Annotated in this window: 109 protein-coding genes, 2 tRNA genes and 7 pseudogenes (2 of these 118 only partly in view); 62 read left to right on the top strand and 56 right to left on the bottom strand. The window is 61.0% G+C overall.

All coding sequences use genetic code 11. From position 1 onward, the window contains the following. Nucleotides 1–234: the end of a 1-acyl-sn-glycerol-3-phosphate acyltransferase gene (locus tag ACTORR_RS18490; protein ID WP_441343757.1), read on the top strand. Its footprint begins 936 nt before the window's first position; only the last 234 of its 1,170 coding nucleotides appear in the window; its start codon lies off the left edge, out of view; its stop codon occupies nt 232–234. A 33-nt stretch (nt 235–267) separates the two neighbouring features. Here ACTORR_RS18490 and ACTORR_RS18485 read toward each other — a convergent pair whose 3' ends face one another. Next, nucleotides 268–528, bottom strand: coding sequence for a hypothetical protein (locus ACTORR_RS18485; RefSeq protein WP_262109859.1), 261 nt, complete (start codon nt 526–528; stop codon nt 268–270). Between the two features lie 161 nt (nt 529–689). Between ACTORR_RS18485 and ACTORR_RS18480 the strand changes: the two genes are divergently transcribed. Next, entirely contained in the window at nt 690–896 is a 207-nt protein-coding gene (locus ACTORR_RS18480; protein WP_054887482.1) for a hypothetical protein, read from the top strand. 171 nt (nt 897–1,067) lie between these two features. Here the strand turns inward: ACTORR_RS18480 and ACTORR_RS18475 are convergent, their stop codons facing one another. Next, on the bottom strand, nt 1,068–1,652 hold the full coding sequence (locus tag ACTORR_RS18475; protein WP_054887481.1) for a YajG family lipoprotein: 585 nt from the start codon (nt 1,650–1,652) through the stop codon (nt 1,068–1,070). Between the two features lie 145 nt (nt 1,653–1,797). On the opposite strand from ACTORR_RS18475, the gene ACTORR_RS18470 reads away from it, so the two are divergent. Together ACTORR_RS18470 and mqo are read left to right on the top strand one after the other, a co-directional pair. Further along, a complete protein-coding gene (locus tag ACTORR_RS18470) occupies nt 1,798–2,031 on the top strand; it encodes a hypothetical protein (protein WP_054887480.1) in 234 nt (77 codons plus the stop codon). 605 nt (nt 2,032–2,636) lie between these two features. Then, nucleotides 2,637–4,142 carry a malate dehydrogenase (quinone) gene (mqo, locus tag ACTORR_RS18465; protein WP_054887479.1) on the top strand — a complete coding sequence of 502 codons (1,506 nt, stop codon included), beginning with the start codon at nt 2,637–2,639 and terminating at the stop codon, nt 4,140–4,142. Between the two features lie 57 nt (nt 4,143–4,199). Here mqo and ACTORR_RS18460 read toward each other — a convergent pair whose 3' ends face one another. The 4 genes from ACTORR_RS18460 to ACTORR_RS18445 all read right to left on the bottom strand — a co-directional run bounded on the left by ACTORR_RS18460 (nt 4,200) and on the right by ACTORR_RS18445 (nt 6,114). Continuing rightward, nucleotides 4,200–4,490, bottom strand: coding sequence for a PA4642 family protein (locus ACTORR_RS18460; protein WP_027918322.1), 291 nt, complete (start codon nt 4,488–4,490; stop codon nt 4,200–4,202). Nucleotides 4,491–4,557: 67 nt separating this feature from the next. Next, the gene (locus ACTORR_RS18455) at nt 4,558–5,028 is read right to left on the bottom strand and encodes a hypothetical protein (protein ID WP_054887478.1); all 471 of its coding nucleotides are present in this window, start codon (nt 5,026–5,028) and stop codon (nt 4,558–4,560) included. A 52-nt stretch (nt 5,029–5,080) separates the two neighbouring features. Continuing rightward, complete coding sequence (locus tag ACTORR_RS18450) at nt 5,081–5,554, bottom strand: WbuC family cupin fold metalloprotein (protein ID WP_054887477.1); 474 nt, start codon at nt 5,552–5,554, stop codon at nt 5,081–5,083. A 2-nt stretch (nt 5,555–5,556) separates the two neighbouring features. Continuing rightward, on the bottom strand, nt 5,557–6,114 hold the full coding sequence (locus tag ACTORR_RS18445) for a hypoxanthine-guanine phosphoribosyltransferase (RefSeq protein ID WP_054887476.1): 558 nt from the start codon (nt 6,112–6,114) through the stop codon (nt 5,557–5,559). 160 nt (nt 6,115–6,274) lie between these two features. Here ACTORR_RS18445 and upp point away from each other — a divergent pair, with 160 nt between their 5' ends. Next, nucleotides 6,275–6,913: a uracil phosphoribosyltransferase gene (gene upp / locus ACTORR_RS18440; protein WP_054887475.1), complete on the top strand. Its 639-nt coding sequence runs from the start codon at nt 6,275–6,277 to the stop codon at nt 6,911–6,913. A 2-nt stretch (nt 6,914–6,915) separates the two neighbouring features. Next, nucleotides 6,916–8,190 carry a uracil-xanthine permease family protein gene (locus ACTORR_RS18435; RefSeq protein ID WP_054887474.1) on the top strand — a complete coding sequence of 425 codons (1,275 nt, stop codon included), beginning with the start codon at nt 6,916–6,918 and terminating at the stop codon, nt 8,188–8,190. 130 nt (nt 8,191–8,320) lie between these two features. On the opposite strand, the gene hemH is transcribed toward ACTORR_RS18435, so the two are convergent. Both hemH and ACTORR_RS18425 read right to left on the bottom strand, forming a co-directional pair. Then, nucleotides 8,321–9,334, bottom strand: coding sequence for a ferrochelatase (gene hemH / locus ACTORR_RS18430; protein ID WP_313365322.1), 1,014 nt, complete (start codon nt 9,332–9,334; stop codon nt 8,321–8,323). Nucleotides 9,335–9,347: 13 nt separating this feature from the next. Then, complete coding sequence (locus tag ACTORR_RS18425) at nt 9,348–10,253, bottom strand: TIGR01777 family oxidoreductase (RefSeq protein ID WP_054887472.1); 906 nt, start codon at nt 10,251–10,253, stop codon at nt 9,348–9,350. A 187-nt stretch (nt 10,254–10,440) separates the two neighbouring features. On the opposite strand from ACTORR_RS18425, the gene ACTORR_RS18420 reads away from it, so the two are divergent. The 5 genes from ACTORR_RS18420 (at nt 10,441) to ACTORR_RS18400 (ending at nt 15,520) form a co-directional block, all read left to right on the top strand. Beyond that, the gene (locus ACTORR_RS18420; RefSeq protein WP_054887471.1) at nt 10,441–11,427 is read left to right on the top strand and encodes an NAD(P)/FAD-dependent oxidoreductase; all 987 of its coding nucleotides are present in this window, start codon (nt 10,441–10,443) and stop codon (nt 11,425–11,427) included. Between the two features lie 107 nt (nt 11,428–11,534). After that, entirely contained in the window at nt 11,535–12,503 is a 969-nt protein-coding gene (locus ACTORR_RS18415) for a YbgA family protein (RefSeq protein ID WP_313365321.1), read from the top strand. Next, nucleotides 12,493–13,392, top strand: coding sequence for a MerR family transcriptional regulator (locus ACTORR_RS18410; protein WP_262109854.1), 900 nt, complete (start codon nt 12,493–12,495; stop codon nt 13,390–13,392). The genes ACTORR_RS18415 and ACTORR_RS18410 overlap by 11 nt, the downstream gene beginning before the upstream one ends. After that, a complete protein-coding gene (gene phrB / locus ACTORR_RS18405; RefSeq protein WP_313365320.1) occupies nt 13,383–14,825 on the top strand; it encodes a deoxyribodipyrimidine photo-lyase in 1,443 nt (480 codons plus the stop codon). Before ACTORR_RS18410 ends, phrB begins: the two co-directional genes overlap by 10 nt. Further along, the gene (locus tag ACTORR_RS18400; RefSeq protein WP_313365319.1) at nt 14,822–15,520 is read left to right on the top strand and encodes an SDR family oxidoreductase; all 699 of its coding nucleotides are present in this window, start codon (nt 14,822–14,824) and stop codon (nt 15,518–15,520) included. The genes phrB and ACTORR_RS18400 overlap by 4 nt, the downstream gene beginning before the upstream one ends. A gap of 60 nt (nt 15,521–15,580) precedes the next feature. On the opposite strand, the gene ACTORR_RS18395 is transcribed toward ACTORR_RS18400, so the two are convergent. The 6 genes from ACTORR_RS18395 to hemA all read right to left on the bottom strand — a co-directional run bounded on the left by ACTORR_RS18395 (nt 15,581) and on the right by hemA (nt 20,928). Further along, entirely contained in the window at nt 15,581–16,099 is a 519-nt protein-coding gene (locus tag ACTORR_RS18395) for an acyloxyacyl hydrolase (protein ID WP_054887466.1), read from the bottom strand. Nucleotides 16,100–16,202: 103 nt separating this feature from the next. Beyond that, a complete protein-coding gene (gene murI / locus ACTORR_RS18390) occupies nt 16,203–17,000 on the bottom strand; it encodes a glutamate racemase (RefSeq protein ID WP_054887465.1) in 798 nt (265 codons plus the stop codon). Beyond that, the gene (locus ACTORR_RS18385; protein ID WP_054887464.1) at nt 16,993–17,748 is read right to left on the bottom strand and encodes a molybdopterin-synthase adenylyltransferase MoeB; all 756 of its coding nucleotides are present in this window, start codon (nt 17,746–17,748) and stop codon (nt 16,993–16,995) included. Before ACTORR_RS18385 ends, murI begins: the two co-directional genes overlap by 8 nt. Continuing rightward, nucleotides 17,742–18,572, bottom strand: coding sequence for a peptide chain release factor N(5)-glutamine methyltransferase (gene prmC, locus ACTORR_RS18380; RefSeq protein WP_054887463.1), 831 nt, complete (start codon nt 18,570–18,572; stop codon nt 17,742–17,744). The genes ACTORR_RS18385 and prmC overlap by 7 nt, the downstream gene beginning before the upstream one ends. Then, the gene (prfA, locus tag ACTORR_RS18375) at nt 18,572–19,654 is read right to left on the bottom strand and encodes a peptide chain release factor 1 (protein ID WP_054887462.1); all 1,083 of its coding nucleotides are present in this window, start codon (nt 19,652–19,654) and stop codon (nt 18,572–18,574) included. Before prfA ends, prmC begins: the two co-directional genes overlap by 1 nt. After that, nucleotides 19,651–20,928, bottom strand: a complete 1,278-nt coding sequence (hemA, locus tag ACTORR_RS18370) for a glutamyl-tRNA reductase (RefSeq protein WP_054887461.1) — start codon at nt 20,926–20,928, stop codon at nt 19,651–19,653. The genes prfA and hemA overlap by 4 nt, the downstream gene beginning before the upstream one ends. A 1,350-nt stretch (nt 20,929–22,278) precedes the next feature. Here hemA and ACTORR_RS18365 point away from each other — a divergent pair. The 9 genes from ACTORR_RS18365 (at nt 22,279) to ACTORR_RS18325 (ending at nt 30,503) form a co-directional block, all read left to right on the top strand. Next, a complete protein-coding gene (locus ACTORR_RS18365) occupies nt 22,279–23,991 on the top strand; it encodes a tetratricopeptide repeat protein (protein WP_099815029.1) in 1,713 nt (570 codons plus the stop codon). A gap of 4 nt (nt 23,992–23,995) precedes the next feature. Beyond that, entirely contained in the window at nt 23,996–24,613 is a 618-nt protein-coding gene (lolB, locus tag ACTORR_RS18360) for a lipoprotein insertase outer membrane protein LolB (protein WP_054887459.1), read from the top strand. 3 nt (nt 24,614–24,616) lie between these two features. Continuing rightward, entirely contained in the window at nt 24,617–25,477 is an 861-nt protein-coding gene (ispE, locus tag ACTORR_RS18355; protein ID WP_054887458.1) for a 4-(cytidine 5'-diphospho)-2-C-methyl-D-erythritol kinase, read from the top strand. Nucleotides 25,478–25,497: 20 nt separating this feature from the next. Continuing rightward, nucleotides 25,498–25,572, top strand: a tRNA-Gln gene (locus ACTORR_RS18350). A 48-nt stretch (nt 25,573–25,620) separates the two neighbouring features. Then, on the top strand, nt 25,621–26,562 hold the full coding sequence (locus ACTORR_RS18345; protein WP_003247410.1) for a ribose-phosphate pyrophosphokinase: 942 nt from the start codon (nt 25,621–25,623) through the stop codon (nt 26,560–26,562). Nucleotides 26,563–26,682: 120 nt separating this feature from the next. Further along, nucleotides 26,683–27,282, top strand: coding sequence for a 50S ribosomal protein L25/general stress protein Ctc (locus tag ACTORR_RS18340; RefSeq protein WP_099815031.1), 600 nt, complete (start codon nt 26,683–26,685; stop codon nt 27,280–27,282). Between the two features lie 81 nt (nt 27,283–27,363). Then, entirely contained in the window at nt 27,364–27,948 is a 585-nt protein-coding gene (gene pth / locus ACTORR_RS18335) for an aminoacyl-tRNA hydrolase (RefSeq protein WP_009686183.1), read from the top strand. Between the two features lie 22 nt (nt 27,949–27,970). Next, entirely contained in the window at nt 27,971–29,071 is a 1,101-nt protein-coding gene (gene ychF, locus ACTORR_RS18330; protein ID WP_441343755.1) for a redox-regulated ATPase YchF, read from the top strand. A 187-nt stretch (nt 29,072–29,258) separates the two neighbouring features. Continuing rightward, a complete protein-coding gene (locus tag ACTORR_RS18325; RefSeq protein ID WP_009686181.1) occupies nt 29,259–30,503 on the top strand; it encodes a tyrosine-type recombinase/integrase in 1,245 nt (414 codons plus the stop codon). Here the strand turns inward: ACTORR_RS18325 and ACTORR_RS18320 are convergent. Then, the gene (locus tag ACTORR_RS18320; protein ID WP_009686180.1) at nt 30,500–30,790 is read right to left on the bottom strand and encodes a hypothetical protein; all 291 of its coding nucleotides are present in this window, start codon (nt 30,788–30,790) and stop codon (nt 30,500–30,502) included. The genes ACTORR_RS18325 and ACTORR_RS18320 overlap by 4 nt on opposite strands. A gap of 58 nt (nt 30,791–30,848) precedes the next feature. Between ACTORR_RS18320 and ACTORR_RS18315 the strand changes: the two are divergent. After that, nucleotides 30,849–30,971: pseudogene (locus ACTORR_RS18315) on the top strand (integrase); the annotation flags it as partial. Nucleotides 30,972–31,068: 97 nt separating this feature from the next. On the opposite strand, the pseudogene ACTORR_RS18310 reads toward ACTORR_RS18315, so the two are convergent. The 6 genes and pseudogenes from ACTORR_RS18310 to ACTORR_RS18285 all read right to left on the bottom strand — a co-directional run. After that, nucleotides 31,069–31,879 (bottom strand): annotated as a pseudogene (locus tag ACTORR_RS18310) (ISL3 family transposase); the annotation flags it as partial. A gap of 128 nt (nt 31,880–32,007) precedes the next feature. Then, entirely contained in the window at nt 32,008–32,529 is a 522-nt protein-coding gene (gene lspA, locus ACTORR_RS18305; protein WP_008930575.1) for a signal peptidase II, read from the bottom strand. A gap of 53 nt (nt 32,530–32,582) precedes the next feature. Further along, nucleotides 32,583–33,110: an apolipoprotein N-acyltransferase gene (gene lnt, locus ACTORR_RS18300; RefSeq protein WP_441343754.1), complete on the bottom strand. Its 528-nt coding sequence runs from the start codon at nt 33,108–33,110 to the stop codon at nt 32,583–32,585. Nucleotides 33,111–33,120: 10 nt separating this feature from the next. Further along, nucleotides 33,121–34,023 (bottom strand): apolipoprotein N-acyltransferase, encoded by a 903-nt coding sequence (lnt, locus tag ACTORR_RS18295; protein ID WP_441343753.1) that lies wholly within the window; start codon nt 34,021–34,023, stop codon nt 33,121–33,123. 294 nt (nt 34,024–34,317) lie between these two features. Then, the gene (locus ACTORR_RS18290) at nt 34,318–35,079 is read right to left on the bottom strand and encodes a ZIP family metal transporter (protein WP_009686175.1); all 762 of its coding nucleotides are present in this window, start codon (nt 35,077–35,079) and stop codon (nt 34,318–34,320) included. A gap of 142 nt (nt 35,080–35,221) precedes the next feature. Further along, nucleotides 35,222–36,118 (bottom strand): cation transporter, encoded by an 897-nt coding sequence (locus tag ACTORR_RS18285; protein ID WP_008928737.1) that lies wholly within the window; start codon nt 36,116–36,118, stop codon nt 35,222–35,224. A gap of 98 nt (nt 36,119–36,216) precedes the next feature. On the opposite strand from ACTORR_RS18285, the gene cadR (ACTORR_RS18280) reads away from it, so the two are divergent. Continuing rightward, a complete protein-coding gene (gene cadR, locus ACTORR_RS18280) occupies nt 36,217–36,624 on the top strand; it encodes a Cd(II)/Pb(II)-responsive transcriptional regulator (protein ID WP_009686174.1) in 408 nt (135 codons plus the stop codon). A 106-nt stretch (nt 36,625–36,730) separates the two neighbouring features. Here the strand turns inward: cadR (ACTORR_RS18280) and ACTORR_RS18275 are convergent. Next, a protein-coding gene (locus tag ACTORR_RS18275; protein ID WP_132475516.1) for an IS3 family transposase occupies nt 36,731–37,893 on the bottom strand; the annotation gives its coding sequence in 2 pieces (ribosomal slippage) (nt 36,731–37,638 and nt 37,638–37,893; 1,164 coding nt in all). 644 nt (nt 37,894–38,537) lie between these two features. Here ACTORR_RS18275 and ACTORR_RS18270 point away from each other — a divergent pair. Genes ACTORR_RS18270 through ACTORR_RS18260 form a run of 3 tightly spaced genes read left to right on the top strand, consistent with a single transcriptional unit; the run spans nt 38,538 to nt 39,816 of the window. Then, nucleotides 38,538–38,735 (top strand): hypothetical protein, encoded by a 198-nt coding sequence (locus ACTORR_RS18270; protein WP_009686170.1) that lies wholly within the window; start codon nt 38,538–38,540, stop codon nt 38,733–38,735. Further along, the gene (locus ACTORR_RS18265) at nt 38,732–39,175 is read left to right on the top strand and encodes a disulfide bond formation protein B (RefSeq protein WP_081430179.1); all 444 of its coding nucleotides are present in this window, start codon (nt 38,732–38,734) and stop codon (nt 39,173–39,175) included. The genes ACTORR_RS18270 and ACTORR_RS18265 overlap by 4 nt, the downstream gene beginning before the upstream one ends. Continuing rightward, nucleotides 39,172–39,816, top strand: a complete 645-nt coding sequence (locus ACTORR_RS18260) for a DsbA family protein (RefSeq protein ID WP_009686168.1) — start codon at nt 39,172–39,174, stop codon at nt 39,814–39,816. Before ACTORR_RS18265 ends, ACTORR_RS18260 begins: the two co-directional genes overlap by 4 nt. A gap of 81 nt (nt 39,817–39,897) precedes the next feature. On the opposite strand, the gene cadR (ACTORR_RS18255) is transcribed toward ACTORR_RS18260, so the two are convergent. Further along, nucleotides 39,898–40,350 (bottom strand): Cd(II)/Pb(II)-responsive transcriptional regulator, encoded by a 453-nt coding sequence (cadR, locus tag ACTORR_RS18255; protein ID WP_009686167.1) that lies wholly within the window; start codon nt 40,348–40,350, stop codon nt 39,898–39,900. A 235-nt stretch (nt 40,351–40,585) separates the two neighbouring features. Between cadR (ACTORR_RS18255) and ACTORR_RS18250 the strand changes: the two genes are divergently transcribed. The 16 genes and pseudogenes from ACTORR_RS18250 to ACTORR_RS18175 all read left to right on the top strand — a co-directional run bounded on the left by ACTORR_RS18250 (nt 40,586) and on the right by ACTORR_RS18175 (nt 58,315). After that, nucleotides 40,586–42,868 carry a heavy metal translocating P-type ATPase gene (locus ACTORR_RS18250; RefSeq protein ID WP_047149787.1) on the top strand — a complete coding sequence of 761 codons (2,283 nt, stop codon included), beginning with the start codon at nt 40,586–40,588 and terminating at the stop codon, nt 42,866–42,868. Between the two features lie 16 nt (nt 42,869–42,884). Further along, nucleotides 42,885–43,247 (top strand): annotated as a pseudogene (locus ACTORR_RS18245) (DUF3703 domain-containing protein). A gap of 8 nt (nt 43,248–43,255) precedes the next feature. Further along, entirely contained in the window at nt 43,256–43,714 is a 459-nt protein-coding gene (locus ACTORR_RS18240; RefSeq protein ID WP_009686163.1) for a hypothetical protein, read from the top strand. A gap of 224 nt (nt 43,715–43,938) precedes the next feature. Further along, nucleotides 43,939–44,499, top strand: a complete 561-nt coding sequence (locus ACTORR_RS18235; RefSeq protein WP_009686162.1) for a hypothetical protein — start codon at nt 43,939–43,941, stop codon at nt 44,497–44,499. Nucleotides 44,500–44,869: 370 nt separating this feature from the next. Then, on the top strand, nt 44,870–45,199 hold the full coding sequence (locus ACTORR_RS18230; RefSeq protein ID WP_082437898.1) for a hypothetical protein: 330 nt from the start codon (nt 44,870–44,872) through the stop codon (nt 45,197–45,199). 86 nt (nt 45,200–45,285) lie between these two features. Next, on the top strand, nt 45,286–46,254 hold the full coding sequence (locus tag ACTORR_RS18225) for a DUF932 domain-containing protein (RefSeq protein WP_009686160.1): 969 nt from the start codon (nt 45,286–45,288) through the stop codon (nt 46,252–46,254). Nucleotides 46,255–46,328: 74 nt separating this feature from the next. Then, nucleotides 46,329–47,333, top strand: a complete 1,005-nt coding sequence (locus ACTORR_RS18220) for a YqaJ viral recombinase family nuclease (protein WP_009686159.1) — start codon at nt 46,329–46,331, stop codon at nt 47,331–47,333. Between the two features lie 90 nt (nt 47,334–47,423). Then, nucleotides 47,424–48,374 carry a recombination directionality factor gene (locus ACTORR_RS18215; protein ID WP_009686158.1) on the top strand — a complete coding sequence of 317 codons (951 nt, stop codon included), beginning with the start codon at nt 47,424–47,426 and terminating at the stop codon, nt 48,372–48,374. Then, nucleotides 48,346–48,843, top strand: coding sequence for a RadC family protein (radC, locus tag ACTORR_RS18210; protein ID WP_009686157.1), 498 nt, complete (start codon nt 48,346–48,348; stop codon nt 48,841–48,843). The genes ACTORR_RS18215 and radC overlap by 29 nt, the downstream gene beginning before the upstream one ends. 10 nt (nt 48,844–48,853) lie before the next feature. Continuing rightward, the gene (locus ACTORR_RS18205; RefSeq protein WP_009686156.1) at nt 48,854–49,027 is read left to right on the top strand and encodes a hypothetical protein; all 174 of its coding nucleotides are present in this window, start codon (nt 48,854–48,856) and stop codon (nt 49,025–49,027) included. A gap of 148 nt (nt 49,028–49,175) precedes the next feature. Further along, a pseudogene (locus tag ACTORR_RS18200) lies at nt 49,176–49,793 on the top strand (IS5-like element ISPpu18 family transposase); the annotation flags it as partial. 696 nt (nt 49,794–50,489) lie between these two features. After that, nucleotides 50,490–51,752 carry a TolC family protein gene (locus ACTORR_RS18195; protein ID WP_003139513.1) on the top strand — a complete coding sequence of 421 codons (1,263 nt, stop codon included), beginning with the start codon at nt 50,490–50,492 and terminating at the stop codon, nt 51,750–51,752. Next, entirely contained in the window at nt 51,749–53,209 is a 1,461-nt protein-coding gene (locus ACTORR_RS18190; protein ID WP_003452298.1) for an efflux RND transporter periplasmic adaptor subunit, read from the top strand. The genes ACTORR_RS18195 and ACTORR_RS18190 overlap by 4 nt, the downstream gene beginning before the upstream one ends. Beyond that, a complete protein-coding gene (locus tag ACTORR_RS18185) occupies nt 53,206–56,355 on the top strand; it encodes an efflux RND transporter permease subunit (protein WP_003452300.1) in 3,150 nt (1,049 codons plus the stop codon). The genes ACTORR_RS18190 and ACTORR_RS18185 overlap by 4 nt, the downstream gene beginning before the upstream one ends. A gap of 145 nt (nt 56,356–56,500) precedes the next feature. Further along, the gene (locus ACTORR_RS18180) at nt 56,501–56,833 is read left to right on the top strand and encodes a DUF2790 domain-containing protein (protein WP_003452302.1); all 333 of its coding nucleotides are present in this window, start codon (nt 56,501–56,503) and stop codon (nt 56,831–56,833) included. Between the two features lie 156 nt (nt 56,834–56,989). Then, nucleotides 56,990–58,315 carry an OprD family porin gene (locus tag ACTORR_RS18175; RefSeq protein WP_033691058.1) on the top strand — a complete coding sequence of 442 codons (1,326 nt, stop codon included), beginning with the start codon at nt 56,990–56,992 and terminating at the stop codon, nt 58,313–58,315. Nucleotides 58,316–58,492: 177 nt separating this feature from the next. Here ACTORR_RS18175 and ACTORR_RS18170 read toward each other — a convergent pair whose 3' ends face one another. The 6 genes from ACTORR_RS18170 to ACTORR_RS18145 form a co-directional block, all read right to left on the bottom strand. Beyond that, nucleotides 58,493–58,936, bottom strand: coding sequence for a DUF411 domain-containing protein (locus ACTORR_RS18170; protein WP_009686151.1), 444 nt, complete (start codon nt 58,934–58,936; stop codon nt 58,493–58,495). Next, nucleotides 58,926–59,768 carry a c-type cytochrome gene (locus tag ACTORR_RS18165; RefSeq protein ID WP_003139525.1) on the bottom strand — a complete coding sequence of 281 codons (843 nt, stop codon included), beginning with the start codon at nt 59,766–59,768 and terminating at the stop codon, nt 58,926–58,928. Before ACTORR_RS18165 ends, ACTORR_RS18170 begins: the two co-directional genes overlap by 11 nt. A 9-nt stretch (nt 59,769–59,777) precedes the next feature. Beyond that, on the bottom strand, nt 59,778–60,977 hold the full coding sequence (locus ACTORR_RS18160; protein WP_047149788.1) for a copper resistance protein B: 1,200 nt from the start codon (nt 60,975–60,977) through the stop codon (nt 59,778–59,780). Beyond that, nucleotides 60,967–61,281 (bottom strand): hypothetical protein, encoded by a 315-nt coding sequence (locus ACTORR_RS18155; protein ID WP_009686150.1) that lies wholly within the window; start codon nt 61,279–61,281, stop codon nt 60,967–60,969. Before ACTORR_RS18155 ends, ACTORR_RS18160 begins: the two co-directional genes overlap by 11 nt. A gap of 12 nt (nt 61,282–61,293) precedes the next feature. Next, entirely contained in the window at nt 61,294–63,099 is a 1,806-nt protein-coding gene (locus ACTORR_RS18150; protein ID WP_009686149.1) for a copper resistance system multicopper oxidase, read from the bottom strand. Nucleotides 63,100–63,292: 193 nt separating this feature from the next. Next, a complete protein-coding gene (locus ACTORR_RS18145; protein WP_003139535.1) occupies nt 63,293–63,499 on the bottom strand; it encodes a co-regulatory protein PtrA N-terminal domain-containing protein in 207 nt (68 codons plus the stop codon). 290 nt (nt 63,500–63,789) lie between these two features. On the opposite strand from ACTORR_RS18145, the gene bufA2 reads away from it, so the two are divergent. From bufA2 to ACTORR_RS18125, 4 genes are all read left to right on the top strand, one after another. Next, the gene (bufA2, locus tag ACTORR_RS18140; protein ID WP_004577564.1) at nt 63,790–64,050 is read left to right on the top strand and encodes a BufA2 family periplasmic bufferin-type metallophore; all 261 of its coding nucleotides are present in this window, start codon (nt 63,790–63,792) and stop codon (nt 64,048–64,050) included. A 44-nt stretch (nt 64,051–64,094) separates the two neighbouring features. Continuing rightward, a complete protein-coding gene (gene bufB, locus ACTORR_RS18135) occupies nt 64,095–64,931 on the top strand; it encodes an MNIO family bufferin maturase (protein WP_009686148.1) in 837 nt (278 codons plus the stop codon). Then, complete coding sequence (locus ACTORR_RS18130) at nt 64,928–65,722, top strand: HvfC/BufC family peptide modification chaperone (RefSeq protein ID WP_441343751.1); 795 nt, start codon at nt 64,928–64,930, stop codon at nt 65,720–65,722. Before bufB ends, ACTORR_RS18130 begins: the two co-directional genes overlap by 4 nt. Nucleotides 65,723–65,809: 87 nt before the next feature. Beyond that, complete coding sequence (locus tag ACTORR_RS18125; protein ID WP_176739308.1) at nt 65,810–66,088, top strand: hypothetical protein; 279 nt, start codon at nt 65,810–65,812, stop codon at nt 66,086–66,088. A 19-nt stretch (nt 66,089–66,107) separates the two neighbouring features. Here ACTORR_RS18125 and ACTORR_RS18120 read toward each other — a convergent pair whose 3' ends face one another. The 7 genes from ACTORR_RS18120 to ACTORR_RS18090 form a co-directional block, all read right to left on the bottom strand. Further along, nucleotides 66,108–66,308: a heavy-metal-associated domain-containing protein gene (locus ACTORR_RS18120; RefSeq protein WP_003246756.1), complete on the bottom strand. Its 201-nt coding sequence runs from the start codon at nt 66,306–66,308 to the stop codon at nt 66,108–66,110. 97 nt (nt 66,309–66,405) lie between these two features. Next, complete coding sequence (locus ACTORR_RS18115; RefSeq protein ID WP_009686145.1) at nt 66,406–67,833, bottom strand: UvrD-helicase domain-containing protein; 1,428 nt, start codon at nt 67,831–67,833, stop codon at nt 66,406–66,408. After that, nucleotides 67,823–69,550, bottom strand: coding sequence for an ATP-dependent nuclease (locus tag ACTORR_RS18110; protein ID WP_009686144.1), 1,728 nt, complete (start codon nt 69,548–69,550; stop codon nt 67,823–67,825). Before ACTORR_RS18110 ends, ACTORR_RS18115 begins: the two co-directional genes overlap by 11 nt. A gap of 186 nt (nt 69,551–69,736) precedes the next feature. Next, nucleotides 69,737–72,106 (bottom strand): heavy metal translocating P-type ATPase, encoded by a 2,370-nt coding sequence (locus tag ACTORR_RS18105; protein WP_082438042.1) that lies wholly within the window; start codon nt 72,104–72,106, stop codon nt 69,737–69,739. 5 nt (nt 72,107–72,111) lie between these two features. Then, nucleotides 72,112–72,360, bottom strand: coding sequence for a DUF2933 domain-containing protein (locus ACTORR_RS18100; protein ID WP_009686142.1), 249 nt, complete (start codon nt 72,358–72,360; stop codon nt 72,112–72,114). Nucleotides 72,361–72,439: 79 nt separating this feature from the next. Then, on the bottom strand, nt 72,440–72,982 hold the full coding sequence (locus tag ACTORR_RS18095) for a cupredoxin domain-containing protein (protein WP_009686141.1): 543 nt from the start codon (nt 72,980–72,982) through the stop codon (nt 72,440–72,442). 166 nt (nt 72,983–73,148) lie between these two features. Further along, nucleotides 73,149–73,508 (bottom strand): co-regulatory protein PtrA N-terminal domain-containing protein, encoded by a 360-nt coding sequence (locus ACTORR_RS18090; RefSeq protein WP_009686140.1) that lies wholly within the window; start codon nt 73,506–73,508, stop codon nt 73,149–73,151. A gap of 207 nt (nt 73,509–73,715) precedes the next feature. Here ACTORR_RS18090 and ACTORR_RS18085 point away from each other — a divergent pair, with 207 nt between their 5' ends. The 4 genes and pseudogenes from ACTORR_RS18085 to istB all read left to right on the top strand — a co-directional run bounded on the left by ACTORR_RS18085 (nt 73,716) and on the right by istB (nt 76,965). Continuing rightward, nucleotides 73,716–74,393 (top strand): heavy metal response regulator transcription factor, encoded by a 678-nt coding sequence (locus tag ACTORR_RS18085; protein WP_004577572.1) that lies wholly within the window; start codon nt 73,716–73,718, stop codon nt 74,391–74,393. Between the two features lie 2 nt (nt 74,394–74,395). Continuing rightward, nucleotides 74,396–75,772 (top strand): heavy metal sensor histidine kinase, encoded by a 1,377-nt coding sequence (locus tag ACTORR_RS18080; protein WP_441343750.1) that lies wholly within the window; start codon nt 74,396–74,398, stop codon nt 75,770–75,772. A 130-nt stretch (nt 75,773–75,902) separates the two neighbouring features. Then, nucleotides 75,903–76,169 (top strand): annotated as a pseudogene (locus tag ACTORR_RS18075) (IS21 family transposase); the annotation flags it as partial. Next, nucleotides 76,162–76,965 carry an IS21-like element ISPst3 family helper ATPase IstB gene (gene istB, locus ACTORR_RS18070; protein WP_009686136.1) on the top strand — a complete coding sequence of 268 codons (804 nt, stop codon included), beginning with the start codon at nt 76,162–76,164 and terminating at the stop codon, nt 76,963–76,965. The pseudogene ACTORR_RS18075 and the gene istB, both read left to right, overlap by 8 nt. Before the next feature lie 194 nt (nt 76,966–77,159). Here the strand turns inward: istB and ACTORR_RS18065 are convergent. Continuing rightward, a pseudogene (locus tag ACTORR_RS18065) lies at nt 77,160–77,516 on the bottom strand (type IIL restriction-modification enzyme MmeI); the annotation flags it as partial. A gap of 157 nt (nt 77,517–77,673) precedes the next feature. Here ACTORR_RS18065 and ACTORR_RS18060 point away from each other — a divergent pair. Next, nucleotides 77,674–77,784, top strand: a complete 111-nt coding sequence (locus tag ACTORR_RS18060) for a DUF4113 domain-containing protein (RefSeq protein WP_225850683.1) — start codon at nt 77,674–77,676, stop codon at nt 77,782–77,784. A 3-nt stretch (nt 77,785–77,787) separates the two neighbouring features. Here the strand turns inward: ACTORR_RS18060 and ACTORR_RS18055 are convergent, their stop codons facing one another. From ACTORR_RS18055 to ACTORR_RS18045, 3 genes are all read right to left on the bottom strand, one after another. Then, entirely contained in the window at nt 77,788–78,513 is a 726-nt protein-coding gene (locus tag ACTORR_RS18055; protein WP_009686134.1) for an inovirus Gp2 family protein, read from the bottom strand. 586 nt (nt 78,514–79,099) lie between these two features. After that, nucleotides 79,100–79,330 carry a helix-turn-helix transcriptional regulator gene (locus tag ACTORR_RS18050; protein ID WP_009686133.1) on the bottom strand — a complete coding sequence of 77 codons (231 nt, stop codon included), beginning with the start codon at nt 79,328–79,330 and terminating at the stop codon, nt 79,100–79,102. A 57-nt stretch (nt 79,331–79,387) separates the two neighbouring features. Then, the gene (locus ACTORR_RS18045; protein WP_009686132.1) at nt 79,388–80,749 is read right to left on the bottom strand and encodes a hypothetical protein; all 1,362 of its coding nucleotides are present in this window, start codon (nt 80,747–80,749) and stop codon (nt 79,388–79,390) included. A 205-nt stretch (nt 80,750–80,954) separates the two neighbouring features. Here ACTORR_RS18045 and ACTORR_RS18040 point away from each other — a divergent pair, with 205 nt between their 5' ends. Next, entirely contained in the window at nt 80,955–81,632 is a 678-nt protein-coding gene (locus ACTORR_RS18040) for a hypothetical protein (RefSeq protein WP_175442611.1), read from the top strand. A 409-nt stretch (nt 81,633–82,041) separates the two neighbouring features. Then, complete coding sequence (locus tag ACTORR_RS18035; RefSeq protein WP_313365489.1) at nt 82,042–83,763, top strand: SulP family inorganic anion transporter; 1,722 nt, start codon at nt 82,042–82,044, stop codon at nt 83,761–83,763. 117 nt (nt 83,764–83,880) lie between these two features. Here the strand turns inward: ACTORR_RS18035 and ACTORR_RS18030 are convergent, their stop codons facing one another. The 7 genes from ACTORR_RS18030 to ycaC form a co-directional block, all read right to left on the bottom strand. Further along, entirely contained in the window at nt 83,881–84,891 is a 1,011-nt protein-coding gene (locus ACTORR_RS18030) for a DUF2955 domain-containing protein (protein ID WP_054887454.1), read from the bottom strand. Then, nucleotides 84,881–85,972: an HlyD family secretion protein gene (locus ACTORR_RS18025; protein ID WP_099815033.1), complete on the bottom strand. Its 1,092-nt coding sequence runs from the start codon at nt 85,970–85,972 to the stop codon at nt 84,881–84,883. The genes ACTORR_RS18030 and ACTORR_RS18025 overlap by 11 nt, the downstream gene beginning before the upstream one ends. After that, nucleotides 85,969–87,483, bottom strand: coding sequence for a TolC family protein (locus ACTORR_RS18020; RefSeq protein ID WP_313365488.1), 1,515 nt, complete (start codon nt 87,481–87,483; stop codon nt 85,969–85,971). The genes ACTORR_RS18025 and ACTORR_RS18020 overlap by 4 nt, the downstream gene beginning before the upstream one ends. A gap of 3 nt (nt 87,484–87,486) precedes the next feature. Continuing rightward, nucleotides 87,487–88,584, bottom strand: coding sequence for an AI-2E family transporter (locus ACTORR_RS18015; RefSeq protein WP_313365487.1), 1,098 nt, complete (start codon nt 88,582–88,584; stop codon nt 87,487–87,489). Between the two features lie 40 nt (nt 88,585–88,624). Then, the gene (locus ACTORR_RS18010) at nt 88,625–89,815 is read right to left on the bottom strand and encodes a monovalent cation:proton antiporter-2 (CPA2) family protein (RefSeq protein ID WP_313365486.1); all 1,191 of its coding nucleotides are present in this window, start codon (nt 89,813–89,815) and stop codon (nt 88,625–88,627) included. A gap of 34 nt (nt 89,816–89,849) precedes the next feature. Further along, entirely contained in the window at nt 89,850–90,668 is an 819-nt protein-coding gene (gene ppk2, locus ACTORR_RS18005; protein ID WP_313365485.1) for a polyphosphate kinase 2, read from the bottom strand. Nucleotides 90,669–90,763: 95 nt separating this feature from the next. Further along, the gene (ycaC, locus tag ACTORR_RS18000) at nt 90,764–91,384 is read right to left on the bottom strand and encodes an isochorismate family cysteine hydrolase YcaC (RefSeq protein ID WP_054887449.1); all 621 of its coding nucleotides are present in this window, start codon (nt 91,382–91,384) and stop codon (nt 90,764–90,766) included. 213 nt (nt 91,385–91,597) lie between these two features. Here ycaC and ACTORR_RS17995 point away from each other — a divergent pair, with 213 nt between their 5' ends. The 3 genes from ACTORR_RS17995 to ACTORR_RS17985 all read left to right on the top strand — a co-directional run bounded on the left by ACTORR_RS17995 (nt 91,598) and on the right by ACTORR_RS17985 (nt 95,025). Next, complete coding sequence (locus tag ACTORR_RS17995; protein ID WP_313365484.1) at nt 91,598–91,987, top strand: YybH family protein; 390 nt, start codon at nt 91,598–91,600, stop codon at nt 91,985–91,987. Nucleotides 91,988–92,081: 94 nt separating this feature from the next. After that, nucleotides 92,082–93,581, top strand: a complete 1,500-nt coding sequence (locus tag ACTORR_RS17990) for a purine-cytosine permease family protein (RefSeq protein WP_441343746.1) — start codon at nt 92,082–92,084, stop codon at nt 93,579–93,581. Between the two features lie 13 nt (nt 93,582–93,594). Beyond that, nucleotides 93,595–95,025 carry an aldehyde dehydrogenase family protein gene (locus tag ACTORR_RS17985; RefSeq protein WP_313366040.1) on the top strand — a complete coding sequence of 477 codons (1,431 nt, stop codon included), beginning with the start codon at nt 93,595–93,597 and terminating at the stop codon, nt 95,023–95,025. 548 nt (nt 95,026–95,573) lie between these two features. Here ACTORR_RS17985 and ACTORR_RS17980 read toward each other — a convergent pair. From ACTORR_RS17980 to ACTORR_RS17960, 5 genes and pseudogenes are all read right to left on the bottom strand, one after another. Continuing rightward, a complete protein-coding gene (locus ACTORR_RS17980) occupies nt 95,574–97,976 on the bottom strand; it encodes a DUF3772 domain-containing protein (protein WP_313365921.1) in 2,403 nt (800 codons plus the stop codon). 56 nt (nt 97,977–98,032) lie between these two features. Then, a complete protein-coding gene (gene ada, locus ACTORR_RS17975; protein WP_054887615.1) occupies nt 98,033–99,085 on the bottom strand; it encodes a bifunctional DNA-binding transcriptional regulator/O6-methylguanine-DNA methyltransferase Ada in 1,053 nt (350 codons plus the stop codon). Nucleotides 99,086–99,230: 145 nt separating this feature from the next. Continuing rightward, a complete protein-coding gene (locus ACTORR_RS17970; RefSeq protein ID WP_054887614.1) occupies nt 99,231–99,857 on the bottom strand; it encodes a DNA-3-methyladenine glycosylase family protein in 627 nt (208 codons plus the stop codon). 83 nt (nt 99,858–99,940) lie between these two features. Further along, a complete protein-coding gene (locus ACTORR_RS17965) occupies nt 99,941–101,101 on the bottom strand; it encodes an MFS transporter (protein WP_313365430.1) in 1,161 nt (386 codons plus the stop codon). Nucleotides 101,102–101,536: 435 nt separating this feature from the next. After that, nucleotides 101,537–102,748: pseudogene (locus ACTORR_RS17960) on the bottom strand (MFS transporter). A gap of 177 nt (nt 102,749–102,925) precedes the next feature. Between ACTORR_RS17960 and ACTORR_RS17955 the strand changes: the two are divergent. After that, nucleotides 102,926–103,858, top strand: coding sequence for a FecR family protein (locus tag ACTORR_RS17955; RefSeq protein WP_177332444.1), 933 nt, complete (start codon nt 102,926–102,928; stop codon nt 103,856–103,858). A gap of 95 nt (nt 103,859–103,953) precedes the next feature. Continuing rightward, nucleotides 103,954–104,030, top strand: a tRNA-Met gene (locus ACTORR_RS17950). 65 nt (nt 104,031–104,095) lie between these two features. Here ACTORR_RS17950 and ACTORR_RS17945 read toward each other — a convergent pair. Next, on the bottom strand, nt 104,096–104,707 hold the full coding sequence (locus tag ACTORR_RS17945) for a LysE family translocator (protein WP_054887610.1): 612 nt from the start codon (nt 104,705–104,707) through the stop codon (nt 104,096–104,098). 242 nt (nt 104,708–104,949) lie between these two features. On the opposite strand from ACTORR_RS17945, the gene ACTORR_RS17940 reads away from it, so the two are divergent. Next, nucleotides 104,950–105,864, top strand: coding sequence for a LysR substrate-binding domain-containing protein (locus tag ACTORR_RS17940; protein WP_054887609.1), 915 nt, complete (start codon nt 104,950–104,952; stop codon nt 105,862–105,864). Here the strand turns inward: ACTORR_RS17940 and ACTORR_RS17935 are convergent. After that, nucleotides 105,804–106,388, bottom strand: coding sequence for a D-Ala-D-Ala carboxypeptidase family metallohydrolase (locus tag ACTORR_RS17935; RefSeq protein WP_313365429.1), 585 nt, complete (start codon nt 106,386–106,388; stop codon nt 105,804–105,806). The genes ACTORR_RS17940 and ACTORR_RS17935 overlap by 61 nt on opposite strands. Before the next feature lie 67 nt (nt 106,389–106,455). Here ACTORR_RS17935 and ACTORR_RS17930 point away from each other — a divergent pair, with 67 nt between their 5' ends. Continuing rightward, on the top strand, nt 106,456–107,613 hold the full coding sequence (locus ACTORR_RS17930) for a hypothetical protein (protein WP_099815045.1): 1,158 nt from the start codon (nt 106,456–106,458) through the stop codon (nt 107,611–107,613). Nucleotides 107,614–107,730: 117 nt separating this feature from the next. On the opposite strand, the gene rimI is transcribed toward ACTORR_RS17930, so the two are convergent. Both rimI and ACTORR_RS17920 read right to left on the bottom strand, forming a co-directional pair. Further along, entirely contained in the window at nt 107,731–108,186 is a 456-nt protein-coding gene (gene rimI / locus ACTORR_RS17925) for a ribosomal protein S18-alanine N-acetyltransferase (RefSeq protein WP_054887607.1), read from the bottom strand. Beyond that, nucleotides 108,183–108,971, bottom strand: a complete 789-nt coding sequence (locus ACTORR_RS17920) for a hypothetical protein (RefSeq protein WP_054887606.1) — start codon at nt 108,969–108,971, stop codon at nt 108,183–108,185. The genes rimI and ACTORR_RS17920 overlap by 4 nt, the downstream gene beginning before the upstream one ends. 242 nt (nt 108,972–109,213) lie before the next feature. Here ACTORR_RS17920 and mksB point away from each other — a divergent pair, with 242 nt between their 5' ends. The 3 genes in view from mksB to mksF are tightly spaced (each overlapping or abutting the next) and all read left to right on the top strand, a layout consistent with a single transcriptional unit that may run on beyond the window. After that, the gene (gene mksB, locus ACTORR_RS17915) at nt 109,214–110,491 is read left to right on the top strand and encodes an Mks condensin complex protein MksB (RefSeq protein ID WP_054887605.1); all 1,278 of its coding nucleotides are present in this window, start codon (nt 109,214–109,216) and stop codon (nt 110,489–110,491) included. Next, the gene (gene mksE, locus ACTORR_RS17910; RefSeq protein ID WP_054887604.1) at nt 110,481–111,188 is read left to right on the top strand and encodes an Mks condensin complex protein MksE; all 708 of its coding nucleotides are present in this window, start codon (nt 110,481–110,483) and stop codon (nt 111,186–111,188) included. The genes mksB and mksE overlap by 11 nt, the downstream gene beginning before the upstream one ends. Next, on the top strand, nt 111,185–112,213 hold the start of the coding sequence (mksF, locus tag ACTORR_RS17905) for an Mks condensin complex protein MksF (protein WP_441343745.1). Its footprint extends 1,803 nt past the window's final position; the window shows 1,029 of its 2,832 coding nt (coding positions 1–1,029); its start codon is at nt 111,185–111,187; its stop codon lies beyond the right edge, outside the window. The genes mksE and mksF overlap by 4 nt, the downstream gene beginning before the upstream one ends.

Genomic DNA, 112,213 nt, shown 5'->3' with positions numbered 1-112,213 from the left:
CGCCTGTTCCCGGTGCATTACCTGGCGTATGCGATGTGGAGCGGAAAGGACGAGGCACTGCAGGTGCCGAGCGCCGAGAAGGTGTTCCCGGCAGAGGAGCTGGCCAAGGCCAGGGAAGAGTGGCAACGGCGGCTGGACGCCTGCCCCGAGGAACAGCGGCCTTACCTGGTGTTGCAGTATGCGACGCCAGTGCGCAACCAGTATCAGGTCAAGCAGCAGGCGCCTGTTGCCTGACCCGAGCGGGGCCGCCTGGCGGCCCCGGTACGTTCAGATCCAGGTGCTGAACCAGGACAGCAGCAGCGCCATGGCCAGGCAGGAAAAACCCAGGATGTAGTAGTAGCGTGGCACGCGCTGGGCAAACACATCCGCCGACCCCTCCTCCACCGCCAGACGCTCGCGGGTAATCGCCTCACGCCGCCGTGCGCTCTGCAGCAGCAACCCGCCTGGGCAGGTCAGCAAGAGCGCCAGCAGATTGATCAGCTTGGTAGGGTGGGCGGAAAGAAAGCCCCAGAGCACTTGCAACGACATCACGCAACCTCGGTCATAGCCACAGCGAAGCCCGGCATTCTACCGAAGTCCGACCCGGCCGCCCGTGCTTGGCGACAAAGTGTCACTTGATTTCATCCTGTCACATGCTCGTCATCAGGACAGGCCACGCTATCGGCCTTTTCCCGTACCGGAGCTTGTTGATGCTGCACGCCGAAAACCAGGATCGCCTCTATCACGTGACTCAGAGCGATGAGCAGCAGGCGTTGATCGATGGTTTCGCCATCAATGTCCAGGACCGCCAGTGGCTGATCTACTGCGCGCTGGGCGGGCATGTGCACGAGGACCTGCCGGAGGTGGATGCGAGCACCGGCATCAGCTTGCTGGATTTCCATATAGCAGCCGCTTGAACCTGTTCCGGCCTCTTCGCGGGCACGCCCGCTCCCACAGGTAAGGCGCTGTACTTGAGATCAGTGAAATCCCTGGGATAGCGGGCATGCCCGCGAAGAGGCAGGCACAGGCAACAAAAAACCCGCTACCTGGCACTCAGGTAGCGGGTTTTCAGGTTTGCAGCGTAAGGCTTATTCGCCCAGCACCTGACCGATGGTCGGGTCCTTGAACAGGCGGGTCAGCGCATCGCTCAGCACATCGCCCACCAGCTGGGTGTTGGTGTCCTGGTTCGGCGCCATGCCGAAGCGCTGGTCCAGCGAAGCACCGTAACGGCCGCTGTAGCGGCGGCTGGCATTCTGCACATCGGCACGGAAGGTGGCACCGATGGTGGCTTCGGTCACGTACAGGTTGTCTTTAGGGGACTGATACTTCAGTTCGGCCAGGGTCACGGTCAGCTGTGGTGCGTTATAGGCATTCGGCGTCGGGGTGAAGCCGAGCAGGCGCACGGCGGCTTCGGCCTGGGCCTGCAGCTTGGGCACGACATCATTGCCACTGACGCTGATGGTGCTGGTTTCGGGGTACATGCCGCCCCGGGTGCCCAGGGACTGCGAAGCACGCCCATCGACCACCTTGACCACTACCGGCTGGCCGTGGCCGACCGGTGCGAGCTGAGCCTTGAGCGTGGGTTGCGGGCTGAGTTGTTGCGGGCTGTGGGCACAACCGACCAGGCTGAGGCTGGCTACGGCAATCAAACCGAACAACAGACGTTGCAACATGCGCGTTTCTCCAGAAAATACGGCGAAGGCCCACAGTATACCCAGCCAGGCACAGACCAGTCATCGGTCCGACCCGCTTGTCACAATCGTTTCATGGCCGCGCCCTTATCCTTGCGCCAAGCCCAAACGAACAGGACGTACCGCCATGGCCTCGCTCTGGACACTGCTCTGCCAACGCCCGCGTCACAACGCCTATGCTCGCCTGGACGGCGAAGGCATATGCCTGGCCTTCAAGCAGTGCAGCCAGGCACCGAGCGGTAGTGGATGGGTGCAGATCAGCGAAATACAGCTCGCCTGGCTGGGCCGCGAATTGCCCGCCGAAGCCCGGGCTTGCGCCCGCGCAAGCCGCCGTTGGCACCAGCGCATCCTCGCAGCCTGACAAACGCTGCAATAAAAACCACGAATTACGACCTTTCTGCCCGCGACATCGTTATAATCTCCCCCCGATTATAAGGACGTCTCCTGATCGGGCCCCGCATCTGTCGATTGACCTCGACACCTACACCCGCTTCGCCCACAGAGAGCCTTCCACTCAGGTCTTGCATCGGCTGTCGTGCCTGCTTTTCCGGCCCTTCGCACTGCATGAACCTGTGGGTTGCCATCGCGCAGTCCCCTTTTGAGGTTCACGTCTCCAAAAGAGCGTGAAAAAACGGTTTTTCACAACTTCACGAGAGTGTGGCGAGCAAATGAACAGTCTGGCATGTGCAAAAGCGGCAGATGAGTCCCGAACAGCCCTGAACAGGCGGCAGAAGCGCTCATTCCGGATGAGTGTCTGAGGTCGTTCCATAGCGCACGCACGACACCTTGACCATAAGTCGAATTGCCGCACCCGTGGCAGACAGCGTTCAATAACTGAACCCGAAGACTGGTTGGCGGTGTCCGCGGAAGTTGCAAGAACTGCGAAGAGTCGGACATGGCGATCCTGGCAACCCCAGTGGTCCTATGCTGTCAATTAGGTAGCTGTAGATTGTGGAGACGCGTTAAATGGCGCAGAACGAATCGGTTGATGTGGTATTGGTAGGCGCGGGCATCATGAGTGCCACCCTGGCCGTACTGCTCAAGGAGCTTGACCCGACCCTGAAGCTTGAGGTCGTCGAGGCAATGGACTCCGGAGCCGCGGAAAGCTCCAACCCCTGGAACAACGCAGGCACCGGCCACGCCGGCCTGTGCGAGCTGAACTACACGCCTCAGGCTGCCGACGGCAGCATCGACATCAAGAAGGCCGTGCACATCAACGCCCAGTTCGAGGTCTCGCGCCAGTTCTGGGCCTACCTGAGCAAGAAGAGCACCTTCGGCTCGGCACGTGCATTCATCAACCCGGTCCCGCACCTGAGCTACGTCGAAGGTGACAAGGGTGTGTCCTTCCTGAAGAAGCGCTTCGAGCTGCTCAAGCAGCACCACGCCTTCGCCGAGATGCAATACACCGAAGACAAGAGCGTGATGAAGGAGTGGATGCCGCTGATGATGCCAGGCCGCCCGGCCGACCAGCACATCGCCGCAACCCGCGTTGCCAAAGGCACCGACGTCAATTTCGGGGCACTGACCAACAAGCTGCTGAAGATTCTGGGTGACAGCGCCGATGCGCAGGTCAAGTACAGCAAGAAAGTCGTCGGCCTGCGCCGTAACGGCAGCGGCTGGACCGTCAGCATCAAGGACGTCATCAGCGGCGGCGCCCGTGAAGTCGACGCCCGCTTCGTGTTCCTCGGCGCTGGCGGCGCGGCCCTGCCGCTGCTGCAAATGTCCGGCATCCCGGAAAGCAAAGGCTTCGGCGGCTTCCCGGTCAGCGGCCAGTGGCTGCGTTGCGACAACCCGGAAATCGTCAAGCAGCACCAGGCCAAGGTGTACAGCCAGGCTGCGGTCGGCGCACCGCCAATGTCGGTGCCACACCTGGACACCCGCGTGGTAGACGGCAAGACTTCGCTGCTGTTCGGCCCTTACGCCGGCTTCACCACCAAGTTCCTCAAGCACGGCTCGCTCATGGACCTGCCGCTGTCGGTGCGCATGGGCAACATCGGCCCGATGCTGGCCGTAGCCCGTGACAACATGGACTTGACCAAATACCTGGTCAGCGAAGTGATGCAGTCGATGGAACAGCGCCTGGAATCCCTGCGCCGCTTCTACCCGCAGGCCAGAGCCGAAGACTGGCGCCTGGAAGTGGCCGGCCAGCGCGTGCAGATCATCAAGAAGGACCCGAAGAAAGGCGGCATCCTGCAGTTCGGTACCGAGCTGGTCTCGGCACAGGACGGCAGCCTGGCTGCGCTGCTCGGCGCCTCGCCAGGTGCTTCGGTAACCGTGTCGATCATGCTCGAACTGATCGAGCGCTGCTTCCCCGAGCAGGCCAAAGGTGCCTGGGCTGCCAAGCTCAAGGAAATCTTCCCGGCTCGCGAGAAGGCACTGGCCACCGATGCCGCGCTGTACCGCAAGATCAGTGCCGACAACGATGTGGCGCTGGAACTGGTGGAAGACAGCCCAGCCAAGCACTATGCCTGAGCCGGCCTGAAACGAAAAAACGCCCCTCGGGGCGTTTTTTTGTGCCTGGAATCTCTATCAGCCGCGGGCCTTGGCGATGATCTCGACGTACTCCGGCGCATTACGCTGGTCGGCGATCACCTCGACGAAGGTCTTGCCGTGCTCGTCCTTGCCATCCAGGTCCAGGCCAGCCTCGACGAAGAAGCCTACGAAGCGCTCGAAGTCATCGACACGCAGGCCGCGGTAGCCTTTGATCAGCTTGTGGTGCGAAGGCGAGGTCACGCCATCGGCCGGCTCAAACTGTAGGAACGACTTGATGTAGTCGTCGCTGATTTCGTCACCAATCACCTGCTTCTTGTCTTTGCGCATTGCCGGCTCCAACTGACCATCATGGAATTTCGAAGGCCGGCAGTTTACCCCCCACAGCCAGCGCGCCTCAACGCGAACGTACGGTACCGGTGTGCAGGTCGGCCCAGATGTGGCCATTGGCGTAGGTCAGGAACTGCACATAGACGGTCTCGTTACGCAGCAGGTCCATGATCACCCGGTAATCGCCGACCGGGTAATTCAGGCTCAAGGTTCGCGACTTTTCGTCGAACACTGGCTTCTTCAGGCTTTTGCCCGCCTCGCCATCGAAGTTGAGCAACACCTGGCTGATGGTCGCGCCCTTGTTCAGCGGTTTGCCCTTCAGGCGCATCTGCAGCGAAGCCGTGATCGGGATCGGCTGCTGGTCGGACTGGCGCTGTGCCCCCACCACTACCGAGTAGTCGGTTACTTGCAGCAACTGCTGGCCGGTCGGCGCTTCCTGGCGCAGGGACTGGTCATCGGGGGGGAGGAACTGGCTGTGCAGCGGCGCGGCGGCGAGAGGCAGGCTCACCGCCAGCAGCAGGGGAAGAATCGCACGCATGTGAGGCTCCTTGGCATGAAGGCGCACTCTAGCACGCAGGCAACAGCAGAACTCAATCGAACTGCGCGAGCATCCAGGCTTGGTATTCAGCCGCGCCGGGTTCACCTTCACGTGGCGCCCAGGCGGCATGCTCACCCTCGACCAACTGGCGGTAAGGGCCGGCCTTGCATTCGAACATGATGGTGTTGGGGTCGAGCGCCACAAGACCATGGTAGACGCCCGGCGGCAGATCTACCCCCATGCACTCGCCGCCCGCTTCGAGGATGCGGGTGCCAGTCAGCGCGCCCTGCTCATCGAACAGCAACAGACCGAGGCGGCCTTTGAGCACCAGCATGGTTTCAGCCTTGTCGTCGCTCAGGTGCCGGTGCGGCGCGATGTAGGTCGAGGGTTGCAAGCCGATCGCCAGGCGGTGGCAAGGGTCTGCCATCTCATGGAAGTTGTGATGGTGCCGCAGGCGCGGCGCATCGGCGGCTTTTTGCGCCAGCCCGGTAAGCAACGTTTGGTCGATGAATGCAGGCTGGCTCATGGTTACAGTCCCTTGACCGCGAAAATGCCGTTAGCGTTACGCCAGTAGCCTTTATAGTCCATTCCGTAACCAAAGATATAGCGATCAATGCACGGCAGGCCGGCATAACTGGCTTTCAAGCCTGGGCTGGCCTTGCGGTCGTGGTCCTTGTCGATCAGCACCGCAGTGTGCACCGCGCGCGCGCCGGCATGTTTGCAGAATTCGATGATGGCGCTGAGGGTGTGGCCTTCATCGAGGATGTCGTCGACGATCAGCACGTCGCGGTCGATGAACGACACTTCCGGCTTGGCCTTCCAGAACAACTCGCCACCACTGGTCTGGTTACGGTAACGGGTGGCATGGATGTACGAGACCTCCAGCGGGAACTGCAGGTGGGTCAGCAGTTTGCCAGCAAAGATCAGGCCGCCGTTCATCACGCAGAACACCACTGGGTTGGTGTCGTGCAGGTCCTTGCAGATCTGCTCGCCGACCTTGGCGATGGCCGCTTCGACTTCAGCTTCGTTGTAAAGGCAGTCTGCCTCGCGCATGACTTGACGGATGTGCTCGAGATCGGCGGACATGGCGCTCTCCAGGGGGGCATTTTGGAAAAGCGGGCAAAGGTACGCATCCGCTCGTCACAGATCAAGCATTTATGGACTAACGTGCAAAAGGACTACACGACAGCAAAGGCTGAATAGATTAATCTAGCGCGGTTTTTTTGCCCGCCTTTCGGAGCCCCCTATGCCTACTCGTGAGATCCGCCATCCGCTGATCCGCCACAAGCTCGGCCTGATGCGCCGTGCCGACATCAGCACCAAGAATTTTCGCGAACTCGCCCAGGAAGTCGGCGCCCTCCTGACCTACGAAGCCACCCAGGACCTGCCCCTCGAAAGCTATGAGATCGACGGCTGGTGCGGCAAGGTACAAGTTGAAAAAATCGCCGGCAAGAAGATCACCGTGGTACCGATCCTGCGCGCCGGCATCGGCATGCTCGACGGCGTACTCAGCCTGATCCCGGGCGCCAAGGTCAGCGCCGTGGGTGTTGCCCGCAACGAAGAAACCCTCGAAGCACACACCTACCTGGAAAAGCTCGCGCCAGACATCAACCAGCGCCTGGCCCTGATCATCGACCCGATGCTCGCCACCGGCGGTTCGATGGTGGCCACCATCGACCTGCTGAAAAAGGCCGGTTGCAAGGAGATCCGCGCCATGGTGCTGGTCGCCGCGCCAGAAGGTATCGAAGTGGTGGAGAAAGCCCACCCGGACGTCCAGATCTACACCGCTTCGATCGACCAGCGCCTCAACGAGCATGGTTACATCGTCCCAGGCCTGGGCGATGCCGGTGACAAGATCTTCGGCACCAAGCAGAAGGACGCCTGACCATGCAGGACGGCTTCAACGACCCGCTCTGGCGCCAGGTCGTCTCGGGCGCGCAGATGCTCTTCGTGGCATTCGGCGCGCTGGTGCTGATGCCGCTGATCACCGGCCTCGACCCCAACGTGGCATTGTTCACCGCCGGCATCGGTACCCTGCTGTTCCAACTGGTCACCGGCCGCCAGGTACCGGTATTCCTGGCATCGAGCTTTGCCTTCATCACCCCGATCATCCTCGCCAAGGGCCAGTTCGGCCTGGCCGAGACCATGGGCGGCGTGATGGCCGCAGGCTTCGTGTACACCTTCATGGGCTTGATGGTGAAGATCAAGGGCACCGGTTTCATCGACCGCATGCTGCCGCCGGTCGTCATCGGCCCGGTGATCATTTCCATCGGTCTGGCCATGGCCCCGATCGCCGCCAACATGGCGATGGGCAAGGCCGGTGACGGCAGCGTGCTGCTGCCATACAAGACCGCGATGCTGATCTCCATGCCTGCGCTGCTGACGACCCTGATCGTCGCGGTGTTCGGCAAGGGCATCTTCCGCCTGGTACCGATCATTGCCGGCGTGCTGGTGGGCTTTGCCCTGTCGTTCGCCTTTGGCGTGGTCGACACCGCCAAGATCGCCGCCGCACCTTGGCTGGAAATCCCCAACTTCACCGCACCGGCGTTCAACTGGCAGGCAATTCTGTTCATCGTGCCGGTCGCCCTGGCGCCGGCGATCGAGCACATTGGCGGGGTGATTGCAGTCGGCAGTGTGACCGGCCGCGACTACCTGAAGAAACCCGGCCTGCACCGCACCCTGCTGGGTGACGGCCTGGCCACCACCGCTGCCGGCCTGTTCGGCGGCCCGCCCAACACCACCTACGCCGAAGTGACCGGTGCGGTGATGCTGACCAAGAACTACAACCCGAAGATCATGACCTGGGCGGCAGTCTTTGCCATCACCCTGGCTTTCATCGGCAAGTTCGGCGCGCTGCTGCAGAGCATCCCGGTGCCGGTCATGGGCGGCATTCTGTGCCTGCTGTTCGGTTCGATCGCGGCGGTGGGCATGAACACCATGATCCGCCACAAGATCGACCTGGCCGAAGCGCGCAACCTGGTGATCGTTTCAGTGACCCTGGTGTTCGGCATCGGCGGCGTGCTGATCGGCAGTGGCGACGGCCCGGATGACTGGGGCCTGAAGGGTATTGCGCTGTGTGCCCTCGTGGCCATCGCCCTGAACCTGATCCTGCCGGGCAATGACGGCTGGAAGCACAAGAAGCTGGATGATCAATTGCCTTGATCCGGCCTTGACCTGACCTGGCCTCTTCGCGGGTAAACCCGCTCCCACAGGTTCACCACTGCCCTGATGCATGTGCAGTACCTGTGGGAGCGGGTTACCCGCGAAGAGGCCGGATCAGACTTAGCACCACTCAGGCCTTTTCACACATCCCCGCCAGCACCTTCACCCACTCCGGGTGATCATTCAGGCACGGCACCAGCACCAGCTCCCTGCCGCCCGCTTCGACAAACTGCTCGCTGCCACGCATGCCGATCTCTTCCAGCGTCTCGATGCAATCGGCAACGAACGCCGGGCACATCACCAGCAGCTTCTTCACCCCGGCTTTGGCCAGCTCGTCCAGGCGCGCCTCGGTGTAAGGCTCGATCCACTTGTCACGCCCCAACCGCGACTGGAACGACACCGACCACTTGCCATCCGCAATGCCCATCTTCGCCGCGAAGGCCTTGGCCGTAGCCAGGCACTGCCCGCGGTAACACACGGCACGCACTTCGGCGCTGGCATCGCGGCAGCAGTCGGCTGAACGCAGATCGTGCTTGCCGGCCGGGTACAGCTTCTTCAGGTGCCGCTCCGGCAAGCCATGGAAACTCAGCAACAGATGGTCGAAGTCCTGCTCGAGGTAAGGCCGGGCGCTGGCGACCAACGCGTTGATGTACTCAGGATGGTCGTAGAACGGCTTCAGCACGCGCAACTGCAACGGCAGCTGGCGCTCGGCCAACGTCTGCTTTGCCTGTTCCACCACCGTGGTGACCGTGCTGTCGGCGAACTGCGGATAAAGCGGCGCCAAGGTCACTTTACGCACACCTTGTGCAGCCAGACGCGCCAGCACCTCGGGCAACGCCGGCTCACCGTAGCGCATGGCGATTTCCACCGGCCCGTGTGGCCAGTGTTCGACCATCGCCGCCTGCAGGCGACGGGTCAGGACCACCAGTGGCGAGCCTTCATCCCACCAGATAGAGGCGTAGGCGTGCGCCGACTGCTCCGGGCGCTTGATCAGGATCAGCGACACCAGCAGGCGTCGCACCGGCCAGGGCAAGTCGATCACGTAGGGGTCCATGAGGAACTGGTTGAGGTAGCGGCGCACATCGGCCACCGAGGTGGAGGCCGGCGAACCCAGGTTAACCAGCAGTAAAGCGTGATCGGTCATGCAGCGTCCTTTGTCAGAGGCGGCTGGACAAGTTGCCCAGGGCCGATTGCAGATCGTTGAAGCGGAAAGTGAAGCCTGCCGCCAGCAAGCGCACCGGGCGCGCTCGCTGACCGCCGAGCAGCAAGGTCGACAGCTCGCCGAGACCGGCCTTGAGCAGCAAGCCGGGCATCGGCATGAATGCAGGCCGATGCAGCGTGCGCCCCAGGGCCTTGGCGAAATCGCGGTTGCGCACCGGCTCTGGTGCGCAGGCATTATAGGGACCGCTGGTATCCTTGTGCTGCAAGAGAAAATCTATCAGGGCGATCTGGTCGTCGATATGCACCCACGGCATCCACTGCCGGCCATTCCCCAACGGCCCGCCCAGCCCCAGCTTGAACGGCAAGCGCAGGCGCGAGAGGAAACCACCGTCGCTAGCCAGTACCAGCCCGGTGCGCACCAGCACCACGCGAATGCCAAGCTGCTGTGCGCGCTGGGCGGTTTCTTCCCAGGCGATGCACAGCTGGCTGGCGAAGTCCTCGCGAACCGGCGCAGAGGCCTCGGTCAGTTCGCGTTCGCCGCCATCGCCATACCAGCCTACGGCGGAACCGGAAATCAGCACCTCCGGGCGCTGTTCACGGTTGCCCAGCCAGGCCAGCAGCTGCTCGGTGAGGGTGATGCGGCTGGCCCACAGCAGGTTGCGGCGCGCGGCCGACCAGGGCCGATCGGCGATCGGCGCACCGGCCAGATTGACCACTGCATCCACCTGCTCATCAGGGCCCAGATCCTCCAGCCGGCCAATGCCGCGCACCCCGCTGCCACACAATCGCGAGACGTGTTCAGGGCGCCGGCTCCACACGGTCAGGCGATGCCCCTTGCCCAGCCAGTACTGGCAAAGGTGCTGGCCGATCAACCCGGTACCACCTGTCAGCAATATATGCATGCCTGTGTCCTCGCAGCGTGCGGCCATGGTCTATTTTTAAGAACAAGGCACTTTTCCAGACCTATCGCTCTCGGATAACCCTAGGCCAAGTTGCCTATGAAGCGGAATAACCTTATACAGAAATTGTACATTGTACAGGTTTGCCTGACAGCGTAGTCTGCCTACAGCAAGGTTCGAAGAGGCCATCATGACAGTACCTATTGCCATCATCGGTGCCGGCATCGCCGGCCTGTCCGCCGCCCAGGCCCTGCAGAAGGCCGGGCAGTCCGTTCACTTGTTCGACAAAGGCCATGGCAGCGGCGGGCGCATGGCCAGCAAGCGCAGCGAAGCCGGCGCACTGGACCTGGGTGCGCAGTATTTCACCGCCCGTGACCGGCGCTTCGTCGAGCAGGTGCAGCAGTGGGTGGCTGCCGGCTGGGCCGCGCAGTGGAAGCCCCAGCTGTACAACTACCGGGACGGTGAACTGACCCCCTCTCCCGACGAACAGACCCGTTGGGTAGGCGTGCCCCGCATGAGCGCCATCACCCGCGGCCTGCTCAAGGACGTCACGGTGAACTTCGGCTGCCGTATCGCCGAAGTGTTCCGCGGCAAGCAATTTTGGCACCTGCAGGACACCGAAGGTTGCAGCCATGGCCCGTTCAGCCGCGTGGTGATCGCCGTACCCGCGCCCCAGGCCACCCAATTGCTGGCCGCCACGCCGAAGCTCGCGGCCGTGGCAGCCGGGGTGCAGATGGAACCGACCTGGGCCGTCGCCCTGGCCTTCCAGGCAGCGCTGGATACGCCGATGCAAGGCTGCTTCGTGCAAGGGAGCGCACTCGACTGGCTGGCCCGTAACCGCAGCAAACCCGGCCGCGAAGAACATCTCGATACCTGGGTGCTGCATGCCACATCCGACTGGAGCAGGCAGCACATCGACCTGGCCAAGGAAGAAGTGATCGAGCACCTGCGGGGTGAATTCGCCGAGCTGATCGGCTGCGTGGTCCCGGCCCCGAGCTTCGCCCTGGCCCACCGCTGGCTGTATGCGCGGCCAACCAGCAATCACGAATGGGGTGCGCTGGCCGATGCCGACCAAGGCCTCTATGCCTGTGGCGACTGGTGCCTGTCAGGCCGTGTCGAAGGCGCCTGGCTCAGTGGCCAGGAAGCTGCGCGGCGGCTGTTGGAGCACCTGGACTAACGTCGCGCGGCAGCGCTATACAAAAATACTAGTTTGCATAACTTCCCGGCTGTGCTGGAATAAACTTGTACGCGATAGATTCTTTGTACAAGTTTTCGGAGACAGCCATGCCAGATCCTGCACCCGCATCTAAGCCCCGCATTGCCATCAGCGCCTGCCTGACCGGCCATAGCGTGCGCTACAACGGCGGGCACAAGGCTTCCGACCTGTGCCGTGAACAACTGCAAGCGCACTTCGATTGGCTGCCGGTATGCCCTGAAGTCGCCATCGGCCTGGGCGTGCCACGCGACCCGATCCGCCTGGTCGGCGACCCCTCGCAACCCGCCGTGGTCGGCACGCGCAACCCGGAGACCGACCTGACCGCTCCCCTGCGCAACTATGGCGAACAGATGGCCAATGAGCTCGATGACATCTGTGGCTACATCTTCATGCAGAAGTCACCCTCATGCGGCCTGGAGCGGGTCAAGGTCTATCAGGAAAACGGCTATCCTGCGCCGCAAGGCGGCATGGGGGCCTATGCCGCTGCCTTCTGCGCCCGTCGCCCGGACCTGCCGGTCGAGGAGGAAGGACGCCTGCACGATCCGGTGCTGCGCGAAAATTTCATCAGCCGCGTCTACGCCTACGCCGACTGGCAGCAATTGCTGGCGCAAGGGTTGAGCCGTGGCGCCCTGGTGCGTTTCCATTCACGCTACAAGTACCTGCTGATGGCCAACAATCCCCAGGCCTACCGCCAGCTCGGCCGCCTGCTGGGCAGCATGAGTCGGGAGGATGACCCCGAGCAGATCGGGGCTCGCTACTTCAGCCAGCTGATGCAAGCGCTACGGCGTTGCGCCAGCCGGGGTACCCACGGCAATGTCCTGCAGCACCTGAGCGGCTACTTCAAGGACTCGCTGACACAGCAGGACAAAGCTGAGCTGCAGCACCTCATCGGTCAGTACCAGCAAGGTGAAGTACCGCTGGTGGTGCCACTGACGCTGCTCAAGCATCACCTGCGCAAGCATCCCGATCCTTACCTGCAACAGCAGACTTACCTGCAGCCCCACCCTGACAGCCTGGGGCTGCGCAATGCTGTCTGAAACGCTCGTGCCGATTGGCGAGCTGGCCCGGCGCACCGGCGTCAACCCGGTCACCTTGCGCGCCTGGGAGCGTCGCTATGGCTTGCTGAAGCCGCAACGCACCGCCAAAGGGCATCGCTTGTATGGGCAAGACCAGCTCGAACGGGTTCAGGCGATACTCGGCTGGCTTGAACGTGGTGCTTCGGTCGGTCAGGTTCGTGAGCTGCTCGATCAACCGGTGAAGCGTGCGCCGATGGGCGACTGGCAGCCGCGCCAGCTGCAGTTGATCGAAGCCATTGCCCACCTTTCCCAACGCAGTCTCGACCAGCAACTGAACCAGGTGATGGCGTTATACCCCGCCGTGACGCTGTGCGAACAGTTGCTGCTGCCACTGCTGGCATCCCTCGCGGTGCGCTGGCGCAGCCACTTCAACGCGCGCCTCGAACAGGTGTTTTTCCATACCTGGCTACGCAGCAAGCTAGGGGCTCGGGTGTATCACGACAATCAATCGTTGCAGGGGCCGGCCGTGCTGCTCTGCGAAGACAGCGAGCGCCCGTTCGACCCAAGCCTGTGGCTGTGCGCCTGGCTGCTAAGCAGCAACGGCATCCCCGTAGAGGTGTTTGAACAACCGGTGGGCGGCGCGCAGCTACAACGTGCCGTGACCACCCTGCAACCTTGGGCCGTGCTGATGCACCTTGGCCCACGCATCGATGCCAGCACCTTGCAGCGGACCTTGCAGGGCATCGGTGTGACCAAGCTGCTGGGCGGCGCCACCCTCGCCCTGCACCAAGCCGAGCTGCACGCTTTCGATCTGCCCGACCTTTTCCTGTTCGATACCCCGCAGGCGGCATTGCGTGTGCTGCAAGGCAATGTGCGCCAGCCTGTAGAGACGAGTGCCCCATGCAACTGATCTGGCTGCGCAGCGACCTGCGCATCGACGACAACTCCGCCCTCAGCGTCGCCTGCGAACGCGGCCCGACCGTGGCCTTGTGGCTGGCCAGCCCCGGCCAATGGCAGGCCCACGACGACGCTGCCTGCAAGGTCGACTTCTGGCTGCGCAACCTGCGCCAGCTGCGCCAGGCACTGGAGCAACTGAACATTCCACTGCTGGTGCGCAAGATCGACACGTGGGACCAGGCGCCGGCAACCCTGCTCGACGTGTGCCGGCGGCACAACATCGAAGCGGTGCACTGGAACGACGAATACGGCATCAACGAGGAGCAGCGTGATGCAGCCACGCGCAAGCTGCTGGAGGATGCCGGTGTGCGCGCTTACAGCTACCTGGACCAGCTGTTCTTCCGCCCGGGCACCATCGTGACTCGCAACGGTGACTACTTCCAAGTCTTTTCCCAGTTCAAAAAGGTCTGCCTGGAACACCTGCACCGCAGCCTGCCGACACTGGCCCCGCGGGTGAAGCGCCAGCAGCCACTGGATATCGCCAGCGACCCGATCCCGCGGCATATCGATGGCTTCGACAAGCCCGCCGTTGCGCTGAGTGATTACTGGCCCGCCGGTGAAGACCAGGCGCAGGCGCGGCTTGCCCGCTTCATCGATGAAACGGTCGAAGACTATGCGCACCTGCGCGACCTCCCGGCCAAACCTGGCACCAGCCAACTTTCTGCCTACCTGGCTGCTGGCGTGATCTCGCCCCGCCAATGCCTGCACGCAGCGCTGGCCAGCAACCGCGGCGAGCTCGACAGTGGCAGCAGCGGCGTGCAGACGTGGATCAACGAATTACTCTGGCGCGAGTTCTACAAGCACATCCTGACGGGTTACCCACAGGTCTCCAGGCATCGTGCCTTCCGCCCCCAGACCGAAGCCCTGCCCTGGCGCGATGCGCCAGACGATTTCAAGGCCTGGCAGGAGGGGCGTACCGGCTTCCCGATCATTGACGCGGCCATGCGCCAACTGCTGCACACCGGCTGGATGCACAACCGCCTGCGCATGATCGTCGCGATGTTCCTGAGCAAGAACCTGCTGATCGACTGGCGCCTGGGCGAACGGCACTTCATGCGCCATCTGATAGACGGTGATCTGGCCGCCAACAATGGCGGCTGGCAATGGAGTGCCTCCACCGGCACCGACGCAGTGCCCTATTTCCGCATCTTCAACCCGGTTTCCCAGTCGCAGCGGTTCGACCCCGAAGGCCGCTTCATTCGCTACTGGCTACCGGAATTGCGCGGGCTGGACGAAAAATCCATCCACCAGCCAGTGAAGTCAGCCGATCTTTTTGCTAATAATTCGTATCACAGTCCGATTGTCGATCTCGGCAGCAGTCGCCAGCGTGCACTGGAAGCCTTCAAGGGCCTACCACGCCGGCAGGATCAGAGGGCAGCATCTTGAATTACTCGCGTAGTTTCTGGGTTACGGGGGCCAGCAACGGACTGGGTCTGGCCTTGGTGGAGCGGTTGCTCGAGCAAGGGCACCGGGTTGCCGCAAGTGGCAAAGGAAGCGAGGAACTGGACGCACTGGCCGTGCGCCATGGTGGCCGGCTGTTGCGCCTGCCTTGGCAACTGCATGAAGACGGCACGGCCGCCAGGGCGGCAGAACAGATATGCCATGCCTGGTGTTCGCTGGACGTATTGATCATCAACGGTGGGGCCAGTGATTACCTGGCCGAAGACGTGGCGGACAGCGATGTGTTCGAGGCCATCGTCACTGACAACCAGCTGGCTGGCGAGCATTGCCTGGCCAGTGCACAGCCGTTGCTGGCAAAGGGGCATCAGCCGCAGGTCATGGCGATTTTCAGTCGCTATTCGGCCTTGCAGCTCTACTCACCGACCCAGGTTTCGGCGGGCTGGAACAATCTGCCGCAGTGGTCGCGAGAACAGCGCCAGGCGTTGAAAGGGCTGGGGGTTGACCTGACCGTGGTGGCACCGCAGTCGCTGAAGACGCCGGTGACCTCCGTGCAGGCCGTCCCGGATGCCTGGACGCCGCACAGTGCGGCAGATGAACTGATCGCTCGTCTGGCGTTGCGTGAACCGGAGTTGGTGCTGGAAGTGCTGGACATCAGCAGCCTGTGGCCGTTATCTCGCTAAGTTGCGGGTTCTCAGGCCCGGCCTCATCGCGGCTCAACCCACGAAGAGGCCGGCACAGGCTCAGAGCGCCATGCGGTAATGCAGGCTGTAGCTCTCGACACCATCGTTAGGGGTCTGGATCCCCGCATTGGAATAGTGAATCGCCCTTACCCCGACCTCATGCCCACCGGCAAAACGCAGGCCGAAGCCAATTCGGTCTTCGAACTGGAACGCCGAACCTAACTTGTTGCTCTCGAGTTCGGTATGGGCAAATGCCGCCACACCAATCCCCGCTTCGATATACGGCTTTACCGAATTACCGGCGAATTCGTAAACGAACACGGGCGCAAACGAAAGGCTGTGGTTGCTCGACGTCTCGTCACCCTCCCAATAGGTGTAGGCGCCGTCCCAATAGCCAGTCAGCCGGCCGACGCTGGTCTGCCACCAGCTCGCATCCCAGTTGGACTGCAGGCCCAGTCGGTAAACCATGGTGGAATCACCGGTCTGTCCCACCGAAAACGATACATCGGCTGCTTGCGCTGCCACCACATGCCCCAGGGTAAACGCGGCAGCGGCCGCCAAACCGATCAGCTTCCTCATGAAAAACATCCTTTCCTGATGCTGTTATTAGTGTTCGCCTTGTGTCAGGCAAATCGGTAGAAATCGGCAAGGCAACGATAGTTCAGCTGTTTTCACATTTTTTTTACAACTGAAAGCGTTGCACAACGTCCGACTTGTGCCACAGCACTGGCAGGATGTTTCTCAGGGCCTGCGGTTCGCCGCTGGTCCAGAATGCCGCATCACGCGCCGGCCCCGCTGCCAGAAGATCGCGTGCGGCCAGCAGGCGTTGCAACTGGCGCGCCACGGCGGCTCCGGTATCGATGATGGCCACATCGGCGGGCACCATCTGTGCCAGCAGCGAACGCAGGAACGGGTAATGGGTGCAGCCGAGGATCAAGGTATCGCAGCCAGCGGTGAGCAGCGGCTGCACATAACCCAGCAGCAACTGGCGCAGCTGCGGGCTGCCGAGGTCACCGGTTTCGATCAGCTCGACCAGTCCCGGGCAGGGTTGGGTGACCACTTGCACGTCGTTGGCGAAACGGTCGAGCAAGGCGGCAAACTTGGCACTCTGCAAGGTGCCGGTGGTGGCCAGCACGCCGACCACGCCCGAGCGGGTGGCGGCGGCAGCAGGCTTGACCGCCGGCTCCATGCCGACCAAGGGCCAGTCGGGGTACAGCTCGCGCAGGTCGCCGACCGCAGCCACGGTCGCGGTATTGCAGGCCAGGACCATTGCCTTGGCACCTTGCGCCTGGAAGAACTCGGCGATGCGCCGGCAGCGCTGGCGAATGTAGTCCGCAGACTTTTCGCCATAAGGCACATGACCGCAATCGCCCACATAGAGCAGCGACTCATTGGGCAACAGGCGCTGGATTTCGGCGAGCACCGACAAACCGCCGACCCCCGAGTCCATCACGCCGACCGGCGCCGAGCGATCAGCCATCGCGCTTGCCACACACGGCACAAGCCGGGTCTCGCTTGACCCGCAACTCACGCAGGCGCGTGCCGAGGGCGTCGATCAACAGCAGGCGGCCTATCAGCGGTTCACCGAAGCCGGCCAGCAGTTTCATCGCTTCCAGCGCCTGCAGGCTTCCCACCAGTCCAACCAGCGGGCCGATCACGCCGGCTTCGCTGCAGGTCAGCTCATCTTCGCTGCCGTGGCCGTACAGGCAGTGGTAGCAAGGGCTGTAGTCACGACGCGGGTCGAACACCGACAACTGGCCTTCCAGTCGGATCGCCGCGCCACTCACCAGGGGTTTACCCGCTGCGAAGCAGGCCGCATTGACCGCCTCGCGGGTGCCGAAGTTGTCAGAGCAGTCCAGCACCAGGTCGACCGCAGCCACAGCAGCGGCCAGGGAGTCTTGGTCCAGTGCCTGGCGGTGGGCGACCAGCGCGATCTCGGGGTTGATCGCCTGCAGCCGCTGCAGCGCCGAATCCACTTTGCTCATGCCGACGCTGTCGCTGTCATGGATGACCTGGCGTTGCAGGTTGGTCAGGTCGACGGTGTCGAAATCGGCCAGGTGCAGCTCACCTACGCCCGCAGCCGCCAGGTACAGCGCCACTGGCGAGCCGAGGCCACCGAGACCGACGATCAATGCCTTGCTGCGCTTGAGCCGCAGTTGGCCATCGATGTCCACCTGGGCCAGCAGGATCTGCCGGCTGTAACGCAACAGCTCCTGATCGCTCAACATGGCAGACGCCCCAGTGAAATACGCTCATGGCCGCCCAGGTCCTTGCGGCTGGCCACCTCGGTGAAGCCTTGTGCGGCCAACAGGGCACGCACGTCCGTCGCCTGGTCGTAACCGTGCTCGAGCAGCAGCCAGCCACCCGGCACCAGGTGCTCAGGCGCCTGGGCGACGATCACCCGCAGGTCATCAAGGCCATCGCTACCAGCCACCAGCGCACTGCTGGGCTCGAAACGCACGTCGCCCTCGACCAGGTGCGGGTCTTCAGCGCGGATGTATGGCGGGTTGCTGAGAATCAGGTCGAAACGTTGCCCGGCGAGGCTGCCAAACCAGTGGCTGACCAGCACCCGGACGTTACTCAGGCCCAGGCGCTGGCGATTGCGCTCGGCCAAGGCCACGGCCTCTTCGACGCGGTCCACCGCCGTTACCTGCCAGGCCGGGCAATCGCTGGCCAGGGCCAGGGCGATGGCGCCAGTGCCGGTGCCCAGGTCGAGGACCTTGGCAGGCGATGCGGGCTGCAGCTCCAGGGCGGTTTCGACCAGCAGCTCGGTATCCGGGCGTGGAATCAGCGTATGCGGCGCCACTTCAAGGTCGAGCTTCCAGAAGCCCTGCTGCCCGAGGATGTAGGCCACCGGCTCGCCGGCCCGGCGGCGCTGCAGGTAGCTGGCGTAGGTCTCGGCATCTTCGCTGCTGACGATGCGCTCGGGCCAGGTGTGCAGGAAGCTGCGCGACTTGCCGATGGCAGCGGCGAGCAGCAGTTCGGCGTCCAGGCGTTCGCTGGGCGAGTCCGGCAGCTGCGCGTTGCGCAGGAGGCTGGCAATGATGGTCATCAGTCCCCCAGGGCAGCCAGCTGGTCGGCCTGGTATTCGGCCAACAGCGGTTCGATGACGGCCTCCACGCCACCGGCAAGGATGTCGTCGAGGGAGTACAGGGTCAGGTTGATGCGGTGATCGGTCACCCGTCCCTGTGGGTAATTGTAGGTACGGATGCGTTCGGAGCGGTCACCGGAGCCGACCAGCAACTTGCGCTCGCTGGCGATGGCGTTCTGCGCGGCACTGGTCTGCATGTCATTGAGCTTGGCCGACAGCCAGGACATGGCGCGGGCGCGGTTCTTGTGTTGCGAACGCTCTTCCTGGCACTCGACCACGATGCCGGTGGGCAAGTGGGTGATGCGGATCGCCGAGTCGGTCTTGTTCACATGCTGACCACCGGCACCCGAGGCACGGTAGGTATCTACACGCAGGTCGGCCGGGTTGATCTCGATTGCCGCTTGCTCGTCAGGCTCGGGCAGCACGGCAACGGTGCAGGCCGAGGTGTGGATACGGCCCTGGGATTCGGTTTCCGGCACCCGCTGAACACGGTGCGCGCCAGACTCGAACTTGAGCTTGCCGTACACGTTGTCGCCTTCGACACGGGCGATGATCTCTTTGTAACCGCCGTGCTCGCCTTCGTTCTCGGAGAGAATCTCCAGGCGCCAGCCGCGCTTCTCGGCGTAGCGCGAGTACATGCGGAACAGGTCGCCAGAGAAGATCGCCGCTTCGTCACCGCCAGTACCGGCACGGATCTCGAGGAATACGTTGCGGCCATCGTTGGGATCCTTGGGTAGCAGCATGCGCTGCAGGTTGGACTCCAGTTCGACCAGCTGCTCCTTGGCTTCGCGCACTTCTTCAACGGCCATTTCGCGCAGGTCGGGGTCAGCGTCCTTGAGCAGCGCCTGGGCGCCTTCAAGGTCGTCCTGCACCTTGCGCCATTCTTTGTAGGCGGCATGAACCGGCTCGACTTCGGCATATTCGCGGGAATAGGCGCGGAAGCGGGTCTGGTCGGAAATCACTTCGGCGTCACCGAGCAGCGCGGTGAGTTCCTCGAAGCGGTCCTGGAGAATCTCCAGTTTGTTCAGCAGCGACGCTTTCATTGCGGGGATTTGTCCGTCGAGCCCTCGTTGAGGGCAAAGAGTTCCTGGGCCATGGCCAGCGCATCGAGGCGGCCCTCGGCCGAGAGCTTTTTCAGCTGCACGCTAGGGGCATGCAGGAGTTTGTTGGTCAGGCCCCGGGCCAGTTGCGCCAATACTTCTTCGGGGTTGCCGCCATTGGCCAGCAGGCGCTGGGCCTTTTGCAGTTCTTCGTCGCGCAGGCGCTCGCTTTGCTGGCGGTAGGCGCGCAGCACATCGACCGCGGCCAGTTCGCGCAGGCGCAGCATGAAATCTTCGGCGCCCACCGAAACCAGCTCTTCGGCGGCCTGGGCTGCACCCTGGCGGCTCTTGAGGTTTTCCGCGACCACCTCGTGCAGGTCATCTACGGTGTACAGGTAGACGTCGTCGAGTTCGCCCACTTGCGGCTCGATGTCACGCGGGACGGCGATATCGACCATGAAGATCGGTTTGTGCCGGCGCTGCTTCAGCGCGCTTTCCACCGCGCCCTTGCCGAGGATCGGCAACTGGCTGGCTGTGGAGCTGATGACGATATCGCTGTTGGCCAGCTCCTGCGGGATGTCGGCCAGCAGCACGGCATGGGCACCGAACTGCTCGGCGAGGATGCTCGCCCGCTCCAGGGTGCGGTTGGCCACGACGATGCGGCGCACACCTTGTTCATGCAGGTGACGGGCGACCAGGGTGATGGTTTCGCCGGCACCGATCAGCAGGGCCTGGCTGCGGCCCAGGTCGCTGAAGATCTGCTTGGCCAGGCTGACCGCAGCGAAGGCCACGGAAACCGGGTTTTCGCCGATCGCGGTGTCGGTGCGCACCTGCTTGGCGGCGCTGAAGGTAGCCTGGAACAGGCGCCCGAGCAGCGGGCCGATGGTGCCGGCCTCACGCGCCACCGCATAGGCGGACTTCATCTGACCGAGGATCTGCGGTTCGCCGAGCACCAGCGAATCGAGCCCGGAGGCGACCCGCATCATGTGCTTCACCGCATCGTGCTCTTCGTGGACGTAGGCGCTGGCGCGCAGTTCGTCCAGGCTCAGCCGGTGATACTCGGCCAGCCATTGCAGAACGGCGTCGGCGGACAGGTGGTCCTGCTCTATATAAAGCTCGCTACGGTTGCAGGTCGACAGGATCGCCGCCTCACGGCTGGCGGTCAGTCGGCAGAGCTGCTGCAGGGCGTCGACCAGCTGCTCTGGGGTAAACGCCACGCGCTCGCGTACGTCTACCGAGGCAGTCTTATGGTTGATACCAAGTGCAAGAAAGGCCATGCAAGGTCGCTGGTTGTGACGAGAAGCCGATAATTGTCCTCTTTCGCAGGTTTTAGAACAACCACCGTTCGCTATTGTCGTGATAGGGCGGACCAACCTGGCCCCAGGGAGCCCTGTCCACGCCCCGCCCGAAAAAACCCCACCGCCAAGGCAAGCGCAAAATCTGTGGGAGCGGGCATGCCCGCGAAAAGGCCAGAGCAGGAGAAGCGAATCCCCCAGTCGCCTCCCCTCGTGACACTCTCCGCTCCGAGCGTCCATAAGTCACAAGGGAATATTTCCTACAATTAGCACCTGTCAATGAAACTTCCCGACACATCTAAGGCAAAGTTATCCACAATCTTGTAGTCCATTTCCCAAATGGATGTCCCTCTATTGCCTTCCCGATATCGGTGCCTAGCCTGCCAATCACTGACCGGGCCAAGTCCGAAATTTCGGGGTATGCGGATAAGGTTGCCGGGGTGGGCAAAGCTGCGCGCCTGATCAAGAATGGCAGCTATATCGGTGTAGCACTCGGAGTGGGAGCTACGGGACTCGAGATTCAGAAGGCCTGTACCTTGGGGAGAGAGGAGGAATGCAGCAGAGCGCAGTTCGTCGAGACTGCATCTTTGGTTGGTGGTTTAGCAGGTGCTAGCGCTGGAGCATATGCTGGCGCATATATTGGCCCAGCGGTGTGCGCAGTTCTGGGCGTCGCCAGTGGTGGGACAGGCACACTTGCTTGCGCAGTTGCGGGAGGAGCTATAGGAGGAAAATCTGCTGGTGATTACGCTGGAGAAAAGGGCAAATCCTTCGGTGAATTTCTATATCGGGAAAGCCTGAAGTGAATACGACCTGGGAACCGGGAATAGTGGGGATTTCAATCATTGTCCCCATGGCACTCACATTCATTACCCAGTGCTACGTTGCTCAAAAATACACCGAGCTTTTTGAGTCTTTTCTATCAAATTGCAAATACGTCATAGATAACAGAAAAATCTACAGGTTCGCGGGCCTGCCAGGAAAGCTGATACGCACTGGTTCCATATCGGTAGTATTGGCAACCCCCAAATTGTTCATATGGCGAGGACTCGCTAACGCAGAGGAGGTCAAGGCTTTCCCCCGAAAGCATCGACGCATTCTTCTTTGCCTGCTGGCCTTGCATCTGACGCTGCTCTCTGCGCTCGTGCTCTCCCACTTCCTGTTTCCCGTTAAATAGCCGAATCAACGGAGCGATCTACACCACCGAACCTCTCACCTACCCCGCTGTCCGACCTAGCACCACCCAAGCTGTAAACCACGACCTTCGCAGGTGGGTTTGCCCTCGCGCTTGTGTCATCATGCTCCGACCGCCGGTTAGTCTTTTTAAGCCTCTCTATGAACAGACCCTACGCACTGCTGCTTGCCTTCGCCCTGCTCCAGGGCTGCCAGAGCCTGGCCCCGCAAAAGGCCGAGCCTCCCGCCGCCGAGGCCGAGGCGAAGAAGCCCGTGGTGTATGGGTCGTTCACGCAAGACACTCTTTATAGCCTGCTGGTGGCCGAACTGGCCGGCCAGCGCAACCGCTTCGACATCGCCCTGGCCAACTACGCCGACCAGGCCGAGAAGACCCAGGACCCGGGCGTTTCCGAGCGCGCGTACCGGATTGCCGAGTACCTCGGCGCCGACGAGCCGGCGCTGGACAGCGCACTGATCTGGGCCAAGAACGACCCGGACAACCTCGACGCCCAGCGCGCCGCCGCCATTCAGCTGGCCCGCGCCGGCCGCTACGACGACTCCATGACCTATATGGAGAAGGTGCTGCAAGGCCAGGGTGACACCCACTTCGACTTCCTTGCCCTGTCCGCCGCCGAAACCGACCAGAGCACCCGCGACGGCCTGATGCAGAGCTTCGATCGCCTGCTGGTCAAATACCCGGACAACAGCCAGTTGGTGTTCGGCAAGGCGCTGCTGCTGAACCAGGACGGCAAGGCCCAGCAAGCCCTCGACCTGCTCGAAGCGCACCCGGCGCAGAATGGCGAAATCGCCCCGATCCTGTTGCGCGCCCGCCTGCTCCAGGCTCTGGACCGTGGGCCGGAAGCGCTGCCGTTGCTGCGCGGGGCAATCCGTGACAACCCCGATGACAAGCGCCTGCGCCTGACCTATGCGCGCACCCTGGTCGAACAGGACCGCATGGCCGACGCCAAGGCCGAATTCCTCAGCCTGGTCCAGCAGTACCCGGATGATGACGAAGCGCGTTACTCCCTGGCCTTGGTGTGCCTGGAGATGAAGGACTGGGATGAAGCCGAGGTCTACCTGCGCGAGCTGATCGAGCGTGACAGCAACGTCGACGCCGCCCGCCTCAACCTGGGCCGCATCGCCGAAGAGCGCCATGACCCGGCCGGCGCCCTGCGCGAATACGCCCTGGTCGGCAACGGCCCGGATTACCTGCCGGCGCAACTGCGCCAAGCCGACATCCTGATCGCCAACGGCCGCGGCACCGAGGCTTCGCGCCTGCTCGCCGAGGCCCGCGAGGCGCAGCCGGACTACGCGGTGCAGCTGTACCTGATCGAATCGGAAAGCTACAGCAACAACAACAAGGACGCCCAGGCCGACCAGGTGCTGCAGCAAGCCCTCAAGCGCTACCCGGACGACCTCAACCTCCTTTATACCCGCGCCATGCTCGCCGAAAAGCGCAATGACCTTCCGCTGATGGAAAAAGACCTGCGCGCCATCATCGCCCGCGAGCCGGACAACGCCATGGCGCTGAACGCCCTCGGCTACACCCTGGCCGACCGCACCACCCGCTACGACGAAGCGAAGGCACTGATCGACAAGGCCCACCAGCTGACCCCGGACGACCCAGCCGTGCTCGACAGCATGGGCTGGATCAACTATCGCCTGGGCCACCTCGAAGAGGCTGAAGACTACCTGCGCCAGGCCTTTGCTCGCTTCCCCGACCACGAAGTGGCCGCTCACCTGGGCGAAGTCCTGTGGGCCAACGGCAAGCGCCGCGAAGCCCGCCAGGTCTGGGCCAAGGGCTTCGAAGCCCAGGCCGACAGCCCCATCCTGCGCAAGACCCTCCTGCGCCTGACCGGATCCGAGACTCTTTAACGCCATGTTTCTGCGCCATTGCATCACCTTCACCCTGATCGCCCTGCTGGCCGGCTGTGCCGGCTTCGGTAGCCGTGAGGCCTTGCAGGGCCACGGCGACCCACAGCAGTGGCGCGCCCACAAAGAGCAGCTGAGCAGCCTCGACGGCTGGCAGATCAACGGCAAGGTCGGCATCCGCGCCCCGCGCGACTCCGGCAGCGGCACGCTGTTCTGGCTGCAACGCCAGGATTACTACGACATCCGCCTGGCCGGCCCGCTCGGCCGTGGCGCAGCTCGCCTGACTGGCCGCCCGGGTGGCGTGGTGCTGGAAGTGGCCAACCAGGGCCGCTATGAAGCCGGCAGCCCCGAAGCCCTGCTGGAAGAACAGCTCGGTTGGCAGCTGCCGGTCTCGCACCTGGTCTGGTGGGTACGCGGCCTGCCCGCCCCCGACAGCAAGAGCAAGCTGACCCTGGATGGCGACAGCCGCCTGGCCAGCCTCGACCAGGATGGCTGGCAGGTTCAGTACCTGAGCTATACCGAGCAGAACGGCTACTGGCTGCCGGAACGCATGAAGCTGCATGGCAAAGACCTCGACGTGACCCTGGTGGTCAAGGACTGGCAACCGCGCCAGCTGGGGCACTGATCCATGCACACGCTCACCCTGCCCGCCCCGGCCAAGCTCAACCTGTGGCTGCACATCATCGGTCGCCGCGCCGACGGTTACCACGAGCTGGAAACCGTGTTCCAGTTTCTCGACCATGGCGACGAGCTGAGCTTCGCCCTGCGCGAAGACGGCGTGATCCGCCTGCATACCGAAATCGAAGGCGTGCCCCACGACAGCAACCTGATCGTGCGCGCCGCGCGTAAATTGCAGGAACAGTCCGGCACCCGGCTGGGTGCCGATATCTGGCTGACCAAGGTACTGCCCATGGGCGGCGGTATCGGCGGCGGCAGCTCGGATGCGGCGACCACGCTGCTGGCGCTGGCCCACCTGTGGCAGCTGGACTGGGACGAAGACCGCCTGGCCGCGCTGGGCTTGAGCCTGGGCGCCGATGTGCCGGTGTTCGTCCGTGGCCATGCCGCCTTTGCCCAGGGCGTCGGTGAGCAACTGACCCCGGTCGACCCGGAAGAGCCGTGGTATGTCGTCCTGGTGCCGCAAGTGTCTGTCAGCACAGTAGAAATTTTTTCACATCCACAGTTGACACGTGATTCCCTCCCCCTTAAGATGCGCCCCGTTCCCAAGGGAAACAGTCGAAATGACTGCCAACCGGTGGTAGAGCAGAATTATCCGGAAGTTCGCAACGCGCTGAATTCACTGGGTAAATTCACAGAGGCTCGACTAACCGGCACTGGAAGTTGTGTGTTTGGGGCCTTCCCAAGCAAAGCCGAAGCTGATAAAGTTCTGGCCCTTCTTTCAGCGACCCAAACAGGGTTTGTGGCGAAAGGAAGCAATATTTCGATGTTGCATCGCAAGCTGCAAAGTCTGGTCAAGAAGTCGAGCGCATAAGCGTTCGCAGCAACAGATACAGGGGCGTCGCCAAGCGGTAAGGCAGCAGGTTTTGATCCTGCCATGCGTTGGTTCGAATCCAGCCGCCCCTGCCATTTTCCTTATACTCATCCAGGTATACCCTCAGCCTTCAGGTACTGCGCGTGTCCAAGATGATGGTCTTTACGGGGAACGCTAACCCCGATCTGGCTCGGCGTGTCGTACGTCAGCTGCATATCCCTCTCGGTGACGTCTCTGTCGGTAAATTCTCCGACGGTGAGATCAGCACTGAGATCAATGAAAATGTCCGCGGTAAAGACGTCTTCATTATTCAGCCGACCTGTGCCCCGACCAACGATAACCTGATGGAACTGGTAGTGATGGCCGACGCCTTCCGCCGCTCCTCAGCATCCCGAATCACCGCCGTGATTCCGTACTTCGGATATGCCCGCCAGGACCGCCGTCCGCGTTCGGCACGTGTAGCCATCAGCGCCAAAGTCGTTGCTGACATGCTCACTGTCGTGGGTATCGACCGTGTTCTCACCGTCGACCTGCACGCTGACCAGATCCAAGGCTTCTTCGATATCCCGGTCGACAACATCTACGGCTCGCCCGTACTGGTCGACGACATCGAAGACCAGCGTTTCGAGAACCTGATGATCGTTTCCCCGGACATCGGTGGCGTTGTGCGCGCACGCGCCGTTGCCAAGTCCCTGGGCGTCGACCTCGGTATCATCGACAAACGCCGTGAAAAGGCTAACCACTCCGAGGTCATGCACATCATCGGCGACGTCGAAGGGCGCACCTGCATCCTGGTAGACGACATGGTCGACACCGCCGGCACCCTGTGCCACGCGGCCAAAGCCCTGAAAGAGCACGGCGCTGCCAAGGTTTACGCCTACTGCACGCACCCTGTCCTGTCGGGCCGCGCGATCGAGAACATCGAGAAGTCGGTACTGGACGAGCTGGTGGTGACCAACACCGTTCCGCTGTCTGCCGCTGCTCAAGCCTGTGACCGTATCCGCCAGCTGGATATCGCACCGGTTGTCGCTGAAGCGGTCCGTCGCATCAGCAACGAAGAATCGATCAGCGCGATGTTCCGCTAAGCGGAACGCGTGTTGATGTGAAGCGCCCCGCCCCAGCATGTGTTGGGGCGGGGCTTTTTTGCCATCCCCGTCTGGCGCTGGTCGCAAACGCCATTCGGGAGGCTATTTTGGAGAAGCAAAATGACTGATTTCATCCTGAACGCCCAAGCGCGTACTGACCTGGGGAAAGGTGCGAGCCGCCGCCTGCGTCACTCCGCCAGCATCCCTGCCGTTGTATACGGTGGCGATAAAGAAGCTCAATCCCTGACCATCGTGGCCAAGGAAATCGCCAAGCTGTTCGAAAACGAAGCTGCCTTCAGCCACGTTATCGAACTGAACGTCGACGGCGCCAAGCAGAACGTCATCGTCAAGGCCATGCAGCGCCACCCAGCCAAAGGCTTCATCATGCACGCCGACTTCGTTCGCGTCGTTGCCGGCCAGAAGCTGACCGCTGTTGTTCCAGTGCACTTCATCAACGAAGAAGCACCGGTCAAGAAAGGCGGCGAGATCTCGCACGTCGAATCGCAGATCGAAGTTTCCTGCGAAGCCAAGGACCTGCCAGAGTTCATCGAAGTCGACCTGGCCAACGCCGAAATCGGCACCATCATCCACCTGTCGGACCTGAAAGCTCCGAAAGGCGTAGAGTTCGTTGCTCTGGCCCACGGTGATGACAAAGCTGTTGCCAACGTTCACGCTCCGCGCGTTTCCGCCGAAGCTGCTGAAGAAGGCGCTGCCGAGTAATCCACTCGCGCGCCGGTGTTGATCGGGTTACAGTGCGCCCCGCGCCCTGTAACCCACCAACTCCAAGGAAGAGCCCCTGACGTGACCGCCATCCAGTTGATCGTTGGCCTGGGTAACCCCGGCCCCGAATACGAACAGACCCGGCATAACGCAGGGGCTCTTTTCGTTGAACGCATTGCCAGCGCCCAGCGTGTATCGCTGACCGCTGACAAGAAGTATTTCGGCCTGACGGCTAAGTTCAGCCATCAAGGCAACGACGTTCGTCTGTTGATCCCCACCACCTACATGAACCGCAGCGGCCAGGCCGTGGCGGCATTGGCCAATTTCTTCCGCATCAAGCCGGAAGCGATCCTGGTGGCACACGACGAACTCGACTTGCCTCCGGGCGTTGCCAAGCTCAAGCGCGGCGGCGGCCATGGGGGGCACAACGGCCTGCGCGACATCATCGCGCAGCTCGGCAACCAGAACGACTTCCACCGCCTGCGGCTTGGCATTGGCCACCCGGGCGACGCCAAACTGGTCTCCAACTTCGTCCTGGGCCGCGCGCCGCGCGCCGAGCAGGAGAAGCTCGACGCCAGCATCGATTTTGCCCTCGGCGTGCTGCCGGACGTGCTGGCTGGCGACTTCGCCAAGGCCATGCGCGAGCTGCACAGCCAGAAGGCCTGATTTCCTAGAGAGGGGAATACCCATGGGTTTCAATTGCGGCATCGTCGGCCTGCCCAACGTCGGCAAGTCCACCCTGTTCAACGCCCTGACCAAGTCTGGCATCGCGGCGGAGAACTTCCCTTTCTGCACCATCGAGCCGAACAGCGGCATCGTGCCGATGCCCGATGCGCGCCTGGCGGCGCTGGCGGAAATCGTCAAGCCTAACCGCATCCTGCCGACCACCATGGAGTTCGTCGACATTGCAGGCCTGGTGGCCGGTGCGTCGAAAGGTGAAGGCCTGGGCAACAAGTTCCTCGCCAACATCCGCGAGACCGACGCCATCGCCCACGTGGTGCGCTGCTTCGAAGACGAGAACGTGATCCACGTTTCCAACAGCGTCGACCCCAAGCGCGACATCGAGATCATTGACCTCGAACTGATCTTCGCCGACCTCGACAGCTGCGAGAAGCAACTGCAGAAAGTTGCTCGCAACGCCAAGGGCGGCGACAAGGACGCCCTGGCGCAAAAGGCGATCCTGGAGAAGCTGATCCCGCACTTCACCGAAGGCAAACCAGCGCGCAGCCTGATGAAGCACATGGCTGACGACGAGAAGGCCATGATCCGTGGCTTCCACCTGCTGACCAGCAAGCCGGTGATGTACATCGCCAACGTCGCCGAAGACGGCTTCGACAACAACCCGCACCTGGACGTGGTCAAGGCCATCGCCGAGGAAGAAGGCGCGGTCGTGGTGCCGGTGTGCAACAAGATCGAGGCGGAAATCGCCGAGCTGGAAGACGGCGAAGAGAAGGACATGTTCCTCGAGGCCCTGGGCCTGGAAGAGCCTGGCCTGAACCGCGTGATCCGCGCCGGTTACGAGCTGCTCAACCTGCAGACCTACTTCACTGCCGGCGTGCAGGAAGTGCGCGCCTGGACCGTACGCGTCGGCGCCACCGCCCCGCAGGCCGCTGGAGTGATCCACACCGACTTCGAAAAAGGCTTCATCCGCGCCGAAGTGGTCGCCTATGACGCCTTCATCCAGTTCAAGGGTGAAAGCGGTGCCAAGGAAGCCGGTAAATGGCGCCTGGAAGGCAAGGACTACATCGTCAAAGACGGCGACGTGATGCACTTCCGCTTCAACGTCTAAACAGCAACTTGTATTTCACCGGACCTTACCGGACACAGAACCCCTTGAGGAATGAAGCCTCAAGGGGTTTTTCTTTTCCGAAAAGGTCCGACAAGAATCTATACGATCCACATATTTACCGGGTACGCTACCGGGTATCGAAAAATTCACCCACCCATATAACCGGGTATAACAGGATTGAGCAGCCATGCCGCTTACCGATACCGAGTGCCGTACCGCCAAGCCCAAGGAAAAGCCCTACAAGCTCACAGATGGCAATGGCCTTTACCTTGAGGTGAAGCCTAACGGGGTTAAGGCATGGCGCTATCGGTTCGAGCTGAACGACGGAACCGGCAGGAAGGAAAGCGTGTTCGCGATTGGGGGCTATGTAATCGCGCCCAAAGGGGAATCACCCGAGCACGCCGAAGAGCGCCGCAAAGGGCGCCGCTTCACTCTTGCGGAGGCACGCGATGAGCGCGTGAAAGCCCGCGCCCTAGTCATACAGGGCATCAATCCCGCGCACCACCGGCAACAGGAGCGGGTGAAGCGCGACCACGAGAAGGCCATTACGTTTGAAGCCGTCGCCAAAGAGTGGCTTTCACTGAAGGACTGGGAGGAGATCACCAAGTCCAGACGACTCAACATGCTTGAACGCGTCGTTTTTCCCAAAATAGGCGATCTGCCGATTAAGGCCATCACCCCCGTGCACATTCTGGAAGTGCTCAGAGCAGCTACTCAAGACAATGGCCCATCTGTTGCCCAGGAAGCCAAGCGGAGCATGTCCGGAGTTTTCGAGCTGGCAATTTCCACGCTGCGAGCCAGCACCGACCCGGTACACCCCGTTCGAAAAGCCCTGCCAGCTAACAAGACTCAGCACAAACGCCCTCTCTCCACCGAAGAAATTGGCCAACTGTTACGCGATGTCGAATCTCACGGCGGGCGCCATGAGACCCTCTGCGCTTTCCAGCTCATGTGGCTGACTCTTTGCCGCCCCAATGAAGCTGTAGAGGCTCAATGGGCAGAGTTTGACCTGGAGAAGGCGCTTTGGCGCATTCCCGCCGAACGGATGAAAAAGCGCAAAGATCACACAGTGCCACTGCCGCGACAGGCAGTCGAAATACTGCGAGGCCTGCATTCCATAACAGGAAAATACACCCACGTATTTCCTCACCGCGACGTACGCACCCGCCCAATGGTTGCGGCCTCATTCCGCCAGATGCTCAACACACTAGGCTGGGGAGGTAAATACAGCCCGCATGCCACGAGGACAACGGGCAGCACCAGACTCAATGAGATGGGCTATTCAGCAGACTGGATCGAAAGACAGCTCGCCCATACCGAGCAAAACGCTGTCCGCCGCACCTACAACCATGCCGAGTATTTGAGTGATCGAGCCATGATGATGCAGAGATGGGCGGACATGCTGGACAGCTGGAAAAAGGAAAACCCTTAGACTGACTTGAAAGACACGTCCGTGACCACTTTTACACCTTCGGGCTTTTTAACCATATCAGAATCATCAACATCGAGCCCCTCATTGCCTAAGGTAAAGGACACAACCCAAACAAACTGGCCGAACTCCGACTCAGCTGTGAAGGTTACTGACCACTCCTCCGAGCCATCTTTATTTTTCAGGCCTGATTGCTTTTTCTGATCCCCCTGGGACAGTTTGCTGGCAGAAATTTGATGCGGAACGCGGTTTACCTCAAAAACGAGCTGACCTACTGGCTTAACTTGCATATTTCCTCCCATGTCGAAGCAGAGGACTATAAACGAGCCGCTTAACAGGCACTACTGAGTTGAGCGCAGACGCCCGATGATGGCCGGGTGGAGCGAGCACATCCAGCAAGCAGCTGCCGGCAACCTTGCGATGTCGGCTATCAAGGAAAAGCGGGACAGAAAGGTCGTTTCGATACACTGATGGATGGTCTGCTGCCGACCAGAGCGCATAACCGCCCAGACATAAAATCGGGTATCCGGATTAAGTGGTTGATGGGCCTTCCAGCCCCATCCAACCCTTAGTCCTTCCAGAAGGTTGATAGATCGACACCGAAGTTCTTCTCAGGCTCGGGGAGTCCCATGTTGTAGGTCATGGTGGCTCTGCCCAGAAACGGGGATTCCTTGACTTGTGGCGCCTTCTTCTTGTGCTTGGTGGTATAGAGCATCCGGGCTCGCATTACCTCGAACGAATAGCCCCGGCCATCACGGTTTTTGTCCTTGGCTAGGCGGTTTATCGACTACGTGAAAGCGTTGGTGATCGGGATGTCGGTCTCAAAGTAGGTCAGCATCTCTTCACGCCAGCCACTGACGGCGCTGACGAGATCCTTCCAAACCTCCTTCTGCCCCTGAGGGATGTTGTCAATCCAGGTGGCGAGAGCCTGTTCGGCACCACGCCGATTGGTACAGTCCCAGATATGGTAGAAGCGCTCCTTGCGCTCGTAAGCCGCCAAGAGCTGGGGGGAATGCTCCTGTCCAGGTCTCCATGATGAGCCGTTCGCGGTCTGAAACGTCGTGAGCGCGCTTCAGCAGGATTTTCCGGTCACCTTTGAGGGTCCGGCGCTGATTGGGCTTCAACTCCTTCCTTAGGCCTTTGCGGATCTTCTCTAAGGCCTCGTTGGCCATGCGCACGACGTGGAACTTATCGACCACGATACGGGCCTGTGGCAGCACCGTCTGGAAGGCGCGGCGGTAGGGCTTCCACATGTCCATGCTGACGATCTCGACCTGGTGGCGGTTGGCCATGCTCATGAGGCGTCTTGTCACCCTCTCTTGCTGACGACCGGGTAGCAGGTCCAGCAGGGTGCGCTCTTCCAGATTGGTTAGGATGCAGCAGAGCCCTTGGCAGCAGTCGTGCATCAGGAACGTACAGCTGGCTCATGAAGGCGTGCCGCCTTATCAAGGCCCAGGACGCGCCTATTCCGGAAGTCAAGCATGCGATAGCGAAGACGCTAGGCGATTCAGCGGCGGCGGCTGCCTGGTTGATGTCGTATTTCCGCCCAAATAAAGAGGGCGACACCGAGGAAGATCCATACGTCCGCTAGGTTGAACGATGGCCAGTGCCACTGGGCATAGTGAAAATCGAGAAAATCCTCTACGTAGCCTAACCGCAAGCGATCTGCGACATTGCCCAACGCGCCGCCGAGGATCGCACTGAGGGCGAGCCGATAACTCAGTACGCGTGGTGAACGCCAAAGCCAGTACACCAGTAATATCGAGATAACCAGGGCCAGTCCGATGAAAAGCGGCTGCTGCCAACCGCCGACATCCGCGAGAAAGCTGAAGGCCGCCCCCGTATTGTGGCGGTGGACCCAATTGAAGAAGGGTGCGGCAGGCACGCTTTCACCATGCGCTAGCATGGTGCTGGCAAGGTACTTGCTCGCCTGATCGACAAACAGTAACAGGAGCGAGAGCCACAGCCAGCGCATCGCCTTTCCCGGCTCGTGGGCTTTCTCTGCGAGCCGACTGCCATAAGTAGACATATCCCCTTCCTCCTGACCCAATCTAGAATTTGCTCGCTGCTAAATAACAAGCGTCATGTACCCAACCGATGATGCCGACGAATTCGACGGAGCAGGAGCAGGCCGAGTCCGAGTGCGGTCAGGCCAAGGACAGGCCAATCCCGCCAGCGCACATAAGGGGGCGCGCCAGTTCGCGGTGTCACTTCGGCGCTGAGGGTGGCCACTTCGAACTGCGGAGCACGCTTGAGCACTTTGCCCTCATGATTGATGGCTGCTGTGATACCGGTGTTCGTGGCTCGAAGAAGGTCACGTCCGGTTTCGATGGCACGCATGCGTGCCATCTGGAAATGCTGGAGGGGGCCGAGCGAGCTGCCGAACCAGGCATCGTTGCTGACATTCACCAGTAACTGCGCTTCGGGCAGAAGCTCAGTGACTTCGGCACCAAAGACCGCCTCGTAGCAGATGAGTGCCCCTACGGGCACCCCTGCTGCATTCAGGACGTGCGCTTCCCGTCCCGGTGTGAAGTCGGACATGGGCGCCCCGAGCACGTCGAGGGCCGACCCCAAAAGATCCCGAAACGGAACATATTCACCGAAGGGCACCAGGTGGCGTTTAGTAGTAGAAGCCTGAGGGATCGGAGAGGCTTACCACGGCGTTGTAGGTACGGCCCTCCGCCTCGCGTACCGGGACGCCAATCATTAACGATGTGCCTGCCTGATCGGCTAACGCCTCAAGCTCAGCAAGATATGCTTTGGCCTGGTCATGCCACATCGGGATTGCCGCTTCTGGCCAGATCACGATATCGGCTCCGAGATGCTGCGCGGTAAGCGCCTGATAGCGCTCAAGTGTGATGTCCCGGTATCTCGGGTCCCATTTCTTGTCTTGCGCGATGTTTCCTTGCAAGAGGACGACATCGATCGGGTCAGCGGCTGGCTGCGTCCATTCACGATCCAGCAGTTGCAAGCCGGCGAGGGTAGCGACTAACACGGCACCGACTACCGCAGCACGGCGCAGGCTTGGCCCCTGGACAACCCAGGCAAGCCCGCCAGCGAGAAGTGCCACCAGTAAACTCACGCCAAGCACGCCAAAGACGGGAGCGATAGTGGCAAGTGTGGTGTCGGTCTGGCTGTAGCCAATGAAGAGCCAGGGAAAGCCGGTCAAGAACCAGGTGCGCATCCATTCACTCAGCACCCATGCCGCAGGTAGCCCTAGCCAGAGTGCCATTGCATCCATCTCAGGGCGCAGGCAGCGCACGAGGTACGCGACGCCCCATGGAAAGAGGGCGAGCAGCGAGACAAAGGCCGCCGTGACTAACACCGCCACCACGGGGCCATTGCCGTACTGGCTAATGCTGATAAAGACCCAGGAGACACCCACGCCGAAGTAGCCAAGGCCAAAGAGGTAGGCCGACCACAGCGCCTGACGCCTTGAAGACTGCGCGGTCAGGACAAAAAATGTTGCCAGAGCGATCACCGCAAGCCATGCCCAGCCCACAGGGGCAAAGGCAAGCGGCATGGCGCCTCCAGCAAGTAGAGCCATCCCCCCTGTCAGAAGCGGCTTATAGCGCACGCCCGTGTATAGGCTAGAGGGTAGCGCGCACTTATCACCCAATGCTCTCTCGCCTCCGAATCCAGGATCAACCCTGTGGCTCATGCTTTCTTGCTCCGCTTAATCAAGCTGCGTCAATTCATTCGGCCGGCTGGCCAGGGTGGCAAAGTGAATGTTTCTGGACTCGACTAGGTGCGCCGTAAGCTGGGAGCTGCTTCGTATTCGGCCAGCACGACAGTGGCTGTGTTGGGGAGCAGTACGTTAGCTTTGCGATACCACCCCTTCCAAGCCCGCTGATACCAGAACGAACAGGACGAAGCCGCCTATGAAAGCCAGCGGTGAGATGTGCGTATCGTCACCGCTCTCGTGAGCCTCGGAGACCATATCTTCGATGGCAGCGACCGTGAGAAGGCCTGCCGTGAACGTCAGTGCCGCTAGCTTAAATGCCTCCGGCTGGTTCCTGAGTACGAAGTAAGCAAAGACGGCTGCCGAGAGCACAGGAATCGCGAAGGAAGCAGAGAGCAGTATCCGCTTGCTACGAGGGATTCCTTTATCTTTCATGGTGGCGATCGTCGCAAAGCCCTCAGGAACATCGGCGAGAACCTGACCCGCCGCCAGGATTATCGCGACCGACGGTGAGACCGCCGACCCCGCCCCGATCAGGAGGCCATCGCTGAACAGGTCGATGGATACGGCGATATAGATCATCCAGACACTCGTCTGACCGCCTTCTCCCTGCTGGCCTTGTCGCTTCTGGAGACTCTCAACGAGCTTCTCGATACCTACGTAAGCAATGCCGCCCAGCGCGAAAGCGAGGGCGATTACCCAGGCTGAGAGGTTCTCTAGCACGCGCGGCATGATTTCAACCGCCACCACCGCAATGACGAGGCCGGCAGCGCCGTGAAGGGCGTAATTGAGACGGCGCCCGGTAGTTCGGGAGGCCTCCGCAGCGAGCCCACCACTAAAATTGCCTAAGGCGGGCAACAGCGCCAGGCCGAGTACCAGCCAGATACTATCCATCATCTTCCTTCCTTGGTTGATTCCTAGATACGCTACCTTGCTGGCTCCGAGCCTTCGCGCTATATGCTGTCGTTCAGGCCTAGCGCGCTTGTACAGCCACTTCGATCAAGTGTCCCAGGCATCGATAGCTGCGTACCGTGCAGCCTCACCCCTTGAGCGCCAGGATGCGCCGAGCGCCGTTGAGGACGATCAGGCCCACGATGGTACCGATAATCAGGTCAGGGTAGCTGGACCCCGTCCAGGCGACCAAGGCACCGGCGGCGATGACGCCCATGTTGATCACCACATCATTGGCCGAGAATATCCAGCTTGCCTTCATATGCGCGCCGCCTTCGCGGTGCTTGGATATCAACAGCAGGCAACCGGTATTGGCGATCAACGCGACGAAGGCGATCGCCATCATCATCAGCGATTCAGGCTCACTACCGAAAACAAAGCGTCGCACCACCTCGACGAGTACGCCGATAGCCAAAATCAGTTGCAGTACCCCTGCCAGATGCGCGGCACGTACCTGCATTTTCGCACTGCGCCCTACGGCATAGAGAGCCAGGCCATAGACGGCTGCATCGGCAAACATATCCAGGGAATCAGCGATCAGGCCGGTAGACTGGGCGATCAGGCCAGCAGTCATTTCCACCACGAACATGATCGCATTGATACCGAGCAACACGCGCAGAGTGCCTGACTCCTGCGTAGCAGAGACTGCCGAGCTCTCAGCGGCCTTGATCGTCTCTGGGTCGGCAATGACGGTTTCCTGAAGAGAGGCGCCTAGCCCCAAGGTCGCCAGTTTCGCGGTAATGGGCTCAGCCTCGCCGTCATGCACGACCTCCAATCGGCGGTTCGACAAGTCGAAGGACAGCGTTCGAATCTCATCAAAGCCGTTCAGCGCCAAGCGGATCATCCGTTCTTCTGAGGGACAATCCATCTTCGGCACAGCATACACGCTGACCCATTCCCCTGACGCTTCGGAGGAGACCGGCATATCGGTATCCGCTGCAGGCGTTGCATCGCAGCTACATGGGCCACCACAGGCTTTACTCACGATACGGCTCCAGTTAACCAACATAGATTGCTAGTATTAAAAACTATATAGCTACTATAAGGTCAATGGGACAGATGATCCGTTGAGGAGTAAGCCTGATGCGCATTGGTCAGTTAGCCCAGATAGCGGGTATCGACACGCAGACGATCCGCTTCTATGAGCAGCAGGGCCTGTTGCCGCCGCCTGATCGGCAGGACAACGGTTACCGTGTCTATACCGAGAAGCATGGTGAGGGGCTGGCCTTCATCCGTCGCTGCAGAATCCTGGGCCTGTCACTGGCTGAGATTCACGAACTACAGAGCTATGAGGACGACCCTCATCAGCCTTGTACCGCCGTCAACGCCTTGCTCGATGATCACATCTCTCATGTGCGGTCGCAGATAACCGCTCTGCAAGCGCTTGAGAAACAACTCGTTTCACTGAGAGCGAGTTGCAACGATGACCGGGAAGTTGAGGCGTGTGGGGTTCTTGCTGGAATTAGCGAAGGAAACATGCACCAGCAGTAGGTGAAGCATCAACCAGATAATCCGATGAGATGCCGGTCTGTCTCACTCTCATGCAAAGGTAAGATCAACCATTTAATCCGCTTACCCTGATTTTTCCATGTAGTGGTCAACCCATCCCGGACAGTGGGTTAAGTTTTTCTTCGGCAACGGCGGGCGGCAGCCCGTCGTTGAATTGATGCGGCCTGACCCAGTTGTAACGATGCATCAGATAGTGACTGATGTCCCGTTGCGCCTCCTGGGCTTTCAGGTAACCGGTCGGCGGAACCCACTCCGACTTCAGACTGCGGAATAACCGTTCCATTGGCGAATTGTCCCAGCAGTTACCTCGACGGCTCATGCTCTGTTCCATCCGATATCGCCACAACCGCTGTCGAAACAGGCGGCTGGCGTACTGACTACCCTGATCTGAATGAAACAGCACCTGCTGCGGTTTGCCTCGTTGCTCGTAGGCCATATCCAGCGCCTTGATGACCAGCTCCGTATCCGGCTTGGCGGAGAATGCCCAGCCAATTACTCGTCGTGCATGCAGATCCAGCACCACCGCTAAGTAATTCCAGCGGCCTTGCGCCCAGATGTAGGTGATGTCGCCGCACCACACCTGATTGGGGCGCTCAGTGGTGAACTCGCGGTTCAGCCGGTTCGGGATATCTGGTCGTTCAACCGTGGCCTGCTTGTACGCGTGCGAGCCTGGTTGTTTGCTGACCAAGCCCAACTCGCGCATCAACCGACGCACGCGAAAGCGGCCAATGCTTACGCCATCTTCACGCAGCATGCCCAGAATGCTTCGGCTACCAGCCGATCCTCGACTCTGGTTGAACAGCTGGTTGACCTGGCTGCGCAGTGCAACGCGGCGCGCATCAACACGGCAGCGCCGTAGGCGATAGGCGTAGTAGCAAGACCGCACCACGTCGAACGCTGAACAGACCACTTCCACCGACTCCCGCTCACTCAACTGGTCTATCAGCGCGTACGATTGAACTCGTCCGACATCAAGAGAGCGGTAGCCTTTTTTAGGATCGCTTTCTCCCGTTCCAGTCGGTCGATCCTGGCTTCCAGCTCCTGGATTTTCTGCTGTTCGGGAGTCAATGCTTTGCTCTTCGGGGTAACGCCCTGGCGCTCCTCTTGGAGCTGTTTCACCCAGCGACGAAGCGCCGATTCAACCAGCCCCAGCGAGCGGGCTGCATCGATATGGCTGTAGCCCTGATCGAGCACCAGACCAGCGGCCTCTCGTTTGAACTCGGACGTAAAAGAACGACGTTGCTTGGTCATCAGACACCTCTCTATGGCGAGCATTCTCGCCCTAAATGGGTGTCCGGGATTAGTAGACCACTACACCATCATGCATCCTAGCCCGCCCCACCTAAGCCGCACAGGTATCGCCATGGTGCTTGTGCCTACTCCCCGAGAATGGTCTCATTGCGGAGAATTCGTACGGCGACCGTATCTTCATACCCATGAGGGTCGGAGCAAATACCTCTCACCTCTATACATATCGACATCATCCCGATGCCCAGGCGTAAGGTCACAATCCAAGTAGTGCTTACACTGAGCCTGGCATTGCTGCTGGTCATGGGTTGGCATATGTCTTCCCTGTTGGTTGGTGCAGAGCCGCAAGCGGGATTCAAGAGCGAAGCCGCGCACAGTAGCTTGCTCACAGAGGCAGCCCCCTCTTGCGTCTTTTGTGCAGGTCACCAGCACTCGCCGATGACTGCCGACCATGTGCACGAGACCCCTTACCTTGGGCCGCTGCTTATCCTGCCAGCACAGGCAGAAAGCAACATCCTGACTACCCTGCCGGATGAAGCCGCACCAACTCGCCTGGTCTACTTGATTGAGCGCCCTCCGCGATCCAGCCGCGTGATCTAAGCACAGCCGCACTGCGGCTAAAGACCACTGCAATCCAGGATCAACTTATGCAATCGCTTTCTCCGCGCGAGCCAGGGGCGTTGTTTGCGCACCTGCGCCGCCCGATGCGCTTATTACTGCTCGCTATCGTGCTGATGCTCATGGGCATGGCAGATGCACTGGCTCAAGACGTCACCACGAACGATATCGCGTCGACGGTAGTTCCCGTGCCACCCACCTCTGTAGAGGGTAGATATCAACCATGATGGAAACAGAGACAAACACTCGCTTTCCCAGCCCCTGGAGCCTGTTGCTTATGGCCTGGGGTATTGCGTTGGTTTCGACCTTAGCCGCCTTGTTCATCGGCGAGGTCATGGGCAAAACGCCCTGCGTGCTCTGCTGGTTCCAGCGCGCATTCATGTTTCCACTGGTCGTGATTCTGGCCGTTGGTTGCTACACCTCGGATTTCGGGGTCTGGCGTTATGCGTTGCCGGTTACCGTCGTGGGCTGGCTCATCGCGCTCTACCACAGCCTGCTCTACTTTGGGGCCATACCGGAGAGCATCAAGCCCTGCGGGGCAGGCCCGTCCTGCTCCAGCGCTGACATGACGATTTTCGGCAGCGTCCCTCTGCCACTGCTTTCGCTGGTCGCATTCACCCTTATCGCTGTTCTTCTTGTTCTCATCCGTCGGAGGTCTTCCCTATGAGCAGACGTGCAATCGTCCTCGTCATCAGCATTCTTACTGCGCTCGGCTTCACTGCTGCGGCATTCTTTTATGATCGATATTCGGTAAGTGAAGAGACCCCGCCAGTTGCTCCAGTGGCTAGCTCGTTGGTGCGCTTCCATTCGCCCGTTATCGGCACCGCCAATGCGCCCGTAACCATCGTTGAGTTCTTCGATCCGTCCTGCGAGGCCTGCCGCGCCTTCTTTCCAGTAGTGAAACAGATCCTGGCTGACAACCCGAATGATGTGCGCCTGGTGCTGCGTTACGTCCTCTTCCATGAAGGCTCTGAAACAGCAGCAAGAATCCTCGAAACTGCACGCAAGCAGGGGGTCTTCGAGCCTGTTCTGGAAGCACTCATGGTGGCGCAACCGCAATGGCACAGTGACCCACTGGTGCAGAAGGCCTGGGAAGCTGCTGAAGCGGCAGGCTTGGATGTGGAAAAGGCCCGTGCGGAGATGATGGCTGGCGATATCACCGAGGCCCTGAAAAGGGACTCTCAGGATGCCCAGGCTGCTGGCGTGCGCCAGACGCCCACGTTCTTTGTGAATGGCAAGCCGCTATTGAGTTTCGGCGCGCAGCCACTGATTGATCTGGTCAAAGCTGAAGTCGAACAAAGCAAATAAGCGCTAACCGTCTGCATACAGCTGAGCCAGACTCACCACCTGCCATGTAGCGTGCCTCGCATGGCAGGTGGTGGCGCATGTTTAGTGGCGGTGGCTTTTCCCAACATGAGTGTGGCCATCATCCGGAAGCGCACTGACACCGCCAGTGGTGTTCAGGCGCTGGAGGATTCCACACTCGTCTACGCCGCGCTCAGAGGCGCAACGGTGTCGTAACTCAACCAGCTGTTGTTGCAGGGCCAGCAGGCTGGTCACGCGCGCTTGCACATGCTCAATGTGCTCATCCACTAAGCTATTCACACCCTCACAGTTCCCCTCTGGCCGATCCATCAGCGCCAACAAGCTTCTGATCTCGTCCAGGGTCATGTCCAGTGTTCGGCAGTTACGGATGAACGTAAGTCGCTCAAGGTGCTCACTGCTGTACAGGCGGTAATTACCCTCGCTGCGGGCCGGAGCGGGCAACAGCCCCTCGCGCTCGTAATAGCGAACCGTTTCAACTTGGCAATCGGCAAGCTTGGCCAGCTCTCCAATCTTCATGAGTTACCTCTTCAGCAAACGCTTGACCCTGTAGTGGCTTCAGGGTGTTCACTCTGCACAACTGTTCAACGAGGATACCTTCATGGCTGGCTGCTGCGGTGACGAATACAAACCTGAAGCGGTTTCAAAGGATGTCTGCTGTGACTCCAACGAAGCAAGCAAGTGCTCTGCCACAGCGGCTACAGCAGTAAATGCCGTAACCGGCTCCAGGCTCAGCAGCTTCCGCATTGCGCAAATGGACTGCCCTACTGAGCAGACGCTGATTCAGGACAAACTGAGCAAGCTCGCAGGCATAGATAAGCTCGACTTCAACCTGATCAATCGGATTCTTGGGGTATGGCACAGCTTGCCGTCGACCGCGCCTATCGAAGCGGCAATCTCGTCCCTGGGTATGCAAGCAGAGCCGCTATCTGCTGAAGGGCAAGCCCGCATCAAAATCGAACAGATGGACTGCCCAACGGAAGAAAAGCTAATCCGCGACAAGCTGACCTCGCTACCCGGCATCAGTGCGTTGGAGTTCAACCTGCTTCAGCGCGTACTGACGCTCAGCCACTCAGCAGAAGCACTGCCAGCAGCACTGGCAGCTATTCGCGAGCTTGGTTTCACGCCAGTGGTTGAGGGTTCCGCAACAGCAAAAGAAGAAACGCAAAGCACCCCGCGCAAGAAGGCCTGGTGGCCCTTGGCGCTATCGGGCGTGGCCGCCGTATCGGCGGAAGTGATCCACTTTGCCGAGCTTGCGCCAGATTGGGCTGTGGCTGGCATGGCGCTGCTCGCCATTCTGCTGTGCGGCCTGACGACCTATAAAAAGGGCTGGATCGCGCTGAAGAACCGTAACCTGAACATCAATGCGCTGATGAGTATCGCGGTGACCGGTGCGGTGCTGATTGGACAATGGCCAGAAGCGGCCATGGTCATGTTCCTCTTTTCTGTCGCCGAGTTGATCGAAGCGAAGTCGCTGGATCGGGCGCGCAATGCCATACGCGGCCTGATGGATCTGACGCCGGAGCGCGCCACGGTGCAGCAGATCGATGGCACATGGCTTGAAGTTGACGTTAAAACCATCGCCGTAGGCGCATTGGTCAGGGTAAGACCGGGCGAACGAATCGGTCTCGATGGCGAGGTAACTTCCGGGAATTCCACCATCAACCAAGCGCCCATCACAGGGGAAAGCCTGCCTGTAGAGAAAACCATCGGCGATCCGGTTTTTGCAGGAACCATCAACGAAGCCGGCTCCTTGGAATACCGCGTCCTGGCCGCCGCAGCCAACACCACGCTGGCACGTATCATTCACGCGGTCGAAGAGGCGCAGGGTTCACGTGCGCCGACCCAGCGCTTTGTCGATCAGTTCGCCAAGGTATACACCCCTGTCGTATTCCTATTCGCCCTGGCTATCGCCATTGTGCCGCCACTCTTCATGGCCGAGCCCTGGTACGACTGGATCTACCGTGCCTTGGTGCTGCTGGTGGTCGCTTGCCCTTGCGCCTTGGTCATCTCGACGCCCGTCACCATTGTCAGTGGCCTGGCAGCGGCGGCGCGTAAAGGCATTTTGGTCAAAGGCGGCGTCTATCTGGAAATCGGTGGCAAGCTTGGCGTCCTGGCACTCGACAAAACCGGAACCATTACTCATGGCAAGCCGGTACAGACCGATTACATGCCGTTGGTTGAACAGGACTCAGAACTCTACCGTACTCATGCTGCCAGTCTCGCCAGTCGCTCTGACCACCCGGTTTCGCAGGCAATAGCCAAGCATGCCACTGAGAATGGCCTGACGTTTGCTGCCGTTGAGGGATTCGAAGCCCTACTGGGTCGAGGTGTTCGAGGCACCATCGAAGGCATAGATTTCCACCTGGGTAACCACCGTCTGGTGGAAGAGCTTGGCCTCTGCTCACCCGAGCTGGAAGCGACGCTGGAGCGTCTCGAACGCCAAGGTAAAACAGTGGTGGTGCTGTGCAATCCGCAGCGTGCCATTGCCCTGTTCGCCGTTGCCGATACCGTCAAGGACTCCAGCCGCCAGGCAATTGAGGAACTTCACGCGCTTGGCGTGAAGACCACAATGCTGACCGGCGATAACCCGCACACCGCAGATGCGATTGCACAGCAGGTAGGCATCGACGAGGCACGCGGCAATCTCCTGCCAGTCGACAAATTGCAGGCCGTTGAAGCATTGCAAGCGCGCGGCTACGTTGTTGGGATGGTCGGCGATGGCATCAACGATGCGCCGGCGCTGGCGAAGTCTGAAATCGGTTTCGCCATGGCCGCCGCAGGCACAGACACTGCCATCGAAACTGCGGATGTGGCCTTGATGGATGACGACCTGCGCAAGATCCCGGCCTTCATCCGCCTGTCTCAACAGACCGCCGCCATCCTCAAGCAGAACATCGTGCTGGCGTTAGGGATCAAGGCCCTGTTTCTCGCCATTACCTTAACGGGGCAGGCGACGATGTGGATGGCCGTCTTTGCAGACATGGGAGTCAGTCTGCTGGTGGTGTTCAACGGCCTGCGCCTGCTTAAAAAGTAGGGTTGGAGGATTGAAGATGAAAGCAGCATTGCAACTCGCAATTGAACAAGCCTTTCAGCAGGCCCGGCAGGCCATGCAGGAACAGCGCAGTACAGATGCCTTTCAATGGCTGGAGCGCGCGCACATCCTGACTCAGCGCCAACCTTTGCTGCATGCCAGGTCACACTGGCTGATGCTCACGCTCGGCTGGCAAATTGGCGATTATCGCGAGGTGGCCGGGCAAATACCGCGCATTTTCGCGGCCTTGTTGTTCTCCAAAATCTGGGTGCCCCTCGGCAATACAGGCCGCTCCTGAATCAGTGCGTTCAAGCCCATGCCGGTTCCTGAAGAACTCCAGACCTTGCTTGCGAGTGACGAGCAAAACCTGTCCAGTCGGTAATTGCGCCCATGCAAGTCGATCTCGCCACCCAGCTGCCGTGCCCACTCGCAAAGGTGATCGCCCAGGTGCGCAAACCACGCCTGTTGCGTCAGGTTGCTTCACCCTTATTGAGTTTCAGCCCGCTGGATCCGGCTGAGTTTCCTGATACCTGGAGCGAGGGCACCTACTGGGTCAAGCTGAAGCTATTCGGCGTACTTCCCATTGGCCGTCAGGCAATTGTGACTACCTACCCGCAGACGGAAAACGCTCAGGCCTTCATGCTCAGAGACAACGGCTACAGCCCGCTGATCAATAAGTGGGATCACCTGATTACGGCACAAGAAGTGAGTGGCGGAACGCTTTACCGAGATCGCGTGACTATCGATGCCGGCATCCTCACCCCGTTCGTGTGGCTTTTTGCGCGCCTGTTTTACGCCCATCGTCAGCGCCGCTGGGCAGTCCTGGCGGCAAATGGCTTTAACTACTGAAGCACGACATGCCCAGGCAGGCTGCTCATCCAGAAGGCAGTCCATCTTGGCCACTGAAAATTCGCTCACGCAGGCAACCTCCTTGGTCGGAGCAGCTTCAATACAACCTGTAGCAGGTACGGGATCAACTTTTGACCTGCATCAGGCTACACCCGTCTTCGAGGTCTATATTGACTACTGGTGACTCACCCCACGACCCACTTTCACCTGCAAGGAACTGAGCAATGAAAGCACCAAAACTCGCCACCTTCGCTTTGGCGGCTGCGCTTTTTCCGGCCTTAACCTTTGCGCAGCAGGACTCCAGTACCACCAGCCAGGCTCAACAGCAGCCAATGAGCGTTGAGCAATTTGATCAAGAGATGGCGAAGGCACAAGAAAACCTGAAGAGAATGCAGGAGCAAATGAGCCAAATTCAGAAAGCAAGCGACCCTGCACAGCGTCAGAAACTGATGCAAGAGCACCAAACCATGATGCAGCAAGGAATGCACATGATGAACGGAATGCGTGGCGGCGGAATGATGGGGTGCTGCGGAGGGGGCATGCAGGGCGGCCATATGATGGGTGACGGTCAGATGATGGGCGGGGGCCACATGATGGGTAACGGTAAGATGATGGGTGGGGGCCACATGATGGGCTGGGATCAAATGGGCAGCCACTACTCCCAGATGACGCCTGAGCAGATGAAGCAGCATCAATACATGATGGACAGGTACATGGGCATGCAACAGATGATGATGGATCAGATGATGCAGCATCAGCAGCATATGGGCATGCCACAGCGCTGAGACTTCACACTTATTCCACGGGCAGCATGCTGTTCCCGTACGGTATGAATACTCTCATGCGCCAGCCCAACTCACGCTAGGGGCGTTGGGCTCCCCCGATTCAATTTTTGGCTCACCTGAAGATTCAGCGCTAAAGCTCCTGTGAATGGTGACTTTTTTGTGCGCTCCGTCGACGCATCAACCAATAGGGGGCACGAATACGTCAACTCTGTATCAGCGGACACCTACATGTCTGGCTGGCTAATGGCTGCTTTTGGCCGACTCCAGCCAGTTCGCACTCAGTTAGCGCTGCTGAAAAGCAGCCATTCGATTCAAAAAAATCTCAGCAACACATTACCGCAATGACATCAGCACCAAGGAGGTTCGCCCCATGTCATTGCAGTGCCCCCGCTGTCACTCCCCCAAAGTCGCTTCTTTCCATCACGCCATGAAAGCTGGCGCGGCCATCGGCGCTGTCGGTGGTCTCGCACGAGGCATCAGTGCTGCTCTGGCAGGCGGCAAGGCCGGCGCAGCGCTTGGCGTAATCGCCGGCCCTGTCGGCATCACCCTCGGTTCGGTCTCCGGCGCCATTCTCGGCGGTCTGGCCGGAGGCGTCGGTGGTTGTGCGATTGGCGCGCAGCTCGGCGAGTCGCTCGACCGCCATGTACTGGCCCACAACCTCTGCCTGCTCTGCGGTCACCGCTTCAACCTACCGGCCTGATCCGGCCCTTCCTTATCTCTCATTGATTGCCGGTGCTGCGCTCTGCGCGGCGCTTTATGCCGGCCTGCACTCAAAGGAAATTCGTCATGGCTCATCAAATCGAACAAATGGCCTACGTTGGCGCTACTCCGTGGCACGGCCTGGGCAACAACCTGCCGCAGAAACAACCCATCGAAGTCTGGCAACGCGAAGCCGGCATGGACTGGCAGATTCTGGAAAGCCCCGTGCACTTCAAGTCGGACGCCATCGGCCATCTGGGCGCGATCCATTCGTTCCCGGAGCAGAAAGTGCTCTACCGCTCGGACAGCAAGGCACCGCTGTCGGTGGTCTCGCAGCGCTACCACACCGTTCAGCCCAAGGATGTGCTGGAGTTTTACCGGGATCTGACCGAGGTCTCCGGCTACGAGCTGGAAACCGCTGGCGTGCTCAAGGGCGGGCGCAAGTTCTGGGCGCTGGCGCGTACCGGACAGGGCGCTGCACTCAAGGGTAACGACCAGGTGAATGGCTATTTGCTGCTGGCCACTTCCTGCGACGGCACCCTGGCCACTACAGCAACGCCTACCACCATCCGCGTAGTCTGCAACAACACGCTGACCATCGCCATGGACGGCACCAGCCGTGCGATCAAGGTGCCGCACAGCACCCGCTTCGACGGCGACCTGGTGAAGAAGCAGCTTGGCATCGCCGTCTCGCAATGGGACGACTTCATGTACCGCATGCGCCACCTGGCTGAACGCAAAGTGCAGTGGCATGAGGCCTTGGGCTTTTTCATGAACGTGATGTGCGACACCAGCCCGACCGGCGCACTGCCGGAGCAACTGCCCAACGAGCGCGCACTGCGCAAGGTGCAGGAGCTGTACGAAGGCCGAGGTCGCGGCAGCCAGCTGGACTCGGCACGCGGCACGGCCTGGGGCCTGCTCAATGCCGTGACCGAGTACGTCGATCACGAGCGCCGGGCACGCAGCACGGAGTATCGCCTCGACTCCGCCTGGTTCGGCCAGGGCGCACAGATCAAGCAACGCGCCCTGGATACAGCTCTGCAACTGGTCGCCTGACCATTTACCCCCCCCATAACGCCCGACCCGCTTCGTTGCAGGTCGGGCGTTTCTATTTCTGCAAGGTGAACGCTATGAAAGCCACTTCATTGAATCGCAGCACCAGCAAAACCCGTCCGGCTCTGCGCCTGGTCAGCACCAAGGAGCTGCCGCGCGAGGACTGGCTGCAGATCCGCAAGCAAGGTATCGGTAGTTCGGACGCTGCGGCAGCAGTCGGTCTGAACCCGTACAAGTCGCAACTGGAGCTGTGGATGGAAAAGACGGGGCGTGATGCCGGCATGCCGAAGGCTGATCCTCAGGATGAGGAAAGCCCGATGTACTGGGGCAATGTGCTGGAGCCTATCGTGGCCTGGCATTACAGCAAGCGCACTAGGAATAAGGTACGGCGCATCAACGCCGTGCTGCAGCACGCGGATCCGGAGCTGCCCTGGATGCTGGCCAACATCGACCGCGAGGTGATCGGGGCTGACGATGTACAGATCCTCGAATGCAAGACAGCCGGCATAAACGGGGCACGCCTCTGGAAAGAGGGCGTGCCTGAGTATGTGCAGTTGCAGGTGATGCACCAGCTCGCCGTCACCGGCAAGCAGGCGGCGGATGTGGCCGTGCTGCTGGGTGGCCAGACGCTGGAGATCCACCGTATCGAACGGGACGAGCAGATGATCGCTCGCCTGATCGAGCTGGAGCGCAAATTCTGGCACTACGTTGAGACGGATACGCCACCGCCGGCTGACGGCACGGCTTCGGCCGAGTCGGCGCTGCGCTGCCTCTACCCGGAGGACAACGGCCAGGTCGTCGACTTCAGCCAGCATGCGGGGCTTTCTGCTGCGTACATCGAGCTGAAAGCCGTGCGTCAGTCGATTGCCGACAAAGAGAAGCGCGAGGCTGAACTGAAGCAGATCCTGCAGCAAGCCATGGGCGATGCTAGTCGGGCGGAGTTCTCCAGCGGCTACGTCTCCTGGCGCAAGGCCAAGGACAGCATCGGTCTCGATGTCGTGCAGTTGCTCCAAGACAAGCCCTACCTGCAGGCCAAGTACCCACTGCTGAAACCGGGTGCACGGCGCTTCCTGGTCGGCTGAAACCCAACACTTCCATCCCTTCCCTCCCTTGGCCAGACCATGCAGTTCGCACTGCGTGGCTGGCCTTTTTTCATTTCCAGGAGACTCACCATGCTCAAAGGTCTGGCTATCACCCCGCCGGTACTCGGGCGGATTTCCATCGGCAAGGTCATCGAGAAGAACGGCAAGCGCCTGCCGGAGAAAGATGACCAGTTCACTATCACGTCCCAGGTGCAAGGCAAGGATGGCTGGCTGCTGCACCCGCTCAATGACGAACTGCGTCAGGGCAAGGACGACAAGCTGCGCAGCATTCCGGTACGCCTGCTGTTCAACGAGCCGGAGCTGAATTTCCGAGCCGACTACACGCTGTTCGACCGACAATCCGGACGCCCCGTCTGCGTCGGCAATGGCGAGACCTGCAAGCGGGTCACTCAGGATGGTATGCAGTCGTTGCCTTGCCCGTCGCCGGATGCCTGCCCACTGGCGAAAGGTAGTGCCTGCAAGCCCTATGGCCGGCTGAATGTAGTCATTGGCGATGAGGATCCGCTGGGCAGCTTTGTCTTCCGCACCACCGGCTTCAACAGCATCCGCACCCTGGCCGCTCGCTTGCACTACTTCCAGGCCATTTCGGGCAACCGCCTGGCATGCCTACCGCTGGAACTGCGCCTGCGTGGCAAGTCCACTCGCCAGAGCCATGGCACGCCGATCTTCTACGCCGACCTGACAGTACGCGGTGGCATGGACATGGCTGAAGCGCTGGTGACCGCCAGTGAACTCGATTCGCGGCGGCAAGCTGCAGGCTTCGATCAAGCCGCCTTGGATGAGGCAGCACGACGCGGCTTTGGCAACGGAGCATTCGAAGACAGCGAGGAGGATGTCAGCGCCATCGTGGAAGAGTTCTACCCCGAGGGTGAAGCCCCTGCTGCAGCAACAATTTCGCAACTCAACCCCACCAAACCCAGCCTGACTGAAAAGCTCGATGCACAAGCTGCTCGTCAAACCCCACCCACAGACCGAGACCAAGGAGGCCGCCATGCGCCTGCACAAGCTGAAAGCCAGTGACACGACCGGCACCTACCTGGTCGAGTCGCCGGTGACGGAAAACGACATCCTGCTGATGGCCAGGCAACTGGCCAGTCTGCGCCTGCGCAAGGGACGTGCACTGACCTCGCCTAAGGAGGCGTTCAGTCACCTGCAGACGCTGCTGGCTGATTATGAGCACGAGGTTTTTGCACTGCTCATGCTCGACAGCCGACACCGGGTGATTGCGTTCGAGGAAGTGTTTCGCGGAACCCTGGATGGAGCCAGCGTCTACCCACGGGAAATCGTGAAGATCGCCTTGGAACACAACGCAGCGGCAATCATCCTGGTACACAACCACCCCTCAGGTGATCCCGAGCCCAGCCAGGCGGATCGCAATCTCACCACGAAACTGCAGGACGCACTGAATCTGGTCGGAGTCAGAACGCTCGATCACGTTGTGGTAGGCCAGGAGGATTGTGTGTCGTTGGCTGAGCGCGGCTACCTGTAAGGAGGTGCCAATGAAACTGCTGCTACGGACTGTTGCCTCGGCATTCATGTTTGCCGGGATCTTGGCCGGTTGTCTGGCGATATTGCTGCTGATGATTCTGATGGTGCGCTTTCCACCATTGCTGATTGCCGTGGTGTTGGCGTGCTGGATCTACCGGAAGCAGAAAGTAAGAATGAACCCTTGAACAGTGAGCCAGCGTGGGTAGTCGAAAGACTGCCTGCAATGGCTCCCTCTTTTTTCTTTTTCCCTGGTAGCTAACGCTTACCTGCTGCCTTGTAAGCTGCACTTCGTTCACGCTTGCCCACTGCGACCACAATCACAACCACCCGATCATCATCAATGGCTACCTGGGGGATCGCGGCCTGTCGCTGCGCCAGGGCACTATCGTCGATGCCACACTGATCCACGCGCCCAGCTCGACCAAGAACCAGGACGGCAAGCGCGACCCGGAAATGCACCAGAGCAAGAAAGGGAACCAGTATTACTTTGGCATGAAGGCGCACATCGGCGTAGATGATGAGTCGGGGCTGGTACACAGCGTGGTAGGCACGGCAGCCAACGTGGCGGATATCACCCAGGTCGACAAACTGCTGCACGGTGACGAGAACGTCGTCTGCGCCGATGCCGGCTACACCGGCGTCGAAAAGCGCCCCGAACATGCTGGCCGCGAAGTGATCTGGCAGGTCGCAGCACGCCGCAGCACCTACAAGAAGCTCGATAAACGCAGCGCCCTGTACAAAGCCAAGCGCAAGATCGAGAAGGCCAAGTCACAAGTGCGAGCGAAGGTCGAGCACCCGTTTCGAGTGATCAAGCGCCAGTTCGGTTACGTGAAGGTGCGCTTCCGTGGCCTGGCCAAGAACACCGCTCAGCTGGTGACGCTGTTCGCGCTGTCGAACCTATGGATGGCGCGCCGACATTTGCTGACTACCGCAGGAAAGGTGCACCTGTAATGCGGAAAATGGCTGCTGCGAGGTGCTCGCGGCGGCCAAAAACGAAGAACTGAGCGGGTTACCTGGTCGATTTTGATCGACGGCCCGCTTTCAAAAGCAGCGAGGGCTGAAGTCGACCGGAAATACAGGGTTACTTCAGACCTTCCCTAGACACTCTATTTGATCCAAATCAACGAAGTGCTGTTATCGTCAAAAGGAGCATTCATGGCTCGGGGGCAATCTGCTATCGTCGGCCTATTGCCCCGCCTGGTGAATTGCTGTGCGTCGGATTGGATTGATCCTGCTAATGATTGCTAGCCTCGTGCTGCCGACCTTCGGCGGTGTGGCTTTCAGCATGCCGGCACAACCTTGCCCGATGCAGAGCGCCGATCATCAGGGCCATGCAATGGCCGATGCTCCGTGCTGCGAGCAAATGGACAAGTCTGATGGGGTGGCCAAGAAGTCCCCTTGCAAACCCGGCCAGGAATGCAAGACCGGAGGACTTCTCCAGACCACCGTGATCAAGAGCATATCCCCTCTCCCCTCACGCCCCGAGATATTGCTGACCCAGTCGGTGATTAAGCGAGAGCCCGCAGGACTCTGGCGCCCTCCTCGTTTCGTCTAATGCAGTGATCATCCCGCGCCTTACAGTCAGGCGCATCGTCGCGGTCACGTTTCGTAGTCGCGACTTCGATCAATCGCATTGGAGGCGAAAGCATGTCCGCTTTCCTTTTTCCACGCCGTGGCTTTCTCGGTGTGTTGGCTGCCGCATTCTGGGCAGCTCCCTGGCTTGCCGCGCAGGCGCAGCCCCTAACTTTCGAACGAGCCCAAGCTCTGGCCGAGCAGAGTGCCCCTGAGAACCTCGCGCGCCAGGCGCAGGTGGCATCGGCACAGCAGGCTGTCGAGCCCGCAGACGCCCTGCCCGATCCCAAGCTGATTCTAGGCATCGACAACCTGCCGATCGAAGGCCCTGACCGTTACACGCTTAATCGTGACTCCATGACCATGCGCCGCATTGGGTTCATGCAGGAAGTCCCCAACAGTGACAAGCGTCAGGCTCGGCGCCAGTTGGCCGAGGCTTCAGTAGGCCGAGCCGAGGCCGAGCAGCGTGCCATGCAGTTGGAGATCAAGCGCCAGACGGCAGTGAGCTGGCTAGATGTGTACTACGCCGAACGCAGTGTTGGCCTCTTCGATCAACTGGACCGTCAGATCGAGATGCTCCGCTCGACCGTGCAATCGCTGATTGCCGGCGGTAGTGCTCAGCCTGGCGAGCTGTTGCAGGCCGACCAGGAAGCTTTGGCGTTACAAGATCGGCGAGATGAACTGAATCGCGATGTGGCAGTAGCTCGTGCCAAGCTGCGCCGCTGGATAGGCAACGAGGCTGACCAGCCTTTGCAAGGAGGTGTTCCCAGTCTGAACCTGGTGGCACCGCACCTGCAGCAACGCATTGCCTCACACCCTGAGTTGCGCGCTGCCTCCGCCCGAGTCGGCGAGGCTAGCGCCGAGCTGAACGAGGCCATCGCCGAGAAGACCCCCGACTGGGGTGTTGAGTTTGCCTACAACAATCGCGACAACCAGTTCGGCGATATGGTGATGGTGCAATTTACCTTCGACCTGCCGTTGTTCGTAGGCACACGTCAGGGGCCCAAGATCAACGCCAGACAACAAAGCGTGTCGCAGATGGAAGCCGAGCAGGAAGCATTACTGCGCGCCCATCAGGCTGAGCTGGAAGGCGGTATTGCCGAGCTTGAGCAACTGCGCAGGACCTTGTCACGCACCGAAAAAACCTTGATCCCGCTTGCAAGCAAACGTGCCGATCTCGAACTGGCCGCCTACCAAGCCGGTAACAGCCAGCTCACATCCGTTATTACTGCCCAGCGCGACCTGATTGATGCGCAACTGCGGCAGATTGAACAACAGCGCAAGTTGAGCCAGCTCTCCGCAAGCCTGTACTACGCCTATGTGGAGGGCCTGAAATGAAGATATCGACATTTGGTTTTGCGGTCGCCGTGCTGACCGTGGGCATTGGCGCGGCGGGCGGTGGCTACTGGCTGGCCCAGCGGCAAGCCAAACACGAGCTACTGCCTAGCTCCGCACCGACGGACGAGCGCAAGGTGCTCTATTGGTACGACCCGATGCAGCCTGAGCAGCGCTTCGATAAACCGGGCAAGTCACCTTTCATGGATATGGAGCTTGTCCCTAAATACGCAGGATCCGAGCAAGATCCGTCTGTCCTGAGCGTCCCCGCTCAAGCCGTGCAGAACCTCGGAATGCGGACCTCGACGGTGATCCGCGGTGTACTGCCCTCGGATATCGAGGTGGTCGGCTCCCTGGCCTATAACCAGCGAGAGGTAGCGAACCTCCAGGCCCGCGCTGGCGGATTCGTCGAGCGGGTTTACGGGCGTGCCCCTGGCGATGTACTGCCAGCTGGAACACCCCTGGTCGACCTGCTGATTCCCGAGTGGTCCGCCGCGCAGTTGGAGTTCCTCGCGGTACTGCGTACCGGTGACGCCCGCTTGATCACTGCGGCCCAAGAGCGCCTCCGCCTGCTCGGCATGCCACAAGCGTTGATAGAGCAGGTTCGCCGCAGCGGCAAACCGCGGGCAGTGCAAACCCTCACCACACCTATCAGCGGCGAGCTCCAAGCCTTGCAGGTACGCGCCGGGATGACCGTTGAAGCCGGGCAGGATCTGGCGTTGATCAACGGGCTGTCCAGTGTCTGGCTCGATGCGGCGATACCCGAGGCCATGGCCGGAAGTATCCAGGTCGGGGACGAGATCCGCGCCAACCTGACGGCCTTTCCTGATCGACCGCTGCTGGGCCGCGTCATAGCCTTGCTGCCGAGTGCCGATCCGCAAACGCGCACGCTCACGGTACGCAGCGAGCTACCCAACCCTGCCGGTAAGTTGCGCCCCGGCATGTTCGCCGCCGTACGCCTGAACAGTGCCGTCGAACAATCCACGCTTCTTGTGCCGAGTGAAGCCGTGATTCGCACCGGGAAGCGTGCATTGGTGATGCTGGCCGAAGGCGACGGACGCTACCGTCCCCAGGAAATCACCTTGGGCCGCGAGGCCGATGGGCGTCTGGAGGTGTTTTCCGGTCTTGAGGAAGGTCAGGCGGTCGTTACCTCCGGCCAGTTCCTCATCGATTCGGAAGCCAGCCTGCAGGGCATCCTGGCCGGCAATGCAGAACAGGACAGCACGGAGGGGCTGCATGTGTCTCACGGCGTTATTCGCGCACTGGACGGGAAACAAGTCACCCTGGAGCATGGCCCCTTCGAGAGCCTGAATATGCCAGGTATGACCATGGCTTTTCCTCTGGTCAGCTCCGAAGTAGCTGTGGGACTTAAGCCAGGAGATCACGTACGCATCGCCGCACGTCAGACAAACTCCGGCCTGCTGATCGAGCAGCTCCGCAAGGAAGGAGACCAGCCATGATCGCGCGCCTGATCCATTGGTCGATCGGCAACCGCTTCCTGGTACTGCTGGCCACCCTGTTCATCACCGCCCTGGGCCTCTGGTCGCTGCGCAACACGCCGTTGGATGCACTGCCGGACCTATCTGACACCCAGGTCATCATCAGAACCAGCTTTCCCGGACAGGCACCGCAGATCGTCGAGAACCAGGTGACCTACCCACTGGCCACAACCATGCTCTCGGTACCGGGGGCGAAGACGGTGCGCGGCTACTCGTTCTTCGGCGACTCCTTCGTCTACGTGCTGTTCGAGGACGACACCGACCTCTACTGGGCGCGCTCGCGGGTGCTGGAGTACCTCAACCAGGCGCAGGAACGCCTGCCCGAGGGTGTTACCACCACCCTTGGGCCGGATGCCACCGGCGTGGGCTGGATCTACCAGTACGCCTTGGTCGACCGCAGCGGCCAGCATGATCTTGCCCAGCTGCGGGCACTGCAGGACTGGTTCCTCAAGTACGAACTCAAGAGCCTGCCCAACGTAGCCGAAGTGGCCACCCTCGGCGGCATGGTCAAGCAATACCAAGTGCTGCTCGATCCGCAGAAGCTGGTGGCTTATGGGGTAACTCAGCAGGAGGTCGAAGCGGCGCTGAAGAGCGCCAATCAGGAAACCGGCGGCGCCATCCTGGAGCTGGCAGAGCGCGAGTACATGGTGCGGGCTTCAGGCTATCTAGAGAGCCTGGCGGATTTCCGCAATGTGCCGCTGCGGGCTTCGGCCAGCGGAGTTCCGGTGCTGCTGGGTCAGGTGGCCACCATTCAGCTGGGGCCAGAGATGCGTCGTGGCATTGCCGAGCTGGATGGCCAGGGTGAAGTGGTAGGCGGCGTGGTCATCTTGCGCTCCGGAAAGAATGCCCGCGATACCATCGCCGCGGTGAAGACCAAGCTGGACAGCCTGAAGGGCAGCTTGCCGGCCGGCGTCGAGGTGGTCACCACCTATGACCGTTCTCAATTGATCGACCGCGCCATCGATAACCTCAGCTACAAGCTGCTGGAAGAGTTCGCGGTGGTTGCCCTGGTTTGCCTGATCTTCCTCTGGCACCTGCGCTCGTCGCTGGTCGCGATCATCACCCTGCCCCTGGGCATCCTGATGGCCTTCATCGTCATGCGCTACCAGGGCGTCAATGCCAACATCATGTCGCTCGGCGGGATCGCAATCGCCATCGGCGCCATGGTCGATGCCGCCGTGGTGATGATCGAGAACGCGCACAAGCACATCGAGGCCTGGAAGGCTCGACACCCCGGTGAACCGCTTCAGGGCGAGGCGCACTGGCGGGTGATCGGCGAAGCTGCGGCCGAGGTCGGGCCGGCGCTGTTCTTCAGCCTTTTGATCATCACCCTGTCTTTCCTCCCGGTCTTCACCCTGGAGGCCCAGGAGGGTCGCCTGTTTGGCCCGCTGGCATTCACCAAGACCTATGCCATGGCTGCCGCTGCTGGCCTCTCGATCACCTTGGTACCGGTGCTGATGGGCTATTGGATTCGTGGGCATATCCCCAGCGAACAACAGAACCCCTTGAATCGTTGGCTGATCGGTGCATACCGGCCGGTGCTGGAGTGGGTGCTGGCTTGGCCTAAGGTGACCCTAGCGCTGGCCTTGCTAGTGTTTTTGTCCAGTCTCTGGCCCCTCAGCAGACTCGGAGGAGAGTTTCTACCGCCGATGGACGAGGGCGACTTGTTGTACATGCCATCAGCCCTGCCCGGCTTGCCGGCCAGCAAGGCCACCCAGCTGCTGCAGCAAACCAACCGGATGATCCTCACGGTGCCCGAAGTGGCACGGGTATTCGGCAAGGCCGGGCGAGCAGAGACCGCCACCGATCCAGCACCGCTGGAAATGTTCGAGACCACGGTGCAGTTCAAACCACGCGATCAATGGCGCGCGGGGATGACACCCGAAAAGCTGATCGAGGAACTGGATCGCGCGGTAAAAGTTCCGGGGCTGTCCAATATCTGGGTGCCGCCCATCCGCAACCGCATCGACATGCTGGCGACGGGGATCAAGAGCCCCATTGGGGTGAAAGTATCCGGAACCTCCTTGGTCGACATCGAGCGCATAACGCGCGATATCGAGGCCGTGGCCAAAGAGGTGCCTGGGGTGAGTTCGGCCTTGGCAGAACGCCTTACTGGCGGCCGTTACGTGGACATCCAGATCGATCGACTGGCCGCGGCGCGCTATGGCCTGAGCATCGCCGATGTGCAGGCGGTGGTATCGGGCGCCATCGGCGGCAGCAATATTGGTGAGACGGTTGAAGGACTGGCCCGCTTCCCGATCAACCTGCGCTATCCCAAGGAGTGGCGAGACAGTCCGCAGGCACTACGGCGTATGCCGATCCTCACGCAAGCCGGCCAGCAGATCACCTTGGGCACCGTCGCCCAGGTTAGTCTGACCGAAGGGCCGCCAATGCTGCGCAGCGAGAACGGGCGTCTGTCCGGTTGGGTCTATGTCGATGTCCGTGGGCGCGACCTGGCATCGACCGTGCGCGAGTTGCAGCAACGCGTAGCTGAGCAGGTACAACTCGATGCTGGCATGACCGTCTCCTACTCCGGTCAGTTCGAGTTCCTGGAGCGCGCCAATGCACGGCTGGCCTGGGTGGTACCGGCGACCTTGTTGATCATCTTCGTGCTGCTTTACCTGACCTTCAGCCGCTTCGGTGAGGCCCTACTGATCATGGCAACCCTGCCCTTCGCCCTATCGGGCGGCATCTGGCTGCTCTACTGGTTCGGCTTCAACCTGTCGGTTGCCACTGGGGTCGGCTTTATCGCCTTGGCCGGCGTCTCGGCGGAATTTGGGGTGATCATGCTGCTGTACCTGAAGAATGCCTGGCATGCACGTATGGATGCCGGGCGCAGCGGTGACCCGGCACTACTGGAGGCAATTCGTGAAGGCGCAGTGCTGCGCGTGCGGCCCAAGGTGATGACGGTGGCCGTGATCATCGCCGGCCTGTTGCCAATCCTCTGGGGCGGAGGTGCCGGATCTGAAGTGATGAAGCGCATCGCCGCGCCCATGGTCGGCGGCATGATTACCGCGCCGCTGATGTCCATGTTGGTTTTGCCGGCCGCGTACTGGCTGATGCGAAGGCAGCGTACACAGAAGGTTCGCGCACCGCAGGAGCTATAGCTTTACAAACCCGGGCAAGCCACGCGCCAAGCTGACTCGCCCGGGTAACGCGGCAGGAAGCATTACGGCGATGTAACTTTGACTTCATTTTTATGACAGGTTGAGCGGATATATTTTAATCACCACCTTGAAGGAGTGATTAAACATGAAAAGCCTCAAAGTTATTGCAGCCCTTGCCGCTATGGTTGTTTCCTCTGCCACTCTGGCAGAAGGCGGCGCTGATCGTGTTTATGGTCGGATGATTCAGGCCAATGAGCAGGCCATGCAAGAGTATGCTGCCGCTAACGGAAAGAATCCGCCTGAAGTTATTCATTACCGCTACGGCATGAAGCTCGATATCGCCAGGGTCGTGGCCACTACCTCAACGGACTCTAGCTGCAATGTGATGCCAGCCCAGATGACCTACGAGGACTCCAACGGCGATCTGAATATTCTTGAATACCGTGCAGCCGGAACAGGTTGCCGGAACCAAAACTAATAAATGACATCGCGCTGACTGAAAAGTAATTTTCAAGTCACCCTGACGTTATTTGGCATGTGGAAATATGTCCAAGGCGCGCCTGGTTATGCCCGGCGCGCTTGGCACATATATGCGACCACACAATGACAACTGCCAATAACATCAGGAGCATTTATGAATAACAGAACCCTGTTAGGACTTTCTCTACTCGCTCTGAGCATCAGTACCGGGCAAGCTGCAATGGCCGCCGACGAGAAAGGCGAGGGATTTATCGAAGGCAGCAGCCTGACCATCCTCAATCGAAATCTCTACTTCAACCGTGACTTCCGCAAAGGCCAGTCCAGCAGCTCGGGTAATGGCTATTCGGAAGAGTGGGCGCATGGCGTGATAGGCAGATTCGAGTCTGGTTTCACCGAGGGCACCATAGGCTTTGGTGTCGATGCCTTTGCCATGCTAGGGCTCAAGCTTGACACCGGCGACGGCCGTTCTGGAGCAGGCGGCTCAGTCGACGTGATGCCTTACAACAGCCTCGGGCAGGCTGAGGACAACTACTCCAAACTGGGGGGCGCGGTGAAAACTCGGTTCATGGATACCGAGATCAAGGTAGGCGACGTCTTTCCCGTCAGCCCGGTCGTCCAATACGGTGATGCACGGCTTTTACCGGAGAGTTTCCGAGGTGTCACCGTGGTCAACAGCAGCGTGGAAGGACTGTCGCTTCAGGGCGGTCGCCTCCACTCGATGAGCCAACCCAATACCAGCAGCATGCGCGACGGCTTCGCTACCTTCTACGCGGGCGAAGTGGACTCGCCATGGATCGCCTATTTCGGTGGTGATTACACGCTTAATGACAACATCGGCTTTAGTCTCTACACCAGCCGCCTCAAGGATGCCTGGAATCAATATTACGCGGGCACCACGCTGAGCTACCCGCTTGCGGACGATGTCGCCTTGATCGGCGGGCTGAACTACTACAAGGCGGTCGATGAAGGGAGGCAGCTCCTCGGGAGCTTCGATAACAACATCTGGAGCGGCAAGGTCGGCATCCAATTCGGCGCTCATACAGTGCTGGTGGGTCTCCAGCGCAACAATGGCGATGATGACTTCGACTACTTGCGCCAATCGGACTCCATCTACCTCGACAACTCCATCCAGTACAGCGACTTCAACTCGCCGAAGGAGAAGTCATGGCAAGTGCGCTATGACCTGGATATGGAGCCTTTCGGTGTGCCTGGATTGAGCTTCATGACTCGATATGCCCAGGGCTGGGATGCCGACTACAGCAACGCCAACGAAGTCTATATGCGCCGTGATGACAACGGCGATCCGTTGACCAACCAGAAGCGCTGGGAGCGGGACATTGAGGCCAAGTACGTTGTGCAGACTGGATCACTGAAGGATATGTCTTTCCGTGTTCGCCAAATGACCACTCGCGCGACCGATTACGAGTCGGATCTGGATGAAGTCCGCCTGATTGTCGAGTACCCGCTGGAAGTTCTCTAACCCTGGCAAGCGGGCGGGTTGATTGCCCGCTCGCGCCTTGGTCCTGCTGTCCCCTCGTAGTGCTCCTTTGGTTTGGAGACAGCCCTTGGCGCCCTCGGGCGCCTTTTTTACTTAGGTTAAAGGGCGTATGAAAAAGAGTCGGCCACTACACACAAGCGGCCGTGCTGGCAGGCAGTACTACTGAGCGGGATATTCTGCAACGACCTGATCAGACCCCGCCTTGGTCAAGCCAATGACCTGGTAGGCATGCTGTACGCCATCGACTTCCATACCGGGGGAGCCCGCCGGCATCCCGGGAACAGCGATGCCCACGAGATCATCGCGCTTGGTGAGCTCGATGACCTGAGCCGCCGGCACATGACCTTCGACGAACTTGCCGTCAATCACCGCGGTGTGACAAGACGCCAACCGCGGCGCAACGCCCAGACTTTGCTTCACTGCCGACATGTTGCTTTCGACATGGTCGACGACTTTGAAGCCATTCGCTTCGAGGTGTGAAATCCACTTCTTGCAACATCCGCAATTGGCATCACGATGGACATCAATCGTCAGGGCATCAGCTGCTTGAACTGCAGATGTGACGGAGAGAGCGGCCAGCAAGGCCAGATATTTAGCTTTCATGCACGTGCTCTTTGCCATCGGCGTGGGTGTGGGTCTTGGGCGAGGCGTTCGGAGCCTGCTCGGCGTGATGATCACCTCCGTTGGACGACGCCTCATCCCCAGCATGGTGGTCATCGCCACTCATATCCGAATGGTGACCTGCCTTAGGTGCGGAGCCACCCTCGCTATCCGTAGCCGCGGCATCGTGATGACCAGGCTCTCCAGCATCACCTGATCCATGATGGTCATCGCCACCGCCACTATTGTCATGATGGCCAGGCTTGTTGTCGCCGTGCTGTCCTTCATGGTTATGCATCTGCGTTTCCCCACCACCGTGCTGATGGCCGCCACTGGATGCGACGAGTGTTTGGTATTGCTTGGCATCCATCGTCGGCAGTTGGTTGAGGAAGGCAACCATGCCCCAGATGTACTCGTCTCCCATGCTCTTGCCCCACGCAGGCATACCCGTTGCCTTGATGCCATGCTTGATCACCCAGAACGCTGCTGACGGATTGCCATCGACACCGATCTTGGCGAGGTTGGGGGGCGCAGGATAAAGCGATTGGCTTAGCTCGGTCTCCGCCACACCTGGCGCCAAATGACAGCCGATACACATGGAGTTGTAGTTGCCCGCACCGGCGCGAATAAGAGCTTGATCATCCAGGTTGGGAACCTCGATGTCCCGCGAACGGACTTCGATAGAGCGGTCACGGGCCATCGTGAGAAACGCATGCACTGCAGGAAAATGGGGATCGTCGGCCCCCACGTTGACCACGCCAAAGTAGGCGCCGGCCAGGACAGCTGTGCTACCGACCACGCCGGCCGCCACCAAAGTTTTAATTGTTCTTTTCATGTCAGGTTCTCAAAACCACATCCGGATACCGGCGACAAAACGCGCCTCGTCTACATCACCGCCCTCGTCGCGCACCATGTCTGCCGTGTTGCCATAGGAGCGGCTCCAGGAAACCCCGATATAGGGGGCAAACTGCCTGACAATCTCGTAACGCAGACGCAAGCCGAGCTCGGTATTGGCCAACCCAGACCCCACACCTCGCTCAGGATCGTTCTTGCCGTAGAAGTTCATTTCGGCAGTTGGCTGGAGAATCAGCCGGTTGGTCAGCAGAATGTCGTACTCGCCCTCCAGTCGGGCAGCAGTTTGGCCATTCTCGCCGACGAAGGCCGTGGCTTCGGCCTCAAAGGCGTAAAGCGCCATGCCCTGGATACCGAAGGCGGCCCAAGTCTGCGGCGACTCCGGTTTGAAGTCCTGGCGAACGCCCGCGACGACATCCCACCAAGGGCCGATCGAGCGGCCGTACAGCAGCTGTAATTCAGCATCCTCGGTCACGCCGTTGGTACGCTCGCCTTCGGAGCGGAACCAGACCCGGTTGATATCACCGCCTACCCAGCCCGACGCATCCCAGGCCAGGGTGCTGCCCTCATCTGCGTCCTGGTATTCGAGCTGATCGAGCAGGAAAAAACTGTTGATGGCGCTGTCGTGAACCTTGTGGCCAGGTAATGGCGGGAAAGCCGCTTGGCGATCAGCATCCGTCAGAACGGGAATCGGCGTACGGCTGGTGGTTCTCGGGGCTTCAGCGGAGCCATGGTTCATCTTTGAATGATCCATGCCCTCCATCTGTCCTTGCATGGCGCCATGCCCCATCTTGCTGTGATCCATAGCCTGGGCCTTCTCTTGGCTCTGGCCGTGGCCCATCTGGCTATGATCCATGCTGCCCGAAGCACCCTGCATGGCGCCGTGATCCATCTTGCTGTGGTCCATGGCTGGAGCCTTTTCTTGGCTCTGGCTCTGGCTGTGGCCCATCTGGCTATGATCCATGCTGCCCGAAGCACCCTGCATGGCACCATGGTCCATCTTGCTGTGATCCATGCCCTCCATCTGCGCTTTGGTAGCGCCGTGGCTCATCTGGCTATGGTCCATCGACATGGTGCCGTGCCCCATTGCCGAATGATCCATTTCTTCCGCAGCCAAAGTAACGCCGCCGCTGAACGCACTCAGCGACACAGCCAGCGCCAAGAGAGATGGACGTGAAAACCTAGTGGTCATGGTTCGAACCTGCTTCGGCTTCGGTGCCGCCATGCTTATCCATCATGTTTTCGTGATTCATGCCGTCATGCTTCATGTCTCCGTGATCCATGGCGCCATGATCCATATGCTGGCCAGCCGCCTTATCCTTCGACTGATCTGCGTGATTGCCACTGGCGGTCTTGGGCACAGCCGACTCGGCAGCATGTTGTTCGTGCTCACTGTGCCCCTCACCTGCCAACGAAACCGGTGCGTGCAGGGCAGCCAATAGGCTGAACATGACTGCGCTGCCAGCCAGGGCATTTCGCTTCATAAAAGTGCTCATCAGAAATCTCCTTTACTCATCCACACGAACTTCACGGAACATGCCCATTTCCATGTGGAGCAACAGGTGGCAGTGATAGGCCCAACGACCCAACGCATCGGCAGTCACTCGATAGCTGCGCTTGGAACCTGGCGGCATGTCGATGGTGTGTTTACGCACCAGGAAATTGCCGTTCGCATCCTCCAGGTCGCTCCACATGCCATGAAGATGGATCGGATGAGTCATCATGGTGTCGTTGACCAGCGTGATGCGAACACGCTCGCCGTACTTGAGGCGCAGAGGCTCGGCGTCAGAGAACTTGATGCCATCGAAGGACCAGGAGAATTTCTCCATGTGCCCGGTAAGGTGCAGCTCGATGGTGCGACTTGGTTCGCGACCATCCGGGTCGAGGAAGGTGCTGCGCAGGTCAGAGTACGTGAGGACGCGTCGGCCGTTGTCTCGCAAACCAATACCTGGGTCGTCCAACTTATGCGTTGGTGTCATGGTTTGCATATCGACCAGCGGGTTGTTGGTCTCTGAGGCTGGGTGTGCCTGCATGGCACCTGCCATGCCTGCCATGCCCGAATGATCCATTCCAGCCATCTGGCTGTGATCCATGCCGGCCATGCCACCCTGCATGCTCCCATGATCCATGCCCGCCATACTGCCGTGGTCCATTCCGGCCATGTTCCCGTGATCCATACCGCCCATGCTGCCGTGATCCATACCCATGTCGCCCATGGCAATCAGCGGACGCGGGTCGGGGCTGGGTACTGGTGCACTCAACCCCTCCTGTACAGCAAGGGTGCCGCGCGCATAGCCAGTGCGATCCATGGATTGTGCAAACACGGTATACGCCTGTTCGCTGTCTGGTTCGACGATCACGTCGTAGGTCTCGGCCACGGCGATACGGAACTCGTCGACGCTGACCGGTTTGACGTGCAGACCATCGGCCGCAACCACAGTCATCTTCAGGCCCGGGATGCGCACATCGAAATAGGTCATCGCCGAGGCGTTGATGAAGCGCAGGCGGATCTTTTCGCCTGGTTTGAATATGCCGGTCCAGTTGCCATTGGGTGCCTGGCCATTCATCAGGTAGGTGTAGGTGTAGCCACTGACGTCAGCGAGATCCGTCGGGCTCATCTTCATCTCGGCCCACATCTTGCGATCGGCTACGGCGGCGGACCAACCCATCTCGCTTACGTCATCGATGAAGTCACCAACGGTGCGTTTGTGCTGGTTGTAGTAGTCCGACTGTTTCTTGAGCTTGGCCAGTACCCGCGTTGGATTTTCATCCGTCCAGTCGCTCAGCAACACGACGTAATCACGGTCGTAACTGAAGGGCTCGGGCTCCTTGGCATCGATGACCAGCGCGCCGTATACGCCGACCTGCTCCTGCAGCCCCGAGTGACTGTGATACCAGTAGGTACCGTTCTGGTTGACCTTGAACTTGTACTCATACATGCCGTCAGGAGCGATGCCATGGAAGCTCAGGCCAGGAACACCATCCATGTTCGCCGGCAGGATGATGCCGTGCCAATGGATGGAGGTGTCCTCCTTGAGGCGGTTGCGCACGCGCAATGTGACGGTATCGCCTTCGCGCCAACGAAGAATCGGCCCAGGGAGCGAGCCGTTGATGGTCATGGCCGTGCGCGCTGCGCCGGTGATGTTCACCGGGGTTTCACCGATGAATAGGTCGAATTCGTTACCAGTCAGTACGTTGGGCTGGCCGGGGCTGTTCACCGCCCAGACCGGCGTGCGCCACAGGCCAAGTCCGCCGATAATACCGGTGGCTGCCAGGCCTTTGACGAAGGTGCGCCTTGTGGTTTTGCTTTGCATGCCGTTTTGTCCAATCCGTCAAATGAGCCGGTGATGGTGTGCCCGGTCTCGGGTTCATGGCTGCTTCAATGTCGGGGATTTACCCCTCAACTTTCCACGTCGGTGCATTGCACAAGCCTTACCGACGATGAGCAGTATGAAATTGCCATATCCCAACCATCCGGGTGATTACATTTCTGTAAGGTAGATGACTTCAGCAGTTGGTGTGCTCTGCTTGCTCGGTTGGACTGCTGGCTACAGGAGCCTCAACTTTCTGCTGCTGGGCCACCCGGTAGGCCTCCAGAGACGTCTGGCGTGCCTGCTCCATGCGCGCGAAGGTTCGGTCAGCACCACCTTCAGCCATTGCCAAGCTGGAGATGCTCAGAGCAGTAACTACAAGCAGAGCTTTGATCGATTTCATTTTGGGTATTCCTCGTAAGTTAAGTGGTCCCTGCAACTGCAGAGGCCGAGCTTTAGGCTCGATGTCACGTTAACTAAGAGGGCCTGTCAGCAACCTGAGCCGAACATTACAGTTCTGTCAGGTTGCTATTTCTTTCTTGTAGCCCATCCAGAAGGCTCGGTACTGTCTTTCATGCCCTCATAAAGCCTTGCGAATTTCTTGAGAGGGCATGCTCGGCAGCGATGCCTAAGCTACTCAGGGTCATTCGCACCCGCGGATAAGACCACCAACAATTAAGAGAGATTGTCACTATGTCGAATAAATCCAACGTCGCTACCGGTGCCGCTCTGGCTCTCGTGGCCGCCAGCCTGTTTGCTACCCTGCCTGTCCAGGCCGCCCAGGACACCAAAGCAGCTGAAGTGAAGTGCTTCGGCGTCAACGGTTGCAAGGGCCAGAACGACTGCATGACCGCCAAAAATGCCTGCAAAGGCCAGGGAGAATGCAAAGGCCAGGGCTTCAAGCTGATGACTCAGGCCAAGTGCGATGAGGCCGGTGGCAAGACCAGCGAATAATGCCGTTGCGGGGAGTGCCTGCCACTCCCCTGCTGGAGTCTTGAATGAGTAAGCGCAAAACACTGGGTTTCGGTCTTGGCCTTCGCAGTGAGTATTACCAGCAGATTCTTGAACAGCGACCTGCGGTCGACTGGTTTGAGATCATTTCCGAGAATTACCTGGTGGGCGGTGGCAAGGCCCTCTACTTTCTCGATGCGATTGGCGAGCAATACCCGTTGGTGATGCACGGAGTATCGCTGTCGATCGGCGGTTCGCATAACCTGGACATGGGCTACCTACGACAGCTCAAGCAACTGGCGGACCGGATACAGCCCCAGTGGGTTTCCGACCACTTGTGCTGGAGTCGCGGCAACGCCCATCAACTCCACGACCTGCTGCCGCTGCCGTTTACCCAAGAAAGCCTGCTGCATGTCGCCGCGCGGGTGCGTCTAGTGCAGGATGTTCTGGAACGTCCCATTGTGCTGGAGAACGTTTCTTCTTACGTGCAGTGGAAGACGTCCAGCATGAGCGAATCGCAGTTTCTCTCGGAACTGAGTTTCCTGACCGGTTGCGAATTGCTCCTTGACGTGAACAACGTCTACGTCAGCGCACGAAATCAGGATTTCGACCCATGGCAGTTCATCTTGGAATTGCCGCACGAGCGGATTCGTCAAATTCATCTGGCCGGGCACAGCGATTACAGGCAGTACCTCATCGACACCCATGACCAGCCCATCGCTGATCCGGTTTGGTCTCTCTACAGCAAGACTTTGAGCTACTTGGGCCCGACATCGACCTTGATCGAGCGGGATGACCAGTTTCCGCCGCTGGAAGAGCTGTTGTCCGAATTAGCACATGCCCGTGCTATCGCCAAATCTGTGATATCGGGGGCCACCCCTTGAGCCTGATCGCCCTACAGACTGCATTTGAAACTTACCTGACAGGTGACAGTGCCCTGCCCTCCAACGAGCTTTTGGAGCAGATCCGAGGTAGCACAGCGCTGAGTGCTCTCGAAGGCCTGCAGATCTACCACAACGCTTACCGTTCGCGCCTGCTTGCGGTCTTGCGAGAAGACTTCCCTGCCCTGCTTCACTGGATCGGCAACGAATCATTCGAGCAGCTCGCACTGGTCTACTTGGCCGCCTGGCCACCACGACATTTCAGCATTCGCTGGCTGGGCGAGAAGCTGCCCGAGTTCATTAGCAGCTACGTCGAAGAACCCCAACTATCGCCGATGCGCGAACTCGCGGAGCTTGAGTGGGCTTTTACACTGGCTTTCGATGCTCAGGACGTCGAAGTGCTTTCACTGCAGGCCATCAGTGATTTTTCGGCTGAAGACTGGATTTCACTCAGGGTTTCCCTGACTGCATCTGCCCGGTGGTTGCAGCTGCAGTACAACACGCTGGAGTTGTGGAAAGCCGCCAAGTCCGGCAGCTTGCTGCCTGATATTACCCGCCTGCCAACGAACCTAGCCTGTCTTGTTTGGCGTCATGAACTCGTCTGCCAGTACCGGAGCCTGGAGCCAGCGGAGGCTTCGGCATTGCAGTTTCTCATCGAGGGCGGATCGTTCGCTGAACTCTGCGAGTCGTTGAGCGCCACGCATGGCGAGCAAGCTCCCTTGCAAGCCGCGACCTGGTTGAAGTTGTGGGTCAACGACGGTTTGCTAAAGCGCGGCCAGCTATTACACGAATGACCCGGAACCTTTAGGCTAGCGCTCTCTCTTTGGCCACTCCGAGCGCTTCTATGACTCACCGCATCATTCATTTCAAACAGCAAAGCCTTGCTTGACCCGGAGACCTATCAGGCAATGCTGGCCGACGGCGTTGGTCACTGGGAGCGGCTTGCAGGAGAAGTCGTCGGCATAGAAGACGAAAAAAGCCACGAGTTCGCTGCATTGAAAAGCCTGTTCAAGCGCAAGCGGTACTCCTATGACACGCTGGAAATGCGCGAGCCAGGCGATCACTCAAACTGGCTTCGCGGCCGAGATGGTTCAGAAGGTATGACCAACGAGGTCACCAGTATCCCAGGGCTAAAAGAGCTCTCAGAACTGGAGATTTAGTGGGATAGCAGGTCAGCGCTCAAGCGCTGACCTGGGCCGAATAGCCAAGCTCCTGGATGAGTTCGCGGATCGATTCGGCACTTTCTGTGCTCTCAACGGTGACCTTGCCGGCCGCTCGATCCACTTCTACTCGTGCATCCTGATCCAGAGCTTGAATGGCCTTCGTGATTTTGCTCACGCAACTGCCACAGCCCATCCCCGCAACACTCAGACTAAACATGTCTTTCACCTCATTTCGTCCGCGGCTCAAGTTACCGCACGGACAGCATCGACCTTGACACGATGGCAAGGTCAAGCCCGTAAGCGCTACAAAAGGATCAGCCGCTTACCACGGGCGTAAGGATGGGGGTTGGTGAACACACCACGACATGCCTTGCGCCCCTCGTCAGTGCGACGTATAGATTCTGGGGGGTCATAAGCTCAGGATGCAGGACAACCGAGACATCCGCCTCCAGCCCCTTGAGAAGTAATGTGCTGCCTACAGAGCGTCTTGCGATCGGTCGGGCAAGGTGTCTATTGCGCTCTCGCGCTTGAATGGCTGCACTCAGAAAGTCGGCAGCACCTCCCACCACCGCTTGCATTGCAGACCGGCAGCAGTACAGAACCTCCGGTCGGTATACACGTGCCCCGTGCTGCTCAGCGAGCGTATCGATCACACGGAGCGCTTGCCCCAATGTTGGCGCTGCTACGAAATCGATCGCCGCAGCCTCGGCCGCGGTCGGAGACGTTCGGGCCCTTCCTGCACGCAGCGACTCCACGCGCGTTCGCAGGTTTGCTGCACCTACCCCCGTCATTACGCTGGAAGCAAACTCCACAAGTTGTGCCAGAGCATTGGCACCCTGCAAGTCAAAGTTCCTGGCGAAGTTGACGAGATCTCTCAGGTCGACGGCTTCTACGGCCATGGCACCGGGTGTCTGGCTCGTGAGCTGATGGCGACCTTGCACGTTGATGGAGTCCCCGATGATGAGGACGCTGCCCCGAGCGTTGGGTGGCTCGGTTCTAGCGGCCACCAGCCGCTGCTGGACTTCTGTCCCGGCGTTGAGCTGCACCCAGCGCACTTCTGCCGGAGCCGTGCGCAGATCCACCGGCTGGCCAACTTGAAGTTGCTGCCGTATGGCGAGCAGCCACTGCCCGAGGTTCTCAGCTCCAGCCAGCCGCCAGCGCCACGGTATCCTCAACTCTCCCGCTGCGGGAAACAGGGGTTGCACCTCATTCGCCCAATGCACCAGTCGATTGCCACGGAAGCTGAATATGGCTTGCATCGGGTCACCGAGCACGCAGGTCGGAAGCACCTGGGCCAAACCAGACACGATGGCGTGCTGGACGACGTTGCAGTCTTGGTACTCGTCGACAAGCAACCGTGCATAGGTGGCGCGAAGGGGCTGAGCGAGGTGACCGGCCTGCAACAACTGCATGGCGGCCTCCCGAATTGCCGGGTAGTCAGTATTGGGTTGATGCAGCTGTAGGATCTGCGGGTTATGGCCGCTTCGCGCTGGGAACTTAGCGATCAGGCGCATCGAGAATCCGTCAATGGTGGAGACTCGATATGCGGAGTTAGGAACACCGGCTCGTCTCAGGCGCGCCCGTAAGGCCGCAACGCCGGCGTTCGTATGTGTCAAGACGAGGATGGGTTTGCTCTGCGTATGCGCGATGAGCGTCTCGGCAATCAATTGCGTTTTTCCACAACCTGCGGGGGCTGTTATGGAGCCACGCTCGATAGCGAAAAGATCAATCTCAGGGGGCACTTGTAAACGTCCAGAGCTGATTCGTGACTGCCATGAAGCCCGGTTCGGCGTTCTGTAAAGACGGACCGACGATGTCCCTTGCAACCTCCTGATAGGTTGTCAGCGACTTGAACCAGCCGCTGTTGCGGATACGGGATGCGGTTCCCAGCAGCTCTCGTCTCTCAGGTGAGTACCCATCCACGAGTCGCTCGGCTCGGATATCGTTCAGCGTCACGCGGCCTTGGGACTTCGTCTGAATGTGTGCGTTCATCAGCTCTGCACCCACTATTGTTTCGGCTTTCGCCAGAAGTGCATCGAGTGCTTGCTCACTGAGATGGCGGAAGATCTCGTCCTCCAACGTGAGGCCTGGTCGCCATGTAAGAATTTGCCCGCCGGCGGCCAAGAATGCTTCAGCGAGCCCCGCGGTCGAAGGCTTGTCGGCATCTACAAAAACCATCACGCGGTAACCCAAGTTCAGAAGTGCTGTTCCCCGGATAAGACTGTTATCGGGGCTTCCCCCGCCGGCGTCCACATACGCGCCGCCATGGGCCAGGAATGAGGTAGCGCCAAGACTGACCCACCATTGGTCAAGGCCACGCGCGAAGCCAACCTCGCTGGCCCCCTCGCAAACGATGATGGATTTGGCGAGGAATGCTTCGGGGTCCTTCCGAAGGGTACTTTGTACCTCGTTGGCTTCCCCAGCTGGCATAACACTGTGGCGCTGAGGTGCTGACCGAACAACGAATAACTGGCTGCCGGACAGCTCGCGCAGCGCGACCGGCGAGTGCGTCGTCATGAACACTTGCAACGGAGCGGCAGCGTCCTTTGCACCCAGCGAGTCCAGGAATCGCATGAGCCGATGAGGTTCAAGCCCGTATTCCACCTCATCAACCAGGGCAATTGGCGCGGCGCTGGCCGCAGCCCTTTGAAGCCCTGCCACTAGCAAGCGTGACGAGCCCGTGCCAAGGGAGCGCAGCGGAATACCTGTTTCACTGTGCAGCGCGATCGCCCCCTCGCCAATCGACACAGAATGTGCGTCAAGGAGCGCCTGAGGCATAGCCCCGACCGAAACGCCAAGATGCTGTGCTGTGCGTTGCACGACCTCAAGCGTCTGGGTCAGATGTTCGGCTGCTTGATTGCCAAAGTTCGCTCTTGCTTGCCTAGCGGCGCGCGCCAGTTCAGCACCAAGCTCGGCGCGCTCATCGGTAAGTCGATTGAGCACTGAGCCACGACTCCACGACAGGTTCGAGCTCGCAAAGCTGCCGATACGGGCGGGCGCTAGTGCCGCTCGTTCTTTCCAGGGAAGAGTGCGTTCAAGTTGCTGCTGCTCCGCGCGCTCGGAGAAAAGTGTCCAAACAGGCTCCAAATCGGCACCAACTTGCAGACGCAAGGTGATGACGGTCTCCAGCCCCGCTCGCGGTTCGTCTTCGACTTCCCCCGTACCGGGATGGAATCCACGCAAGAACTCGCCGTAGACATCGATATCCATCAGCGATAACGGCAGATCGCCAAGCGCCACGCTGATGGTGATGGGTACATCGACGTTTAATGCGAAGAAGTCCATGTCGCCGAACGTGCCGCCTCGGCGGGCGCCGACGCAAAGGTCAATCGCGTCCAGGATGCTGGACTTCCCACTGTCACCCGGACCAATGAGGCAGTTAATTCCGGGGGCCGGCACCCAGTCGAGCGCCTGGATAGACCGGAAGTTGCTAATTTGCAGTCGGCGAATGCGGGCCACGGAGAATCCTCATGGGGTAACGACTGTCAGTCTCCTACTCGCAGCGGGAACGATCCATAGAACGTCCCCTCGTCATCAGGTGATGCGACTGATAGGTCAAGTTGCAAGCTACCGTACGGTATTTTCCGGTCAGATGCGCATTTAAAAAATCGCCCTGCAGGTAGGCACATCGTCTTGTCTAGCAGACTAGCCAACGTCCGTTGCTTTCAACCTAAGCGCATTGAAAACCACCGAGGCTGAACTGACGCTCATTGCCAGAGCAGCGATCAAGGGCGACAGAAGATGTCCTGTCAGCGGATACAGCAGCCCGGCCGCTAGCGGGATTCCCATCGCGTTGTAGAGGAATGCAAAGGCAAGGTTCTGCCTCATGTTCTTCACCGTGGCCACCGACAAGGTGCGCGCCCGCAGGATGCCCATCAGGTCTCCCTTGACCAGGGTCACTTGGGCGCTGTTCATCGCCACGTCGGTGCCCGTGCCCATAGCGATGCCTACGTCGGCCCTGGCCAAGGCCGGCGCATCGTTGATGCCGTCGCCCGCCATGGCAACACGCCGGCCATAGCTCTGCAGTTCGGCGACTAATTTCTCCTTGTCCTGCGGTTTCACCTCGCCATGCACCTCCTCGATGCCTAACTGCTTCGCCACGGCTCTTGCTGTGGTGAGGCCATCGCCAGTGGCCATGATGACCTTCACGTCAGCGTTCTGGAGTTGAGCAACAGCCTGTTGGGAGGTCGGTTTGATTGGATCGGAAACGGCCAGGAGACCCGCCAGGCGACCATCGACGGCCAGATAGATGATGCTGATGCCCTCCAGGCGCAGTTGCTCTGCACGGTTACGCAGCGGAGTAATATCGACGCCCGCCTCCTCCATCAACGCTGTGTTCCCAAGCTGCAGTTGATGGCCATCGACCTGTCCGCGTACACCAATACCTGAGCCAGATTCGAAGGTCTCCGGTTTCACCAGGGCAAGACCCTGTTCACGCGCATGATCGACAATGGCATGCGCCAGCGGATGCTCGCTGCCCTGGTCGAGGCTTGCGGCCAAGCGCAGAACCTTGACCGAGTCGAACGGCCCGGTTCCCTCTGCACTATGAAAGGCCGGCCGCCCCTGCGTCAGTGTCCCGGTCTTGTCGACGATCAAGGTGTCGATTTTGCAGAGGTTCTCGATAGCGCTGGCATCGCGGAACAACACACCGCTGCTGGCGGCCTTGCCGGTCGCGACCATGACCGACATCGGCGTTGCCAAGCCCAGGGCGCATGGGCAGGCAATGATCAGTACGGCCACAGCGTTGATCAGGCCAAATACCCAACCTGATTCCGGCCCGAACACCCCCCAGCCAAAAAATGTCAGGATCGCGATCAGGATCACCCCCACCACGAAATACCCTGCCACGGCATCGGCCATACGCTGCATGGGCGCCTTGGAACGCTGGGCCTTAGCCACCATCTGGACGATCTGCGACAACATGGTTTCGGCGCCCACCTTCTGCGCTTCCATCACCAGGCTGCCGTGGGTGTTCAGGGTGGCACCGATGAGGGTATCCCCTGCCCGCTTGGTGACGGGCACCGGCTCGCCGGTGAGCATCGACTCGTCGACAGCGCTCTCGCCCTCCAGCACGGTGCCATCCACCGGGACTTTTTCGCCCGGCCGGACACGCAAGTGGTCACCCAGATGGACGTGGGTCAGCGGAATATCTTCTTCCTGGCCGTCAGGCCTGATGCGCCGGGCAGTCTTGGGGGCCAATCCCAGCAGTGACTTAATGGCGGCAGAGGTCTGCGAGCGGGCTTTGAGTTCGAGCATCTGGCCCAACAGCGTGAGCGAGATGATCACCGCGGCGGCCTCGAAGTAGACGCCGATGCGTCCATCCTGAACGAAGGCCGCCGGGAACCACTGCGGCACCAGGGTGGCTGCCACGCTGTAGAGGTAGGCGGCTGCAGTTCCTAATCCGATCAGGGTCCACATATTAGGGCTGCGTTGCCGGATGGAGTCTATTCCGCGAGTGAAAAATACCCAGCCACCCCAAAGCGTCACGGGCGTTGCCAGAACCAGCTCAACCCAGTTCTGGGATGTTCCATGGAACAGCTGCAAGGAATGACCAGCCATCGCCAGCACGGTCACGATGACGGTCAATGGCAGAGTCCACCAGAACCGTCGCGAAAAGTCTTTCAGCTCCGGATTTTCTTCGTCCTCCAGCTCTGGAATGACGGGTTCGAGCGTCATCCCACAGATCGGGCAGTTGCCAGGGCTCGGTTGGCGAATCTCGGGATGCATCGGGCAGGTGTATTCAGCCCCCAGTCCTGCCTGAGTTGAGTACTCTGGCGGAGCGGCATGCTGGTGGTGCCCGGCATGCGATTGATGGCTCATGTACTGATGAGGGGCTGCCTGGAACTTCTCCTGGCATTTTGTACTGCAGAACCGATAGGCCCTTCCCTCAAAGTTCTCCTGGTAAGGACTATCAGATTTGACCTCCATGCCACACACCGGATCGCGTGGGCTCTCTGGATGGCCGTGCGAGTGATGTGCATGGCCCTGGTCATGATGGCAGGAGGTCTTTTGCATTCGAGTTACTTCCTATCCTCGTCCTTGGAAACTGCGGCTCCGCTGGAGTGGGAGTGCCCGCCATGATTGTGGCCAAACAGATGCATCAGCGGGCATAGCAGCAGGATGAGGTATGGCAAAGCCTGCGAAAGATGACCGTAATGCTCGCGCGCGACATAGAAGATGCCGATTACGGCCAGCATGATCAGTGCGATGCCAATCTTGCTCTTCCAAAAAGGTGGTTCCGTAGTGCCAGTGTGGTGCGTGTGATCCATGACAATAGCCTCGGTTCAATGACCATAGAATCAGCATAGGTTGCTCTGGCCAGGCAGAGTTGACGCGTATCAATGGAGTTCAGCGTACGGTCACCTTACCGACCATTCCCGACTGATAATGTCCAGGAACATTGCAGGCGAACTCCAGATCAGTAGCGTCGGAGAAGGTCCAGATCAGCTCTTCGCGTGCACCTGGCTCGACCAGAACGCTGTTGGGATCGTCGTGCTCCATGCCGACCATCTTCATGCCGCCCATGGCGTGGTCCATTTTGCTCATGTCATGCGCTGCAGTCGGGGACAGCGTGCCGTTCTGAAACATCGCAGCCATCTCTTTCTGATGCGCAGCATGGGATGCCGCTTTGCCAAGGTTGAACTCGTGCAGCAGGGCTCCCTCGTTCAGCAGTACGAAGCGAACCGTCTCGCCCGCCTTGATTTCCATTGCCTTGGGTTCAAAGAAGATGTCCCCCATCCGTACCTCGATGGTGCGATCTACTGCCTGACTATCTCCCGACTGGCCGATGCTGTCTTTGTTGTGGCCCGGGCTGGCCATCGCGTTGGCTGCGCTGAATAGCAAACCCACGGTGGTGATCAAAGAAAGGGATTTGAGGGGTAGGCGTTTCATGGTTAGACCTCGCTGGGATGCTGGAAATCTCATGCTATTACTCGCTTGCTGCCAGGCCGCTGCCCCCAAATCTACAACTGCGTCAGCTGGGAAAAAGCACGGCGCCATAGAGGCGCCGCTAGGCCAAAGGAGCAATCACGAAAGGCCTGGAAGATGGGGGAAATCTTTACTGATGGCATTCCTTATCGGCCATCATCAACTTGTGCTCTCGAATCATTTGACCCAGCACGTCGTCTACCAACTTGTCATGCTTTTCCATCCAGGCCAGATGCTCTTCGGCAGACATGTTCGGCGCGGGATGCTCGTTGTGCAGCTGGCTCATGATGTCTTCGAGCATGTTCATATGCGCCTTCATGTGCACATGCCGCTCGCCGACCGGGGCCTTCTCCGCCTGGTTCAGCACGACTTCTGCTTTGTCGCGCATCTGCTGGATGCGCTCGAATACACGGTCGCTGCCCCCCTCGGCCCAAGCCATAGAAGAGAGCAGTAGCGAGCCAACCAGAAGCAAAGGTTTCAGCGATTTCATGGGACAGTCTCCATCAGTGCAAACTATGGCCGGCACCTCTGCTTTTGGTCTGTCGAGGGCCGAGAGCACAACCTAGTGCTCATGCTTGCACCTTAGACAAGCCACCCTGTCAGCGAGCTGAAGCCAGAATTACATTTTCGTAAGCTTCTGGTTGGGGCCGCGGTTTGCCTGCAAACTCAGGCCACCCGATATTTGGAGTCTGCTCGCATGAAACTACTGGTAGCTGAAGATGAACCCAAAACCGGTGCATACCTGCAGCAAGGCCTCAGTGAAGCGGGCTTCAATGTCGACCGGGTTATGACCGGTACAGATGCTCTACAGCACGCTCTGAGTGAGTCCTATGACCTCCTGATCCTGGATGTGATGATGCCTGGGCTGGACGGGTGGGAAGTGCTGCGCATGGTGCGCGCCGCAGGAAAAGACGTCCCCGTATTGTTCTTGACGGCACGCGATGGTGTGGAGGACCGCGTTAAAGGGTTGGAGCTGGGCGCGGACGACTACCTGATCAAGCCATTTGCTTTCTCAGAACTTCTGGCCAGGGTCAGAACGCTGCTGCGTAGAGGCAATGGCTCACCCACGCAAACAACGATGAAAATTGCCGATTTGGAAGTCGATCTGATGAAGCGTCGCGCCATCCGCGGCGGTAAACGAATTGACCTGACCGCGAAGGAGTTTTCACTGCTGGAACTGCTACTGCGCCGGCGCGGCGAGGTGCTCCCGAAGTCGCTGATTGCCTCTCAGGTTTGGGACATGAATTTCGACAGCGACACCAATGTCATTGAGGTTGCGGTACGCCGGCTACGCGCAAAAATCGATGACGATTTCGATCTCAAGCTGATTCATACCGCCCGCGGCATGGGATACATGATGGATGCTCCGGAGTGAATATGAAGCACCTTTCGCTGACCGCACGCATGAGCCTGATGTTCATGTCCGCGGTAATTGCAGTCCTGACGGTAGCAGGGCTGAGTTTCAATATGCTCAGCCAGCACCACTTCAAGATGCTGGATCGGCAGGCCCTGGTGGAGAAACTCGAATCCGCCAAAAATATCCTCAACAATGCTCGCGGTGAAGCGAGCCTTTCGGAAGAATTACCGCAGTTGCGAGCTTTGCTGGGAGCCCATCAGGATCTGGCCGCCACTATCCTGGCCAGTGACGGTTCTGTACTGTTTTCCGACCCCAGAGCAGTCGAAGTACCTGAGCGTTTCAGACGTGCAAATGAGCAGAGCATGTGGGAGTGGCAGAACGGCCAACACATGTACCGTGGCATGACGGAGCAAATCTCGGTAGCCGATCAGGCTGAGCCGCTCACTGCGTTGCTGATTCTTGACGTCACCAATCACACACACTTTTTCGACACGCTGCAACGATGGTTTTGGATTGGATTGGTCATCAGCGCCCTGTTCAGTGCCGCACTCGGCTGGGTGGTTGCTCGCAGCGGCCTTAGGCCTCTGCGGCAAGTCACTCATGTGGCCTCCGGGATGTCCGCTCGCTCGTTACAGGAGCGAATCCCTCTCGAACCAGTGCCGCGGGAACTTCAGCAACTGGTTCTCTCCTTCAATGCGATGTTGGCTCGGCTAGAGGATGCCTTCGTTAGGCTCTCCAATTTTTCGGCCGACATTGCCCACGAGCTACGAACTCCAGTCAGCAATCTGATGACCCACACCGAGGTCGTGCTGAGTAAAAAACGCGATATCAATGCCTATGAGGAGAATCTGTACTCCAACCTGGAGGACTTGAAGCGCATGTCTCGGATGATTGATGACATGCTGTTCTTGGCCAAGGCTGATAATGGCCTGATCATCCCCGAGCAGGCCAGGATCGAACTGGCTGACGTAGTCTTCAAGCTGTTTGACTACTACCACCTTCTGGCCGAAGAGCGCGGCATTGAGCTATCGCTCACAGGCAAAGGCCAAGTGCTGGGAGATCGGCTGATGCTTGATCGCGCGCTATCCAACTTGCTGTCCAATGCGCTGCGCTACACGCCGGCGGGACAGACAATTTCGGTTCTGATCCGCGAGACAGAGGACTCCACTACCTTCAGTATCGAGAACCCAGGGGACACAATCAGCTCAGAGCATCTAGAGAAGCTCTTCGACCGTTTTTACCGGGTTGACCCCGCTCGGCGGGAGGGCAGCCCGAGCAACGCCGGGCTCGGGCTTGCAATCACCCGATCCATCATTGAGGCTCACAAAGGCCGCATCTGGTGCACCTCAGCGGCTAGCCTCACGGGCTTTCACATCGAATTGCCCCATCCCAGATAATGCCGGTCTGGCGGTAAGTAGGCTACAGCTAACCGCTAGCCCAACTTGACAGGGTGGGTGCAGGTGCAACTCGACTGAGCGCAGATTGCATTCGCCATCCAGATAGGTAACGAGCGGTGAGCTGACAAAGCGTCATGCCGGCGGTGACCGGATCATGGCGCAAGTCCTGGCTGCCGTACCGGTCGCCGGACTCGATGCCGTGCTGGTAGCCGTTGAGCTGGTACTGGAGAGCGGCAGCCTGAGCGCCGAACACATCCTCAATGTCGTGGCACGGCTGACAGCATCCGAACCACCACCCAGCGTCGAAACCCACTTGTCGCTCGAGGAAGCCCCCGTCGCTAACACGGCGCGCTACGACCGCCTGCGTGGCCAGGCCGAGGGGGTCGGTCATGCGTGATTTGATGGCGGAACTCAAGGAGCTGCGCCTGCACGGCATGGCCACGGCCTGGGCGGAGTTAACTGCACAGGGTGAGTCGAACACAGCCTCGTCCAAGTGGCTGCTCGAACACCTGCTGAAACAAGAGCACACAGATCGCGCCATGCGCTCGGTGAGCCACCAGATGAACATGGCCAAGCTGCCGATGCACCGCGATCTGGCCGGCTTCGACTTCAGCGCCTCCAGCGCCGACGCTCGCTTGATCAGCGAGCTGGCCAATCTGAGCTTTACCGACACCGCGCAGAACGTGGTGCTGATCGGCGGCCCAGGCACCGGTAAAACCCACCTGGCCACCGCACTGGCCGTGTCCGGCATCACCCGGCATGGCAAGCGCGTGCGCTTCTACTCCACGGTCGATCTGGTCAATCTGCTGGAGCGCGAAAAACACGACGGCAAAGCCGGGCGGATCGCCCAGGCACTGCTGCGCATGGATCTGGTCATCCTCGACGAACTGGGTTATCTGCCGTTCAGCCAGGCTGGCGGTGCGTTGCTGTTTCACCTGCTGTCCAAGCTGTACGAACACACCAGCGTGGTGATCACCACCAACCTGAGCTTCGCCGAATGGTCGAGCGTGTTCGGCGACGCCAAGATGACCACCGCCCTGCTGGATCGGCTGACCCACCACTGCCACATCGTCGAAACCGGTAACGAGTCCTATCGCCTGCAACACAGTAGCTTGGCGGCCCAGGCCAAGATCAAATCACGGGAGCGAAAGCGTAAGGGCGGCCAGGAACCGGAGGACGATGAGCCGTTCTGATTTCATGGTGACGACGGCCTGCTGCATGGCTGCATGTGGCAGGTCTTCAACAGCTGAACTGGGACAGCGAGGGAGTGGGGGCAACAGCAGCTGCGCTGGTAGACTTATCCACAGTTGCTGGTAACAAAATCAGCAATCCGCCCTGGGTCAAATTTCAATCGGCAGGGTGGGTCAATTTTCCATCAGCGCCAACAGTCAGGAAACTGCGGGTAGTCGCAGGCGACCGTCTCGCCGCTTTCCAGCTCCTCAGCTTCCAGCGTCTCGCCATCGGTAGCGAGCACATATTTAGCCTTGGCACGGGCCGTCGCGGGGCTGGCCTTCAGTGCCGCCAGGGTTTCGGTGACCTTGCCTGGCTCACACACAGCCAAATGGATATTGCTGGTCTGCAGTACGCCGCCCAGATCGGACTTATTGGTTGCACCCGAACGCAGGCGCTTGAGGGTGGTTTCCTTGTTACCGAAAGCCTGCAGGAAGGCATAAGGGAACTCGACCCGGTCAAACGGCTGGCTGGCCAGGTCGGTGATGGCTTGTTCGATTTCTACGGCGTTCATATAGGGCTGTTCCGATCACTGCTGCCAAGGCGGCACAGGGGGCCTTTAGGCCCACCATCCATGCAAAGTGCATGGATGATAAAGGAACGAGCATTGGCATGTGAAAATGATCCTGTGCCCCATGGAAGCTATCAAAAACTGCTGAGGACGTGGAACGCTGCAGCCAGGACGCATCGCCAAGCCAGTCGAGTGGGCTATGCGAAGAAAACTGCTATCCCCCGCCTACACCACTCGCTGGTCTGAGTTAATGGTCGCAAAGGCGAACTAGCCACTACCCTCGGCTAGTGCCGAATCCTCGCTGACGATCCCCGTAGGACTTGGTCGCTTTCTTACACAGGTAGCTGGCCCGGTGGAACAGATCCGGTAGCTCATCAACAAGAACCTTGTGTTCTGACCATGCAACCTTCCGCATACGGGGATGCCGATCTATCCGATACGTTGGATTGTCGGGGATATGTACCAGCCCGTCGACCTCATGCTTCGACAACCGCAGTGCACTGGCCCATGACTCTTCTATCCGGCTGATCATGTTGACCCTCTCTGAGCGCAGCAGCCCCAGGGTGTAATAGGCATCGCGGTTCAACAGGATCAGCAGGTGATAATGCTGCCGGCCTGCCTGACCTATTTCTCTCGACCAGACGTACCGTACTTTGCAGCCACGCGAATAGCCACGATCAGCCACTCGTTCCTGGTGGTACTGGATCTTCTTCGTAAACGATTCGAAGAATCGGCTGATGACCTGGTTCGTATAGGCGTAGTCAGGTAGCAGGACGCCTTGAGGCAAGTGGAGGTCAACTCTGAAGGCTAAGACCCTCGGATACTCAGCTAATGCCAGGTCTATGGTGCGCTTGAGATCGGACAGGTGCTCACGAATGAAAGGCCCCTTGTCACGCATCAAGCGGAAGCCCTCAAAGGTGTCGTCGTAGTGCAGATGCAGATTGGTATTGGCTGGATGACGGAGTGGGTAGCGTTGGGCGGTGTCGGTATCGTTGAGCATGGTTATGACCTCTCATGGTTGAGTTTCATAAGCCATGCCTGCGGAGTTTTAATTTACTGGATACATTTCCCTGCCTGATCACCCTCGACTGGATGCTCGGTGACGAAGCTCATCCGCGATGAATGGGTAGCTGGTCTCCCGTGGTGAACTGATCGTGTTGCTTGGTGGTTGGTAGATCCCCCGGATAATTGCCCCTTCAGATAGTGCTTCAGTGCCAGATGATTAAGCCCCTCCAGGTACATGGGATCTGGTCGGTGAAGCTTGCTACTGCACGGTTAATGAGGCAAGAACCCTTCGGGTAGGAATAGCTAGTAAAAGCATACTACCCACACCGCAACTGACAGCTCCGGCTGGCTCGGAAAAATCCACACTGCGCACCAAGCCGCAACGGCATTTTTTGCTGAAGACGTATTCCGGACATAAACCAGACCAAAAGCCCATGGAGACCGATGCCTAGCCAGAGTCTGCCGGATCGATGGGGAGCAACATTGCTCCGGCTTTCTGAAGATCGCCGAGCAGCCAGAATCAGGCAGCCGGCATAAGCGCCATGACCAGCTCCGACTGGTCATGGCACAGGTGGTCAGTTCTAGCTAGCCATGCTCAGGTGGCCGGTGGGACGTACTGCAGTACCCTCGGCTTGGTCACGCTCCTCGATCCGAGCCAGGATCCAATCGTGCACCTCGCTATCGACCCAGCCGACGCAGCGGTCGCCCAGCGATACCGGTTTCGGGAAGGTGCCTTCCGAGATGTACTTGTACAGGGTCGACCGAGACAGGCCGGTCGAGTCGATGACTTCTTTCAGACGGATGATTCGCATGAGCAGGCTCCTCTGTGGCTCAGAGGATTTGCGAGGGCCGTATAAAAAAACTGCCTGTTACCCAGCAGCTCGTGCCGGCGTGAGCAACCCTGACTTTTCGCGCAGCTCCAGCGGAATATCCACCTCCCTCAACACGCTTTTCACCACAGGATCATCGCACCCCTTGGTGACCATCCAATGCTTGGCCAGACCTTCGTCCGAGGCTCTTTCAGTCAACAGAGCGATGCAACGGTGGCCAGTCGACACATGCGCCGGGACCAAGATGTAGCTAACCCTGGCCAGATCAATGCTGGATACCTGCGAAAAACGTTGGACCACCTCTCTGGCCAGCTCAAGGACTTGGTGGTGGAGGAAGTCGAAAATCTCCTCGTGGTCCAGAATCGCTTTGTCCTTGGGATCAAGCATCGGCAGGCGAAAGAATGCTGCCACTTGCTCCTTCACCGTCGAGTCCACACCGCGCACCTTTCCCCATCCGGCGGAATCAGCCTGAACCCAGTGGCGCGACAGAAAGCCCAATACGCAGTCACAAATAAAAAGCTCAAGCTGATCAAACGCATGATCTGGCGCTCGCCTGAAGAGACGAACCACGCTGCGAGGTGCCAAATATTCCCCTCGCCTTAGGAAGGAGTTGCGATCAAGTCTGACGCCAGCCAAAAACTTGTAGTCGATGTCTTGATCGGCGGCCTTCTTATGCACCACGACGGAAACAACGTCGTCAGCAGGTGAAAGCTGAAGGTGGTTCAGATTAAGCCAATAAACGCTCCTGAGCTTCTCAGCGAAAATCGGACTCGCCAACCCAGGTATGTGTCTACGAATGAATCCCAGCTCCGTAAGCCTGCGCAAGCGCTGCTTGAGAGAGGCCGCATCCATTCCCGTCAGCAAGCAGAGCTCCTTGCTACTCAGCCCCCTGGCAACCCCAAACGGATCTGCATGGCTTAGCAATATCATGAGCAGCAAACGATTCGCCAAGCTGAGCTTCCCCTGCCGCACTGGAGCAACTCGCTTCTCGTCTCGCGAGCGTGTGTTGAGCTCCTTCGCAGTCGGCGCATCGTCCTTCCAGCCAGACCAGATGGCCCTGATGCGCTCGCCACCCAAGACATGCTTGACCAAACCGGGGTGGTTCAGCGTCCTTTCCTCGACATCCCGCAGAGCCGACTGGATAGCTTTGCTCATCTCGTAGGTACACCTTGGCCGCCCCTTCCCTTCGGGCTGAGTAACGACTCGCAGTACCCCCACATCAACCAGTTGGGCAACCGCTTTTGAAACGGCTTGCACCGGAAGCCGCAGGTCTTCAGCCAATTGCTTCTGCGAACGAGGCTTAGGCGTCACGGAGCCATAGTGCTTCCAGAATGCAATGAGCAGAAATTTAGCATCTGGATCACCCGGCCTTAGCTTCGCATCAAGAAGCCTGGTAAGCATAGAACCTCCAATTTTTAACTCGTAAATATACCCTATATACACGATATCTTAGTTACAGTAACGGCTCATATAACAACACGTAACGTTTTACTCACATATCAGTATCAAAGCTGATAACGGTTGCGTAACGAAACAGTAACGGTATAAATCTTTCCCGAAGGATTGGCTTTGACTCATAGCCCAAATGGCCCGCCTGGAGGATGAGATGTCAGAAAATGAGAAACCACTGAAGTGGCTGCGCAAGCAGGATGGTGAGTGGGAATGGGCAGCCGATTACCTCAGGCACCGGCTCGATGCCGAGTACATGAGGAGGCTCAAGGGCGATGCGTTTACCCGGTTTGCGACCTACGAGAACGTCGTTGCTGCTATCAGGCAGATCCAAGAGGACAGGCTGGACCTGATCATAAGACTACAGGGAGCTATACGGCAGCGTCGCTACCGCTCTGACAGCAATGGTCGAAAACCTCGGACATTCAGCCTCAGCAAACAAACCCTTACCAAGCTGAGCTCAATCGCAAAGCGACATGACACTGACGAGACCGCAGTAATCACTGCGCTTATAGAAAGAGAAGGACTGGCCGCCGAGGCCGAGAGGGATTACAAAAAGCTGCTCAAGGAATCAGTCGCGCGCGAGCAAAAGAACGCAGCCCAGACAGTTGCGACCATGACCGCTCAACGGGACGAGGCGTTGAAATACGCCGAGCGGTATCTGAGGCTTTTAGTTCAATGGGAGCTAATGTGGCCTGACGAAACGCCACCCACCGCAAGCGATGAGGATGTGTCGAAGCTTGTGGAGTCCAAAATGAAAGACCTAAAGGACAAGCTAGCCTACATTGCCTTCAGAGACGCAGTGACAACTGACCGAGGGCATGACGAGCGCTAATCATCTCACCTCGCACTGAAGCAGGCACGAAGCACAAAACCGGGTACAAAACCGGGTACATAATTTTCAGAAATTGAAACTCCCTCAGGACTGGTGGCCGCCTCAGGCCTGACTTAGTGGATAACGTCTAAACGGCAGTCTGCAGCACTGAAAACCCCTTGAGGCCCATGGTTTCAAGGGGTTTTGTCTTTGAGCTTCTCCTGCACGATTGCCGGGGCTGCTTTGCAGCCCTTTCGCGACACAAGGCCGCTCCTACAGATACAGCGAAATCTGGATAATTGCGCTGTACTTGTAGGAGCGGCCTTGTGTCGCGAAAGGGCCGCAGAGCGGCCCCAACTTTCTGCATCTAAGCAGAGTATCTAAAGGACCACCTAGCGCTTCATGCGCCCTCCTCCCAGGAGCCTCGACCATGCATGAAACGCCTCCCCGCTCGGGCTTCGACTGGCAGCGCTGGCTCCCCGGCCTGGCCACCCTGCTGCACTACCAGCCCGCCTGGCTACCCAAGGACATCGCCGCCGGCCTGGTGCTGACCACCATGCTGGTGCCGGTCGGCATCGCCTACGCCGAAGCTTCCGGGGTACCGGGCATCTACGGCCTGTACGCTACCATCATCCCGCTGCTGGCCTACGCCCTGTTCGGCCCCAGCCGCATCCTGGTGCTCGGCCCGGACTCGGCACTGGCCGCACCAATCCTGGCGGTGGTCGTGCAGTACGCCGCCAGCGACCCGCAGCGCGCCATCGCCATCGCCAGCCTGATGGCCCTGGTGGCCGGCGCCTTCTGCATGATCGCCGGGCTGCTGCGCCTGGGCTTCATCACCGAGCTGCTGTCCAAGCCGATCCGCTACGGCTACATGAACGGTATTGCGCTCACCGTGCTGATCAGCCAGTTGCCCAAGTTGTTTGGCATCAAAGTCGACAGCCAGGGACCGTTGCGCGACCTCTGGCACCTTGGCCAGGCACTGCTCGCCGGCCAAGGGCACTGGCCGAGCTTCATGGTCGGCGCAGGCAGCCTGGTGCTGATCCTGCTGCTCAAGCCTTTCAAGCGCATCCCTGGAATCCTCATCGCCGTGGTGCTGGCAACCTTGGCCGTGAGCCTGTTCAACCTTGCTCAGATGGGCGTCAAGATACTCGGCCCGTTACCTCAGGGCCTGCCGCGCTTCGCTTTACCGTGGGTAAGCGACATCGACCTGGTCGAAGTGGTGCTGGGCGGGATTGCCGTTGCCCTGGTGTCGTTTGCCGACACCAGCGTGCTGTCGCGCTCCTATGCCGCGCGGCTCAAGACACCGGTCAACCCCAACCAGGAGATGTTCGGCCTGGGCGTTGCCAACCTGGCCTCCGGCCTGTTCCAGGGCATCCCCATCAGCAGCAGCTCGTCACGTACCCCGGTGGCCGAGGCAGCGGGCTCGAAAACCCAGCTGACCGGCATCATCGGCGCGCTGGCGGTGACCCTGTTGCTGCTGGTCGCCCCCAACCTGATGCAGCACCTGCCCAACAGCGCCTTGGCTGCCGTGGTCATCGCCGCCGCTTTGGGGCTGTTCGAGTTCGCCGACCTCAAGCGCATCTTCCGCATGCAGCAATGGGAGTTCTGGCTGTCGTTCACCTGCTTCGTCGGCGTCGCGGTGTTCGGTGCCATCCCGGGTATCTGCATTGCCGTGGCGATCTCGGTGATCGAATTCCTGTGGGACGGCTGGAGGCCGCATTTCGCCGTGCTCGGGCGGGTCGATGGCACCCGCGGCTACCACGACGTGAAACGTTATCCACAGGCCCGGCGGATTCCCGGGCTGGTGCTGCTGCGCTGGGATGCGCCGCTGTTCTTCGCCAACGCCGAGCAGTTCCAGGGTACGGTGCTGGCGGCGGTGGACGAATCGCCGACTCCGGTGCAGCGGCTGGTGATTGCAGCGGAACCTGTGACCAGCATCGATATCACTTCGGCAGACATGCTCGCCGAGCTGGATCGGGCGCTGGAAGCTCGGGGGGTGGAGCTGCAGTTTGCCGAGATGAAAGACCCGGTGAAAGACAAGATGAAGCGCTTCGAGTTGTTCGAGCATATGGGGGAGCGGGCGTTTCACCCTACGGTCGGGGCGGCGGTGGATGCCTACCTGGCAGATACCGGGATTGACTGGAAGCCCTGAGTTGCCTGTACCGGCCTCTTCGCGGGCTTGCCCGCTCCCACAGGGTGTGTGTGATCCCATCAGCGACGCTGTACCTGTGGGAGCGGGCGTGCCCGCGAATAGGCCGGTGCAGGGGGGCTAGGCAGCCCGAACCCGGCGCCGGTCGATCCAGATCAGCATGGCACTGGCATACAGCGACACCGCCACGAACAGCGCCATGCGCACGGCAAACGCCTTGTACACATCCTGCCCGCCAGCACTGTCCTGCACCGACTGCCCGAGCAGGATCAGCATGGTCGTCAGGCAGCTCACCCAGTACGCCGGGCTCTGCCGGGTCTGCACCGCACGGTAAAGCCTGCGCGCCTGCCAGAGGACGAACAGCAGCACCCATAGAAAGAACATCCACAGGTGAACGAACAGGCTCAACGCGCCCCACACCAGCATTGCCAGTAGCCCAGCCAGCAAGGTCGAGCCGATCAGCTCGCGGCTGGCATGCCGCGCCCGCGTCTCCCCGGCCTGCTGCCCCAGGCTCACCGCCTTCATGATCAGCGGCATGAACTGATCCGGGGCGATCAACGCCAGCAGAAACGCCGGCATCACGATAAGCGTGGCGCGCAGGGCAACCCAGCCGACATCCGCGCTGTCCAGCAAGGGCGGCGACGGCTGCACAGGCGCGCCGGGCGGCTCAGGAAACAGCACATGGGCCAACGCGCTCCCCAACACCGCCAATAGCATGCCCTTGGCCAACGCCTCGACCACCGACAGCGCCAGGGTAAAATCGCTGGTGCCAGCCGCCGCGATCATGGTCAGGCCGATCACCAGCAGGTTGGCCAGCAGGCCATTGCCGCCCTTGAGCGCGTAGCGCAAGACCAGGAACACCCCCACGCCGACCAGCAGCACCCCGCTCACCGGAGCATGGCGCAACAGCGGAATCAGCAACAGGCCGCTGCCGCAACTGAGCAATACCAGGATCGCCAGTGCCGGCGCCGCCTTGAACGGCAGCGGCTCGCTGCGCATGGCCAGCAACAGCACCGCAAACACCGGCGCCAGGATCGGCACCGGCAGGCCCAGGCCAAAGCTGGTCGCCAGGCACAGCGCCACTCCCCAGGCCAGGCGCAGCGCGCGCAGGCGGCGCAGCTCAATAGGCATACGACAGCCAGCTCATCAGCCACATGAACACGCGACCCAGCAGGTTCAGCGGGTTGCCTTCGCTGGGCAGGGCCATGACTTCGGCCTGGCCACCCACACGCAATCCGGACTTGTCTTTGAGCTGATCACGGTCGAGTTCGACGATCACCGGGAAGCGCTGCGCCGAACGCAGCCAGTCGCGGCTGTTCTGCACTGTTGGCAAGGCCCCAGGGGGCGCAGGCTGGCCGACGCTCACGCCATAGCCAATGCTGCGGATCTGCCCCTTCAACACGGTGCCGGGCAAGGCATCGAGTACCACCAGCACCGGCGCGCCGGGGCGCAGGCGACCGAGGTTGTTCTCGGTCATGTCGGCACTGATCCACACGTCGTGGATGGTGATCAGGGTCATCATCGGGCTGCCGGCACCCACGTAGTGGCCCACGTCGGTGCGCAGGTCGGTAATCAAACCGTTGGCGTCGGCGCGCACCACGGTGCGGGCCAGGTCCAGGCGCGCCTTTTCCACGTTGGCCGCGGCGCTGCGCAGTTGAGCGTTATCGGCGTCGGCCCCGCCCTGCTGCTCGCGGGCCCGTTCGACCTCGGCGCGGGCGGCTGCCACCTGGCTGATGGCCTGGTCACGGGTGGCCTGCGCACCTTCCAGACGACGCACCGATACCGTGCCCGGGTCTTCATCGATCAAGCGCTTGAGCCGCTCGGCATCCTGGCGCGCCTTGCGTTCGTTGGCCTGGGCCGCCACCAGCGCGGCCTGGGCCGAGTCGATGCCGGCGGTACTGGCGCCGATCTGCCGGCGCACGGTGTCCAGGTCGGCTTCAGCGCGGGCCAGGGCGATGCGGTACTGTTCCTGGTCGAGTTCGAACAGCACATCGCCCTGGCGCACTTCCTGGTTGTTGCCCACCGCCACGCGCTTGATCTGCCCGGCCACTTCGGCGGCCACCGGTACCACGTAGGCCTGCAGCCGGGCTTGTTGGGTGTAGGGCGTGAAACGGTCGGCCAGCAGGTACCAGACCAGGCTGACAGCGATCAGGATCAACACCCAGCGCATGCCGCGATCGGGGGCTGGCGGCTTCTGCGCAGAATCACTCATTTCGGCTCACCTTGTGCGGGGTCGGCGGGGGCCGGCTCGTCGAGCAGGTCGCCCCAATCGGTACGGTTTTGCATCTTCTGGCGGGTAACAGGGTCGATCGGTTTGCGGTTGTTGTCCCAGCCGCCGCCCAGTGCCTTGTACAAACTCACCAGGCTGCTCACCGCATTGCCACGGCTGACCAGGTAGCCGTCCTGCTGCTGCAACAGCAGCTGCTGGGCGTCGAGCACGCGCTGGAAGTCGGCAAAGCCTTCCTGGTACTGCGAACTGGCCAGGGTCAGCGAACGCTGGGCGGCCTGCGAGGCATCCTGGCGAATGCTGGCGCTTTGCAGCGAGCGCACCAGGCCGTTGGCAGCATCGTCGGCCTCGTGCGCCGCTTCGCGCACGCTCTGGTGATACAGCTCGATCAATTGCTGCAGGCGGGCGTCTTCGACCCGCACGGCATTCTTGCGCCGGCCGTAGTCGAACGGGTTCCAGATCAGGCTCGGCCCCGCCGCCAGGTCGAAAGTGTTGGGCAGGCGGCTGGTCGACAGGAAGGTCCAGCCAATGCTGCCCAGCAGGCTCAGCTGTGGATAAAGCTCTGCTTCGGCCACGCCCACCAGCGCCGATTGCGCCGCCACTGCCTGTTCAGCGACGCGGATGTCCGGGCGCCGCTGCAGCAGGCTGGCCGGCACGTCCTGCAGCACCGCGCGGTCCGGCAGCGGCAACTGTCCGTGGCGCGCCTGCAGCTCGGGCAGCGGCCCCGGTGGCCGGCCGAGCAGCGAACAGAGCACGTTGCGCAAGGCGTTGAGCTGGTTCTCGAACTCGGGAATGGTGGCCAGGGTCGCCAGGTACTGGGTACGCGCCTGCTGCCAGTCGAGTTCGTCGTTCTCGCCGTGGCGAAACAGCCGTTCGGTGATCTGCAGGCTGCGCTCCTGGCGTTTGGCGTTTTCCTGAGCAATATCCAGCCGCGCCTCGGCGGTACGCAGGGCAAAGTAGGTGTCGGCCACCTGCGCCCGCATCAGCAGCATGGCATCGGCGTAGTTGGCCTGGGAGGCGAAGTAGACCGCATCGGCACTCTCGATGGCGCGGCTGAAACGGCCCCAGAAGTCGATCTCCCAGCCGATGTCGAAGCCCACGCTGGACTGCCAGAACACCGAGTCACGGGCGGTGAAGGTGCCGGACTGGTCTTGCTTCAGGTACAGGCTCTGCGCGTTCAATTGCTGCAGCTGTGGATAACGCCCGGTCTGCACGATGGCCAGCTGCGCCCGCGCCTCGGCAATGCGCAAGCCAGCCACTCGCAGGTTGGTATTGTTGGCGTCGGCTTCGGCGATCAGCCCTTCGAGTGTAGGGTCGGCGAACACCCGCCACCACTGGCGCAGGTCCGGTGCTGGCGCAAAGCGCCCGGCCTGCTCCAGCAGGGGCGTGTTCCAGCTGTCCAGCCATGGGTCCTGGGGCTTTTCGAAGTCCGGGCCGACCTGGGTACAGCCGGCCAGAATCATCAGCAGCCCCAGGCCATAGCAGCGCTTGGGCATGGCTCAGGCCGCAGGCGGGGTCGGTTGCTCCGGCACCTGCAGCGCCACCCATTGCCAGAACAGTACATAGGTCACGCCGAGGATCACCGGGCCGATGAACAGGCCGATGATGCCCTTGACCACCATGCCGCCCAGGGCACCGATCAGCACCACCGGCATCGGTACATCCACCCCACGCCCCAGCAGCAGCGGCTTGAGCACGTTGTCGGCAAGCCCGGCAACGAAGGTATAGACGGCAAAGATGATGGTCGCGGCAGTGAAACCCTCGACGTTGAACACATAGATGATCACCGGCACCGTGACCAGCGTTGCGGGTGCCTGGGCAATCCCCAGCATGAGGATGACGATCGCCAGCATGCCCGCCCCAGGCACACCCTTGACCACGAAACCGACGCCAATCAGCAACATCTGGATGAAGGCGATGCCGATCACGCCCTGGGCCACGGCACGAATGGTTGCGGTGCACAGCTGGGCCAGCGGCTTGCCGCGCTCCTCGCCGGATACCCGCATGGCGATGCGCTGCGAGGCGACTTCACCGCGCTCGCCAAAGGCCATGATCACGCCAGAAATGATGATCGCACCGACGAACAGCAAAAATGCACCACCGACACTGGCCGCGGCGCCCAGCACTGTAAGCCCGGCACCCTTGAGCTGTGGCATCCACTGGTTGAGCACGCTGGCCATGTTTTGCGACGCCGACAGCCACAGTGCATACAGCCTGGGCCCGATCAGCGGCCAGGTCGCTACCGACTCGGGCGGGGCCGGCACGCTCCAGGTACCACTCTTGAGCAGGGTCACCAGGCTGTCCACCGAATCGCCGATGGACATCACCACCAGGTAGATCGGGACCAGCAGCACGATCAGCACCAGCAACACCACCAGCGTTGCCACGTAGCCATCCTTGATGCCGGTGCCGCGCCTGATTCGCAAGTACAACGGATACAGCGTGACCGCCAGAATCACCGACCACAGCATCAGTTCCAGGAACGGCTGGAAAACCTGGAAGGAGAACATCACCAGGGCGGCCACCAGGCCCGCCTTGATCAGCACGTCGAGCAGGCCCCGCGACAGGGCGCTGTCCAGCTTCAGACTCGGCTGCATGTTTCACCTCCGGACAGTAGGTGCGCCCGCGAGGCGCGATTCAGTGGCTCGTCTCGCCGACCGGGCAGTCTCCGTCAGGCAACCGCCGCGCCAGAGCCATCATCACCAGGGGCACCACCGCCATCGACATGGTGATGGCAAGCACCAGCAAGTCGTGTACCTGTTGTGTCAGTACTTGATGCTCCAGCGCCAGCTTGAACACCACGAAGGCAAACTCACCGCCAGACGCCAGCACGATCGCCAGGCACAACGCCTCGGCGCGGTTGAGGCCGCCCGCCGTTTGCCCGAGGACGAGCAGCAGGGGCAACTTGACCACCACCAGCAGCAGCGTCAGCCCCAGGACGATCAGGGGCATGCCGAACAGCAGGCGCAAGTCGGCGCTCATGCCGACGCCGACGAAGAACAGCCCCAACAGCAGGCCCTTGAGCGGCTCGATCTGGGTTTCCAATTCGTGGCGAAAGGGCGACTCGGCCATGATCACGCCGGCCAGGAAAGCCCCCAGGGCCATGGACACCCCTACGTGCTCCATCAACCAGGCCGTGCCCAGCACCACCAGCAACGCGGTGGCGGTAGACAGTTCGGGCAAGCCGGAACCGACAGTCCATCTGAAGACGGGGCTCAACAGATAGCGGCCGAAGACGATCAGCACGCCAATGCCGGCCGCCACGGCCAGCAGCGGCCAGGAACCTTCGTCGGCAGTGCTGACATCACCACCGAGCAAAGGCACCACGGCAATCAGCGGAATGGCAGCAATGTCCTGGAACAGCAGGATCGCGACGGCCAGGCGACCGTGCGGCTTGCCCAGGTCCTTGCGCTCGGCCAGCACCTGCAGGCCAAACGCCGTCGACGACAGCGCCAGCCCCAGACCGAGCACGATCGCCGCCGCCTTCGATTGGCCAAACAGGAAATACGCCAGCAGGCCGAGCACCACCGCCGTCAAACCCACTTGCAGCGAGCCGATGCCGAACAATGCCTTGCGCATGGTCCACAGGCGGCGCGGCGACAGCTCCAGACCAATGACGAACAGCAGCATCACCACGCCCATCTCCGACAGGCGGGCAACGTTGTCGGGGTTGCCCAGCAGGCTCAGCACTGAAGGCCCGATCAGGATGCCGGCCAGCAGATAGCCGGGCACGGCCCCCATCTTCAAACGCTGCGCCAGTGGTACCAGCAGCACCACGGCCAGAAGAAACACTACCGTCGCCTGCAGCAGGCTGCCGTCATGTGGCATGGATTCGCACTCTTGCCAGCCCCTTTGGAAGAGATCAGAAATGTTCTTCGACCACCTTGAAGGGATAGGGCACGGCCTTGTATTTGCCGATCTTGCCGCGCTTGGGCAGCTTCACCACCTCATCGCGGGTGATGTCCTTGTAGGGGATGCGCGTCAGCAGGTGGCTGATGATGTTCAGCCGGGCACGCCGCTTGTCGTTGGAATACGCCATGAACCACGGCGCCCAGGATGAATCGGAAGCCGCGAACATGTCGTCGCGTGCACGGGTGTAGTCGTCCCAGCGGGTGTACGACTTGAGGTCCATGGGCGACAGCTTCCACAGCTTGCGCCCGTCATTGATACGGTCCTGCAGGCGCCTGGTCTGCTCTTCGGCGCTGACTTCGAGCCAGTACTTGATGAGGATGATCCCCGATTCGACCATCATCTTCTCGAACAGCGGCACCACGGTGAGGAACTTGGTGCTCTGCTCTTCGCTGCAGAATCCCATTACCCGTTCGACACCGGCGCGGTTGTACCAGCTGCGGTCGAAAATCACCACTTCGCCGGCGGCCGGCAGGTGGGGCAGGTAGCGCTGCACGTACATCTGGGTCTTTTCCCGCTCGGTCGGTGCCGGTAACGCCACCACGCGGAACACCCGCGGGCTGACCCGTTCGGTGATGGCCTTGATGGTGCCGCCTTTGCCGGCACCATCACGGCCCTCGAACACGATGCATACCTTCAAGCTCTTGGCCACCACCCATTCCTGCAGTTTCACCAGCTCCACGTGAAGCTTCCTGAGCGCTTGCTCATACGCTTTGCCGCCCAGTTTTTCTGGCTGCTCGTTCGAATCTTTCTTCCTGGACGGTTTGGCCATGGCGCTCTCCTGAGGGCGAATGAAGAGTCAGTATGGTCGATTCATGGCACTTTTCCGCTTCGCTTGTCAGGCAACAGGCGGCGCCTGAGCAGCCCTTATTTCGCCAGCTTGTTGTAGCTGGTCATCAGGTTGCGATAGTCCGGGATGTGGTTGGAGAACAATGTGCCCAGGCCTTCGATATCGTTGCGCCAGTCACGGTGCAGCTCGCAGGCGACGCCGAACCAGGTCATCAGCTGGGCACCGGCTGCCTCCATGCGCCGCCAGGCCGAATCTCGGGTCAGCTCGTTGAAGGTACCGGAGGCATCGGTGACCACGAACACCTCGAAGCCCTCCTCCAGCGCCGACAATGCGGGGAAAGCCACGCAGACCTCGGTGACCACCCCGGCGATCAGCAGCTGCTTCTTGCCGGTGGCTTTCACGGCCTTGACGAAGTCTTCGTTGTCCCAGGCGTTGATGTTGCCGGGGCGGGCGATATAAGGGGCGTCGGGGAACTGCTCCTTGAGTTCGGGCACCAGCGGGCCATTGGGGCCGGTTTCGAAGCTGGTGGTGAGAATGGTCGGCAGCTTGAAGTACCTGGCCAGGTCGGCGAGGGCCAGCACGTTGTTCTTGAAGCGGTCGGGCTCGATGTCGCGCACCAGTGAAAGCAGGCCAGCCTGGTGATCGACCAGCAGGACGGCGGCGTTGTTCTTGTCCAGACGCTTGTATTGGAAGGCCATGACGGAACTCCTTGCATCGTAGGTTTGGAGTTTCAGCGTAGGCAAGGATGGGGGGCAGGAGGGACCGTCAGTCGGTTCGCTTGGGGGCTACTTGATCGGTAGCCATCACTTCACAAATTCCTGAACTGATTATTTCTCCGCCGCGATTTTTCCCCTCAGCCGCCCCCACCAGAATCGCTTCACCACAATCACAATAACCGTGAGGCCACTCCCGTGGACCAGACACTCCAGGTACGGCAAGCTGCCGCCGACCTCGTCGCGGCCTTTGCCAGCAACGACACCGCTCGCTACTTCGCCTGTTTCAGCGAAGACGCCAGCTTCCTCTTCCACACCTTGCCGCAACCGCTGCTGTCACGTCGTGCCTATGAGGACCTCTGGGCCCAGTGGCAGGCCGAGGGTTTTGCCGTGCTCGGCTGTGAGTCACGCAACGTGCAAGTGAGCCTGCAAGGCGACGTGGCAATCTTCATGCATGACGTGGCCACTCACATCCGCCTTGCCGGTGAGGAGCACCAGCTGGCCGAACGCGAGACCATCGTCTTCCGCCGTCACGGCGAGCAATGGCTGGCGTGCCACGAACACCTGTCGGTCGTCACCGCCTCCTGATCCGCACTTACGCGGCCTTGCCGCACTGCCATCGCACCCACAAGAGGGCCCGCGCACCGCGATGGGCCTACAACTACCGCGCTGGAGCATCACCATGAGCCACTCGACCGGTATCGAGACCAATGGCGTCGAGCAGATCCCCGACGATCAACGCGACGCCTCCCCGCTGGACCTGTTCCGCCTGATCTTCGGCGGTGCCAATACATTCGCGACTGCCGTACTGGGCAGCTTCCCGGTGCTGTTCGGGCTATCGTTCCAGGCCGGCGTCTGGGCGATCCTGCTGGGCGTCGGCGTGGGCGCGCTGATCCTCGCGCCGATGGGCCTGTTCGGTGCCCTCAACGGTACCAACAACGCGGTGTCGTCGGGCGCGCACTTTGGCGTGCACGGGCGCATCGTCGGCTCGTTCCTGTCACTGCTCACCGCAGTGGCGTTCTTTTCGCTGTCGGTGTGGAGCTCGGGTGATGCCTTGGTTGGCGGCGCCAAGCGCCTGGCCGGGCTGCCGGAGACCGACCTGACCCTGGGCCTGGCCTATGGCCTGTTCGCGGTGCTGGTGCTGGTGGTGTGCATCTTTGGCTTCCGCTTCATGCTGTGGGTCAACAAGATTGCCGTGTGGGCTTCGAGCCTGCTGTTCCTGCTGGGCATCTTCGCCTTCGCCGGGCCGTTCGATGCGGGCTTCGCCGGTAGCGTCAACCTCAGCCAGCCGGGCTTTTGGGCGGCATTCGTCGGCGCGGCGATCCTGGCCATGAGCAACCCGGTGTCGTTCGGAGCCTTCCTCGGTGACTGGTCGCGCTACATCCCGCGACAGACGCCAAAATCCCGCATCATGCTGGCCGTGATCGCCGCCCAGGTGGCAACGCTGATCCCCTTCCTGTTCGGCCTGTGCACTGCCACCCTGGTGGCCAGCCAGGCGCCTGACTACATCTCCGCCAACAACTACGTCGGCGGCCTGCTGGCCGTGGCGCCGAGCTGGTTCTTCCTGCCGGTGTGCCTGATAGCGGTGATCGGCGGCATGTCCACCGGCACCACCGCGCTGTATGGCACCGGCCTGGACATGTCCAGCGTGTTCCCGCGCCTGCTCAGCCGCGCCGGCGCCACCTTGTTGATCGGTGTACTGGCCATCGGTTTCATCTTCATCGGCCGCTTCACGTTCAACCTGGTGCAGAGCGTGTCGACCTTCGCCGTGCTGATCATCACCTGCACCAGCCCATGGATGGTGATCATGATCCTTGGCCTGATCACCCGCCGCGGCTTCTACCACGCAGATGACCTACAGGTGTTTACCCGCGGCCAGCGTGGCGGCCACTACTGGTTCCTGCATGGCTGGAACTGGCGCGGCATGGGCGCATGGATCCCCAGCGCGGTGGTCGGCCTGTGCTTCGTCAACCTGCCAGGGCAGTTCGTCGGCCCGCTCGGCGACCTGGCCGGTGGCATCGACCTGAGCCTGCCGGTCACCCTGGGCCTGGCCGGCCTGCTGTACCTGCTGCTGCTCAACCTGTTCCCTGAACCTGCTGGCGTGTATGGCCCCAACGGCCCGCGCTGGGTACGCTGCAAAAGCGCCCCGCACACGCCGGTGACCACTGCCGAAATGGCCTGACTGGATACCGACCATGACTACCTCCCACTACATTGCCGGCCGCTGGGTCGAAGGCCAGGGCAGCGACTGCATCAGCGTCAGCGAGCCTGCGCTGGGCTTGCCCTTCGCCGAACTGATGGCTGCCAGCGTGGCCCAGGTCGACCAAGCCGTGGCCGCCGCCCGTGACGCCCTGCCTGCCTGGAAAAAGGTCAGCGCCAGCACGCGCGCGGCCTTCCTGCGCGGCTTTGCCGAACAGCTCGGCCAGCGTCGCGAAGCACTGATCACGTTGCAGATGCGCAACAACGGCAAGCCGCGGCACGAGGCCGAAATCGACCTGGATGATGCGGTCGCCACCTTCGCCTACTACGCCGAGCTGGCCGAACAACTGCCCTCGAAGAACCGTGACGTGCCATTGGCGGCAGCGGGCTTCACCGCCCGCACCCGCCTGGAGCCGGTGGGCGTGGTCGGCCTGATCGTGCCGTGGAACTTCCCGCTGGTGACCAGCGCCTGGAAGCTCGCCCCGGCCCTGGCAGCCGGTTGCACCGTGATGCTCAAGCCGTCGGAAGTCACCCCGCTGATCGAGCAGACCTACGGCCAGATCGCCGACACCCTGGGCCTGCCGGCCGGGGTGCTGAACATCGTCAACGGCAAGGCCGAGACTGGCGCTGCGCTGAGCAGCCACAACGGCCTCGACAAGCTGTCGTTCACCGGCAGCAACAGCGTCGGCAGCCAGGTGATGCGCAGCGCTTCGGCGCAGTGCCGGCCAGTGACCCTGGAGCTCGGTGGCAAATCGGCGATCGTGGTGTTCGACGATTGCGACCCGGACCAGGCGGTGGAGTGGATCGTTGCCGGTATCACCTGGAACGCCGGGCAGATGTGCTCGGCCACCTCGCGCCTGCTGGTGCAGGACGGCATTGCCGACACACTGCTGCCGCGCCTGCAGGCCGCACTGCAAAAGCTGCGGGTCGGTAACCCGCTGACCGAAGAAGTCGACATGGGGCCGCTGACCAGCCAGGCGCAGTGGTTGAAGGTTGCCAGCTACTTCGCGACAGCGCGTGAAGAAGGCCTGCAGTGCCTGGCTGGCGGGCAGGCGCTGGACCGTGAGGGCTGGTTCGTGAGCCCGACGCTGTACACCGATGTGCCGAAGGACAGCCGCCTGTGGACTGAAGAGATCTTCGGTCCGGTGCTGTGCGCACGTCGCTTCGCCACGGAAGAACAAGCCATTGCCGAGGCCAACGACAGCCGCTTCGGGCTGGTCGCCACGGTCTGCTCCGCCGACCTTGAGCGCGCTGAGCGCGTGGCCGATGCGCTGGAGGTCGGGCATGTGTGGATCAACTCGGTGCAGGCGGTGTTCGTCGAGACGTCGTGGGGCGGCACCAAGGGCAGCGGGATTGGGCGGGAGCTGGGGCCTTGGGGGTTGTCGGGTTACCAGTCGGTGAAGCATGTGACTCGGTGTTTGGGGTGATGGCCTAGAGGGCCTGACACAAGATTTTCAGCGCCTGTGAAATCGAGCGCCGCCCGCGCGGCGCATCGCGGGCAAGCCCGCTCCCACATTTGTTTCGGGCCAGTTACTCCTGTCCCGCCAACAGGACCCGCCTTGGTGCATGACATTAGATCGATGAAAAGCAGTTGCGCCCACCTCAATATCGAAGGGAACAAACAAGGCGGTCCCTGTTGGCTTCATAGGAGAGATTGGCCCGAAGCAGATGTGGGAGCGGGCTTGCCCGCGATGCGCCGCGCGGGCGGCGCTCGATCTCACAGGCGCTGAACTTTTCATGGCGAACACATGGTGGCCCTCCCCCAATCCCCAGCCATGCATCCCCAAACATTCCCGCGTAAGAAGGAAGCTGCTGGCAAGGCCAACGCGCTGGCACTAAAAATCCTCAGGAGGATGAAACGGGGCTGCTTTGCAGCCCTTCGCGGGCTCGCCCGCTCCCACAGAGGGCCCTGCTGACTCGAAGAGTCATGTGCAGTTCTGTGAGAGCGGCGATCCAACTTGCCCCGCAAAGGCCCTTACACCGACTCGTCGGCCGGACGCGAGCCTTCCTGCAGCAGCACCATGCTCTGCGGCGACGACAGGGCAATGCCTTCATCGCGCAAACGGCCAAGAATGGTGAACAGCAAGTCGCTGCGGGTTCCCGACACCTGCCGTGGCCCCGCCACATAACCACTCACACCAATGACCATGCCCGCAGAGGTCAGGTCCTTGAAGGTCACCGAGCAGGCAGGCGCATCGAGGATTGCCTCATGCTCACGATAGGCCGCCAGCAGCAGATCACGTACAAGGTTGGCATCGGTCTCCAGCGGCAAGGTCAGGGTGATCCCCACCACGCCCAGGGCATTGCCCATGGTCACGTTGCGCACGTTCTGCGAGATGAACTGCGAGTTGGGCACGATCACCGTGGAACGGTCAGACATCTGGATCTCGGTGGCGCGCACGTTGATCCGGCGGATATCGCCTTCGACCCCGGCCAGGCTCACCCAGTCGCCCACCTTGACCGGGCGTTCGGTGAGCAGGATCAGGCCGGAGATGAAGTTCTGCACGATCTGCTGCAAGCCGAAGCCGATACCGACCGACAGCGCACTGACCACCCAGGTCAGGCTGGTCAGGTTGATGTGCAAGGTCGACATCACCAGCATGGCCAGGAATATGAAGCCGAGGTAACCGACCAAGGTCACCAGCGAGGCGCGCATGCCGGCGTCCATGTCGGTTTCCGGCAGCAGTCGCTCGCTCAGCCAGCGCTTCACTACGCGGATGGCGAACAGGCCGCCGAAGAAGATCAGCACCGCCAGCAGGATGTCCTGCGGCACGATGTTGAGGTTGCCGAGCAACTTGCCACCGGTGCCGTCCCAGTCACCCAGGCTCAGCAACAGCTCGCCGGGGCTGGTGCCCGACGGCATCAACGCCAGCAAGATGGCCAGGAACAGCAGCACCGTACGGCTGATACCGACCAGGATGGTGCTGGCCTGGGCCTGGTGGCGTGGCGCCAGGCCCAAGGTCGAGGCGAGAGCCAGACCGCCCGGTTGGCGGGGCGACAGCAGGGCTTCGCAGAGGTCGCTGAGGAACGTGGTGAGCAGGTAGGCACACACCGCCACCACGCTGATCCACAGCAGCTTGGCCGTGAGGAAATAGGCCAGGGTCAGGTAGCCAGCGAGCAGTGCCAGCACGATCAGCCCGACCCACACCACGGTCACGAACGGGATCAGCCCGGCCCAGCCCGTCGGGCGCTCCAGGTTGTGCTTTCTCAGGGTGCGGCGGTAGCGCAGCAGCGCCACCGTGAAGATCACTCCCACCACCAGCGCGGTCAGGCCATTGGTGGCCACGGTCAGCGCCAGGCTGGTGCCGATCACGCTGTTGATGCGCTCCATGGTCAACATGACCATCAGCGCCAGCGCCAGCAGCTTGGGGAACCAGCCCAGCGCGCTGGCCACTTCGTCGTGAATCGGCGGCAGCCGCCAGGACGGACGCTGCAGCATCAGCATGGCGCGGCCCAGGCCAGTGATGAAGGCGCTGAACACCACCAGGGTGAGGAAGTGATTGGTCAGGCTGGCGACGTCGGAGCCAAGCTCCGAGCTGCTTTCCAGGCCCCAGCGCAGCAGCGAAACGGAACCGGAGATGGTGCCCAGGGTAGCCAGGCTCACGCTCAGGGCCAGGGCGCTGCGCCGCAAGCGGCCTTCTGGCAGGCGGTGCACCATGATGCTGGCCAGCATACGCTCCAACAGCCCGCGCACCACAGTCCATACCAGGATCGCCGCCACCAGGCTGCTGATGAAGAACCAGCGATGTTCGGCACTCAAGGCACTGCCGACAGCATCGGTGGCCTCCTCGCGCAGATCGCGCAAGCGCGCTACGTCGTCCGAGGTGGGGCGGATAAGGCTCTGCCAGAACGCCGGGCTCAACGGCGTCGTGGCTCGGCTGAGGATTTGCGAGTTGAACTGGCTACGGCGCAGGTTGACGATTTGCGTGGACAGGTCGCGGGCCGATTGAGTCAACTTGGCCGCCTGTTCCTGCTCGGCAACCAACGCCTTTTTCTCGTTAGCCAGCTGCTGGCGCTGACGGGACAGCACTTCGGCTTCTTCCGGCTGCACCGGGCCGAGCACCTTGAGCTTGTCGTCGAGCTTTTCCACATCTGCGGTGCGCAAGGCACTCAACGCTTCGGCCTGGCGTTGTACCTGCACGGCGGACAGGCGCAACTGCGACAGCAGGTCATCGTTGGCATTGCTGGTAACGCCCTGGCGGATCTGGTCGAGCCGATCGCTCAGTTGCTCATAGCTGGCATTTTCGTCCAGCACCGGTACTTCCGCCGCTGCCAGGCTGGAAACCGGCGTGGCCGGTGCCGACCAGGCCGGCGTGGTCAGCGACAGCAGCAGCGCCATTACGCCTAGGTAGAATCGGGCAAGGCTGACACGCCTCATCGAATGTTCCTCTTTACACATCGAACTGGCGGGGGATTCTACGCGGCTTCCGGCAATCAGGAGAGTGCCGTTTCTCGCGCCAGCAGTTGCCGTTTGCGCTCAACCCCCCAACGATAGCCGCTGATGTCACCGTCACGGCGAACCACACGGTGGCAAGGGATGGCTACGGCGATGTGATTGGCCGCACAGGCCATGGCCACGGCCCGCACAGCCTTGGGTGCGCCGATGCGTTCGGCGATCTCGGTATAGCTGACCCGGCCGCCCACCGGCACCTCGCGCAAGGCCTGCCAGACCCGCTCCTGAAAGGCGGTACCTTGCACATCCAGGGGCAGCCCCAGCCCCAGCGCCGGCGCTTCGACAAAGCCGACCACTTCGGCGACCAGCCGCTCGTAGCCGGAATCGCCACCGATGAGGCGGGCTTTGGGGAACTGATTTTCCAACTGCTCGAGCAACGCCTCGGGGTCATCACCCAGCAGGATCGCGCAAATGCCCTTCTCGCTCTGGGCCACCAGAATCGCCCCAAGGGAGCACTGACCGATGGCGAAGTGGATAGTCGCTCCGGCGCCGCCTGCCCGGTACTCGCGGGGGCGCATGCCCAGGCGCTGGCCAGCGCTTTCGTAGAAACGGCTGTTGGAGTTGTAGCCGGCGTCGTAGATCGCATCGGTCACCGTACGTTGCCCATCGCCCAGCCGCTCGCGCAGGCGCCTGGCGCGGAAGGCGCTGGCATAGGCCTTGGGGGTGAGGCCGGTTTCGGCCTTGAACAGACGGTGCAGATGGAAGGGGCTTACGGCCAGTTGCGCGCCGAGCTGGTCGAGGCCGGGCGGGGTATCGCTGCTTTCCAACAGGCGGCAGGCGCGGGCAATCAGGTCAGCGCGGCGGCTTTCGCCCGGCTTGGCCATGCAGCGGCGGCAGGCACGGTAGCCGGCGGCTTCGGCGCTGGCGGCATCATTGAAGAACTCGACGTTGTCGCGCTTGGCCATGCGCGATCTGCAGCCGGGGTGGCAGTACACGCCAGTGGTGCGCACGGCGTAGACGAAGTGGCCGGCGGCAGAGGGGTCACGGGACTCGACGGCTTGCCAGCGCTGGGTGTCAGTGGTGAAGGCATTCATCCGGTCAACCTCGGCTATCTGTCTGGTCTGTTCCGGCCTCTTCGCGGGCACGCCCGCTCCCACAGGGATCGCGCCATGCCCGAGTCCAACGCAGTACCTGTGCGGGCGTGCCCGCGAAAGGGCCGGCAAAGCCACTGCAAAAACATCAGGCCCGCCACAAGTACCAGGCCGCCACAGTCCTGTATGGGCTCCAGCCACCACCCAGTGAGCGCATCTGCGCCGGGGTCGGTGCCTTTTCCAGCCCCTTGAGCCGACGATACCCCTCGCGCACGCCAAAATCGTCAACCGGCAGGATATCCGAGCGCTCCAGGCTGTAGATCAACAGCATCTCCACGGTCCAGCGCCCGACGCCACGCAAAGCGATGAGCCGCTGGATCAATGCATCGTCCGATAAGCCCAAGGCCTCCTCACGACTGGGCACCACGCCCTCCAGGCTGGCCTGGGCGATACCCTGGATGGTCGCCAGCTTGCTCGCCGAAAAGCCGCAACCGCGCATCATCTCGGGGCTGACCGCCAGCAATTGTTCCGGCGCCGGAAACGCCTGCCCGGGAAACAGCGCCAGCAACCTCCCGAGGATCGCCTCGGCCGCCCGCGCATGCAACTGCTGATAGGCAATCGCCCGCACCAACGCTTCATAAGGTTCGCGCCCTGGCGTTGCCTGGTGCAGGCAGGGCCCGGTCACCTCGATATGCCGCGCCCAGTCAGGGTCCAGCGCTGCCAGGTAGTCGGTGGCTTCACGGTAGGCGGCGGGAGAAAGGTCGGCGAGAATCATCCGTAGCTCCTGTGGCTTCAAGGCAGGTCCAGCTTAGCCCAGCCGCTGATCGGGCAAACGCCGGATCTTGCGCCACCAATTCTTCACTCAGCAACGGCGCGCAACTTTCCCACCCGGCGGTACGATTGCCGGGCACAGCACACGAACAGCCCTGCCATCAGTGCCAGTGCCATCGGCAGCCCATGCGGCGCCACATCCATCGCCGCCCCGCTCACCAGCGGCCCGACCAGGCTGCCGACGCCCCACAACAGGCCCACGCTGGCATTTGCCGTGACCAGGTCCTGCCCTTTGAAGCGTTGCCCGATCAGCACCAGCGCCAGGGTGTAGATACCGCCCGCCACCGCGCCCAGCAGCACCAGCATCGGCCACAGCAGCCAAGTCACCTGCAGCAGCCATGGCAGGGCGATGCCGATGGCCATCGCCACCAGCCCGCACACCAGGTGCAGCCCGGTGCGCTCGACGCGGTCGGCCAGCCAGCCCAACGGCAGCTGGAACACCATGTCGCCGGCAAACACCACGGTCACCATCAGCGCCGCCACAGCCACGGCAAAACCATGGCTGCTGGCGTACACCGGCAACAGCGACAGCACCACGGCATCGAAGAACGAGAAGAACAGCACCGCCACGCACAGCGCCGGCGCCACACGGAAGAAGCCGGCCAGGCCGAAGCTCTTCTCGCCCTCGTCGCCATGTTCGACATGGTCGTTGGGCACGGTCAGCAAAATGCACAGCAAGGCCAGGCCATAGCCAATGGTGACCACGCCAATGATCCAGGGGCTATCGGCGCCAATCAACGCGATCAGTGCCGGGCCAAGTACCTGGAAACCGGTGAAGCTGGTGGCGTACAGGGCCATGATCTTGCCGCGGTTGTGGTCCGGGCACAGCTCGTTGACCCAGGACTCGCCGAGGATGATCGCGATGCCCATGCCAATGCCCAGGCCCAGGCGCAGCACGGCCAGCAGCCACAGCGTATCGAACGCCGAATCAAGCAGGGCGATGCTCACGGTGCACAGGCTGAAGCACAGCAGGTAGATGGTGCGCCGGGTCAGGTGCCGGCAGCAGGCATCGACCATGAACGCCGAAAGCATCATGCCCGCAGCCGGGATGGCCGAGATGATGCCGATTTCCAAGGTTCCGGCCCCGGCCTCGTGCAGGCGCAACGACACCAGCGGCAAGCTGGCCCCCAGGCTGAAGCCCACTACCGATACGGCGAACAGAAGGCCCGCCAGCAAACGCATGTTCATGTACCACTCCAGGCAAAACTGAAAAGACGTGCAGATACAGGCGCCCATACGCTCGCCGGGAAGGCGGACGACGCAGAGGCGCTGGGTGTCAGTTCAGGGCTGGATGTGGCGAGAAGGTGAAGGCGAACAGCACACTGCGGCGACGCTTGAGCACCGTATCGCTCGGCCACGCACGACGCATGGCCTGGAGGGCAGGCTGGCGGGCGTGTGGGAGGGATTGGGTACGGCGCATTGCTGTGGCTACTACGCAGGTGTTGAAAAGAGAGGCGGCACTCTAGGCCAAGCCTGACCTTATCGTCAATTGCCCGGGGGCCTCTGCGAGGCCCTTTCGCGACACAAGGCCGCTCCCACATGGATAGTGTCAGCCTGGCGATGTGCAATCCCTGTGGGAGCGGCCTTGTGTCGCGAAAGGGCTGCAAAGCAGCCCCGGCGATGTCAGCGCTTACCGGTATTTGGCAGAAACACCGCCAACAAGCCGAACAATGGCAAGAACGAGCACAACCCATACACATACTCGATCCCGCGCAAATCAGCAAGGTACCCCAAAAGCGCCGCACCAATGCCACCAAAGCCGAACATCAACCCGAAGAACACCCCGGCAATCATGCCCACGCTGCCCGGCACCAGCTCCTGGGCATACACCACGATCGCGGAAAACGCCGAGGCCAGGATGAAACCGATCACCACGCTGAGCACCGTGGTCCAGAACAGGTCGGCATACGGCAGCGCCAGGGTGAACGGCGCCACGCCAAGAATCGAGAACCAGATCACCGCCTTGCGCCCGATGCGGTCACCGATCGGCCCGCCGAAGAAAGTCCCCGCCGCCACCGCGCCAAGGAACAAGAACAGGTGCAGCTGCTAGCTGGCCACCGACAGGCTGAACTTCTCGATCAGGTAGAAGGTGAAGTAACTGGTGAAGCTGGCCATGTAGAAGTACTTGGAAAACACCAGCAGCCCGAGCACCACCAGCGCCGCGATCACCCGCCCGCGAGAGATGCCGTGGGTGGCCTGCACCGCCTTGCGCGCCTTGGCCTGGTTCAGGTGCTCCTTGTACCAGCGGCGCAGCATCAGGGTCACGGCAAAGAAGAACAGCGCCGCCACGCCGAACCAGGCCACATGGGTCTGGCCGAACGGAATCACGATCGCCGCCGCCAGCAACGGGCCGAAGGCAGAACCGGTGTTACCGCCAACCTGGAAAGTCGACTGCGCCAGGCCGAAACGGCCACCCGAGGCCAGCCGCGCGATCCGCGAGGTCTCCGGGTGGAAGGTCGACGAACCGATGCCGACCAGTGCCGAAGCCAGCAGAATCATCGGGAAGCTGCCGACGAAGGCCAGCATGACGATCCCCACCAAAGTGCACAGGGTGCCCAGCGGCAACAGGTTTGGCGTCGGCCTGCGGTCGGTGAAGAAGCCGACCCACGGTTGCAGCAGCGAGGCGGTGATCTGGAAGGTCAAGGTGATCATGCCGATCTGGGCGAAGCTCAGGTCGTAGTTGGCCTTGAGCATCGGGTAGATCGCCGGCAGCACCGACTGAATGAGGTCGTTGACCAGGTGCGCCAGGGCGCAGAAGGCGATGATGCGCATCACCAGCGGATTGGCTTGGTTTGCCGAACCGGTGCTGGCGGTGGGGGTGCTGCTGATGGCCATGAGCTTGAATTCCGTCCGCAGGTTTGGGATCCGATTATCGGGAAACAAATAGATACATAGCTACCTTTTTGTTTAACCCGCTACGCTTACTTGTAAATGGTTCTCAATATATTTAGCATCTTCAACCTTCCCCCGTAATCGTTGGGCGAAACCGCCCTCACGCGAGCACACCGACCCATGAGCCCGATGCCCGCCACGCAGATTCAGGCCGATCCTCAGCAGGAAGCGCTGGAGTGGTTTTCCCGCCTGCGCCAGCCCGGCTGTGATGAAGGCGAACGCCAGGCATTCGGCCGTTGGTGCCAGGAGCCGCGTAATGCGCACGCCTACGCCGAACTGGAAGCGTGCTGGCAGCAACTTCAGGTGCCCCCCGCCCGGCCACGGCCGCGTTTGCTCAAGGTCCGCCGTAGCTACCTGGGCAAGGTATTGGCCGTGCTGTTCCTGCTGTTGCTCGGCGCTGTTGCCTATCTTTACTGGCCGCTGATGCAACGCCTGGCCAGCGAACTGGCTACTGATGTGGGTGAGCGGCGCAGCGTGCGCCTGGCTGACGGTTCAACGTTGCACCTGGACAGCGCCAGCGCGGTGAACGTCGACCTGCGCGGGCGCACGCGCCAATTGCACCTGGTGCAAGGCCAGGTGTACCTGGAGGTGATGCTCGATGGCCGCGCCATGGAGCTTCAAGTAGACGATACCCGTATCCAGGTTTACGGCACCCGCCTGATGGTGGCGCGCCATGCCGATCAAGATGAACTGGTGGTGCTCAATGGCAAGGCCATGGTCATCCAGGGCGGCGACCAGCGCATGGTGTCGGCAGGAGAACGAGTGACCTTCAGCGAGGCACGGATCAACCCGGTACAGAAAGCCGACGTGAAGACGGCGGATGCCTGGCGCAGCGGCCACCTCCGCGCCAGCGACATGCCCCTGGGGCAGGTCATTGAGCGCCTGGCCAGCTATCAGGGCCGCCGGGTCTGGCTGATGGATGAGCAGACCGCCTATCGACGGGTAAGTGGCGACTTCAACCTCGACCGCCCAAGCGAAACCCTGGCGGCACTGGCTGCCGAGCAGCATTTGCAGCTGTACGGGGTGCTCGGGCAGTGGCTGATCGTTCGCTGAAACCGGGGTAGGTCGCTAAGTTTTTGAAAGGTGTGCAATTTTTTTTGAAATGAGTGTTGACACAGGTCCATCACAAGGGAATAATGCGCCCCATCGGCTACATAGCTCAGTTGGTTAGAGCATAGCATTCATAATGCTGGGGTCCGGGGTTCAAGTCCCTGTGTAGCCACCAAACAAGTCAAAGGGCTTACCGCAAGGTAGGCCCTTTTTCTTTGCCTGCAAAAAAGTCCCGCCTTATCAACGCACCCCGGCGACCGCCACGGCCAACCCCAGGCCGATCAGCGCAACACCGATCATGCGGTCTACCAGACGCTGCCTTGCGATCATCAGCGCACGCAACCCCGCACGGGAAAAGAACAACGCCACCAGGCTGAACCAGGCCCAGTGAGCGAACGACATGAATGCCCCGTAGGCGAAATCCACGCCCAATGAACTGCCCGGCCGCACCACCTGGGTGTAGGCACTGACGACGAAGAGCATGGTCTTGGGGTTGAGGGCATTGGTCATGAACCCTGTGCGCAACGCAGCCAGCACGCCGGATTGCGCCACCTCCCCTTCCAGGCTGACACGACCGGTATTGGTCAACGACTGATAGCCCAGGTAGATCAGATAGCCCGCACCGAGCACTTTCATGGTCAGAAACAGCGCCGGGCTCTGGCTGATGACCACGGCGATCCCCAGCACGGTGTACAGCACATGCACCTGCACACCCAGGGCAATCCCCACTGCAGCGGCCAGCCCAGCCTTGCGGCCCTGGGCGTAACTGCTGCGAGTGACCAGGGCGAAGTCGGCGCCGGGGCTGATGACGGCCAAGATAGTGAACAGGGCGACAGCAATGAGTTCGGTCAAAGGGAAAGGCCTCGATAGACGATGAGAAAGCACAGATGCATCTATTATCGAGAGCTGCCTGGCGGGAAAAAAACGATTTAAAGTGAAGCAGATCTGATAATTTTCCTGACAGATATCCAAAGCCCGTTCCGGCCTCTTCGCGGGCATGCCCGCTCCCACAGGGTCCTCAGCAAGCCTGAGGGTTGTGCTGTACATGTGCGGGCGTGCCCGCGAAGAGGCCGGCACAGGCAAACAGGGACCCCATGAAACTGCCAGCCCTCAGTGCCTTCCGCTACTTCGACGTTGCCGCCGAAACGGAAAGCTTCGTCCGCGCCGCCGAGCGCCTGCATGTCACCCACGGCGCCGTCAGCCGTCAGGTACGCCTGCTCGAGGAAAGCCTGGGCATCGACCTGTTCGAACGGCGCAACCGGGCGATCTTCCTCACCCCCGCCGGCCGGGCACTGCACGGCACCACCCAGGCGATCTTCGAACAGCTCGAAGGCGCGGTGCAGCGCCTGCAACAGCAGGAACGCGACAACGTGCTGGTGCTGTCCTGCGAGCCGACCATCGCCATGCGCTGGCTGATCCCGCGCCTGCCACGCTTCCATGCCGCGCACCCGGACCTGCAACTGCATCTGGTAGCTGCCGGCGGCCCGGTGGACTTTGCCCGGAGCGGAGTCGACCTGGCGCTACGCCGGGATGACTTCCATTGGCCACCGGCGCTGCACAGCATGAAAATCTGCGACGAGTGGATTGGCCCGGTCAGCCGCACCAACAGCGACAACCTGGACGGCCAACGCCTGCTGCACAGCAGCACCCGCCCCAACGCCTGGCCCACCTGGCTACGCCTGGGCGAGCGGCAGGCAGCCCACAGCGAGCGCAGCGACTTCGAACACTTCTACCTGTCGCTACAGGCCGCCAGCGCCGGCCTGGGCCTGGCCATCGCCTCGGCATTGATGGTGCGTGACGAACTCGACAGCGGCCAACTGCACGCCCCGTTCGGCTTCCTGCGCGATGGTTCTGCCTATTACCTGCTCAGCCCGCAGCCACTGAGCGATGGTGGCAAGCGCCAACGTTTCGCCGAATGGGTCATGAATGAATGCCAGGCCTGCCTCACTCACCTGGGCTTGCTGCAGAACGACGAGCTTGAACCGCCATCACCACCCCAGGTGCGATAACCCGCAGTATCGATGTGGATACGCCCACTCGGGTAGCGCCCCAGGCCCATGTTCCAGGCCTGGCCATGCTGCTGCCAGAAGCGGCACAGCGGATTGGGGTCGGCCCAGGCCGGCAGCAGGATATCGACCGCAAAAGCGCGGGTATGGGCACTGCTCACGGCACCGCCTGCGCAGCGATTGAGATCCGGATTGCGATAGCCCGACACCACTTCGAACTGGCGCAAGATACCTTGCCCGCCGAGGGTATTGACCAACGCCAACGTGGAACGCACTGCCGGCCAGTTACTGGCAGGCGGCACCGCAAACGGCGAGGCATGGCACTGCTTCCAGTCCGACGCCGAACGCAACAGCTGATGAATGGGCACGACACCATAGAGGCGCGCATCCACCAGCATCTCGCGAAACGGCCGGGTTTGATGATCACCGGCCCACTGCGCGAACATCCACACGTCGCGCTCGTCTGCCAGCAGCCCTGTGCTCGACAGCACACCTGCAGCCAATAGCAGCCTGCTCGCTCTTCTCATTCCCATGCTCCCTGCCCCAGTATGAGCGCGGCCGTCAAATCGGGCGGCCACTGACAAGGAGTTAAGCATGCACAAGACTGCCGCAACGAGCCTCGCCGCCCTCGCCTTCAGCGGCCTGGCAATGGCGGATGCGCGCATCGACCTGGGCGACGCCCAGCGCGTTACCCGCCTGTTCGCCTTCCCCAACAATTGCCACGTGATCTGCTACCGCGACTGGACGCTGGAACAGACTGTCGAGCACTACCTGACCCAGAGCGTACGCCGTGACGGCCACGCCAACGCGCAGGTGCACGTCAGCCGTGACCACGACCGGCTGCACGCCACCATCAGCGACGTGCCCGCCAATTATGCCGAGCCCCTGCGCAAGCTGCTCGACAGTGGCGAGCTGGCCTATAAGGGCGCGACCCAGCTGAACAAGGATGGCAAATGGTCCTACGACTGGTACCTGTTCCTGCCGCTGGGCATGGCCCTGCAGAATCGCCGCAGCATCGAGCTGCTGCACTTCCCGCCAGACTATTCACTGACCCAGGCGCAGGACTACCTGCGTTCCAACACGACCGACCGCTGGGCCGAACTGCTGACCTTCAACGGCGTCGACGCCGGCCAGACCCCGGCCTACCAGACCATCATCGACATCGCCCCGATCGCCGCGCCGGCCAGCGCGGGAGCGGCCCTGACGGACACCTATGGTTACTTCAAGGACTACCAGCTGCGCATGGTCAAGGAAATGACCCTGCAACAGGGCACCCGGCCACTGCCCATGGTCGCCTTCGGCGCACCAGTGCGCAGCTGGGTCCAGCAGCAATACGGGCCGCAGGTGGATGTACTGGGCCTGGTCAGCATCAGCCCTCAACCCGGTGCGCGCGTGCCGGTACTGGGTGCCAACCACCCAAGCGCGATCTGGTATGCGGCAAACAAGGACAGCCATGGCGGCAATCAGGATGCGGCCGATGCCGCAGGGCTGAAGATGATGGGCCAGGATTTGACGGCGGCCTGCTGGCAGGCCGGGATGGGCCGTAATCCCGCAGCTGAACCGAAGATGACCCTGGATGCCTGCGCGACCAAGTGGCAGGTAACGCAGAAAAAGCAGACCTGTGAGCTGTTCTTCCGCACCGTGCGCAAGTACACACCAGAGCAGGCAGCCGCGAAGTGCAATACCGGGGAGATGACCCGAAGCCTGCGGGACCTGCGCAAGCCGGTCGAGGTTGTGCCGCGGGAACTGTGATCGACTTTCCGGCCTCTTCGCGGGCTCGCCCGCTCCCACAGGAACCCTGCACATTTCGAATGTTGCGCAGTACCTGTGAGAGCGGGCTGGCCCGCTAAGAGGCCGGCACAGGCTTGCTCAGTCTTCGAGCAAGGTGCAGGCCATCACCAACGCATCTTCACGTCCACCCGCGACCGGGTAGTAATCGCGGCGACGGCCGATCTCATTGAAGCCATAGCGCTCGTACAAGCGATAGGCTGACTGATTACTCGCCCGTACCTCGAGGAAGCACTCACGACCATTGAGCTGGTAGGCCCGCGCCATCAGGTGTTCTAGCAGCTTCAGCCCCAGCCCACGCCCCTGGTTCTCGGGTTTGACGGTAATGTTGAGCAGATGCGCCTCATCAATGATCACATTGATCACCCCATGCCCCACCTGCTGCTGCCCGTCGAACATCAGCCACACTTCGTAGGACTTGAGCGCGTCCTGGAAAATCCCGCGGGTCCAGGGATGACTGAACGCGGCATATTCGATCTTAAGCACGGCATCCAGATCCGCCTCGGTCATCAGGCGGAAACTGATCGAGTCACTCATTCAACGCTCTTCCAGCGCGCCATCAGCTGGCGCATCGCTTGCCAGACGTCCGCCTTGCGCTGCGGCTCGTCCATCAACAGTTCAAGGCCTGGCAACGCCCAGGCATCACCCAGGCCATCGACCTTCAGTACTTGGTAATAAGCCGCCTCGTCGGCGCTGGCCGCGTAACGCATGGCCGGCAAGCCGATCAGCCACAGCACGCTGCAAGGGCTTTGTTCCAGGCGCGCCTGAATGAAGCCCCGGACAAAATCCCGTGCAGCATCCGGGCCCTGGTCCATGTTGCCGCGCACCAGCAGCGGCCAGCGCACCGGCTCGCCGATGATCTGCGGCGCATCGGGCAGGCCGGCGGCACGCAGCATGTCCTTGAGCAACAGATAGGATGGGTCGCGGCTCTGGAAAGGCTGACCGGTAGCCAGTTCGACCAGCAGCAGGCAGCTGCCGGCACGCAGCAACTGCAGCGAGAAGCGCGGTGGTGGCACCGGGGCCGGACGTGGCGCAGGGGCCTCTTCCTCGGCTTCGACTGGCCTGGCAGCGGCCTTGGGCGTGCTGCCCGGGCGCGGAATCTCGATTTTCGGGCGCTCGCCGGAGCGGGCCTGGGGCGCGGCCGGGGCCTCGCTGGAGGCCGGCGCAGAGGGCCGAACCTCGAAGTCGATTTCCTCTACCGGCACCTGCGGCAACAGCAGCTCGGCTCGCGATGGCGCGGCGAACGGCAATTCGGCACGCGGCAGCCAATGCACCACTTGCATGGCGGAAAGGTAGGCGCGGCGGCGGGGTTCGGTCAGCAAGGCTCGGGGGTCCGGGGTTCAAAACGTCGCACATTCTAACGCTGTTGGCCGGGCTGTGCTGCAACTGGTCGGCGGAAATTTGCTGCAGTGCCGGCCTCTTCGCGGGTGAACCCGCTCCCACAAGGGACGGTGAAAGCCTTACAGGGGGAACGGTTATCTCTCATTACAGACCAAGGGGTGAAATCCTCCCCCTCGGATGAAGTACAATCGCCCCCTTTTTACTTGGCAACGAGTAGACGCCAATGATCGAACCCAAGCGCGTCCTGCGCGCCCTAGCCGAACACTGGGCCCTGATCGAGCCGCTGTGCGAGCGTTTCGACCAGGGCACCCTGAGCCTGGTGGAGCTGCGCCAGCAACTGAGCCGCCAGCAGGTGGAAAGCACACCGCAGGACATCACCCAGCTGCTCGACGTGTGGATCCGCCTGGACATCCTGGTGCCCGTGGCCAAAAGCCCGAACCGCTTCGAGCTCAATGCCCAGATCCACGACTTCCTTGCCTACCTGCGCCGCGAGCACCGGCTGGGCCTGTGCCTGGAGATCGAGGCCTACCTGCGTCACCTGGAGCGCCTGGCCGGGCATATCCAGGATGCCTTCGACAACCGCGACAGCGACGACCTGGCGCGCCAGCTGCGCCTGCTCGACATGCGCGTGCGCGACGTGCTGAAGAAGCTCGACAACGACGAGCAGGCGCTGGTCGCCGTGGCCGAGCGGGCCAAGACCAGCAATCGCCAGATCCCGCTGCGCCAGCGCTACGCCGAAGTTCTGGCGACCTGGGACGAATACGTCGAGCCGATGATCCAGCTGGTGAACGCCGACGGCGCGTTCGAGCAAGGCGTGCGCAAGGTCGAAACCGTGCTGCTGAAGCTGCTCGGCGAGCAGGCGCGCCTGGGTCATCTGGTCGACGATGACATGCTGCTGCGCACCCACGCGCGCATCCTGGAAATGCAGACCAGCGCCCAGCTGACCCTGCGCCACGCCCGCGAACTGCTGCTGCCGCTGCGTGAAGAAGCGCGCCGGCACAACGCCGTGACCCGCGGCGCCGCACTGGCGCTGTCGGTGATCCGGCGCAAGGGCATCGATGCCGTGCCGCAAGCCGCCATGCCACTGTTCACCCGCCCGCAGAGCACCTTCCTCGGCAGTGCCAGCCAGGTCGAGGCCTACGTCTATGCCCTGGCCCGCTTCGAGCCGAAGCCGGCCAAGTTCCCCAAGGCGCACAAGACCCAGAAAGGCCCGCTGCCGCGTGCGCCACGCACGGTCAAAGAGATGCTCGAGCGCTGCGAAGACGCCCTGCCGCTGCCCGACCTGATGGTCTGGTTGCTTGATCAGGAACCCGAAGGCGCCACCGACGAACTGCTGTACTGGTTCTCGCGCCTGTCGCGGGAGAAGCGCTTCAAGCGCGAACGCCTGGAACGGCGCGAGTACACCACCCACGAACACCTGGTCAGCCTGCGCTCGTTCGCCCTGACCTCCAGCCGCGAAGCGCAACCTGAAACCCACGCGAGCCCAGCCAATGCATCTTGATCTTTCCGAACTGTCCCAGCTCGCGCCGATCTTCCGCGAGCTGTTCAAGGGCTTCCACGTCAGCCGCCGCGACCCTGAAATGTACGCCCAGCTGTCGAATTTCCAGGACCAGTACCGCACCCTGTTCAAGGCCCTGGGCTTCGAGCTGGTGTGCGACACCCGCGGCTTCTACTACTTCGTCCCCGAGCAGGCCGCCGCGCAGGTCAACAAGACTGCCCAGCGCCTGTCACTGTTCACCTTCATCATCGTCGAGCACCTGGCCGACCAGGGCCGCGACCCGATGGCCGTGCTCGACGGCGGCAGCATCGGCCGCGACGAGCTGCCCTCGCTGCTGGACAAGTACCGCGATTTGTTCCTGCAGGCCGAAGTGCAGACCGTCGACGAACTGGAAGAAAAGATCATGCGCCGCATGACCCAGCTCGGCTTCGCCCACGAAGAAGGCGGCATCTACCGCTTCCTGCCGCCGATGCACCGCTTCCTCGACGTGTGCCTGTCGGTGCAGCAGGACCGCGACCTGGCCGCCAGCCTGCACAGCGACCTGCCCTTGCCGGTGCCGGTACTGGTCGAGGAAGAAAGCCCGGAACAACTCAACCGCACCGACGACCCGCTCGACCTCACCCCGTTCGATGGCGAGGAAAGCGAAGAGGACGCCCTAGCCCGGGCCATCCGCGAAGAGCAACAGGAGATTGACGCATGAGCCAGGAACGCTACGGCATCCGCCGCTTTGCACTGCTCAACACCGCCGGCTACAGCCTCGGGCTGTTCCCGCTGGAGCACCCGCTGTCGGTGTATGGTGCCAACAACCTGGGTAAATCGGCGTCGATCAACGCCCTGCAGTTCCCGATCCTGGCACGCATGTCCGACATGAGCTTCGGCAAGTACAGCCTGGAGCAGTCGCGCCGGTTCTACTTCGCCAGCGACACCTCGTACATCCTCTGCGAACTGAACCTGCCCCACGGCACGCACGTGATCGGCGTGGTCGGCCGCGGCCCCGGCGGCGGTTTCGGCCATCAGTTCTTTGCCTACAAAGGCGAGCTGGACCTGGCTCACTACCAGAAGAACGACACCTGCCTGCGCCAGAAAGAGCTGTTCACCAACCTCGAGCGCCTGGGCCTGAAGGCCTATGAGCTCAAGCCCGACGAACTGCGCCGGCTGCTGGTCGGCGGCCACACTTCGTGCCCGCTGGACCTGACCCTGATCCCGCTGCGCTCCACCAGCGAGCAGAGCCTGAAAACCTTCCGCGCACTGTTCATCAATCTGCTGCACATGCGCGAGATCACAGCGGCCAAGCTCAAGCAGCTGTTCCTCGACGCCTTCGAGCACAGCCTGCGCTCGGGCAGCGTCGACTACATCGCCGCCTGTGAAGAAGCCTTCCGCGACGTGCGCCGCATGGAGCAGGACTACAACGCCCTGGTCGCAGCCGGCCCGCTGGTCGAGGCCCTGGCCGGTGGCGTGGCCCAGCGCGACATCCTGCGCGGCAAGCTGCACCGCCTTTCGCCGCTGCTCGACAACCTGCTGGGCACCTGGCAGGAGTACGCCATGGCGCGCAAGGAAGAGCTGGTGATCCAGGCCGAGCACTACCGTGGCGAGCAGGACCGCCTGCAGAACGACCAGCGTGGCGGCACCCAGGAGCTGATGCGCCTGGAGCGTGAAATCACCGGCATCCAGCGCTGGCTCGGCGAGCTGTCGGTGCTCAAGCACCGCTTCGCCCTGGTCGATGAC

Source organism: Pseudomonas sp. SAR267 (assembly GCF_052077595.1).
GTDB classification, from domain to species: domain Bacteria; phylum Pseudomonadota; class Gammaproteobacteria; order Pseudomonadales; family Pseudomonadaceae; genus Aquipseudomonas; species Aquipseudomonas vlassakiae.
This window is presented reverse-complemented; position numbering and strand designations above follow the sequence as displayed.

Coding starts and splice junctions, on each gene's coding strand:
- ACTORR_RS18485 (WP_262109859.1), bottom strand. CDS start 528: ATGTCGTTGCAAGTGCTCTGGGGCTTTCTTTCCGCCCACCCTACCAAG.
- ACTORR_RS18480 (WP_054887482.1), top strand. CDS start 690: ATGCTGCACGCCGAAAACCAGGATCGCCTCTATCACGTGACTCAGAGC.
- ACTORR_RS18475 (WP_054887481.1), bottom strand. CDS start 1,652: ATGTTGCAACGTCTGTTGTTCGGTTTGATTGCCGTAGCCAGCCTCAGC.
- ACTORR_RS18470 (WP_054887480.1), top strand. CDS start 1,798: ATGGCCTCGCTCTGGACACTGCTCTGCCAACGCCCGCGTCACAACGCC.
- mqo (WP_054887479.1), top strand. CDS start 2,637: ATGGCGCAGAACGAATCGGTTGATGTGGTATTGGTAGGCGCGGGCATC.
- ACTORR_RS18460 (WP_027918322.1), bottom strand. CDS start 4,490: ATGCGCAAAGACAAGAAGCAGGTGATTGGTGACGAAATCAGCGACGAC.
- ACTORR_RS18455 (WP_054887478.1), bottom strand. CDS start 5,028: ATGCGTGCGATTCTTCCCCTGCTGCTGGCGGTGAGCCTGCCTCTCGCC.
- ACTORR_RS18450 (WP_054887477.1), bottom strand. CDS start 5,554: ATGAGCCAGCCTGCATTCATCGACCAAACGTTGCTTACCGGGCTGGCG.
- ACTORR_RS18445 (WP_054887476.1), bottom strand. CDS start 6,114: ATGTCCGCCGATCTCGAGCACATCCGTCAAGTCATGCGCGAGGCAGAC.
- upp (WP_054887475.1), top strand. CDS start 6,275: ATGCCTACTCGTGAGATCCGCCATCCGCTGATCCGCCACAAGCTCGGC.
- ACTORR_RS18435 (WP_054887474.1), top strand. CDS start 6,916: ATGCAGGACGGCTTCAACGACCCGCTCTGGCGCCAGGTCGTCTCGGGC.
- hemH (WP_313365322.1), bottom strand. CDS start 9,334: ATGACCGATCACGCTTTACTGCTGGTTAACCTGGGTTCGCCGGCCTCC.
- ACTORR_RS18425 (WP_054887472.1), bottom strand. CDS start 10,253: ATGCATATATTGCTGACAGGTGGTACCGGGTTGATCGGCCAGCACCTT.
- ACTORR_RS18420 (WP_054887471.1), top strand. CDS start 10,441: ATGACAGTACCTATTGCCATCATCGGTGCCGGCATCGCCGGCCTGTCC.
- ACTORR_RS18415 (WP_313365321.1), top strand. CDS start 11,535: ATGCCAGATCCTGCACCCGCATCTAAGCCCCGCATTGCCATCAGCGCC.
- ACTORR_RS18410 (WP_262109854.1), top strand. CDS start 12,493: ATGCTGTCTGAAACGCTCGTGCCGATTGGCGAGCTGGCCCGGCGCACC.
- phrB (WP_313365320.1), top strand. CDS start 13,383: ATGCAACTGATCTGGCTGCGCAGCGACCTGCGCATCGACGACAACTCC.
- ACTORR_RS18395 (WP_054887466.1), bottom strand. CDS start 16,099: ATGAGGAAGCTGATCGGTTTGGCGGCCGCTGCCGCGTTTACCCTGGGG.
- murI (WP_054887465.1), bottom strand. CDS start 17,000: ATGGCTGATCGCTCGGCGCCGGTCGGCGTGATGGACTCGGGGGTCGGC.
- ACTORR_RS18385 (WP_054887464.1), bottom strand. CDS start 17,748: ATGTTGAGCGATCAGGAGCTGTTGCGTTACAGCCGGCAGATCCTGCTG.
- prmC (WP_054887463.1), bottom strand. CDS start 18,572: ATGACCATCATTGCCAGCCTCCTGCGCAACGCGCAGCTGCCGGACTCG.
- prfA (WP_054887462.1), bottom strand. CDS start 19,654: ATGAAAGCGTCGCTGCTGAACAAACTGGAGATTCTCCAGGACCGCTTC.
- hemA (WP_054887461.1), bottom strand. CDS start 20,928: ATGGCCTTTCTTGCACTTGGTATCAACCATAAGACTGCCTCGGTAGAC.
- ACTORR_RS18365 (WP_099815029.1), top strand. CDS start 22,279: ATGAACAGACCCTACGCACTGCTGCTTGCCTTCGCCCTGCTCCAGGGC.
- lolB (WP_054887459.1), top strand. CDS start 23,996: ATGTTTCTGCGCCATTGCATCACCTTCACCCTGATCGCCCTGCTGGCC.
- ispE (WP_054887458.1), top strand. CDS start 24,617: ATGCACACGCTCACCCTGCCCGCCCCGGCCAAGCTCAACCTGTGGCTG.
- ACTORR_RS18340 (WP_099815031.1), top strand. CDS start 26,683: ATGACTGATTTCATCCTGAACGCCCAAGCGCGTACTGACCTGGGGAAA.
- ychF (WP_441343755.1), top strand. CDS start 27,971: ATGGGTTTCAATTGCGGCATCGTCGGCCTGCCCAACGTCGGCAAGTCC.
- ACTORR_RS18325 (WP_009686181.1), top strand. CDS start 29,259: ATGCCGCTTACCGATACCGAGTGCCGTACCGCCAAGCCCAAGGAAAAG.
- ACTORR_RS18320 (WP_009686180.1), bottom strand. CDS start 30,790: ATGCAAGTTAAGCCAGTAGGTCAGCTCGTTTTTGAGGTAAACCGCGTT.
- lspA (WP_008930575.1), bottom strand. CDS start 32,529: ATGTCTACTTATGGCAGTCGGCTCGCAGAGAAAGCCCACGAGCCGGGA.
- lnt (WP_441343753.1), bottom strand. CDS start 34,023: ATGCCGCTTGCCTTTGCCCCTGTGGGCTGGGCATGGCTTGCGGTGATC.
- ACTORR_RS18290 (WP_009686175.1), bottom strand. CDS start 35,079: ATGATGGATAGTATCTGGCTGGTACTCGGCCTGGCGCTGTTGCCCGCC.
- cadR (WP_009686174.1), top strand. CDS start 36,217: ATGCGCATTGGTCAGTTAGCCCAGATAGCGGGTATCGACACGCAGACG.
- ACTORR_RS18270 (WP_009686170.1), top strand. CDS start 38,538: ATGCAATCGCTTTCTCCGCGCGAGCCAGGGGCGTTGTTTGCGCACCTG.
- ACTORR_RS18265 (WP_081430179.1), top strand. CDS start 38,732: ATGATGGAAACAGAGACAAACACTCGCTTTCCCAGCCCCTGGAGCCTG.
- ACTORR_RS18260 (WP_009686168.1), top strand. CDS start 39,172: ATGAGCAGACGTGCAATCGTCCTCGTCATCAGCATTCTTACTGCGCTC.
- cadR (WP_009686167.1), bottom strand. CDS start 40,350: ATGAAGATTGGAGAGCTGGCCAAGCTTGCCGATTGCCAAGTTGAAACG.
- ACTORR_RS18250 (WP_047149787.1), top strand. CDS start 40,586: ATGGACTGCCCTACTGAGCAGACGCTGATTCAGGACAAACTGAGCAAG.
- ACTORR_RS18240 (WP_009686163.1), top strand. CDS start 43,256: ATGCAAGTCGATCTCGCCACCCAGCTGCCGTGCCCACTCGCAAAGGTG.
- ACTORR_RS18235 (WP_009686162.1), top strand. CDS start 43,939: ATGAAAGCACCAAAACTCGCCACCTTCGCTTTGGCGGCTGCGCTTTTT.
- ACTORR_RS18230 (WP_082437898.1), top strand. CDS start 44,870: ATGTCATTGCAGTGCCCCCGCTGTCACTCCCCCAAAGTCGCTTCTTTC.
- ACTORR_RS18225 (WP_009686160.1), top strand. CDS start 45,286: ATGGCTCATCAAATCGAACAAATGGCCTACGTTGGCGCTACTCCGTGG.
- ACTORR_RS18220 (WP_009686159.1), top strand. CDS start 46,329: ATGAAAGCCACTTCATTGAATCGCAGCACCAGCAAAACCCGTCCGGCT.
- ACTORR_RS18215 (WP_009686158.1), top strand. CDS start 47,424: ATGCTCAAAGGTCTGGCTATCACCCCGCCGGTACTCGGGCGGATTTCC.
- radC (WP_009686157.1), top strand. CDS start 48,346: ATGCGCCTGCACAAGCTGAAAGCCAGTGACACGACCGGCACCTACCTG.
- ACTORR_RS18205 (WP_009686156.1), top strand. CDS start 48,854: ATGAAACTGCTGCTACGGACTGTTGCCTCGGCATTCATGTTTGCCGGG.
- ACTORR_RS18195 (WP_003139513.1), top strand. CDS start 50,490: ATGTCCGCTTTCCTTTTTCCACGCCGTGGCTTTCTCGGTGTGTTGGCT.
- ACTORR_RS18190 (WP_003452298.1), top strand. CDS start 51,749: ATGAAGATATCGACATTTGGTTTTGCGGTCGCCGTGCTGACCGTGGGC.
- ACTORR_RS18185 (WP_003452300.1), top strand. CDS start 53,206: ATGATCGCGCGCCTGATCCATTGGTCGATCGGCAACCGCTTCCTGGTA.
- ACTORR_RS18180 (WP_003452302.1), top strand. CDS start 56,501: ATGAAAAGCCTCAAAGTTATTGCAGCCCTTGCCGCTATGGTTGTTTCC.
- ACTORR_RS18175 (WP_033691058.1), top strand. CDS start 56,990: ATGAATAACAGAACCCTGTTAGGACTTTCTCTACTCGCTCTGAGCATC.
- ACTORR_RS18170 (WP_009686151.1), bottom strand. CDS start 58,936: ATGAAAGCTAAATATCTGGCCTTGCTGGCCGCTCTCTCCGTCACATCT.
- ACTORR_RS18165 (WP_003139525.1), bottom strand. CDS start 59,768: ATGAAAAGAACAATTAAAACTTTGGTGGCGGCCGGCGTGGTCGGTAGC.
- ACTORR_RS18160 (WP_047149788.1), bottom strand. CDS start 60,977: ATGACCACTAGGTTTTCACGTCCATCTCTCTTGGCGCTGGCTGTGTCG.
- ACTORR_RS18155 (WP_009686150.1), bottom strand. CDS start 61,281: ATGAGCACTTTTATGAAGCGAAATGCCCTGGCTGGCAGCGCAGTCATG.
- ACTORR_RS18150 (WP_009686149.1), bottom strand. CDS start 63,099: ATGCAAAGCAAAACCACAAGGCGCACCTTCGTCAAAGGCCTGGCAGCC.
- ACTORR_RS18145 (WP_003139535.1), bottom strand. CDS start 63,499: ATGAAATCGATCAAAGCTCTGCTTGTAGTTACTGCTCTGAGCATCTCC.
- bufA2 (WP_004577564.1), top strand. CDS start 63,790: ATGTCGAATAAATCCAACGTCGCTACCGGTGCCGCTCTGGCTCTCGTG.
- bufB (WP_009686148.1), top strand. CDS start 64,095: ATGAGTAAGCGCAAAACACTGGGTTTCGGTCTTGGCCTTCGCAGTGAG.
- ACTORR_RS18120 (WP_003246756.1), bottom strand. CDS start 66,308: ATGTTTAGTCTGAGTGTTGCGGGGATGGGCTGTGGCAGTTGCGTGAGC.
- ACTORR_RS18105 (WP_082438042.1), bottom strand. CDS start 72,106: ATGCAAAAGACCTCCTGCCATCATGACCAGGGCCATGCACATCACTCG.
- ACTORR_RS18100 (WP_009686142.1), bottom strand. CDS start 72,360: ATGGATCACACGCACCACACTGGCACTACGGAACCACCTTTTTGGAAG.
- ACTORR_RS18095 (WP_009686141.1), bottom strand. CDS start 72,982: ATGAAACGCCTACCCCTCAAATCCCTTTCTTTGATCACCACCGTGGGT.
- ACTORR_RS18090 (WP_009686140.1), bottom strand. CDS start 73,508: ATGAAATCGCTGAAACCTTTGCTTCTGGTTGGCTCGCTACTGCTCTCT.
- ACTORR_RS18085 (WP_004577572.1), top strand. CDS start 73,716: ATGAAACTACTGGTAGCTGAAGATGAACCCAAAACCGGTGCATACCTG.
- ACTORR_RS18080 (WP_441343750.1), top strand. CDS start 74,396: ATGAAGCACCTTTCGCTGACCGCACGCATGAGCCTGATGTTCATGTCC.
- istB (WP_009686136.1), top strand. CDS start 76,162: ATGCGTGATTTGATGGCGGAACTCAAGGAGCTGCGCCTGCACGGCATG.
- ACTORR_RS18055 (WP_009686134.1), bottom strand. CDS start 78,513: ATGCTCAACGATACCGACACCGCCCAACGCTACCCACTCCGTCATCCA.
- ACTORR_RS18050 (WP_009686133.1), bottom strand. CDS start 79,330: ATGCGAATCATCCGTCTGAAAGAAGTCATCGACTCGACCGGCCTGTCT.
- ACTORR_RS18045 (WP_009686132.1), bottom strand. CDS start 80,749: ATGCTTACCAGGCTTCTTGATGCGAAGCTAAGGCCGGGTGATCCAGAT.
- ACTORR_RS18040 (WP_175442611.1), top strand. CDS start 80,955: ATGTCAGAAAATGAGAAACCACTGAAGTGGCTGCGCAAGCAGGATGGT.
- ACTORR_RS18035 (WP_313365489.1), top strand. CDS start 82,042: ATGCATGAAACGCCTCCCCGCTCGGGCTTCGACTGGCAGCGCTGGCTC.
- ACTORR_RS18030 (WP_054887454.1), bottom strand. CDS start 84,891: ATGCCTATTGAGCTGCGCCGCCTGCGCGCGCTGCGCCTGGCCTGGGGA.
- ACTORR_RS18025 (WP_099815033.1), bottom strand. CDS start 85,972: ATGAGTGATTCTGCGCAGAAGCCGCCAGCCCCCGATCGCGGCATGCGC.
- ACTORR_RS18020 (WP_313365488.1), bottom strand. CDS start 87,483: ATGCCCAAGCGCTGCTATGGCCTGGGGCTGCTGATGATTCTGGCCGGC.
- ACTORR_RS18015 (WP_313365487.1), bottom strand. CDS start 88,584: ATGCAGCCGAGTCTGAAGCTGGACAGCGCCCTGTCGCGGGGCCTGCTC.
- ACTORR_RS18010 (WP_313365486.1), bottom strand. CDS start 89,815: ATGCCACATGACGGCAGCCTGCTGCAGGCGACGGTAGTGTTTCTTCTG.
- ppk2 (WP_313365485.1), bottom strand. CDS start 90,668: ATGGCCAAACCGTCCAGGAAGAAAGATTCGAACGAGCAGCCAGAAAAA.
- ycaC (WP_054887449.1), bottom strand. CDS start 91,384: ATGGCCTTCCAATACAAGCGTCTGGACAAGAACAACGCCGCCGTCCTG.
- ACTORR_RS17990 (WP_441343746.1), top strand. CDS start 92,082: ATGAGCCACTCGACCGGTATCGAGACCAATGGCGTCGAGCAGATCCCC.
- ACTORR_RS17985 (WP_313366040.1), top strand. CDS start 93,595: ATGACTACCTCCCACTACATTGCCGGCCGCTGGGTCGAAGGCCAGGGC.
- ACTORR_RS17980 (WP_313365921.1), bottom strand. CDS start 97,976: ATGAGGCGTGTCAGCCTTGCCCGATTCTACCTAGGCGTAATGGCGCTG.
- ada (WP_054887615.1), bottom strand. CDS start 99,085: ATGAATGCCTTCACCACTGACACCCAGCGCTGGCAAGCCGTCGAGTCC.
- ACTORR_RS17970 (WP_054887614.1), bottom strand. CDS start 99,857: ATGATTCTCGCCGACCTTTCTCCCGCCGCCTACCGTGAAGCCACCGAC.
- ACTORR_RS17965 (WP_313365430.1), bottom strand. CDS start 101,101: ATGAACATGCGTTTGCTGGCGGGCCTTCTGTTCGCCGTATCGGTAGTG.
- ACTORR_RS17955 (WP_177332444.1), top strand. CDS start 102,926: ATGAGCCCGATGCCCGCCACGCAGATTCAGGCCGATCCTCAGCAGGAA.
- ACTORR_RS17940 (WP_054887609.1), top strand. CDS start 104,950: ATGAAACTGCCAGCCCTCAGTGCCTTCCGCTACTTCGACGTTGCCGCC.
- ACTORR_RS17935 (WP_313365429.1), bottom strand. CDS start 106,388: ATGAGAAGAGCGAGCAGGCTGCTATTGGCTGCAGGTGTGCTGTCGAGC.
- ACTORR_RS17930 (WP_099815045.1), top strand. CDS start 106,456: ATGCACAAGACTGCCGCAACGAGCCTCGCCGCCCTCGCCTTCAGCGGC.
- rimI (WP_054887607.1), bottom strand. CDS start 108,186: ATGAGTGACTCGATCAGTTTCCGCCTGATGACCGAGGCGGATCTGGAT.
- mksB (WP_054887605.1), top strand. CDS start 109,214: ATGATCGAACCCAAGCGCGTCCTGCGCGCCCTAGCCGAACACTGGGCC.
- mksE (WP_054887604.1), top strand. CDS start 110,481: ATGCATCTTGATCTTTCCGAACTGTCCCAGCTCGCGCCGATCTTCCGC.